At 69.9% G+C, this 113,838-nt stretch carries 97 protein-coding genes and 8 pseudogenes (1 of these 105 only partly in view); 58 read left to right on the top strand and 47 right to left on the bottom strand.

Annotated elements, in window-relative coordinates; all coding sequences use genetic code 11:
- Positions 1 to 419, bottom strand: the 5' portion of a protein-coding gene (locus ACZ3KP_RS21990; protein WP_358982870.1) for a GNAT family N-acetyltransferase. 193 nt of this gene lie to the left of the window's left edge; the window shows 419 of its 612 coding nt (coding positions 1-419); the start codon lies at positions 417 to 419; its stop codon lies beyond the left edge, outside the window.
- Between the two features lie 248 nt (positions 420 to 667).
- Between ACZ3KP_RS21990 and ACZ3KP_RS21985 the strand changes: the two genes are divergently transcribed.
- The 3 genes from ACZ3KP_RS21985 (at position 668) to ACZ3KP_RS21975 (ending at position 6,929) form a co-directional block, all read left to right on the top strand.
- The gene (locus ACZ3KP_RS21985) at positions 668 to 4,306 is read left to right on the top strand and encodes a glycosyl hydrolase family 95 catalytic domain-containing protein (protein WP_467501358.1); all 3,639 of its coding nucleotides are present in this window, start codon (positions 668 to 670) and stop codon (positions 4,304 to 4,306) included.
- Positions 4,307 to 4,505: 199 nt separating this feature from the next.
- Positions 4,506 to 5,465: a class I SAM-dependent methyltransferase gene (locus ACZ3KP_RS21980; protein ID WP_467501357.1), complete on the top strand. Its 960-nt coding sequence runs from the start codon at positions 4,506 to 4,508 to the stop codon at positions 5,463 to 5,465.
- A gap of 288 nt (positions 5,466 to 5,753) precedes the next feature.
- A complete protein-coding gene (locus ACZ3KP_RS21975; protein ID WP_467501356.1) occupies positions 5,754 to 6,929 on the top strand; it encodes a macrolide family glycosyltransferase in 1,176 nt (391 codons plus the stop codon).
- Positions 6,930 to 6,999: 70 nt separating this feature from the next.
- On the opposite strand, the gene ACZ3KP_RS21970 is transcribed toward ACZ3KP_RS21975, so the two are convergent.
- Positions 7,000 to 7,761 (bottom strand): SDR family oxidoreductase, encoded by a 762-nt coding sequence (locus ACZ3KP_RS21970; protein WP_467501355.1) that lies wholly within the window; start codon positions 7,759 to 7,761, stop codon positions 7,000 to 7,002.
- Positions 7,762 to 7,944: 183 nt separating this feature from the next.
- On the opposite strand from ACZ3KP_RS21970, the gene ACZ3KP_RS21965 reads away from it, so the two are divergent.
- Positions 7,945 to 8,757: a helix-turn-helix domain-containing protein gene (locus ACZ3KP_RS21965; protein WP_467501354.1), complete on the top strand. Its 813-nt coding sequence runs from the start codon at positions 7,945 to 7,947 to the stop codon at positions 8,755 to 8,757.
- A gap of 589 nt (positions 8,758 to 9,346) precedes the next feature.
- Here ACZ3KP_RS21965 and ACZ3KP_RS21960 read toward each other — a convergent pair.
- The 4 genes from ACZ3KP_RS21960 to ACZ3KP_RS21945 form a co-directional block, all read right to left on the bottom strand.
- Positions 9,347 to 9,862, bottom strand: coding sequence for a hypothetical protein (locus tag ACZ3KP_RS21960; protein WP_467501353.1), 516 nt, complete (start codon positions 9,860 to 9,862; stop codon positions 9,347 to 9,349).
- Positions 9,863 to 9,920: 58 nt separating this feature from the next.
- A complete protein-coding gene (locus tag ACZ3KP_RS21955; RefSeq protein ID WP_467501527.1) occupies positions 9,921 to 10,709 on the bottom strand; it encodes an ArsR/SmtB family transcription factor in 789 nt (262 codons plus the stop codon).
- A gap of 349 nt (positions 10,710 to 11,058) precedes the next feature.
- Positions 11,059 to 12,402, bottom strand: a complete 1,344-nt coding sequence (locus tag ACZ3KP_RS21950) for a pyridoxal phosphate-dependent decarboxylase family protein (RefSeq protein ID WP_467501352.1) — start codon at positions 12,400 to 12,402, stop codon at positions 11,059 to 11,061.
- A gap of 329 nt (positions 12,403 to 12,731) precedes the next feature.
- The gene (locus ACZ3KP_RS21945; protein ID WP_467501351.1) at positions 12,732 to 13,349 is read right to left on the bottom strand and encodes a TetR/AcrR family transcriptional regulator; all 618 of its coding nucleotides are present in this window, start codon (positions 13,347 to 13,349) and stop codon (positions 12,732 to 12,734) included.
- A gap of 56 nt (positions 13,350 to 13,405) precedes the next feature.
- On the opposite strand from ACZ3KP_RS21945, the gene ACZ3KP_RS21940 reads away from it, so the two are divergent.
- Together ACZ3KP_RS21940 and ACZ3KP_RS21935 are read left to right on the top strand one after the other, a co-directional pair.
- Positions 13,406 to 14,362, top strand: coding sequence for an NADP-dependent oxidoreductase (locus ACZ3KP_RS21940; RefSeq protein WP_467501350.1), 957 nt, complete (start codon positions 13,406 to 13,408; stop codon positions 14,360 to 14,362).
- Positions 14,363 to 14,387: 25 nt separating this feature from the next.
- Positions 14,388 to 14,653: pseudogene (locus ACZ3KP_RS21935) on the top strand (transposase family protein); the annotation flags it as partial.
- A 256-nt stretch (positions 14,654 to 14,909) separates the two neighbouring features.
- Here ACZ3KP_RS21935 and ACZ3KP_RS21930 read toward each other — a convergent pair.
- A complete protein-coding gene (locus ACZ3KP_RS21930) occupies positions 14,910 to 15,599 on the bottom strand; it encodes a type 1 glutamine amidotransferase domain-containing protein (RefSeq protein ID WP_467501349.1) in 690 nt (229 codons plus the stop codon).
- 106 nt (positions 15,600 to 15,705) lie between these two features.
- Positions 15,706 to 16,497: a class I SAM-dependent methyltransferase gene (locus ACZ3KP_RS21925; protein WP_467501348.1), complete on the bottom strand. Its 792-nt coding sequence runs from the start codon at positions 16,495 to 16,497 to the stop codon at positions 15,706 to 15,708.
- Between the two features lie 251 nt (positions 16,498 to 16,748).
- On the opposite strand from ACZ3KP_RS21925, the gene ACZ3KP_RS21920 reads away from it, so the two are divergent.
- The 3 genes from ACZ3KP_RS21920 (at position 16,749) to ACZ3KP_RS21910 (ending at position 17,827) form a co-directional block, all read left to right on the top strand.
- Positions 16,749 to 16,988 (top strand): hypothetical protein, encoded by a 240-nt coding sequence (locus ACZ3KP_RS21920; protein ID WP_467501347.1) that lies wholly within the window; start codon positions 16,749 to 16,751, stop codon positions 16,986 to 16,988.
- A gap of 54 nt (positions 16,989 to 17,042) precedes the next feature.
- Positions 17,043 to 17,402: an NIPSNAP family protein gene (locus ACZ3KP_RS21915; RefSeq protein WP_467501346.1), complete on the top strand. Its 360-nt coding sequence runs from the start codon at positions 17,043 to 17,045 to the stop codon at positions 17,400 to 17,402.
- 179 nt (positions 17,403 to 17,581) lie between these two features.
- A complete protein-coding gene (locus ACZ3KP_RS21910) occupies positions 17,582 to 17,827 on the top strand; it encodes a zinc ribbon domain-containing protein (RefSeq protein WP_467501345.1) in 246 nt (81 codons plus the stop codon).
- Positions 17,828 to 17,891: 64 nt separating this feature from the next.
- Here the strand turns inward: ACZ3KP_RS21910 and ACZ3KP_RS21905 are convergent, their stop codons facing one another.
- The 4 genes from ACZ3KP_RS21905 to ACZ3KP_RS21890 all read right to left on the bottom strand — a co-directional run bounded on the left by ACZ3KP_RS21905 (position 17,892) and on the right by ACZ3KP_RS21890 (position 21,260).
- Positions 17,892 to 18,584, bottom strand: a complete 693-nt coding sequence (locus ACZ3KP_RS21905; protein WP_467501344.1) for an SDR family NAD(P)-dependent oxidoreductase — start codon at positions 18,582 to 18,584, stop codon at positions 17,892 to 17,894.
- A gap of 152 nt (positions 18,585 to 18,736) precedes the next feature.
- Positions 18,737 to 19,570 (bottom strand): helix-turn-helix transcriptional regulator, encoded by an 834-nt coding sequence (locus tag ACZ3KP_RS21900; RefSeq protein ID WP_467501343.1) that lies wholly within the window; start codon positions 19,568 to 19,570, stop codon positions 18,737 to 18,739.
- A 233-nt stretch (positions 19,571 to 19,803) separates the two neighbouring features.
- Positions 19,804 to 20,400, bottom strand: coding sequence for an NADPH-dependent F420 reductase (locus tag ACZ3KP_RS21895; RefSeq protein WP_467501342.1), 597 nt, complete (start codon positions 20,398 to 20,400; stop codon positions 19,804 to 19,806).
- A 41-nt stretch (positions 20,401 to 20,441) separates the two neighbouring features.
- On the bottom strand, positions 20,442 to 21,260 hold the full coding sequence (locus tag ACZ3KP_RS21890; protein ID WP_467501341.1) for a 3'(2'),5'-bisphosphate nucleotidase CysQ: 819 nt from the start codon (positions 21,258 to 21,260) through the stop codon (positions 20,442 to 20,444).
- Between the two features lie 140 nt (positions 21,261 to 21,400).
- Between ACZ3KP_RS21890 and ACZ3KP_RS21885 the strand changes: the two genes are divergently transcribed.
- The gene (locus ACZ3KP_RS21885; protein WP_467501340.1) at positions 21,401 to 22,306 is read left to right on the top strand and encodes a LysR family transcriptional regulator; all 906 of its coding nucleotides are present in this window, start codon (positions 21,401 to 21,403) and stop codon (positions 22,304 to 22,306) included.
- A 211-nt stretch (positions 22,307 to 22,517) separates the two neighbouring features.
- Here the strand turns inward: ACZ3KP_RS21885 and ACZ3KP_RS21880 are convergent, their stop codons facing one another.
- Positions 22,518 to 22,895, bottom strand: coding sequence for an isochorismatase family protein (locus tag ACZ3KP_RS21880; protein WP_467501339.1), 378 nt, complete (start codon positions 22,893 to 22,895; stop codon positions 22,518 to 22,520).
- Positions 22,896 to 22,970: 75 nt separating this feature from the next.
- Positions 22,971 to 23,453 (bottom strand): hypothetical protein, encoded by a 483-nt coding sequence (locus ACZ3KP_RS21875; RefSeq protein WP_467501338.1) that lies wholly within the window; start codon positions 23,451 to 23,453, stop codon positions 22,971 to 22,973.
- Positions 23,454 to 23,682: 229 nt separating this feature from the next.
- Between ACZ3KP_RS21875 and ACZ3KP_RS21870 the strand changes: the two genes are divergently transcribed.
- A complete protein-coding gene (locus ACZ3KP_RS21870) occupies positions 23,683 to 23,925 on the top strand; it encodes a nuclear transport factor 2 family protein (RefSeq protein ID WP_467501337.1) in 243 nt (80 codons plus the stop codon).
- 108 nt (positions 23,926 to 24,033) lie between these two features.
- Here ACZ3KP_RS21870 and ACZ3KP_RS21865 read toward each other — a convergent pair whose 3' ends face one another.
- Entirely contained in the window at positions 24,034 to 25,683 is a 1,650-nt protein-coding gene (locus tag ACZ3KP_RS21865) for a ricin-type beta-trefoil lectin domain protein (protein ID WP_467501336.1), read from the bottom strand.
- Between the two features lie 167 nt (positions 25,684 to 25,850).
- Here ACZ3KP_RS21865 and ACZ3KP_RS21860 point away from each other — a divergent pair, with 167 nt between their 5' ends.
- Complete coding sequence (locus tag ACZ3KP_RS21860; protein ID WP_467501335.1) at positions 25,851 to 26,147, top strand: hypothetical protein; 297 nt, start codon at positions 25,851 to 25,853, stop codon at positions 26,145 to 26,147.
- A gap of 200 nt (positions 26,148 to 26,347) precedes the next feature.
- Here ACZ3KP_RS21860 and ACZ3KP_RS21855 read toward each other — a convergent pair whose 3' ends face one another.
- Positions 26,348 to 28,954 (bottom strand): PA14 domain-containing protein, encoded by a 2,607-nt coding sequence (locus ACZ3KP_RS21855; protein WP_467501334.1) that lies wholly within the window; start codon positions 28,952 to 28,954, stop codon positions 26,348 to 26,350.
- A gap of 158 nt (positions 28,955 to 29,112) precedes the next feature.
- Between ACZ3KP_RS21855 and ACZ3KP_RS21850 the strand changes: the two genes are divergently transcribed.
- The 3 genes and pseudogenes from ACZ3KP_RS21850 (at position 29,113) to ACZ3KP_RS21840 (ending at position 34,086) form a co-directional block, all read left to right on the top strand.
- A complete protein-coding gene (locus tag ACZ3KP_RS21850) occupies positions 29,113 to 30,126 on the top strand; it encodes a LacI family DNA-binding transcriptional regulator (protein WP_467501333.1) in 1,014 nt (337 codons plus the stop codon).
- A gap of 355 nt (positions 30,127 to 30,481) precedes the next feature.
- A pseudogene (locus ACZ3KP_RS21845) lies at positions 30,482 to 30,802 on the top strand (ABC transporter permease); the annotation flags it as partial.
- 5 nt (positions 30,803 to 30,807) lie between these two features.
- Positions 30,808 to 34,086, top strand: coding sequence for a TIM-barrel domain-containing protein (locus ACZ3KP_RS21840; RefSeq protein ID WP_467501332.1), 3,279 nt, complete (start codon positions 30,808 to 30,810; stop codon positions 34,084 to 34,086).
- Between the two features lie 54 nt (positions 34,087 to 34,140).
- On the opposite strand, the gene ACZ3KP_RS21835 is transcribed toward ACZ3KP_RS21840, so the two are convergent.
- Positions 34,141 to 36,000 (bottom strand): glycoside hydrolase family 2 protein, encoded by a 1,860-nt coding sequence (locus ACZ3KP_RS21835; RefSeq protein WP_467501331.1) that lies wholly within the window; start codon positions 35,998 to 36,000, stop codon positions 34,141 to 34,143.
- Between the two features lie 217 nt (positions 36,001 to 36,217).
- On the opposite strand from ACZ3KP_RS21835, the gene ACZ3KP_RS21830 reads away from it, so the two are divergent.
- From ACZ3KP_RS21830 to ACZ3KP_RS21810, 5 genes and pseudogenes are all read left to right on the top strand, one after another.
- Positions 36,218 to 37,282, top strand: a complete 1,065-nt coding sequence (locus ACZ3KP_RS21830; protein ID WP_467501330.1) for a LacI family DNA-binding transcriptional regulator — start codon at positions 36,218 to 36,220, stop codon at positions 37,280 to 37,282.
- Between the two features lie 121 nt (positions 37,283 to 37,403).
- A complete protein-coding gene (locus ACZ3KP_RS21825; RefSeq protein WP_467501329.1) occupies positions 37,404 to 38,747 on the top strand; it encodes an extracellular solute-binding protein in 1,344 nt (447 codons plus the stop codon).
- Between the two features lie 12 nt (positions 38,748 to 38,759).
- A complete protein-coding gene (locus ACZ3KP_RS21820; protein WP_467501328.1) occupies positions 38,760 to 39,707 on the top strand; it encodes a carbohydrate ABC transporter permease in 948 nt (315 codons plus the stop codon).
- Positions 39,708 to 39,718: 11 nt separating this feature from the next.
- On the top strand, positions 39,719 to 40,585 hold the full coding sequence (locus ACZ3KP_RS21815; protein WP_467501327.1) for a carbohydrate ABC transporter permease: 867 nt from the start codon (positions 39,719 to 39,721) through the stop codon (positions 40,583 to 40,585).
- 3 nt (positions 40,586 to 40,588) lie between these two features.
- Positions 40,589 to 41,206, top strand: a pseudogene (locus tag ACZ3KP_RS21810) (4-hydroxy-2-oxovalerate aldolase); the annotation flags it as partial.
- A 410-nt stretch (positions 41,207 to 41,616) separates the two neighbouring features.
- Here the strand turns inward: ACZ3KP_RS21810 and ACZ3KP_RS21805 are convergent.
- Positions 41,617 to 42,603 carry an alpha/beta hydrolase gene (locus ACZ3KP_RS21805; protein WP_467501326.1) on the bottom strand — a complete coding sequence of 329 codons (987 nt, stop codon included), beginning with the start codon at positions 42,601 to 42,603 and terminating at the stop codon, positions 41,617 to 41,619.
- 145 nt (positions 42,604 to 42,748) lie between these two features.
- On the opposite strand from ACZ3KP_RS21805, the gene ACZ3KP_RS21800 reads away from it, so the two are divergent.
- Positions 42,749 to 43,381, top strand: a complete 633-nt coding sequence (locus ACZ3KP_RS21800) for a helix-turn-helix domain-containing protein (RefSeq protein ID WP_467501325.1) — start codon at positions 42,749 to 42,751, stop codon at positions 43,379 to 43,381.
- A 34-nt stretch (positions 43,382 to 43,415) separates the two neighbouring features.
- On the opposite strand, the gene ACZ3KP_RS21795 is transcribed toward ACZ3KP_RS21800, so the two are convergent.
- Complete coding sequence (locus ACZ3KP_RS21795; RefSeq protein WP_467501324.1) at positions 43,416 to 43,694, bottom strand: hypothetical protein; 279 nt, start codon at positions 43,692 to 43,694, stop codon at positions 43,416 to 43,418.
- Positions 43,695 to 43,758: 64 nt separating this feature from the next.
- Between ACZ3KP_RS21795 and ACZ3KP_RS21790 the strand changes: the two are divergent.
- Positions 43,759 to 44,222 (top strand): annotated as a pseudogene (locus tag ACZ3KP_RS21790) (hypothetical protein).
- A gap of 24 nt (positions 44,223 to 44,246) precedes the next feature.
- Here the strand turns inward: ACZ3KP_RS21790 and ACZ3KP_RS21785 are convergent.
- Together ACZ3KP_RS21785 and ACZ3KP_RS21780 are read right to left on the bottom strand one after the other, a co-directional pair.
- Complete coding sequence (locus ACZ3KP_RS21785; protein WP_467501323.1) at positions 44,247 to 45,098, bottom strand: SCO6745 family protein; 852 nt, start codon at positions 45,096 to 45,098, stop codon at positions 44,247 to 44,249.
- Positions 45,099 to 45,451: 353 nt separating this feature from the next.
- Positions 45,452 to 45,826 carry a MerR family transcriptional regulator gene (locus ACZ3KP_RS21780; RefSeq protein ID WP_467501322.1) on the bottom strand — a complete coding sequence of 125 codons (375 nt, stop codon included), beginning with the start codon at positions 45,824 to 45,826 and terminating at the stop codon, positions 45,452 to 45,454.
- Positions 45,827 to 45,871: 45 nt separating this feature from the next.
- On the opposite strand from ACZ3KP_RS21780, the gene ACZ3KP_RS21775 reads away from it, so the two are divergent.
- Positions 45,872 to 46,765 (top strand): NAD(P)H-binding protein, encoded by an 894-nt coding sequence (locus ACZ3KP_RS21775; protein WP_467501321.1) that lies wholly within the window; start codon positions 45,872 to 45,874, stop codon positions 46,763 to 46,765.
- Between the two features lie 88 nt (positions 46,766 to 46,853).
- Positions 46,854 to 47,643 (top strand): annotated as a pseudogene (locus ACZ3KP_RS21770) (helix-turn-helix domain-containing protein); the annotation flags it as partial.
- Positions 47,644 to 47,706: 63 nt separating this feature from the next.
- Here the strand turns inward: ACZ3KP_RS21770 and ACZ3KP_RS21765 are convergent.
- Entirely contained in the window at positions 47,707 to 48,051 is a 345-nt protein-coding gene (locus ACZ3KP_RS21765) for an ArsR/SmtB family transcription factor (protein WP_467501320.1), read from the bottom strand.
- A gap of 158 nt (positions 48,052 to 48,209) precedes the next feature.
- On the opposite strand from ACZ3KP_RS21765, the gene ACZ3KP_RS21760 reads away from it, so the two are divergent.
- Both ACZ3KP_RS21760 and ACZ3KP_RS21755 read left to right on the top strand, forming a co-directional pair.
- Positions 48,210 to 49,334, top strand: coding sequence for an MFS transporter (locus ACZ3KP_RS21760; RefSeq protein WP_467501319.1), 1,125 nt, complete (start codon positions 48,210 to 48,212; stop codon positions 49,332 to 49,334).
- A gap of 14 nt (positions 49,335 to 49,348) precedes the next feature.
- Positions 49,349 to 49,662: pseudogene (locus ACZ3KP_RS21755) on the top strand (helix-turn-helix domain-containing protein); the annotation flags it as partial.
- Between the two features lie 102 nt (positions 49,663 to 49,764).
- Here ACZ3KP_RS21755 and ACZ3KP_RS21750 read toward each other — a convergent pair.
- From ACZ3KP_RS21750 to ACZ3KP_RS21740, 3 genes are all read right to left on the bottom strand, one after another.
- Entirely contained in the window at positions 49,765 to 50,712 is a 948-nt protein-coding gene (locus ACZ3KP_RS21750; protein WP_467501318.1) for a DUF6924 domain-containing protein, read from the bottom strand.
- A gap of 8 nt (positions 50,713 to 50,720) precedes the next feature.
- Positions 50,721 to 52,850 (bottom strand): HEAT repeat domain-containing protein, encoded by a 2,130-nt coding sequence (locus ACZ3KP_RS21745; protein WP_467501317.1) that lies wholly within the window; start codon positions 52,848 to 52,850, stop codon positions 50,721 to 50,723.
- A 500-nt stretch (positions 52,851 to 53,350) separates the two neighbouring features.
- Positions 53,351 to 54,286: a helix-turn-helix domain-containing protein gene (locus ACZ3KP_RS21740; RefSeq protein WP_467501316.1), complete on the bottom strand. Its 936-nt coding sequence runs from the start codon at positions 54,284 to 54,286 to the stop codon at positions 53,351 to 53,353.
- Positions 54,287 to 54,412: 126 nt separating this feature from the next.
- Here ACZ3KP_RS21740 and ACZ3KP_RS21735 point away from each other — a divergent pair, with 126 nt between their 5' ends.
- Complete coding sequence (locus tag ACZ3KP_RS21735; protein WP_467501315.1) at positions 54,413 to 55,450, top strand: saccharopine dehydrogenase family protein; 1,038 nt, start codon at positions 54,413 to 54,415, stop codon at positions 55,448 to 55,450.
- 278 nt (positions 55,451 to 55,728) lie between these two features.
- On the opposite strand, the gene ACZ3KP_RS21730 is transcribed toward ACZ3KP_RS21735, so the two are convergent.
- Together ACZ3KP_RS21730 and ACZ3KP_RS21725 are read right to left on the bottom strand one after the other, a co-directional pair.
- Positions 55,729 to 56,667 (bottom strand): phosphotriesterase family protein, encoded by a 939-nt coding sequence (locus ACZ3KP_RS21730; RefSeq protein WP_467501314.1) that lies wholly within the window; start codon positions 56,665 to 56,667, stop codon positions 55,729 to 55,731.
- Positions 56,664 to 57,089, bottom strand: coding sequence for a carboxymuconolactone decarboxylase family protein (locus ACZ3KP_RS21725; RefSeq protein WP_467501313.1), 426 nt, complete (start codon positions 57,087 to 57,089; stop codon positions 56,664 to 56,666). Before ACZ3KP_RS21725 ends, ACZ3KP_RS21730 begins: the two co-directional genes overlap by 4 nt.
- Positions 57,090 to 57,169: 80 nt before the next feature.
- Between ACZ3KP_RS21725 and ACZ3KP_RS21720 the strand changes: the two genes are divergently transcribed.
- Both ACZ3KP_RS21720 and ACZ3KP_RS21715 read left to right on the top strand, forming a co-directional pair.
- Positions 57,170 to 57,754 (top strand): CGNR zinc finger domain-containing protein, encoded by a 585-nt coding sequence (locus tag ACZ3KP_RS21720; protein ID WP_467501312.1) that lies wholly within the window; start codon positions 57,170 to 57,172, stop codon positions 57,752 to 57,754.
- Positions 57,755 to 58,140: 386 nt separating this feature from the next.
- Positions 58,141 to 59,745, top strand: a complete 1,605-nt coding sequence (locus ACZ3KP_RS21715; RefSeq protein WP_467501311.1) for a phospholipase D family protein — start codon at positions 58,141 to 58,143, stop codon at positions 59,743 to 59,745.
- Between the two features lie 909 nt (positions 59,746 to 60,654).
- Here ACZ3KP_RS21715 and ACZ3KP_RS21710 read toward each other — a convergent pair.
- Complete coding sequence (locus ACZ3KP_RS21710; protein ID WP_467501310.1) at positions 60,655 to 61,134, bottom strand: hypothetical protein; 480 nt, start codon at positions 61,132 to 61,134, stop codon at positions 60,655 to 60,657.
- 558 nt (positions 61,135 to 61,692) lie between these two features.
- On the opposite strand from ACZ3KP_RS21710, the gene ACZ3KP_RS21705 reads away from it, so the two are divergent.
- Positions 61,693 to 64,650 carry a tetratricopeptide repeat protein gene (locus ACZ3KP_RS21705; protein ID WP_467501309.1) on the top strand — a complete coding sequence of 986 codons (2,958 nt, stop codon included), beginning with the start codon at positions 61,693 to 61,695 and terminating at the stop codon, positions 64,648 to 64,650.
- 415 nt (positions 64,651 to 65,065) lie between these two features.
- A pseudogene (locus tag ACZ3KP_RS21700) lies at positions 65,066 to 66,301 on the top strand (IS256 family transposase); the annotation flags it as partial.
- A 291-nt stretch (positions 66,302 to 66,592) separates the two neighbouring features.
- Here the strand turns inward: ACZ3KP_RS21700 and ACZ3KP_RS21695 are convergent.
- Entirely contained in the window at positions 66,593 to 67,843 is a 1,251-nt protein-coding gene (locus ACZ3KP_RS21695; protein WP_467501308.1) for an IS701 family transposase, read from the bottom strand.
- A gap of 282 nt (positions 67,844 to 68,125) precedes the next feature.
- On the opposite strand from ACZ3KP_RS21695, the gene ACZ3KP_RS21690 reads away from it, so the two are divergent.
- The 4 genes from ACZ3KP_RS21690 to ACZ3KP_RS21675 all read left to right on the top strand — a co-directional run bounded on the left by ACZ3KP_RS21690 (position 68,126) and on the right by ACZ3KP_RS21675 (position 72,975).
- Positions 68,126 to 69,076, top strand: coding sequence for an AraC-like ligand-binding domain-containing protein (locus ACZ3KP_RS21690; RefSeq protein WP_467501307.1), 951 nt, complete (start codon positions 68,126 to 68,128; stop codon positions 69,074 to 69,076).
- A gap of 157 nt (positions 69,077 to 69,233) precedes the next feature.
- Entirely contained in the window at positions 69,234 to 71,024 is a 1,791-nt protein-coding gene (locus ACZ3KP_RS21685) for an FAD-dependent oxidoreductase (protein ID WP_467501306.1), read from the top strand.
- Positions 71,025 to 71,026: 2 nt separating this feature from the next.
- A complete protein-coding gene (locus ACZ3KP_RS21680) occupies positions 71,027 to 72,082 on the top strand; it encodes a maleylacetate reductase (RefSeq protein WP_467501305.1) in 1,056 nt (351 codons plus the stop codon).
- Positions 72,079 to 72,975, top strand: a complete 897-nt coding sequence (locus ACZ3KP_RS21675) for an intradiol ring-cleavage dioxygenase (protein WP_467501304.1) — start codon at positions 72,079 to 72,081, stop codon at positions 72,973 to 72,975. The genes ACZ3KP_RS21680 and ACZ3KP_RS21675 overlap by 4 nt, the downstream gene beginning before the upstream one ends.
- On the opposite strand, the gene ACZ3KP_RS21670 is transcribed toward ACZ3KP_RS21675, so the two are convergent.
- On the bottom strand, positions 72,857 to 73,462 hold the full coding sequence (locus ACZ3KP_RS21670; protein WP_467501526.1) for a hypothetical protein: 606 nt from the start codon (positions 73,460 to 73,462) through the stop codon (positions 72,857 to 72,859). The genes ACZ3KP_RS21675 and ACZ3KP_RS21670 overlap by 119 nt on opposite strands.
- A 471-nt stretch (positions 73,463 to 73,933) precedes the next feature.
- Between ACZ3KP_RS21670 and ACZ3KP_RS21665 the strand changes: the two genes are divergently transcribed.
- Both ACZ3KP_RS21665 and ACZ3KP_RS21660 read left to right on the top strand, forming a co-directional pair.
- Positions 73,934 to 74,221 (top strand): hypothetical protein, encoded by a 288-nt coding sequence (locus ACZ3KP_RS21665; protein ID WP_467501303.1) that lies wholly within the window; start codon positions 73,934 to 73,936, stop codon positions 74,219 to 74,221.
- Between the two features lie 192 nt (positions 74,222 to 74,413).
- Positions 74,414 to 74,968, top strand: a complete 555-nt coding sequence (locus ACZ3KP_RS21660) for a P-loop nucleotide/nucleoside kinase family protein (RefSeq protein WP_467501302.1) — start codon at positions 74,414 to 74,416, stop codon at positions 74,966 to 74,968.
- A 17-nt stretch (positions 74,969 to 74,985) separates the two neighbouring features.
- Here the strand turns inward: ACZ3KP_RS21660 and ACZ3KP_RS21655 are convergent, their stop codons facing one another.
- The 4 genes and pseudogenes from ACZ3KP_RS21655 to ACZ3KP_RS21640 all read right to left on the bottom strand — a co-directional run.
- Positions 74,986 to 75,864 carry an aminoglycoside phosphotransferase family protein gene (locus tag ACZ3KP_RS21655; protein ID WP_467501301.1) on the bottom strand — a complete coding sequence of 293 codons (879 nt, stop codon included), beginning with the start codon at positions 75,862 to 75,864 and terminating at the stop codon, positions 74,986 to 74,988.
- 276 nt (positions 75,865 to 76,140) lie between these two features.
- Entirely contained in the window at positions 76,141 to 76,557 is a 417-nt protein-coding gene (locus tag ACZ3KP_RS21650; RefSeq protein WP_467501525.1) for a GNAT family N-acetyltransferase, read from the bottom strand.
- Positions 76,511 to 76,792 (bottom strand): NAD(P)-dependent oxidoreductase, encoded by a 282-nt coding sequence (locus ACZ3KP_RS21645; protein ID WP_467501541.1) that lies wholly within the window; start codon positions 76,790 to 76,792, stop codon positions 76,511 to 76,513. Before ACZ3KP_RS21645 ends, ACZ3KP_RS21650 begins: the two co-directional genes overlap by 47 nt.
- A gap of 29 nt (positions 76,793 to 76,821) precedes the next feature.
- Positions 76,822 to 77,130 (bottom strand): annotated as a pseudogene (locus ACZ3KP_RS21640) (NAD(P)-dependent oxidoreductase); the annotation flags it as partial.
- A gap of 368 nt (positions 77,131 to 77,498) precedes the next feature.
- Between ACZ3KP_RS21640 and ACZ3KP_RS21635 the strand changes: the two are divergent.
- The gene (locus tag ACZ3KP_RS21635; protein ID WP_120049502.1) at positions 77,499 to 77,972 is read left to right on the top strand and encodes a hypothetical protein; all 474 of its coding nucleotides are present in this window, start codon (positions 77,499 to 77,501) and stop codon (positions 77,970 to 77,972) included.
- A 63-nt stretch (positions 77,973 to 78,035) separates the two neighbouring features.
- Here ACZ3KP_RS21635 and ACZ3KP_RS21630 read toward each other — a convergent pair whose 3' ends face one another.
- Positions 78,036 to 79,859, bottom strand: coding sequence for a PQQ-binding-like beta-propeller repeat protein (locus ACZ3KP_RS21630; RefSeq protein ID WP_467501300.1), 1,824 nt, complete (start codon positions 79,857 to 79,859; stop codon positions 78,036 to 78,038).
- A 792-nt stretch (positions 79,860 to 80,651) separates the two neighbouring features.
- On the opposite strand from ACZ3KP_RS21630, the gene ACZ3KP_RS21625 reads away from it, so the two are divergent.
- The 3 genes from ACZ3KP_RS21625 to ACZ3KP_RS21615 all read left to right on the top strand — a co-directional run bounded on the left by ACZ3KP_RS21625 (position 80,652) and on the right by ACZ3KP_RS21615 (position 83,296).
- Positions 80,652 to 81,572, top strand: coding sequence for a dioxygenase family protein (locus ACZ3KP_RS21625; protein WP_120049499.1), 921 nt, complete (start codon positions 80,652 to 80,654; stop codon positions 81,570 to 81,572).
- 126 nt (positions 81,573 to 81,698) lie between these two features.
- Positions 81,699 to 82,439, top strand: a complete 741-nt coding sequence (locus ACZ3KP_RS21620) for a fumarylacetoacetate hydrolase family protein (protein WP_246090764.1) — start codon at positions 81,699 to 81,701, stop codon at positions 82,437 to 82,439.
- Positions 82,440 to 82,534: 95 nt separating this feature from the next.
- A complete protein-coding gene (locus ACZ3KP_RS21615) occupies positions 82,535 to 83,296 on the top strand; it encodes an aldolase/citrate lyase family protein (protein ID WP_120049497.1) in 762 nt (253 codons plus the stop codon).
- A 236-nt stretch (positions 83,297 to 83,532) separates the two neighbouring features.
- On the opposite strand, the gene ACZ3KP_RS21610 is transcribed toward ACZ3KP_RS21615, so the two are convergent.
- Positions 83,533 to 84,042: a MarR family winged helix-turn-helix transcriptional regulator gene (locus ACZ3KP_RS21610; protein WP_467501299.1), complete on the bottom strand. Its 510-nt coding sequence runs from the start codon at positions 84,040 to 84,042 to the stop codon at positions 83,533 to 83,535.
- 147 nt (positions 84,043 to 84,189) lie between these two features.
- Here ACZ3KP_RS21610 and ACZ3KP_RS21605 point away from each other — a divergent pair, with 147 nt between their 5' ends.
- The 3 genes from ACZ3KP_RS21605 (at position 84,190) to ACZ3KP_RS21595 (ending at position 86,428) form a co-directional block, all read left to right on the top strand.
- Complete coding sequence (locus tag ACZ3KP_RS21605; protein ID WP_162951928.1) at positions 84,190 to 84,798, top strand: NAD(P)-dependent oxidoreductase; 609 nt, start codon at positions 84,190 to 84,192, stop codon at positions 84,796 to 84,798.
- 63 nt (positions 84,799 to 84,861) lie between these two features.
- Entirely contained in the window at positions 84,862 to 85,302 is a 441-nt protein-coding gene (locus tag ACZ3KP_RS21600; protein WP_120049495.1) for a DUF6069 family protein, read from the top strand.
- 91 nt (positions 85,303 to 85,393) lie between these two features.
- Positions 85,394 to 86,428 carry an SMP-30/gluconolactonase/LRE family protein gene (locus ACZ3KP_RS21595; RefSeq protein ID WP_467501298.1) on the top strand — a complete coding sequence of 345 codons (1,035 nt, stop codon included), beginning with the start codon at positions 85,394 to 85,396 and terminating at the stop codon, positions 86,426 to 86,428.
- A 316-nt stretch (positions 86,429 to 86,744) separates the two neighbouring features.
- Here ACZ3KP_RS21595 and ACZ3KP_RS21590 read toward each other — a convergent pair whose 3' ends face one another.
- Genes ACZ3KP_RS21590 through ACZ3KP_RS21570 form a run of 5 tightly spaced genes read right to left on the bottom strand, consistent with a single transcriptional unit; the run spans position 86,745 to position 91,362 of the window.
- Entirely contained in the window at positions 86,745 to 87,755 is a 1,011-nt protein-coding gene (locus ACZ3KP_RS21590) for an alpha/beta hydrolase (protein ID WP_246090760.1), read from the bottom strand.
- Positions 87,745 to 88,143, bottom strand: coding sequence for a metal-sulfur cluster assembly factor (locus tag ACZ3KP_RS21585; protein WP_359814620.1), 399 nt, complete (start codon positions 88,141 to 88,143; stop codon positions 87,745 to 87,747). The genes ACZ3KP_RS21590 and ACZ3KP_RS21585 overlap by 11 nt, the downstream gene beginning before the upstream one ends.
- On the bottom strand, positions 88,140 to 89,216 hold the full coding sequence (locus tag ACZ3KP_RS21580; protein ID WP_467501297.1) for an amidohydrolase family protein: 1,077 nt from the start codon (positions 89,214 to 89,216) through the stop codon (positions 88,140 to 88,142). The genes ACZ3KP_RS21585 and ACZ3KP_RS21580 overlap by 4 nt, the downstream gene beginning before the upstream one ends.
- Complete coding sequence (locus tag ACZ3KP_RS21575; protein WP_467501296.1) at positions 89,213 to 89,704, bottom strand: GlcG/HbpS family heme-binding protein; 492 nt, start codon at positions 89,702 to 89,704, stop codon at positions 89,213 to 89,215. Before ACZ3KP_RS21575 ends, ACZ3KP_RS21580 begins: the two co-directional genes overlap by 4 nt.
- Positions 89,701 to 91,362, bottom strand: coding sequence for a GMC family oxidoreductase (locus ACZ3KP_RS21570; protein WP_467501295.1), 1,662 nt, complete (start codon positions 91,360 to 91,362; stop codon positions 89,701 to 89,703). The genes ACZ3KP_RS21575 and ACZ3KP_RS21570 overlap by 4 nt, the downstream gene beginning before the upstream one ends.
- A gap of 459 nt (positions 91,363 to 91,821) precedes the next feature.
- Here ACZ3KP_RS21570 and ACZ3KP_RS21565 point away from each other — a divergent pair, with 459 nt between their 5' ends.
- From ACZ3KP_RS21565 to ACZ3KP_RS21555, 3 genes are read left to right on the top strand one after another with little or no spacing between them, the layout of a single operon-like run.
- On the top strand, positions 91,822 to 93,120 hold the full coding sequence (locus ACZ3KP_RS21565; protein WP_467501294.1) for a Rieske 2Fe-2S domain-containing protein: 1,299 nt from the start codon (positions 91,822 to 91,824) through the stop codon (positions 93,118 to 93,120).
- Between the two features lie 7 nt (positions 93,121 to 93,127).
- The gene (locus tag ACZ3KP_RS21560; RefSeq protein ID WP_467501293.1) at positions 93,128 to 94,096 is read left to right on the top strand and encodes a PDR/VanB family oxidoreductase; all 969 of its coding nucleotides are present in this window, start codon (positions 93,128 to 93,130) and stop codon (positions 94,094 to 94,096) included.
- Positions 94,093 to 94,521 (top strand): nuclear transport factor 2 family protein, encoded by a 429-nt coding sequence (locus ACZ3KP_RS21555; protein ID WP_120049487.1) that lies wholly within the window; start codon positions 94,093 to 94,095, stop codon positions 94,519 to 94,521. Before ACZ3KP_RS21560 ends, ACZ3KP_RS21555 begins: the two co-directional genes overlap by 4 nt.
- A gap of 29 nt (positions 94,522 to 94,550) precedes the next feature.
- Here the strand turns inward: ACZ3KP_RS21555 and ACZ3KP_RS21550 are convergent, their stop codons facing one another.
- Both ACZ3KP_RS21550 and ACZ3KP_RS21545 read right to left on the bottom strand, forming a co-directional pair.
- Positions 94,551 to 95,246, bottom strand: coding sequence for a TetR/AcrR family transcriptional regulator (locus ACZ3KP_RS21550; protein WP_246090756.1), 696 nt, complete (start codon positions 95,244 to 95,246; stop codon positions 94,551 to 94,553).
- 127 nt (positions 95,247 to 95,373) lie between these two features.
- Positions 95,374 to 96,120: an SDR family NAD(P)-dependent oxidoreductase gene (locus ACZ3KP_RS21545; protein ID WP_120049485.1), complete on the bottom strand. Its 747-nt coding sequence runs from the start codon at positions 96,118 to 96,120 to the stop codon at positions 95,374 to 95,376.
- Between the two features lie 360 nt (positions 96,121 to 96,480).
- Between ACZ3KP_RS21545 and ACZ3KP_RS21540 the strand changes: the two genes are divergently transcribed.
- Both ACZ3KP_RS21540 and ACZ3KP_RS21535 read left to right on the top strand, forming a co-directional pair.
- Entirely contained in the window at positions 96,481 to 98,190 is a 1,710-nt protein-coding gene (locus tag ACZ3KP_RS21540; protein ID WP_120049484.1) for an MFS transporter, read from the top strand.
- Between the two features lie 160 nt (positions 98,191 to 98,350).
- Entirely contained in the window at positions 98,351 to 98,770 is a 420-nt protein-coding gene (locus ACZ3KP_RS21535; RefSeq protein WP_450752311.1) for a nuclear transport factor 2 family protein, read from the top strand.
- 28 nt (positions 98,771 to 98,798) lie between these two features.
- Here the strand turns inward: ACZ3KP_RS21535 and ACZ3KP_RS21530 are convergent, their stop codons facing one another.
- Positions 98,799 to 99,578 carry an IclR family transcriptional regulator gene (locus ACZ3KP_RS21530; RefSeq protein WP_120049482.1) on the bottom strand — a complete coding sequence of 260 codons (780 nt, stop codon included), beginning with the start codon at positions 99,576 to 99,578 and terminating at the stop codon, positions 98,799 to 98,801.
- A gap of 148 nt (positions 99,579 to 99,726) precedes the next feature.
- Between ACZ3KP_RS21530 and ACZ3KP_RS21525 the strand changes: the two genes are divergently transcribed.
- Complete coding sequence (locus tag ACZ3KP_RS21525) at positions 99,727 to 100,947, top strand: FAD-dependent monooxygenase (RefSeq protein ID WP_120049481.1); 1,221 nt, start codon at positions 99,727 to 99,729, stop codon at positions 100,945 to 100,947.
- A 212-nt stretch (positions 100,948 to 101,159) separates the two neighbouring features.
- Complete coding sequence (locus tag ACZ3KP_RS21520) at positions 101,160 to 102,854, top strand: thiamine pyrophosphate-binding protein (protein WP_430379341.1); 1,695 nt, start codon at positions 101,160 to 101,162, stop codon at positions 102,852 to 102,854.
- Positions 102,855 to 102,987: 133 nt separating this feature from the next.
- Here the strand turns inward: ACZ3KP_RS21520 and ACZ3KP_RS21515 are convergent, their stop codons facing one another.
- On the bottom strand, positions 102,988 to 104,238 hold the full coding sequence (locus ACZ3KP_RS21515; RefSeq protein WP_162951927.1) for an acyl-CoA dehydrogenase family protein: 1,251 nt from the start codon (positions 104,236 to 104,238) through the stop codon (positions 102,988 to 102,990).
- A gap of 232 nt (positions 104,239 to 104,470) precedes the next feature.
- Here ACZ3KP_RS21515 and ACZ3KP_RS21510 point away from each other — a divergent pair, with 232 nt between their 5' ends.
- A complete protein-coding gene (locus ACZ3KP_RS21510; protein WP_162951926.1) occupies positions 104,471 to 104,953 on the top strand; it encodes a VOC family protein in 483 nt (160 codons plus the stop codon).
- A gap of 140 nt (positions 104,954 to 105,093) precedes the next feature.
- Entirely contained in the window at positions 105,094 to 106,386 is a 1,293-nt protein-coding gene (locus ACZ3KP_RS21505) for a PucR family transcriptional regulator (RefSeq protein WP_162951925.1), read from the top strand.
- 106 nt (positions 106,387 to 106,492) lie between these two features.
- Here the strand turns inward: ACZ3KP_RS21505 and ACZ3KP_RS21500 are convergent, their stop codons facing one another.
- Complete coding sequence (locus tag ACZ3KP_RS21500) at positions 106,493 to 107,524, bottom strand: AraC family transcriptional regulator (protein WP_450752315.1); 1,032 nt, start codon at positions 107,522 to 107,524, stop codon at positions 106,493 to 106,495.
- Positions 107,525 to 107,794: 270 nt separating this feature from the next.
- Here ACZ3KP_RS21500 and ACZ3KP_RS21495 point away from each other — a divergent pair, with 270 nt between their 5' ends.
- The 4 genes from ACZ3KP_RS21495 (at position 107,795) to ACZ3KP_RS21480 (ending at position 111,327) form a co-directional block, all read left to right on the top strand.
- Positions 107,795 to 108,676 carry a dioxygenase family protein gene (locus ACZ3KP_RS21495; RefSeq protein WP_120049475.1) on the top strand — a complete coding sequence of 294 codons (882 nt, stop codon included), beginning with the start codon at positions 107,795 to 107,797 and terminating at the stop codon, positions 108,674 to 108,676.
- Positions 108,673 to 109,746: a maleylacetate reductase gene (locus ACZ3KP_RS21490; protein WP_120049474.1), complete on the top strand. Its 1,074-nt coding sequence runs from the start codon at positions 108,673 to 108,675 to the stop codon at positions 109,744 to 109,746. The genes ACZ3KP_RS21495 and ACZ3KP_RS21490 overlap by 4 nt, the downstream gene beginning before the upstream one ends.
- 286 nt (positions 109,747 to 110,032) lie before the next feature.
- A complete protein-coding gene (locus ACZ3KP_RS21485) occupies positions 110,033 to 110,632 on the top strand; it encodes a flavin reductase family protein (RefSeq protein ID WP_120049473.1) in 600 nt (199 codons plus the stop codon).
- A 116-nt stretch (positions 110,633 to 110,748) separates the two neighbouring features.
- On the top strand, positions 110,749 to 111,327 hold the full coding sequence (locus ACZ3KP_RS21480; protein ID WP_467501292.1) for an NADPH-dependent FMN reductase: 579 nt from the start codon (positions 110,749 to 110,751) through the stop codon (positions 111,325 to 111,327).
- 174 nt (positions 111,328 to 111,501) lie between these two features.
- On the opposite strand, the gene ACZ3KP_RS21475 is transcribed toward ACZ3KP_RS21480, so the two are convergent.
- Positions 111,502 to 112,068, bottom strand: coding sequence for a TetR/AcrR family transcriptional regulator (locus ACZ3KP_RS21475; RefSeq protein WP_467501291.1), 567 nt, complete (start codon positions 112,066 to 112,068; stop codon positions 111,502 to 111,504).
- 96 nt (positions 112,069 to 112,164) lie between these two features.
- On the opposite strand from ACZ3KP_RS21475, the gene ACZ3KP_RS21470 reads away from it, so the two are divergent.
- Positions 112,165 to 113,415, top strand: coding sequence for an MFS transporter (locus ACZ3KP_RS21470; RefSeq protein ID WP_450752320.1), 1,251 nt, complete (start codon positions 112,165 to 112,167; stop codon positions 113,413 to 113,415).
- Positions 113,416 to 113,838 lie beyond the last annotated feature (423 nt).

The raw sequence follows: 113,838 nt of genomic DNA, 5'->3' as shown, positions 1-113,838 counted from the left end.
GGGTTGCGGGTGTCCGCCTCGGCCTCGACGCGGTTCAGGTCCAGGGTGTCGAAGGCCCACCGCAGGACGGCGTGCGCGGTCTCCGTGGCGTAGCCGTGGCCCCATGCGGTGGCATCGAAGACATAGCACAGGGAAGCGCTGCGGAAGTCCGGGTTCCAGCTGTTCAGGCCGCACCAACCGAGGAACGCGCCGTCGGAGACGCGGTCGACGGCCACCCGCGCTCCGGTGCCTTCGGCTTCGATCCTCCGGCAGGTCGCGATGAAGCGCTGGGCGCGCGCCGGTTCGGTCCACGGCGGGGAGTCCCAGTAACGCAGCACGTGGGCGTTACTGTGCAGGGCGTAGAGCGGCGCGGCGTCGGCGTCGGTGAACGGTCGCAATCGCAGGCGCGGAGTGTGCAGTTCGGGGGTGGGCAATGCCATGCGGGGCATCCTGCCGCGTCACACCTGCTCCCCACCATCCGTTTATCCGCACTTGTCGGCGCCACAGCACAATCGTATACATCGGACCACTGGTCGACTTCTCGATACCTGAAGGGTCAACTCCCCTTGTGTCCTGGTGCATTTCGTTGACAGACATCGGATCTCCTCTCCATACTCTCCGCTTACGGCCTCGTAGCAGACATCGGTAGCCGCCGCTCGTGCAGTGTTGATGGCCAAGGAGAGCTGATGTGAGACGTCACCTAGCGGTCATACCCGTGCTCGCGATGATCGGGGCCCTCACCGCCGCCCCCGCGTTGGCCGCGGACGTCGGGCCGTCCGGCCACCACGGGTTCAAGGTGCCGCAAGCGGTACTCGACCATCTCCGCCAGGACGACTGGACCCAGCTCCAGAAGATCCTGTCCGGCATCTCCGGTTCGGTGACGTCCCCACTGAGGATCGGCGACGTGGACAAGGGCAGCTACACGACCGGCCAGCTCATGGGCAACGGCGACATCGGCGCCGTCGCCGCGGGCGTGTCCGACACCTCGCAGCAGTTCTACTTCGGCAAGAACGACTTCTGGGGCACGCTGCACGCGCAGGGCAGCTCGGTCAAGGACAACGCGGGCATCCTGTCCGGCGGCGGACTGGACGTCTGGCCGACCGGCGCGGCGGGTACCGACGCGGCGAGCGCGTTCTCGATGCGGCAGGACATCCTCGACGCCCAGGTCACCACGGACATGCAGCTCAAGGACGACGAAGGTGCCGACGCGCCGCTCCAGTTGGACTCCTGGACCGCCGACACCGCGAACGTCTTCGTCACCGAGATCCGCAACAACGGCACCGGGCCGGTGACGCTGAGGATCAAGCAGTGGGTCCCGGCGATGGCGTACGCGAACTCCAGCGCGACCGACCTCACCGATGCGCAGAAGACCTACCCGTACACCGGGGGAGTGGACACCTCGCAGGCCGGCCCGGTCCTGTGGACGACGCGGGACAGCACCACCACCAACACGAGCGGCTATCGCAGCCGGATGGCGACCGCGACGACCGTCGTCGGCTCCGAACTCGCGAACCCGCGCGAGCAGATCGAAGCGAACGATTACTACGACAGCAACAAGGGCAAGTACTACAACTCGCTCGGCGAGTCCGGGAACGTCACCGTCGCGCCGGGCGCGACCACGTCCCTGGTCACCTACCTGAGCAGCAGCAGCGGCGACTACAACACGATCAAAAGCGTTGCGGACGTGCAGAAGGACGCCGTGGACGGGGTACACGCGTATGCGTCGCAGGGCGCCGTCGACCGGCTCAAGGCCGAGCACCGGGCATGGTGGAAGGACTACTGGCTGCGCAGCTACGTCCAGTTCGCCGATCCTGAGGTCGCTCAGTACTACTACGGATCGCTGTACGTGCTCGGCAGCTCCAACCGCCCGACGAGCGCGAACGGGAAGGTGAATCCGCAGAACCTGCCGGGCTCCATGTACGGCGAGTGGGTCCCCGCCGACAACGTGGGCTGGGGTGGCCGGTACTTCCTCAACTACAACCAGCAGGCGCAGTACTACGCGGCGGGCTCTAGCAACCGCATCGACACCGAAGTGCCGTACAACCGGGTCATCGCCTACGACCTGCCGTGGCAGCGGAACAACGCCGCCGCGCAGGGGCACGACGGCGCCGTGCACGTACGGACGCTGTCCCCCTTCCACCTGCTGGCAAGCGATCAGCCGGCACTGAACCCGAAGGCACCCGTGCCGGTCTACGGCTTCAGCTCGGGGTCCACGGACCAGAAGTCGAACGGCTTCTTCGCCGCGATCAACATGCTCTCCTCCTACGAGTACACACTGGATGATCAGTACCTGCGCAGGGTGCTCTATCCGTATCTCAAGCAGCTGCTCGACTTCTACAGCTCCTACGTGCTGAAGCAGGACGACGGGAACGGGCAGTACCATTACTCGGTGATCGGCTCCTCGATCCACGAGGGCGACGCCGCCGACATCAACCCTGATCTCGACATCGGCGCCATCAAGTACCTGTCGACGTTCCTCTCCGCGCATGCCCCGGAGATGGGCGAAGCCCAGGCCACCGTCGCTCGGTGGAAGGACCTGGCCGACCACACGGCGTTCCCGGAGGCCGAGCTGCCCAAGGGCGTCTTCTCCGCGAACAACAACGACGACTTCGTCCCGACGCTGACGGCCACCGACTACCAGTCGCCGAACCAGGCGCACGTCGACATGATCGAGCCGGGCGATCAGCCGGTCGAGCTCGAGGGCGTGGTCTTCCCCTTCGAGAACGTGCAGCAGCTGGACGGCGACCCGGAACTGCTCGGCAAGGTCCGCAACACGCTCACGTACATGAACTCCTGGGCGGCCACCGGGTTCGCCGGCTGGAACAGCCAGAACAACGGCTTCCCCAAGGTGTTCCCGATCGCGGCGCACGCGGGCTGGCCGGCGGCCGACCTGCTGACGAAGTTCAAGACGGCGCTCAGGGCCAAGGTGCGAACCAGCAACCTGACCTACTACGGCAGCGGTGGCGCGGTCGAGACGGTCGGCGCGATGGAGGGCGTCAACGCGATGCTGCTGCAGAGCAGCACCACGCCCCGGATGCCGACGACCCTGTCGGTGTTCCCGAACTGGGACCGGACCCGGTCGGTGAGCTACGAGCGGCTGGGCGCGAAGGGCGACGTCGAGGTGTCGAGCGCGTTCGACGCGGACAAGGGCTCGGTCGCCTACGTGGACCTGACCAGCAAACGGGACGGAAGGATCGCGCTGGTCGACCCGTGGGCCGACGGCCGCCCCGTCATCCAGCTGGTCAACGCCGACAACACGCTGGGCGAGCGCGTCGACTACGACGTGCGGGGCGGCAAGCTCGTGTTCGACGCCGAACAGGGCAAGCGGTACATGGTCATGGTCGACACCACCGACCATGACCACACCATCACCGGCATCTCGCTGTCCACGTACTCGACCACGCTGGTCCACGACGGCGCGCACCGCCACGCCCCCGCGGGCACCGGCACCGTCACCGCCGCGCTCGAGGGCGGCAAGCCGGGCGACACGGTGGTGTGGACGTCCTCGAACAGCCACGTCGTGAAGGTGACCGGGTCCGGCAGGACGGCGACACTCCAGGCGGTCGGCACCGGCGGCGGCACGGTCGCGAACGTGACGATCACCGCGCGCGGTGTCGAGCACGGCGGCCTGTCCGACGACGGGGTACGTCAGACGATGCACGTCAAGGTCGCCGACGTGTCCACGGTCCCGACCGGACTGCGGCTGCTCAGCCCGCCGCAAGCGACGATCTACGGGCCGGCGTCCACCAGTGCCGACACGGGCAAGGTGACCGGCACGAACCGGCTGCAGCTCACTGCTGCGGTGTCGCCGGCCAACGCCTACGACCGGCGGATCGCCTGGCGGTCGAGCGACCAGAACGTGGCGATGGTCGACAAGAACGGGCTGGTGACCGCACGCGGGGCGGGCACGGTGACCATCACCGGCACCAGTACGGCCGACCCGGGCCTGCCACCGGTCACGACCACCGTGACGGTGACCTCATCAGGAGCGGACTCCAGCGGGTACGGCCCGTTGGCGTCGGTGCTCGCCGCGGCGAAGAAGGTCTCGGCGTATTCGGGCGACACCACCGGAAGCGGCGGCTTCACGCGGGTCTCGACCAGCCGGGACTGGGAAGGACTGCAGGAACGCTTGCAGATGGCGTACATCAACGCCTTGGGCGTGAAAGCGCGTTACTCCGGCTACTCGGCGGTGAACGTCAGCGAGGACACCGCCTACTTCGCGGCCGTCGCGCTGAACGAAGCGATCAAGGCGATCGACCCGGCCCTCGCCGTCACCCTGCCGGACAGGACCGACCCGGCCGCGGCGATCGCCGGCGAGCCGAAGTGACCGCACGACTTCGCCACCCAGAAGGCATGGGACGACCCGCGGGGCACGTGCCCAAGGCCGATCTGCACACCGGGCATCGAGCGAGAACCACAGAGAACGTCCCGCCCGCGTAGACGCCCGCTCGAAGGGCGACGCGCGAGCCCCTGTCCTCTTCTCGCCGAAGTGGGCCGGAAGGGGGCATGGTGTTGAATGTGGCTCCATGAGCGAGAGCGGGCGTGCGGCGAGCCGGACCGCCGTGCTGGTCTGTCAGGGGCGGGCGGTCGCGGACGGGAGGGCCGCTGCCGGCCGGTTCGCGGATCCGGTGGCGGTACGGCTGCTGCGCGACGCGGAGCGCGGACCCGTGGACGAGGTGCGCGCGGACACTCCGCCGCAGGGCTGGCAGGCGCGCACCGTGTACGAGACCGTGCGGGCGTGCGCCGAAGTGGTCGTGCCGCGGACGGTGGCGATCGATGAGGCGGTGCGCGCCCGCGTGACGGGCCAACTGGTGATTCTCGGCGCCGGTCTGGACACCCGCGCGTGGCGCATGCCCGAACTCGCACGAACAGACGTGTGGGAGGTCGACCATCCGGCCTCCCAGCAGGACAAGCGCGCCCGCCTCACCGAGGCCGCGCCGACACCGCACGGAGCGGACGAGGGGAGTGCCCTCGCCGCCGGGCTTCCGCCCGTTGCCCGTTCGGTGCGGTTCACGCCGGTCGATTTCGCTGTCGACGATCTTTGTGCGGCGCTGGAGACCGCCGGCCACGACTCGTCGGCGCCGACGACATGGCTGTGGGAGGGCGTCGTCCCGTACCTCACGCGCGACGAGGTGCGCGCCACGGTGGCCGCACTCGCCGCCCGGACGGTGCCGGGCAGCGCACTCGTCGTCAACTACCAGGCCCCGTCTGCGAAGGCGGCCGCAGGGCGGCTGCTGGCACGCGTGCTGGGCAGTTCCGTCACCGCGGGCGAGCCGTGGCGTTCGCTGTGGACGCCCCAGCAGCTGGCAGCACTTCTCACCGAGTACGGCCTGTCGGTGGTGTCGGACGACGACCTCCTCACCCTCGCACAGTCCCTCAGCGGCCCGGTGCACGGCAGGGCATCCTTGCGATCGGGTCGCGTGGCCGTCGCGGAAAGTCGTCGCTCGACCAGGCGATTCGGTTCGGATCAAGACGGGGGCGAGTGAGGGGGCGGTCCGCATGCGGGACGGCTCCACGGGAGTCCCGCACGGACGCAGCGGCACCCGTGCGGAGCTCTCCAGGCGACGGTCACCGGAAATCCAGGTGCTCCGCAACCTGACGGCGGGTTAGGGTCACGGCCATGTTCTTCCTTCAGTTCTACGGCTGACACGGCCGGGCAGCGCCCCGTCCCCCGCCCTTCGCCGTGCGCATGCCTACGTCCGGGGTCCTCGGAGAGGCCGGCGCACCGGCTTGCCGTGTCCCTACCGCCGTAGAACCGAATCGAGTGATCGCCCATGTCCCGTCGCCGTGCCCACATCGCGATGGTCGGTATCCCTGCCGTCAGCCACGTCCTGCCCAGCCTCGAGATCATCCGCGAGCTGGTGGCCCGCGGCCACCGTGTGACCTACGCCAACGACCCGGTCGTGGCCGACCTCGTCACCGCCACCGGCGCCGAACTGGTCGCCTGCACGTCCGTGCTGCCGGTCGCCGACAACAACTGGCCTGAGGACCCCATCGCCGTGATGGACCTCTTCCTCGCCAACGCCGTCCAGGCACTGCCCCAGTTGCACGCCGCCTACCACCACGACCCGGCGGACCTGTACCTGTACGACATCGGCGCCTACGCCGCGCGCGCCCTGGCGGAGACGCAGGACCGACACCTCCTGCAGCTGTCCCCGACGTTCGTGGCCTGGGAGGGCTACGACCGGGACGTCGCGGCCCACCTGTGGCAACTGCCGGGTGCCGACGCCTACCGGGCGAGGTTCGCACGCTGGCTCGCCGACTCCGGGGCGTCCACCACCGACGTGGACGCCTTCTCCGGCCGGCCCTCGCGGACCCTGGCCCTGATCACCCGGGCCATGCAGCCGCACACCGGCCGGGTCGACACCGACACGGTGACCTTCGTCGGACCGTGCTTCGACCCTGCGGCGGGCACCGCCGACTGGACCCGTCCGGCGGACGCACAGAACGTGCTGCTGATCTCGCTGGGCTCGGCATTCACCCGTCAACCGGAGTTCTACCGCCACTGCCTGACGGCCTACGGCGACCTCCCCGGCTGGCACGTCGTACTCCAGATCGGCAAGCACACCGACCCGGAAGAACTCGGTGACGTCCCGCCCAACGTCGAGGTGCACACCTGGGTCCCGCAGCGGGCGATCCTGGAGCAGGCGGACGCCTTCGTCACCCACGCGGGCATGGGCGGCTGCGGTGAGGGGCTGCTGGCAGGCGTGCCGATGATCGCCGTGCCGCAGGCGGCCGACCAGTTCATGAACGCCGACCGGCTCGTGGAACTGGGTGTGGCCCGCCGCATCGACACCGCGGAAGCCACCCCCGAGACCCTGCGGGCGGCCCTGAACGAGCTCGTCACCGACGCGGAGGTGGCCCGCAGCTCAGCACTGTTGCGCGCGCAGGCGCGCGCCGAGGGCGGCACCCTGTACGCCGCCGACCTCATCGAGGACATGCTGACCTGATCCCTGCCCACCGCAGCCGGGTGTGGTGGGGCAGAACTTCCCCGTTCCAGTGTCCAGGAGGGGAGAGGCGTCAGCGCCTGCGGCCGGGGAGCATGGCCAGGGCCTGGGAGCGCTGTGCGACCAGGTCGTCGTAGGTGCCGTCGCGTTCGGCCCAGCGGTGCATGAGGACGCCCTTCACGAGGATCTCGTGGGGGGTGGGGTCCTGCGAGAGCAGGTCCATGACCTCGGTGGCGAAGTCGTCGAGCGGCAACGCGTGCGGGTTCACTTTCTCCTGCCCTGCCGTGGCGACGGCCGGGGGGACGAGCTCCACGACGCCCACACCGGTGCCGTCGAGTTGCGCGCGCAGCGCCTCGGAGTAGGCGTGCACCGCGGCCTTCGAGGCGGCGTAGCTGGGCATGGGCGGGAAGGGCAGAAAGGCGATGCCGGAGGTGACGGTGACGAAGGTGCCGGCACCCCGCCGGACCAGGTGCTCGGTGAAGGCGTCGATGACCCGGATGGTGCCGAGCAGGTTGGTGTCGATCGTCGTCTGCGCCGCCGCGAAGTGCGCGGGGTCGCGCAGGTCCTCCAAGAGCATGACGCCCGACATCGTCACCACGGTGTCCAGCTCGGGGTACCGGGCGAGCGCGGCGTCACGGGCAGCGGCGACGGAGGCGCTGTCGGTGACATCGATACTGATCGTGCCGAAGCCTTCTTCGGCGAGTTCCGAGAGTGCCTGTGGGCTGCGGCCGCCGACGGCCACGGTGCTGCCCGCCGCGGCGAACCGCCGGGCCAGCTCCCGCCCGATGCCCGAGGTTCCGCCGACGACGAGAACGGTGCGGTTGGAGAGATCCACGAGGTCTTCCCTTCGGTCCAGGATGCCGCCGGCGTGCTGCAGGCTCGCGGCGCACGCGGCGACACTCTCTGTCTCTTTCACCACGCAGTCTTGACGGCACCGGCCAGGTGGGGGAGAGCCCCCGTCTTCCCTGGTCCTGCCAGGGCCCCCTCTGGGACACGCGCACCGCGTTACCGTGTCGGTATGAAGGACGAGGACTCCGGTAACCGGCTCGGCAGCTACCTTCGTGCCCGGCGTGAGCTGGTCTCCCCGGCACAGGCAGGAATCCCGCCCGGCGGCAACCGCCGCGTGCCCGGCCTGCGACGTGAGGAAGTCGCCCTGCTCGCCGGAATCAGCCCCGACTACTACCTGCGCCTGGAACGGGGCCGTGACAAGAACCCCTCACCACAGGTCCTCGAATCGCTCGCGCGCGTCCTGCGGCTCGACGACATCGAACAGACCTATCTGCTCGGCCTCGCGGCAGCGCGCTCCAGGGCGCCACGCCGGAAGCGGCCCGAGCACGTGCCGGCCCGGGTGCACGAACTGCTGGCCCACCTTCAGATCCCTGCCTTCGTCGAAGGCCGAGCGTTCGACGTGCTGGCCTCCAACCCCATGGCCGTCGCGCTCTCCCCCCGCCTGCGGCCCGGCCAGAACCGGTTGCGTTCTCTCCTCCTTGACCCTGAGGAACGGGCCTTCCACCAGGACTGGGCGAAAGCCACCGCCGACTTCGTCGCCGCCCTGCGCACCACCATCGGCGACGACACCGAAAACCCCCGGTTCGTCGAGCTCGTCGGAGAACTCGCACTGTCCAGTCAGCGGTTCCGGACCCTGTGGGCCCGTCACGACGTCCGCAGTCTCGACGGAGGTACGGCCACCGTCCACCATCCGGTCGTCGGTGAGCTACGCCTCCACCGCGACAAACTCCCCATCGACGACGTCATCCTGGTCGTGTACTACCCCGACAAGGACAGTGACAGCGACGAGAAACTGAAGCTCCTCGCCGCAGTCGTAGTCTGAAGTCCCGTCAGGATCAGTTTGCATGGGGGTGCATGGGCCTTGCGGGCGCGCGTTGTGTCGAACACTCCTGTGCATGCCTACGACTGTTATCGACGGGGCCGTACCCATGCGTGTGGGTCGTCGTGCGCGGTGGCGGTCTCCCGTTGACCAACCGGCGTAGGCGCGCCTTGCGCTGCCGGTCATCACGGTGCTCGCCGCCGTGTTCCACACGTGGGGGATCGGTCACAGCCAATACCGCGCGTTCCACGCTGCCCGGGGTATGACGGAGAGAGGGCTTTCTCCTTCGGCTCTTTTGATCCGGGTAATTCCATCACGCTCGGCACATTGCCGGGATGACGCCGGTGCGGCAGGTGCCCGGCCGGCCTCCGCAGGCCATAGGGAGACGGACGGCACCGCGATCCATGGGGCCCCACCGAGGCCAGGGCCTCCTCGTCTCCGCCCCGCCATGGCGTCGACGTGCCTCCGGCGTCAACCCCCCTCCGCATACCTCACACATGGGACTACAGCCAACAGCCCAACGCTGTCGGCAAGTTCCACGAACATCTCCCCGGCAAGCCGACAAGCCGAAGTCAGGGTCGCTGTGACGTGGTCACCGAGTGGCCTCGGCCACAGCCCGGTCGGGGACCAGGGCGAGGAGCTGTTTCGTGTGGCCGGGCAGTTCTACCTCCGCCAGTCCGGTGACGACGTCGCGCAGCGACATGGGCTGATCGACCAGGAGGGTGTCGTTGGACAGGAGCCGTACCGGCACCAGGGTGCCGAGTTCGGCATCGGTGAGCGCCGTACCTCCGGCGAGTGCGCACAGTGCGGCTGCCTGGCCACTGATGCGGTCCCGGAGCCCGGGGCTGCCGCCGGCGTGCGCGATGGTTTGCTCGATGGTCCAGGCGTCGAGGGCGATCCGGTTGTCGTACGTCGTGTTGGCTCCCGCTGCGATACCTGCGACGGCGGCGATGGTGGCGGCGCTGACGAGAGAGACGTGTGCGAGGACCTGGTCGACGTTCCACTCGCCGTCCGGCGGGGCGGGGCCGGGGTCGTCGGCGTCGGCCACGTCGGCGGCAGCGTCGAGCAGGGCGCGGTAGGCGTCCTGGAGCGGGGCAGTGACCAGCATGTGTCGCACCTCTCTGTGCGGGCGTATGCGGAATGAACGAGGGGCGGGGAGGCGCGGCTCAGGTGTGAGCGCCGGACATCTCCCAGGGCGCCTGCGGCAGGACCTCGCCGGTCTCCAGCATCGACTTGAGATTCGCCAGCACGGCCGGCCAGCCGGCCGAGATGCCACCCAGCATCTCCTGGTTGGGGAGGCGCTCATGGGTCACGGTGAGGCGAACGATGTCCTGATGCGGTTCGATGAGGAAGGTGACGACCGACGGCTCTCTCGGTGATTCGCCGTCGGGGACGTCATCGAAGGTGATGACCAGCCGGGTCGGCGGCTCGGCAGCCAGGACATGCCCCACCACGTCGATCTTGCCCGAGCCGTCGGCTCGCCGGTGTTCCCACCCGGAGCCCGGCTGCCAGTCGGAGACGTTGGAGTGTCCCCAGTAGCGCGCCGTCAGGTCGGCGTCGGTCAGGGCCTGCCACACCTGCTCCGCACTGGCCCGGATGTAGGTGACGTATACGTAATCCGGCACCGCTGTTGGTGCGTTGGTCATGGCGTACTCCTCTGCCTGGTGCTTGATGGCGCTGATCGCTTGCAGGCGGGGCTTGTCGAAGCCGGAGATCCAGCGCTCCTCGATCTCGTGGATCGGGGCCGGGTTGAGGTAGTGCAGTCGCTCCCGGCCGCGCCGTACCACGGTGACGAGGTTGGCTCGCACGAGGATGTCCAGGTGCTGCGTCGCCGACTGGCGCGCCATGTCGAGGTGCTCGCACAGTTCGCGCAGCGTCTGCCCGTTGTGCTCGCGCAGCCGGTCGAGCAGGAGCCGCCGGGTGGGATCGGCCAGCGCCTTGAACACCAAGTCCATCGTCGTTGCTTCGAGGCTCACGTTCAACATTATGCAGGCATTCACCTGCCTATCGTCAAGGGCGGGGCCAGAGAGGCGAGCCCGAGCGCAGCGCTGTGCGCCGACGTCCGGGCCGCCCCAGGCCCGTCCTCCTGGGGCGTGCCTGCGTCGCCGCCTACGCACCGGATCTGAACCCCGTCGAGGGAGATGGGCGCACGCGAAGCGCGGCCCGGCCAACCCCCACTTAGGCTCGAGCCCGGCTCACGGCATATGCACCAGGGACATCAGCTCGGCCTCGGTGGTCCGGGCTGGTGGACGCAGCTGAACGAGACGGCCCGCCGTGGCTGATGGGTGATCACGCGTCGGTGCATCAGACGGGTGCTGCGCGGTCGGAGTCGGCGGCGTGGAGGACTTCGCGAAGGAGCAGATCGAGGTCGCTCTCGCTGGTGCGGTAGTTGCAGAGGCAGGCGCGCAGGACCGTGCGGTCGTGGACGGTGACGGTGGCGAGGTAGGCGCGTCCGGCGGTCTGGACGCGGTGGGCGACGCGGGTGTGGAGGGTGTCGGCGTCGGGTGCGACGGTGCCGGTGAGACCGAAGCAGGCGACTGGCCAGGGGCCGCCGGCCACGAGTTCCAGGCGGGAACTGGCGGTGATCTTCTCGCGCAGGTGGTCGGCGAGGGTCAGGTAGTGCTGGAGCAGGGCGGTGACGCCGTCGCGTCCGAGGTGCTGCATGGTGGCCCACAGGGCAAGGGCGCGGGTGCCGGGGCGGGTGAGTTCGATGGTGGCGTGGGAGAGCCAGGGACGTGTGTCGGGTTCGCCGGGGGTGAGGTAGGAGGCGCGGTGGGCGAAGGCGGTGTGCAGGTGCTCCGGGTCGGTGACCAGGAGAGCGCCGCAGCCGACCGGCACGCTGAGGGTTTTGTGCGGATCCACGGTCATCGAGTCCAGACCGGCGACGCCCTGGTAGAGGTGTGCCAGAGCGGGCACCATGGCGCCCAGTCCGCCCCAGGCTCCGTCGGCGTGGTGCCACATCCCGATGCGCCGGCACAAGGCGGTGACCGGTTCGAGGGGGTCGACGGCGCCGGTGGCGGTGGTGCCCAGCGTGGTGACAGTGCAGAACGGCAGGAGCCCGGCGGCCTGGTCCCCGGTCACGGCTGCGTACAGTGCGGCGGGGTCCAAGCGGTGCTGTGCGTCGCTGGGGATGGGGCGCAGGCGGTGGGCGGGGATGCCGATGCAGGCTGCGGCCTTGGCGACGGACATGTGGGCTTGGGTGTTGTAGTAGAGGGTCAGCCGGGCGTGGTCGCGGTCGTAGGCGTGGCCGTCACCGGAGCCGCGTCGGGTGAGGAACCAAGTGCGGGCGGTGGCCAGGGCGAGCAGGTTGGCCATGGAGCCTCCGCTGGTCAGGACCCCTCCGGCAGTGGCGGGGAGTCCGGCCAGGTCGGCGAGGATGCGCACGGTGCCGCGTTCCAGGTCCATGAGGGCGTTATCGCCTATTCCGCAGGTCGCGTTGACGGCGGATGCGAGGAGTTCGGCGATCAGGCCGGCAGGGGCGGGCGGGGAGTTGATCCAGGCGAAGAAGGCGGGGTGCCCGTTCCCGGTGGGGAAGGGTGCGATCTCCTCGCGCACGAAGTCCAGGATCTGGCCCAGCTCACCGCCGGTACGGTCGAGCGAAGCATCACGCAGGCGGGCGCGCCGGCGCGCGGGCATCGGACGGCTCACCGGGGCTTCCGGAAGGTGGCTCAGGTACCGGCATACCCACTCCGCGGCCGCGACGAGTTCGTCCCGCAGCACCTTCGGATGCGCTGCCGGAGGCCCCTCGCCCAACGACGGCGGACGCTCGTTGAAAGGGGCCGGGACGTGCTTCGGTGCAAAGCGGTTCATGGCGGCGCGTGGAGCCTTTCATCGGCGTGAGGCCCAGGTCAGCGCACCGGGGCCACGATCGTAACGAGCGCCATGGCCCGCCGTCACGTCCAGGTGCGAAGACTCCCTCCGTAGCGTCAATCACCCGGCGGCAACCCCGCTTGCTCGCAGGGGGTCCGGGACCGGCCTCAGGACGGCTGGGGGGCGGGGCGGAGGCCGTCCATCAGCAGGTTCAGCAAGCGATCGGCCTGGGCTTCCTGCTCGGGCCGGGGGGCCACCGTGAAGGTGCCGATGAGGGCGGCGGCGATGTCTTCGGCCGCGACATCGGCGCGGAGGTCACCCGCCGTACGGCCCGCCTCAAGAATCGTGGAGACGGCCGTCAGAAGCTCGGCCCGGGTCTGCGCGTGGGCGACCTGACCCGAGTCGATCATCGCTCGCAGCGTGTCGAGCATGCCGTTCTTGGTCGCTATCCAATCCCCGAACAGGTCCATCCAGCGCCGCAGCGCCGCCGCGGGGGGCAGATGGTCGAGCAGCTCGCGGGCGCCGCTCGTCAGCCGTACGACCTGGTCCTTGTAGACCGCGTCGACCAGTGATTCACGGGTCGGGAAGTGGCGGTAGAGGGTGGCGATGCCGACTCCGGCCTCACGGGCGATCGCGCGCATCGAGGGCTCAGCGTCGGCCGACATGAACACGCGAGTCGACACCGCCAGCAGCTGTTCGCGGTTGCGGGCCGCGTCCGCCCGCGGCGTGCGGGTCCCCACCTCACCAGAAACGGAACATGCTCCGCTTGTGCTACGGTCGCTCATGCAAACGGAGCATAGTCCGTTTCGTTTCTCCCTTCGTCATCGAGGAGACAGGCGCCATGCAGAGGCAGAACGACCACTCACTTGCCACCCGCAGCAGGGCAGTTCGGATGGGCTCCTTCGGCGGCGCTGAGAACCTGGACGTCCAGAAGGTCCCGGAACCGCAGGCCGGGCCAGGGCAGGTCCGAGTGCGGGTCACCGCGGCCGGCCTGAACCCGATGGACTGGATCATGACCGCCGATGCAGACACCGCTGCCAGGTTCGGCCTGACACTTCCGGCCGGGTTCGGGACCGACTACGCGGGCGTGATCGACCAGGTCGGCGACGGAGCGAGCGACTTCGCAATCGGCGACCGGGTCTTCGGCGGTGCCCTGTCCCGCGCGGTGTCCGACTTCGTGGTGGTCGACTCGTCCGGGAAGATAGCGGCGAACGAGGTCCACCCCACCCCTGACGGCGTCGACGACCGCACCGCAGCCACCCTCACGATCGCCGGCCGGACGGCATCCGCCGCCCTCGACGCGGTCGCCCCCGGTCCAGGGGACACGATCCTGATCGGCGGCGCCGGCGGCGGGGTCGGCGTGTTCGCCGTCCAGCTGGCCCGCATCGCAGGAGCGCGCGTGATCGGGACGGGATCGGCAGCGTCAGCCGACCATCTGCGTGACCTCGGAGCCGAGCCGGTCACTTACGGCGACGGCCTGGCCGAGCGGGTTCGCGCCCTCGCTCCTGACGGCGTCACCGCCGCCATCGACCTCCACGGAACCGACACGGTGGACGTGGCAAGAGAACTCGACGTCCCCGACAGTCGCATCTGCACCATCGCGGCGCAGGTCGAGGGAGTGGGGGGCGCCAACGGCGCGAACGCCGCCCCCGGTGCCCTGGAAGAGATCGCCCGCCTGGTCGCGGAAGGCCGGCTGAGGGTGCCGGTCGCGGCGATCTTCCCGATCGACCAGATCCGGGCCGCAGTCGAGCTACAGGCCGGTCGGCACGTGAAGGGCAAGGTCGTCATCGACCTCTGAGGCCGGCAGCGCACGCAGGCAGGTGATCACCGACTCCCTGGCCGAGGCCGGCATCCGCTGCTGGGCCGACAAGGGATACCAAAGAGCCCGCGGAACCGTCCGTTTGCCCTACCACGGGCGCTGGAGGAGCTCTCCGCCGGCCAGCAGGCGGTCAACCGGGCCCAGGCCGAAGTCCGGGCGCAGGCCGGGCAGGCCGTGGCCGCGCTCAAGACGTGGCGACTGCTGCGCAGGCCGCGGTGCAGCACCGCCCGCGGTACCGGCCTCGTTCAGGCCGTCTTCACCCTCCACTGATCTGCTCGAACCAAGGTTGAAATGGGCTGGGTGCACGGTCGACGTGATCGTCCTCGCTCGCGCGGAGGTACCGACTCGCGGCCGCCGAAGAGCAGCCGACGGCTGCCACGGGGCACAGTTGTGTGCAGTACGGCTGGGCGCCCGAGGCGGCCGGCTGCCCGGCTCGGCCTGCTGTGTCTCGTCCCCGTCGGCGGTGGCCCATCCGATCTCCGCCACGCGCCCGCGGGGCATGACCACCCAGGCGTCACGCAAGCGCTCACGCGCCGCCCTTGGTGACCATCTCGATCAGAGCGTCGGCTGCGGGAGCCGAGGACGCCGGGTTCTGCCCGGTGATCAGCAGACCGTCCTGCAGGACGTAGGGCTGCCAGTCGCCGGTCTTGGAGTAGACGCCGCCGAGCTTGGTGAGTTCGTCCTCGACCAGGAAGGGGACGACGTCGGTGAGCTGGACGGCCTCCTCCTCGGAGTTGGCGAACCCGGTGACCTTCTTGCCCGAGACCAGCGGGGTACCGTCCTCGTTGACGGTGTGCCGCAGGACGCCGGGGGCGTGGCACACCAGTGCCACCGGCTTGCCGGAGCGGAGAGTGGTTTCGATCAGCCGCGCGGAGACGGCGTCCTCGGCCAGGTCCCACAACGGCCCGTGCCCGCCGGGGTAGAAGACCGCGTCGAAGCCGCCGACCGCGACCGCGTCGAGGCGTACGGTGTTCGCCAGTGCGTTGGTCGCCTCCGGGTCGGCCTCGAAGCGCCGGGTGTCGTCGGTCTGGGAGCCGGGTTCGTTGCTCTTGGGGTCCAGCGGCGGCTGTCCACCCTTCGGTGAGGCCAGGGTGATCTCCCAGCCGGCCTCCTTGAAGCGGTAGTACGGCGCCGCCAGCTCCTCCAGCCAGAACCCGGTCTTGCGGCCGGTGTCCCCCAGCTCGTCGTGCGAGGTGAGAACGATCAGAACCTTCATGACACACTCCTCGGCTGAGTAGACCAGTCTACTGATGATGGTGAAACGAGGCGTCGCATGGCCGGGCGGGCACGGCGTGCGTGTCTTCGCCGCGCCCCGCCAACACCTACGCCTGTGCGAGGTCGTGGGCAGGGCGAACGTCGCCTGAGGCGGCCGCATCCCGACGGAACAACGCGGTCCACAGGAAGGCCACGCCGAACAGTGCTGACTCGGGGGGCTCCTCCCGCATGCGGCGCAGTTCCACCTCCACCAGGTCGGAGAAGATCCAGCGCAGCGATGCGGGTGTGTAGGCGAGGCCGCCCTGCAACTCGCGTTCGCGGTAGATGTCGGCGTCCGTGAGTTCCGACCCCATTCCCCCCGCGCCGGCGGCGAAGCTGGTGAGCGCGAGGTGGCCGCCAGGGGTGAGGACCCGCTCGAGTAGGGCCAGGTAGCTGACCCGGCGGTGCGGCGGCAGGTGGTGGAAGCACCCTGAGTCGACGACCAGGTCGTACGGGCCACTCAACTCGGCAGCGGGCAGCGCGAAAGCGTCGCCGCACAGGAAGCGGACGTCGACTCCGGCCTCGTGAGCCCGGTCCTCACCCCAGGCGACGGCTACCGGGGAGAGATCGACGGCGTCCACCTGGAAGCCGCGTGAGGCGAGATAGACCGCGTTGCGGCCTGGGCCGCATCCCAGGTCCAGAGCCCGGCCGGGAGCGATCAGGCCCTGGTCGAGGTAGCCGGCCAGGTTCTCGTCCGGCTTCGACACGAAGAACGGGACCGGCCTTGAGCGGTCGGCGAAGAAGCGGTCCCAGAAGTCCTTGCCGTCGCCCGTTGCCAAGCGGCCGGCCTCGGATTCAGATGCGAAGAGCCCGTCCAAGAGCTCGAGAACGTCCTCGACAGTGCGTACGGTCCGGTCCATCCGGCCCCCTTTCGACCCATGTCGATCATAGGAGCGAGGAAGATGAAAGGGCAGATCAGATGGTGTACAGCGATGGCCGCAACGGGCCCCTGGGAGCCCCGGAAACCACCGGTGAACACCCAACTCCAGACCTCGACTCCGCGTCCGCCCAGCCTGTCGTCGGAGAGCAGACTGAGGCCATCCTCAGGTACTGCGGGGAGACTATTTCGACGAGTTTTCCAGAGGTGCCAGGGAAGGATCATTTCGCCGCGGTGGCCAGCCGCCCCGCCGCATCGGCGACCGCGGGAGCGGCCCTTCTGCTGCTGGTGGTCTGGGTGCTGCTCTACCTGCGCATCAGCGCGCCCGTCAACCGCAGGCTCACCGCTGCCGCCGACACCCTCGAGACCCCCGCCGTCGCCCGCGCCCTGCAACAGGACTGGGACCGCATCATCGTCCCCCGAGCCGTCCTGCAGGCCTGGCCGTCCTCGCCCTCGGCGCAACCTCATCACTGACCCCCACACTCCGCCCCCTGCCGTACAGACCGAACCGAAAGGGCCCTGACCATCGTGTACCGGCTCCGGATCTACACCCTGTGTACGGCCGTTGCGTTGCACGACTACGCGACTGTGCACTGGCCGCGACACATCCCCCGTCTGCATGCCTTCGGTGTCACCACGCACGGCGTCTGGACCGACCACGACGCCGATGTACACCGCCTGATCGCCCTGATCGCATACCCCGACGGCGCCGATCCCGGCGAGGTCACCACCGCCTACATGGCCGGCCCCGAGTTCGCGGCGGAGATGCACGGCCTCGACATCAGCAACATCCCCAACATCGAGGAAGTGCTGCTCGGCCCGACCACCGTGTCACCGGCACGGTTCCAGGCAGTCCAACGGCAGCTCTCCGGCCGGACCGCGACCTGAAAGGCGTCACATGGTCGGCCACAGCTGAGGCGGCTGCCCGGTACCGGCGCCGCGCATGCGCCGGCCGGCCGGGTACGGTCGCGTCGTCCACTGCCCGGTCGGACCCGAGCGAGGTGTTACGACAACCGGTGCGAACGTCGACACCACACCCTTCGGCCGCCCCGGGCAACTTCGCCAAGGTGGACGGGGTCCTACCGTCCTCTCAGGTCTGCTCCGCCTGCGGATTCCGGGACGGTCCCAAGCCCCTGCACGTCAGCGAGTGGACGTGCGGTGAGTGTGCCACCGTGCACGGCCGCGACCACAACGCGGCCCGCGACGTCCTCTTCGAAGGACGCCGCATCGTCGTCACCGGACGGGTGGAGACGCTGTACGCCTGTGGAGTGCCGGCAGCGCGGGCACGGCGGTCCTTCGTGGTCACTGAGTAGGGGGATCAGGAGCGTGAGGTGTGCACGGAGCGGGGGGGCGACCGGGTTCGAGTTCGGGGTGGGTTCACCAGGGGAGGTTGCCGGATCGGTCGATGAACTGTCCCGTCGGTCCGTCAGGGCCGATCGTCGCGAGGGTCACGATGGCCTGAGCGCCGTCGGCGACGCTGTGTCCGAGGCCGCCGGTGAAGTCGGTCGCGGTCTGCCCGGGGTCCGCTGCGTTGACCTTCACGTCCTTCAGTTCCTTGGCGTACTGGGTCGTGAGCATGGTCACCGCGGCCTTGGAGGCGGAGTAGAGGGGCAGGGCGTACTGCGACTCGATCCGCGCCGGGTCCTGGGTCATGCCGAAGGAGCCCATCCCGCTGGACACGTTGACGATGACGGGGTTCGGCGACTTGCGCAGCAGCGGGAGAAAGGCGTGCGTGACGCGCACGAGTCCGACCACGTTCACCTCGAGCACGGCGCTCATGTCGGCCGCGGTGTAGTCCTCGACGGATCCGACCTTGCCGAGGACGCCGGCGTTGTTGACCAGGACGTCGATCGTTCCTTCGTGCGCGGCGACATCCGCGGCCGCGTTCTGGACCGAGGCGTCGTCGGTCACGTCGATCTGCACGAACCGGGCGCCGAGCGATGCGGCCGCGGCCCGGCCGCGCTCACGGTCGCGGGCTCCGAGGAGGACGGTGTGCCCCGCCTCGACGAGGCGACGGGCGGTTTCGAAACCGAGGGACTTGTTGGCGCCGGTGATGAATGTGGTGGTCATGCTGGTTCCTCCTGGCCCGAACAGCGCGATGGCGCGCTGTTCATGCCCTCCATGCTGGATTGCCGGGAGGGCTGGCGGGAGCTACGGCACTTCCTGGTACAGCGCGTACCACCCAGCGGCGTGGTCCACCGGACGAGACGGAACGCGGGCCTTCATCCCTGCCGGGACATCCTCTGGACCCCGATGGCGGCGAGGAGTTCGAGTTTGCCGCGGGCGTCGGTGCCGGGCTGCGGCGTGTACACCACGAGTCGGAGGTTCGTGTCCTGGGTGTTGAGGATGTCGGAGTTCATGGTGATCTCACCGACGTCCGGGTGCCGGACGATCTTGTGCGCACTCGTGTGACCGCCCACCGCCCGGCGGCTCCACAGCTCGCGGAACCGTGGGCTGAGGTTCAGCCTCGACACCAGCGCCGCGAGGTCGGGATCGTCGGGGTACCGGCTCGTCGTCGCGCGCAGGTCGGCGACGAGGGACTCCTCGAACGCCGCCCGCTCGTCCGCCGTCTGCCGGATGCGGGGAAGCTCACCCAGGAACTGCCAGACCAGGACGTTGCGCTCGCCCACACCGCGGACCGTGGGATCACCGAACACGGCCGCGAACAGCGGATTCCAGTGCAGCAACTGCCAGGTGGCGTCGTAGACCGCCAGCGGGTTGCCGGCGAGCTGGTCCACGATGCGGTACAGGCTCCCTGGGATCATGCGTGGCACCCGGCTCCGATCCGCCGCATGACCGGCCAGCCGCATGAGGTGAGCATGCTCGTCGTCGGACAGCTGCAGGGCGCGAGCCAGGGCCGAGCAGACCTGCGCCGAGGGGGTCGCCACCCGTCCCTGCTCCAGCCGGACCACGTACTCCACCGAGATGCCGGCCAGCGTCGCCAGCTCCGCGCGTCGCAGACCGGGCACCCGGCGGGGTGAACCGTGTACGAAACCCACCGTCGCCGGGTCCAGCCGGTCCCGCCACGCCCGCAGCGCGGCACCGAGTTGATCCATGCGCACCATCCTCCCGCACACCCCGCCCCACGGGGTGCTGTCCGCTCGACCACGAAGACCCGTCACTCCCGCCGACGCTCCCCGAGGTCCGCGTCGAGTCATGAACGGCGCACAAAGGGCCACGCTGAAGGAGTTCATGACAGCCGTCGTCGGCCGAGACCGCGGACTCACCCTGAGGGCGTCGAGAACTGAGTCCATCGGGCGGGCGAACCACGGCCGGCGCAGCTCGACAGTCAGCGGGCGATGGAGATCGCGAAGGGTGTGAATCCGGCGGACCGGATGACGTGCGGTACGAACAGGACCGCGGCCTCCGTGGCGCGGGCGGTTCGGATCCCGCCGAGGTCGGTGATCCATTCCTTCTGCCAGCCGAGGTCGGTGAGCAGTTCGCGGACGGCCTCCTTGGCCTGCGGGTCGTCGCCGGAGAGGAACGCGGTCGGCGTCTGGGGGAGCGTGGCCGGCGAGGTCATCACCGGGAAGAGCATGGTGTTGAGTGTCTTGACGACGCGCGTTTCGGGGAGCGCTTCCTGGAGTTGTTCGGCGAGGCTCGAGCCGGGGTAGAGCAGATCGGCGGGCAGTCCGTCCGGTCCGTCGGTGGTGGCGTTGGAGACGTCGACGAGGATCTTGTCCCGGAGTTCTTCGCGTAGGGCGCCCAGCCGGTCCAGCGAGCCGGCACCCGGGGTGGCGTTGATGACGATCCGGGCAGTCCGGGCGGCGTCGGCGGCGACGCCCGGCGTGCGGTCCGCCACCGTCACTTCGTGTCCTGCCCGGGTGAGGGCTGCGGCCAGGTTGCCGCCGACGCGGCCGTTTCCGAGAACTGCGATCGTGGTCATGATGCTCTGGTCCTTCCGTGCGTGCGGGTTGTGGTGCGCGGTCAGCGCGAGAGCGTGGCTACGGCCTCGGTGTGGACGCCGGGCGCGGCAGCCAGGAAACTCTGGCTCTGTGGAGTCCAGGGGCGGCCCTCGGCATCGGAGATCCGTCCGCCGGCCTCGGTGACGAGCAGCGCTCCCGGAAGCAGGTCCGCGCGAGCACCGGCGAACTGCCAGAAGGCGTCGATCCGGCCGGCGGCCACGTTCAGCAGGTGCAGGGTCGCGGGCACGGCGGCGCGGACGACGAGCGCGTCGAAGAGCATCGCGGTGATCGAGGAGCCGACGCGCCGCACGACCTTCTCGTCCTCGTCCGGCCGGGCCTGGCTGGTGGCCACGATGCTCAGGCCGAGGTCCGCGGTCCCGGAGACGTGCAGCGGCCGGCCGTCGAGGTGGGCGCCCGCGCCGGTGAGCGCGGTGTAGGTCTCGCCGGTCAGCGGCAGGTGGACCGCGGTGAGCACCGGCTGGTTCTCACGCACGAGGGTGGCGGTCACCGCCCACTCCGGCAGGGCGTGCAGGTGGTTGACGTTGCCTTCGGCCGGATCCACGACCCACCATTCGCCGGGCGGCAGCGCCCCGCCGTCCAGTTCGTCCTCCACCCAGCCGGCGTCCGGGCGCAGGCGCGTGAGGCGGGGGCGCAGGATGTCGAGGGCCGTGTCGTCGTTGACGGCGAGCGCGCGCATGAGCTCTTCGCGGGTCTGGTGACGGACCACCTCGCCGAAGCGGTCGCGCAGCGCCGAACCCGCCTCCCACACGGCTGTCGCGGTCTGGGCGAGCAGGTCGGCGTCGGAGGTGACGACGTCGGTGGTCTGAAGCATTTCGGACATGGGGATATCCCGTCTGAAAAAAAGGGGGGCTGAGGCCGGTCGAGGGCCGAACTGCGCGTTGGTTCTCGACCTTTCGCCTCACGGTATGCAGCCCTGTGATTAACTTCAAATGCATGTAAGGCACGGCTAGGATTACTCACATGCAATTGGATTTGAATCTGCTGGCCGCACTCGACGCGCTGCTGGAGGAGGGCAGTGTGGCCGGAGCGGCGGCGCGCCTGCATGTCACAGCCCCCGCGATGAGCCGGAGTCTGGGCCGGATTCGGCGCACGACCGGGGATCAGATCCTGGTGCGCACCGGCCGCACGATGACCCCGACGCCGTACGCGATCGCCGTCCGGGAACAGGTGCACGAGCTGCTGCACCAGGTCCAGGGGGTGCTGGCACCGAGCCGTGAACTCGATCTGGCAACGCTGGAGCGCACTTTCACACTCCGCTGGCATGATTCCCTGGTCGCCCTGAGCGGCCCTGCACTGCTCGCGGCCGTGCGCGAACAGGCGCCGGGCGTGCGACTGCGCTTCGTCGCGGAATCGAGCATCGACACCCCCGAGTTGCGACGCGGCGAGGTCGACCTGGAGGCGAACGCCAACCGCCCGAGCGCACCCGACATCCGTGCCGAGAACGTGGGCGAGACCCGCCTCGTCATCGTCGTGAGGCAGGGGCACCCCCTCACCCGCGTCAGGACCGTCACCGCACAGCAGTACGCCGCCGCTGAGCACGTCACCGTCTCGCGACGTGGAAGCCTCAGCAATGCCATCGACGACGCCCTCGCGCGGCTCGGCCTCACCCGCCGCGTGGTGGCGACCGCGCCCACGGAAGCGGCCGCGCTGGAGTTCGCGCGCGGCTCCGACCTCCTGATCAGCGTCCCCGAGGCCACCACGAGGTCAGCGGTGGCCGACCTCGGCCTGGTCGTGCTTCCCCTCCCGCTCGGACTGCCGTCGGCACCGGTATACCTGTCGTGGCATCAGCGCTACGACACCGACCACGCCCACGCCTGGCTGCGCGGGCTGGCGCGAACCGCGCTGGCCGGTTGCGGAGCGTCGTAACCGGCGCCGTCCGGCCGCTGCACCCGTACGTCCACGATCCACGCGACCGCCACGGCGATCTGCTTGAACGTCAGCAGCGGCCTGTCCGGGCGGGTGCCGGCCGTGGAGGCGGCCGGACCGACGCCCGCGGCGCACGATCACGGATCGCCGGTGTGCAGGTCGCCCCAGGCGGATCTGGGCGCCTGGGGCGACCCTTCGCATTCCCATGGCGTCAGGAAGCCGTGCCGGCGCGCTTGCCCAGTTCGACGGCGTAGACGAAAGACCGGGCACTCATGGCCATGGCCGGCACGTTCTCCTGCATGAGGCGCATGCGGTGCGGGGCGTCGTGGAACGCCGGGTCGAGCTGGAACTCGGCGGCCAGGGAGAACCAGGTCACCGGGATCGCACCTGCCTGGATCATGCGCTGCACCGCCGCGTCGTGAGCCTCCAGCGAGGGGCTGGCAGAGGCGTCGACGGCCACGTGCACACGGTAGCCCTCGCGCAGGCCGCCCAACACGCTCTGCAGCACGCATCCGTCGGTGGCGATACCGCCGATCAGGGCGTCGCCGCGGTGCGGCGACGCCCGCCCTGCCGCTTGCCGGCGCCTCACGGCCGTCTGCCGCAGGGCCGCAACCGAGGCCGGAGCGTCCACCGCGTCGCGTGGCGGGGCTGGCGCTGCGGGGACTCAGTAGACCGTGACGTCCCAGTGGTTGCCCTCGTCGCAGTAGAGATTGCCGGAGGCGGCCTGCCACTGCGGGTAGCCGTCGCCGCGGTAGCCGATGTACGTGAAGCTGTTGTGCACGTAGCCGTCGAGGCACGAGTTGTGCGCCAGGTCGACCTTGTAGCCGTTGTAGTGGCTGTAGGTGCCGGACGCGTGGCCGACCTCCGTGCCGCCGGTGATGTCGACGGCACAGCCGCTGGCCCGCTTCAGCGTGATCATGGCATCGACCGTGCCGGAGTTGAGCTGGTCGAACGACGTGCACGTCGAGTTGGAGCGAGTGGTGCAGTTGCCGCTGGAGCTCCAGGTGATGCCGGCGGCGGAGAGCTTCGCGGCCGCGGCCGACTGGGTCATCTTGGTACCGCTTGCCTCCGCGGCCGGAGCCGCGAGGGCGAGAGCGGCCGCCGTGAGCAGGGCGGGGACGGCGAGCCGGCGAGGACGGATGGGCACGGAGCCTCCTGTGCGTGGAAGGCGGGACCTGCTGACCTGGCACCCCCACGCTAGCGGGGCACGACGGCCGCTGTCTGCCCGCCGCACGGCCGGCCGCCGGGTCGCGCGGCACCGTCATGGAGACCGACGCGACCGCCGCACGCCTGCTCGTCCAGTCCGCGCGGCGCAGGGGGATGCCCGGAGGAGACCAACCGCGGCGACGCCGAGGCGTTTGCCGCCGCGTTCACCCATGACGCCCGACTCGACGACTGGGGCCGCGAGTATCCGCGGCCGCGACGGTGTGTGCGCCCGGGACCGGACCGACGACATCGGCGGACAGGCGCACTTCACGCTGGACGCGATCGGTCCCGGACCGTCGGCCGGCACCTACGTCGCGACCTTCAGCGTGACCGGGAACGGGTACAACGGCACCGGCCCGATGGCCTTCCGCCTGCGCGACGGGCTGATCGCGAGCCTGCGGATCGATCCGTGACACCGCGTGTGCCACCCGCGGCCCCGCGGCGCCCAGCGCGCGCAGGACGCAGGACCGGACAGGCGGGTGCGTGATCCCCGTCGGCTGCGGGGATCACGCACCGTCGGCTCACGCCAGGGCGAACTGCTGGGCGGCGGAGCCGTTGCAGTCCCAGATCTGCAGCCGGGTGCCGTTCGCGGTCGCGCCGGAGGGTGAGTCGACGCAGCGGCCGGTGGTCGGGTTGTACAGCGAGCCGTCGGCGTTGGCGACCCAGTTCTGATAGCCCCCGCCGTTGCAGGTGGCCAGCTGGAGCTTCGTGCCGGCCGTGCTGACACCGCCCGCTATGTCCAGGCATCTGCCGAGGGTGCGCAGGGTCTGGCCGTTCCAGGTCCACTTCTGGTCGAGCGAGGTCGCCTGCTGGCAGTCCCACAGCTGGACCGCCGTGCCGTCGCCGCCGGTGTCGTCACCGGCCACGTCCACGCATGTGCCGCCCGGACCGTAGATGGGGGTACCGATGGCGAACTGCTGGGCGGCGGAGCCGTTGCAGTCCCAGATCTGCAGCCGGGTGCCGTTGGCCGTCGCGCCCGACGGCGAGTCGATGCATCGGCCGCTGGTCGGGTTGCGCAGTGTACCGTCGGCCTGGCGCACCCATGACTGGTAGCCGCCGCTGTTGCACGTGGCGAGCTGCAGCTTGGTCCCCGCGGCGCTGTCGCCGCCGGCGATGTCCAGGCACTTGCCGAGGGTCTGCAGGGTCTGGCCGCTCCACGTCCAGTGCTGGTCCCTGGCCGCCGACTGGCAGTCCCACAGCTGGACCGGGGTGCCGTCGCCGCCGGTGTCGTCACCGGACACGTCCACGCACTTGCCGCCGGGGCCGGTGATCGTCTGGCCGGTCACCGAACCGCCGCCACCGCCGGAGCCGGGACCCTTGTTGTACACGGCCACCGAGTCGACGACCAGCTTGCCGCCGGAGACCGTCGCCGCGTTCGGGCCCCCGCCGAACGCGTCCGGGAACCCGCCGCCGATCGCGAGGTCGTAGATGATGAAGAAGGGGTGGTCGATCGCGTCGGACCAGGTCGTCGCGTCCACCTGGTTGGCGTTGACCGTGAAGAAGTTGTTCCCGTCCAGGTAGAACCGGATCTGTTCCGGCGCCACCGAGCGGTCGATCTCCACCGCGTAGTCGTGGAAGCCGGTCTGGCAGCCGGCGCAGGCGCGCTCACCCGAACCGATGCCGGTCGACTCGTTGCACGGCCCGCCCGGGTTCACCCCGCAGTGGATGGTGCTGAAGACGGAGCCGCGGCCGTTGATGTCCTCCATGACGTCGACCTCGCCGGACTTCGGCCAGGTCACACCGGAACGCAGCGGTGCGCCGAGCATCCAGAACGCCGGCCAGTACCCGGCGCCGTTGCCGGTGGTGACGTCGGGCTGCTGCAGGACGGACTCGATGCGGACGACGCCGCCGGCCGGGGCGCCGAAGGACGCCGACTGGGTCTCCACGCGCCCCGAGGTCCATCCGCTGCGCGGGTCGGAACCCGAGTGCAGGGCCTGGAGCACCAGATGGCCCTGGCCGTCGTAGTAGACGTTCGAGGTGCTGCTGGTCATTGTCTCGATCTCACCGGTGCCGAAACTGCTGCCCGGCCCGGTGTCGTACTTCCACAGGCTCTGGTCGATGCCCGTGCCGGACGCACCGTTGAAGTCGTCGCTCCACGTGAGCGAGAAGCCCGCCGGCGTCGGGGGTACGGCCGCCTGGGCGGAGAGCGACCCGCTGACGGTGGCCGCCACCGTCAGCGCGACGACGGGAATCAGACCGAGGGTTCTTCTCCATCCACCGTGAAGTGGTCTTGCGAGACTCCATCGCATGTACCTGACCTCCGGGTAAGGGGAATGACGGCAACGGAAGAGGGCGAGTACTCGGCCCGGCACGATCGGCGACGGCGGTGCCCGCGGCGGTGAAGGCGCAGTCGGTGGTCTCGGTGCAGGTCACCGCGGTGCCGTCGGTGACCTTCGCGGCGACCTGTCCGGGCGTGTACGTCGCGGCCGCCGGTTCGTTGTCGGTGGTGGCGGGCCACCGCTCCTCGGTGCAGCAGGGCCAGGCCACGCCGCAGTCGTGCGGGCTGCAGCGGCACTGGCCGCCGGGCCGCGGTGAGCGCGCCTGGGAACGAAGTGTCTGCGGTTCAGGGGCATGGGGGAGCCTCCTGGCACGATCCGGGAAGTGCGGGGAGCAGGGCCTGCGATCTCGCCACTGAGGAGCCTGGGGCGTTGCAACGTCGGAAGGTACAGACCAATCGGCATGACAGCACGGACCGGGTGCCGTGTCCAGGGGGTGCGCAGGAGCCGGGGCGGTCCGCCGCCGCCGTTCGGACGGCGGCGGACCCACACCCCTCTCACGGCTGGCGCAGGGCACTCGGCGCGGCGCGGGGAGGCGTGCGCCGACTCCGCGCGGGCGTCAGGGAGTGCACCCGGCCGGGACGGCCCGTGAGGCGTCCGAGATCAGCGCCTGCTGGGCCGTCCTGAGCCGCTGGACGTCGGGCTTGACGACCCTGCGGTCGTACGTCATCAGGCCGTTGAGTTCACCCTCGACGTCCGAGATCTGGGTGTACACCGCGCCGTTGCCGCCCTGGCAGGCCAGCGCGTGGACCTCGGCGAGCTTGGCCAGGTAGTCGTCGGTGTAGGTCGCCGGGTCGACGTCGACGTACGACTGCTGCACGGACCAGGCGTGTCCCGGTACCGCGAGGCCGAGGCCGCCGTACTCGCCGCTGACCAGGGCACGTCTGCCGTCGGGGTGGGGAGGCAGAGCCGGACTGGGATAGCCGTGTTCGTCCATGACGTCGCCGGTGCCGCCGTCCTCGCCGAGGTTGAGCCCGGACATGGAGTTGACCAGCCGGGTCGGATCCCAGGACTTGGCCTGGTCGGCGATGCGGGCCATGTCGTACTGGCCCCAGCCCTCGTTGAAGGTGACCCACATGACGACCGAAGGGCTGCTGTAGTGCTCGTCGATCATCTGCTTCATCTCGCGCTCGTACTCGGCGCGCGCCTGCGCGGACGGGTTCACCCCGGCCGTCATCGCGGGCATGTCCTGCCACACCATCAGTCCGAGCCGGTCGGCCCAGTAGAACCAGCGGTCGGGCTCGACCTTGATGTGCTTGCGCACCGCGTTGAAGCCCATGCTCCTGTGCATCCGCAGGTCGTAGGCGAGCGCCTCGTCCGTCGGGGCGGTGTACAGGCCGTCCGGCCAGAAGCCCTGGTCCAAAGTGGCCATCATGAAGACCGGCTTGCCGTTGAGGAGGGTACGCGGAACGCCGTCGACCTTCTCGACCTTGACCGACCGCATCCCGAAGTAGCTGCCGACGCGGTCGGCTCCGACGCTCACCTTCAGGTCGTAGAGGTACGGGTCGTCGGGCGACCACAGCCGCGGGTTCCGGATGCGCAGGGTCAGGGGCCCGCCGCTGCGCCCGGTGACCGTGGCCACCTTGCGCTTGCCCTCGTAGGCGGTCGCCGTGACCGGCAGGCCGGCCCGGACGCCCTGCGGCTCGACGGTGAGCGTGCCGGCGTCGACGTCCGGGGTGAGCCTGAGCTGGTCGACGTGGTCGGCGGCCACCGGTTCGATCCACACCGTCTGCCAGATCCCGGAGGTCGGCGTGTACCAGATGCCGCTCGGGTCCAGGCGCTGCTTGCCGACCGGCGGGTTCTCGCCGCCGGCCGCGTCGGTGGGGTCGTAGACGCCGACGATGAGCTCCTGGGTGCGGCCGGGCTTGAGCGCGTCGGTGATGTCGGCGCTGAACTTGTCGTACCCGCCCTGGTGTTCGGCCACCTTGGTGCCGTTGACGTACACCTCGGCTCGCCAGTCGACCGCGCCGAAGTTCAGCTGCAGTCGCTTGCCGGAGCCGATCTTCCAGCCGGCCGGGACGGTGAAGGTACGCCGGTACCACATGCGGTCCTCGTGTCGTTCGAGCCCGGACAGCTGGGACTCGACGGGGTACGGGACGAGGATCCTCTCGCCGAGCTTCCTGCCCACCGGCGGCTGTTCGCCCGCCGCGGCGGCGGCGAACTGCCAGGTGCCGTTGAGGTTCTTCCAGTTGCCGCGGGTGAGCTGGGGCCTCGGGTACTCGGGGTGGGCGTTGTGCGGTCCGACCTTGGCGGCCCATTTGGTGCGCAACTCGTACGTCGACCTGTTGGCACCGCTGCTCCAGAACGAGCCGACAACGTTGCCATCCGTGCCGACCAGGCCGCCTTGACCGTCGTAGCGCACGTCGGCGAGACCCGACGCGGTGCCGGTCCTGTTGCCGACGACGGGCTGCTTCAGTTCGATCAGCAGCTTCCGGGGGTCGGCGGAGTCCAGCCGGGCACCGCCCAGAGGCCAGTCGGCGCCCCCGATCACGGCGTCGAGATGCTCGCCGAGACCGGCCGGCGGCGCGCCCAGCGGCTGCGCGAACTCCAGGGCGAGAGTACGGCCGCTCGCCTGGACGGCGGTGGAGACGGGGCCGTCGTAGTCGAAGCCGTCGGGCAGACGGAACGCGGACTGCGGCACGGCCGTCTTCGTGCCGCCGGGCGGGGTCCAGCGCAGGTGGAGGTTGGAGCCGCCGTAGTGCTCGAAGTACTCGACCTTGATGTCGTAGGCCTTGCCCGCCGTCAACTCGACGGGCTGCCCCGTCTGTTCGATGTCCCAGTCGTCCACCCAGTGGTCGATGACCAGCCGGCCGTCCACCCACAGCCGGAAACCGTTGTCGCCGATGATCGAGAAGGTGGTGGGGCCGGTCTTCTCCGGGACGATCTTCCCGGTCCAGCGGACACTGACGTCGTCCGACTGGCCGGTGGCGAAGTCCAGGCGCGGCTCCAGGGTGTCGAAGTCGAGGTTCGGGTCGAGCCCGGTGGCTTTGAGCTCGTGGAAGTCGAAGGCGCCGGGGGCGGACTGGGTGTAGTAGTCGCCCTTGAGGCCGTGGACTTCGACGGGATCGCCGGCCGCGGTGGCGGCGGACGGGGCGGTGAGGCCGGCCAGGCCCAGTGCCGCGGCGAGCAGCAGGGCGAGGCGTTGCCCGAGGGGTCTGATGCGCACGAATCCTCCTTGGGTGAGGAAGGGTGGCGGCTCGTTGCTTCAGTCTGTACAACGTTGCAAGGAACGGCAGTTGGCATGAGAGCACGGCGCTCGGCCTGTGTCCAGGGACATGACAAATGGCCGGGTGCGGGGCCACTCATCGACGCTGAGGAGATCCCTTGCGGGTCAGCCTGAAAGACGTGGCGGAACGCGCGGGCGTTTCGATCAAGACCGTGTCCAACGTGGTGAACAACCATCCGCACGTCACCCCGGCCATGCGCGCCCGGGTGCAGGCGGCGATCGACGAGCTCGGCTACCGGCCCAACCTGACCGCGCGGCATCTGCGCAAGGGCCGGACCGGGATCATCGCCCTCGTCGTTCCCGAGCTCGGCAACCCGTACTTCGCGGAGCTGGCCGGAGCGGTGATCGACGCGGCCGCGGAGCACGAGTTCACCGTCCTGCTCGACCACACGCGGGGCGAGCGCGAACAGGAGATCCTGGTCAGCCGGGGCTTTCGCGGCGGGGTGATCGACGGGCTGATCCTCAGCCCGCTGACCCTGGAGGCCGCGGACCTGCGTGGCCGGCCGGGCGACGTGCCGCTGGTGCTGCTCGGGGAGCGCGAGTACGGCCTGCCCTTCGACCACATCGCGATCGACAACGTGGCGGCGGCCCGGTGCGCCGTGCGTCACCTGCTGGCCCGCGGCCGGACCCGGATCGCCTACCTCGGCGCGCGCACCGACTCCGTGAACCAGCCCGCCCACCTGCGGCTGGACGGGTGGCGCGCGGAGCTGGCGGCGGCCGGGGTCCCCGCGCCGGACAGCCTGGCGGTGCCGGTCGGCGGCTGGGACCGGGACGACGGCGCGCGTGCCATGGCCGAGCTGCTCGACTCCGGCGTGCGTCCGGACGCCGTCTTCGCCTTCAACGACCTGATCGCGATCGGCGCGATGCGGGTGCTGCACGAACGGGGTCTGCGGGTGCCCGGGGACGTGGCGGTGGTGGGTTTCGACGACATCGCGGAGGGTCGCTTCGGTGCCGTCACCCTGACGACGGTGTCACCGGACAAGCGGGCCATCGCGAAGATGGCCGTGGCCTCGCTGCTGCGCAGCCTGTCGGGCCGCGCGGAGCCCGGCGGCCGCGAACTTACCGCCGCATTCGAGCTGGTGGAGCGGGAGAGCACCGTGGGCCGACGGTGACGAGATTTCGGACAGAAGGCTTTACACGGCCCTTCCAACGATGTAAAAACCTCCCCTGAACGACGAGCACGCAGAGTCGACGCAAGAGCAAGCCTCCCCGAGAGCGCTCTCAGCTCAGGGGCCGTGCCGTTTGGGGACACTCATGAAGCCCACCGCACTTGCCCGTCGCACCTCCCCTCGCACCCTTCTCGCCCCCGGCCTCGTGACGAGCCTCGCGCTCGCGACCGGATGCACCAGGTCCGAAAACGACTCGGACGAGTCCAACCCGCGCTTCGGGCCGCTCGCCATCCAGACGCTCGACACCCTCACCACGGGCGGGAAGGCCGGGCCGGACATCGTTGTCAAGGGCAGCGCCGTGTACACGCTCTCGGGCCTGTGCGCCGGGCTCGCCGTCGCACTCAACGCGGCCTGGCTGCTGTCCGGCGTGACGATCCCCGGCAGCGGCATGCAGCTGGACGCCATCTCGGCCGTGGTCATCGGCGGCACCCTGCTCAGCGGTGGTTCCGGTTTCATCAGCGGCTCGCTCGTCGGGGTGCTGCTGCCGAAGGTCATCCAGAACGTGATCAACCAGATCGGCTCGCTCGACTCCGCGTCTCAGCAGGTGGTCAGCGGTGCCTTCCTGGCCGTGGTGGTCGTCGCCCAGACATGGCTGGGCCGGAGACGGAGAGTGCTGTGAAACTTTTGTCGTCGAGATCCCGCCGCACGCCGACCGCAGTGGTGGTGGCCGCCGCGTTGGCGGGGCTCTGCCTGGTCACGCCGGGCGTCGCGGCAGCGGGCTCCGCGCCCCACCGCGCCCGCACCGCCACGGTGCGCGTGGACAACGCCCGATTCGAGGTCCTGTCACCGACGTTGATCCGGACCGAGTACTCCGGAGACGGCCACTTCGAGGACCGCGCCACCTTCAACGCGATCGGCAGGGACGCCTTCACCCCGCCGCACTACACCTCGTCCGTGCGCGACGGTGTCCTGACCATCACCACCAGCGCCATGACCCTGCGCTACCGGGTGGGCTCCGGGCCGTTCACCACCGACAACCTGACCACGTCCGTCAAGGTGGGCCCGACGCCGGTGCTGGCGGCGCCCTGGCAGCACGACGTCTGCGCCGTCGGCGCCCTGTGCGAGGCGGAGGACCAGCAGTACGACGGTCCGGGCCTCGCCGCCGACCACGGCGGATTCACCGGCAAGGGCTTCCTCGCCGGATTCGAGACCGACAACAACTCCCTCGACGCGGACCTGAGGTCACCAGCCTCGGGCACCTACGACCTCGCGGTGCGCTACGCCAACGCCGTCGGCAGCGACGGTCGGCACGAAGCCCGCACCCTCAGCCTCAGCGTGGACGGCGGCGCCGACAGGACGTTCACGCTGCCCGCGACGTCGGACTGGAACACCTGGGCGGTGGCCCGGCTGCCGCTGACGCTCGGAGCCGGCCCGCACACCGTCCGGCTGCACCGCACCGCAGCCGACTCCGGAAGCGTCAACATCGACAGCCTCGCCCTGCTCACCTCCGGAGCGGACTACCCCTCCCGAGCGCAGAGTACGGTCAACGGCTGCCGGTTCGGGACCAGTTGCGAGGCCGAGGACGCCCTCCTGACGGGCTCCGCGACCGTCGCCACCGACCACAAGAACCACGCCGGCTACGGATTCACCGCCGAACTCAACCAGGGATCGCGGGTCTCGACCCACGTCACGGGAGTACCCGAGGACGGCACGTACGTGCTGAACCTGCGCTACGCCGACGGAACGGGCAGCGACGGCCTGCACCAGGCCCGCACGATCGACGTCGCCACCGGCGGCGGTACCTCAAAGACCCTCACGCTCCCGGCCACCGACAACTGGGACACCTGGCAATCGGCCGCCGTCCCGGTCGAGTTGCGGGCGGGCACCGACGACGTCGCCCTGAGCTGCCCGGAGGCCGGCAGCTGCCACGTCAACATCGACACCCTGGCGCTGAGCCGGCAGGGCGAGGCCGCCCCGGCACCCCACCTCGCCCTGGGCGGCTACCGGCGCAGCCTGGACGGCCTCAACGGCGACAACGACCCCACTCCCTGGACCACCCCCGGCCTGCTGCACCGCGACGGCTGGTACCTGCTCGACGACACCTCGTCCGCGATCTACGACACCGCCACCGAGAAGGCGTCCGCACGCCCCGCCCACGAAGGCCGCCCCTATCAGGACGGCTACCTCTTCGGCTTCGGACACGACTACCAGCGGGGCCTGTCCGACCTGGCGACACTGACCGGACCGTCGGCGCTGCTGCCCCGCTGGGCCTACGGCGTCTGGTACTCCGAGTACATCGACCGCACCGCGAGCGACTACGAGAACACCATCCTGCCCGCGTTCCGCGTCGCGGACGTCCCCCTGGACGTGCTGGTGACGGACACCGACTTCAAGTCGCCCAACACCTGGAGCGGCTGGAACTTCGACCCGGCCAAGTTCCCGAACCCCAAGGGTTTCTTCGACTGGTCCGCCGGACAGGGACTCCACAACACCCTGAACGTGCACCCGAGCATCCTCGGCACCGACCCGCAGTTCGCCCGGGCCCAGAGCACGGCCAAGGGCAAGCTGCGCAAGGGCGGTTGCGCGGGCAGCGCGGGCCCGGACTGCTACACCTTCGACTTCGGCGACCCCGACCAGCTCAAGGCCTACCTCGACCTGCACCGGCCGATGGACCGGGCCGGTAACGACTTCTGGTGGCTCGACTGGTGCTGCGACGCCTCCCGTTCCTCCCGGTCCGGAGTCACCCCGGACGCGTGGATCAACCAGAAGTACGCCGACCTCACCTCCTCGGAGACCGGCGACCGCGGCTTCGTCCTGTCCCGGGCCTACGGCTCCCTCCAGGCCGGCGGCTACAGCGGCGGCGTGGGCCTGCCCACCGGGCCCTGGGCCGACAAGCGCAGCACCCTGCACTTCACCGGTGACACCACCTCGAACTGGGGCACCCTGCGCGCCGAGGTCGGCTACACGCCGGGGGAGGCGGCCGCCACCGGCCTCGCCGCCGTCAGCCACGACATCGGCGGCCACAACGACGGGTACGGCATCCCCGGAGCCGAGACGTACACCTCGAACGGCCAGACCCACCGCACCACCAAACTGCCCGACGACCTCTACGCACGATGGGTGCAGTTCGGCACCTTCCAGCCCGTCGACCGGCTGCACAGCAACCACAGCGACCGCCTGCCGTGGCAGTACGGCCCCGAAGCACAAAGGTCCGCCGAGAAGTTCCTCCGGTTCCGCGAGGCGCTCGTACCGTACACGTACACCCTGGCGCAGCAGGCCGACACCACCGGCACCCCGATCGTGCGCCCGCTGTACCTCCAGTACCCGGAGGAGGAGAACGCCTACACCCGGGAGGACAGCGAGTACCTCTACGGCCCCGACATGCTGGTCGCCCCCGTCACCACCCCCGGCACCGGCACGACCACTTCGGTGTGGTTCCCGCCCGGCCGGTGGACGGACTACTTCACCGGCCGCACCTACACCGCGCCCGCCGACGGAGCCACCTACGACATCACGACCACCCTGGACACCATGCCGGTCTTCGTCCGGGCGGGCGGCATCGTCACCACCCGCTCCGACGACGTGCCGAACGACAGCCAGAGCCCGCTCGACAAGGTCACCGTCACCGTGGCCCCGGGAGCGTCCGGCGCCTTCTCCCTCTACGAGGACGACGGCACGACCTCAGACCCTGGACGCACGGCAACCACCCGGATCCGCTACGCCGAACACAAGGACACCCACCTGCTGACGATCGCACCCGCCAGGGGAGCCTTCCCCGGCCAGGCGAGCCGCCGCACCTGGACCGTGTCCTTCCTGGGTGTCGGTGCGGCACCGAGCCGAGTGACCGCGGGCGGTGCCCGGTTGGCCGCCTCGGCGTGGCACTGGGACGCCGACACCCAGGTACTGCGGATCACCATGCCCCCGCGGAGCATCCGCACCGCCACGGTCATCTCCTACAGATAGAAGAACGGGCTCGGCGGACCTCCGCGCGGTCGGCGTGCCGAGGTCCGCCGCCGGTCACTGCTCCTCGTCGGGCAGGGCCGGGGACTCCGGCTTCTCCTCGGGGGCGGTCGCGGCGCCGGTGACGATACGGCGGATCGTCTCCAGCGGCAGCTTCGGCGAACCGTCCGCGTACAGGAGGCCGTTGGTCTCCTGGGCGGTGTCCATGAACTGTGTGTAGCAGAAGCCGGCGACGATCGGGCTCCTGTGCAGCACCCCGAAGAGGTCGTCGAGCAGGGCGGCGTACTGCGTGTCGGAGCTGGTCCGCGTGTAGGAGAACTCGTCCTCCTCGGCGCCCACCGACAGTCCGCCGAACTCGGTGACCATCAGCGGGACTTCGCCGACGCGGTAGCGCTCCGTCTGCCGTGCGTCCAGGGAGAGGGTGCGCCCGGCCGGCCCCGGCGAGGCCAGCAGCGCCTCGAACCCGGCGGCGTCGCCGTAGCGGCGGGTGAGCAGCTCGGGGTCGGATGAGTAGTCGTGCACGCCCAGGATGTCGCTGTCGGTGTGCTCCCAGCCCTCGTTGGACATGACCGGCCGGGTCGGGTCCACAGCCCGGGTGAGGTTCGCGAGCGCGACCGTGTAGGCCTGCTGCGCCGGGTCGTCGGCGATGTCGGAGCAGCCCCAGCTCTCGTTGACCGGAACCCAGGTGACGACCGAGGGGTGGCTGCGGTCACGTCGCACCAGATCCAGCCACTCACGGGTGAGCAGCCCCACGGCCTCGGCGCCGTACTCGTACGCGGCTCCGGTCTCGCCCCACACCAGCAGGCCGAGACGGTCGGCCCAGTAGAGGAAGCGGGGGTCCTCGGCCTTCTGGTGGATGCGCACCGCGTTGAAGCCCATGGCCTTGATCAGCTCGACCTCGCGGCGCAGTTCGGCGGTGCCGGAGTTCGCGATCAGGGTGTCGGGGCGGTAGCCCTGGTTGAGGACCGAACGCACCTGGTAGGGACGGTCGTTGAGCAGGAAGGCGCGCCGGCCCACGCCGGCGCTGCGCAGGCCGACGTAGCTGTCGACGGTGTCGAGCACCTTCGAGGTGGCGGTGTCGCGGACGGTCACCCGCGCGTCGACCAGCGTGGGCCGCTCGGGGCTCCACAGCAGGTCCTCGCGGTCGATTCCGTTGCGCAGGGCGGGGACGACGAGGTCGACGCGGGCGCGCGGGGTACGGACGGCGGTGGTGGACTCGGCGAGCACCTCGCCGTCGTGGCGCAGCACGATCTCCACGCTCACCGGGGCGGCGGGCACCGCGGCCAGGGTGATCTCGGCCGTGACGCCGCGCTTCGGGTCGGGAACCCAGGCCAGGTCGCGGATGTGCTGCGCGGTCACGGTCTCGGCCCATACGGTCTGCCAGATGCCGGTGGTCCGCTCGTACCAGACCGCGTGCGGCCGGTCCTGCCAGTCCTGCTTGCCGCGCGGCTGCGCGAGGTCGGCCGGGTCGTCCTCCGCGCGTACGACGAGTACGTGTTCGCCGGCGCCGGGACGCAGCGCGTCGGTGACGTCGGCGGTGAACGGCGTCTGACCGCCCACGTGCTCGGCCACCAGGCGGCCGTCCAGCCAGACCTTCGCGCGGTGGTCGACGGCTCCGAAGTGCACCAGCGCCCGGTCGCCGTCACCGGCGGCGAGCACCTCGTGGGGGACGCGGCGGCGGTACCAGACCACCGGGTGCGCGGCGGTCTCGCCGATGCCGGAGGCGGGGGCCTCGGGCGGGTAGGGGACGGTGATCTCCCGGTCGAACGCACCCGCCGCCGGATCGGAGAACCACGCGTCGCGCTCGCCCTCGCGGGCGTCGTCGTACCCGAACTCCCAGACGCCGTCGAGGCTGTGCCACCGTTCCCGCCGCAGGATCGGCCTCGGATACGTTCCGTCCTGCTCGCTCGCCTTCACGGACCCTCCTCCTGCCTTTTCCGGAATTCCCGGCATAGGCGTTTCCACGGTCGAAGCCCTGCCATCATGAGTGATCGTTTGCATCGATGCAATACCCGGATGGGATGCGACGATGAGGCGGGGCTTCCCGGTGCGGCAGACTCGGAGAGCCTGTCGGGCGCCCGGTCGCGGCCGGCCGGCGGGCTCCGAGGGCCGGCGCGACGGGAAGGAGGCTCCAGTGGCCAAGGTGCGGATGCGGGACGTGGCCGAGCACGCCGGGGTGTCGGTGCGGACGGTGTCGAACGTGGTCAACGGCTACTCGCACGTCAGCCCCGACACCCGCGCGAAGGTGCAGCGCTCGCTCGACGAGCTGGGCTACCGCATGGACTACCTGGCCCGCGGCCTGCGTTCGGGCCGCACCGGCTTCATCGCCCTGGCGGTGCCGTTCCTCGCCGAGCCCTACTTCGCCGAACTCGCCCAGGCCGTGATCCGGGCCGCGGGCCGGCGCGGCATCACGGTGCTCGTCGAGTCGACCGCGGGCGACAGCGAGGTGGAGCGGCGGATCATCGAGGGCGGTCTGACCAATGTGGCCGACGGCGTGCTGCTGAGCGCCCTCACGCTGCCGGCCGCCGACGTCGCCGCCAAGAAGCCGGACTTTCCGCTGGTCATGCTGGGCGAGCACAGTGTCGGCGACCAGTTCCCGCGGGTCGGCATCGACAACGTGGCGGCCGCGCGGACGGCCGTGGAGCACCTGCTGGAGCAGGGCTGCCGGTGGATCGTCGCGCTCGGCCGCAACGGCAGCGAGAACGGCCGCCAGCGCACCGAGGGGTACCAGCAGGCGATGTCGGCTGCCCGGGTGCGGCGGGTGAACTGGCTGGTCGTACCCGTGGAGGACTGGACCAGGGAGCAGGGCTACGTGGCCGTGCGCGAGTTGCTGGAGGGTGACGGCCCGCTGCCCGACGCCATCTTCGCCTTCAACGACGCGCTCGCCGTCGGTGCGTTGCGGGCCCTGGACGCCTCCGGGGTGCGGGTGCCCGAGGACGTCGCCGTCGTCGGTATCGACGCCGTCCAGGAGTCCGCCTACACCCACCCGCCACTCACCTCCGTCGCCCCCGACCTCGACGCCATCGCCGAACGTTCACTGGCCCTGCTGGAGGAGCAGATGGCGGCCCCCGGGGGCTCCGAGGAGACCGTGTCGGGCGAGGACGCGCAGGCGGGGGCGGTGGTGGCGGCTCGCCAGGAGGCCACGCCGTACCGGCTGGTCGTCCGCGAGTCCTCGCGCCGGGTGCCCGCGCCGGAGTGACCCCCGAAACGCGACGAGGGCCGGGGACGACTTCTTCCCGGCGGTCTATTGCATCGATGCAAAACGTATGCGAGGGTCTGCGCCATCGAGTTCACATCGAATTAACGAGGTGAATACCCCCATGAGCGGAGCGATGGCGCGCCGACGGTTTCTTGCCCTCGGCGGTGGCCTTGCCCTGACCGGAGGGCTCGCGGCGTGCTCCTCCCCGCTCGTGTCCGGTCTGACGGGCGCGCAACCGAACACGGCGGACGTCGTCTTCTGGAACCTCTTCACCGGCGGCGACGGCGCCAACATGGTGCTGATGGAAAAGGCGTTCCAGAAGGCCGACCCGGGAACGACGGTCGAGGCGACCGTCCTCGGATGGGGCAATCCGTACTACACCAAGCTGGCACTGGCCATCGCGAGCGGCACACCGCCGGACGTCGGCATCACCCACCTCTCGCGGCTTCCCCTGCTGGCCGCCTCCGGCCTGCTGGAGCCGATCGAACGGACCCCTCTCGGAGAACTGGGCGTCACCCAGGACAAGTTCACCCCGGCGGCCTGGAAGAAGGCCACTGTGGACGGCACCGTGTACGCGGTCCCGCTCGACACACACCCCTTCGTCCTCTATTACAACGTGGACATCGCCCGCAAGGCCGGCCTGCTGAACTCCACGGGCGACGATCTCGTGCCCCTCAAGGGCAAGGAGGACTTCGTCGACGCGGTGAAGGCGATGAAGGACGTGGGCGGCGCCCAGTACGGCGCGGCGATGTCGATCACCGCCGACCCGTCCACCGCCTGGCGCTTCTTCAGCATGGTCTACTCCGCCCTCGCCGGCCCGATCGTCACCGACTCCGGAACGAAGATCGCCATCGACGAGGCGGCGCTGCGGGAGACGGTCGCCTTCCTGCAGAGCCTGACCGGCCCGGACCTGATGCCGAAGAACCTCACCGGCGCCGGAGCCAACGCCCTCTTCAGCACCGGCAAGGCCGGCTTCCTCTTCGACGGCGAGTGGCAGATCCCCACGTACCGGCAGGTCAAGGACCTGAGGTTCAACGTCGTGCCGTTCCCGGCGCTGCTCGGCCCGAAGCCGGTGGCGTACGCCGACTCGCACGCGCTGATCCTGCCGCGCAACGACCGCGGCGACGAGACCCGCACCCGCAACGCGGCGAAGTTCGTCAGGAGCCTCCTCGACAGCAGCGCGGTCTGGGCCGAGGGCGGCCACATCCCCGCCTGGCTGCCGACGCAGCGCAGCAGGGCGTTCCTGAACCAGTCGCCGCAACGCAACTACGTCGAGGCCGCGTTCAACGCCCAGTACGACCCGGTGGCCTGGTACACCGGCGCCGGCTCGGACTTCCAGGGCGTGATCGGCGGCACGGTCATCGAGGCGCTCGCCGGGCGGATCACGCCGGGGGGCATGGTGGCCGCGATGCGCTCCGCCCTGAAGCGGTACACCACGTCCCGACCGCCGGTCACGATGAAGTAGGAGGCCGCCACCATGACGACCGTCGTCCAGACGCGACCGGCGCGAGCCGCGTCCCCGGCAGACCTCACCACCGACCGGCCCAACCCTTCCGAACGCCGGGCGGGCAGACTGCTCACCGCCCCCTTCCTCGTGATCTACCTGCTGTTCCTGGTCGGCCCGCTGCTCGTCGGCGTGGTGCTGAGCTTCTTCAACACCACCACCGTCAAGAGCGGCCTCGGGGACTTCGTCGGCCTGTCGAACTATCACGAGGTGCTCACCGACTCCCTCTTCTGGGAGAGCATGTGGCACTCGGTCCTCTTCACGCTGCTGACCACGCCCCCGCTGGTGGTCCTCGCGCTGGGCGTCGCCGTCCTGGCCTCGCGCATCCGGCGCGGCCGGCTCTTCTACCGCATCGCCTTCTTCGTGCCGTACGTCGTGCCGTCCTCCGTGGTCACCCTGGTCTTCCTGTGGATGTACACCCCGCAGATCGGCCTTCTCCCCAAGGTCTTCGACGCCGTCGGACTGCCGGTCCCGGACTTCATCGGCAGCACCTCGGGCGGCTGGACCGCCGTCGTGCTGATGACCGTGTGGTGGACGTTCGGCTTCAACTTCGTCCTCTACACAGCCGCCATCCAGGACGTCCCCGCGGACGTCTACGAGGCGGCGGCGATCGACGGCGCGAGCCCCTGGCAGCAGATCCGCCACATCACGGTCCCGCTGCTCGGCCGGACCACCAGCCTGGTGCTGATCCTCCAGATCCTCGCCTCGCTGAAGGTGTTCGACCAGATCTACCAGCTGCTCGGCGGCGGACCCAGCCAATCCACCCGGCCCGTCATCGAGTACATCTACGACACCGGCTTCACCGCCTACCGAGGTGGCTACGGCGCTGCCGCCACCATGGTGTATTTCGTCATCATCGTCGCGATCTCGGCGGCCTGGTACGGGCTGCGCCGCCGTCGCGCGACCGGCAGCGCGGCCTGAGCGGAGGACCCATGACCACCATCACCCAGCCGCAGATCGCCGACCCGAAGGGCGCCGTCGACGGCGCCAGGCTCTTCAACCGGCTCTGCGCCGTGTGCCTGACCCTGTTCGCCCTGATCTGGCTCGTGCCCTTCGTCTGGGCCCTGATCACCTCGCTGCGCGACGACGCGGCCATCACCCGGAGCCCCACGTCGATCTTCGACGGCGGCTGGTCGCTGCACGCGTACGCCACCGCCTGGGACAACCACCCGATCGGCACCTGGTACCTCAACAGCCTGGTGATCGCGGCACTCGCCGTGATCTTCACGGTCGCTTTCTGCTCCATGGCCGGATTCGCCCTGGCCTTCCTGCGCTTCCGTGGCCGGGCGCTGGTCATGGCCGTCGTCACGGCCGGCCTGATGCTGCCGACCGAGGCGCTGGTGCTGCCCCAGTTCATCGAGTACCGGTCGTTCCACCTGCTCGGCACGTTCTGGGCGCTGGTCCTGCCGTCGGTCGCGGCACCGATCTCGGTCTTCGTCTTCCATGCCTTCTTCCGCGGCATCCCCACGGCGCTGATCGAGGCGGCCCGCATCGACGGCGCGAGCTGGTGGCGGGTCTACGCCACCGTCTGCATGCCGATGTGCCGCCCGGCGGTGTCCACGGTCGCGATCTTCACCTTCATCGGCTCCTGGAACTCCTTCCTGTGGCCGCTGCTGGTCCTCAGCCAGACCAGGTCCCAGACCATCCCGGTCGGTCTCGCCTCACTGGTGGACCCCACCAGCCCGCAGTACGCCGAGATCATGGCGTCCTCGGTCCTCGGCTTCATCCCGCTCGTCGCGGTCTTCCTGGTCTTCCAGCGCCAGATCGTCCAGGGAATCGCCACGACGGGCATCAAGTGACCCTCCCTCGGCATCCGCTCGGTCCGCGTCGCCACGCACTGCACCGAGGCCGACGTCGCTGCCCAGCACATGGCCGCCGGCCGAACCTGCTGATCCCACGCCGGCGGCCGCCTGACCATGGACGGCGTCCGCGATCGCGTCCGGGCCTGTCGCGATGCCCTCGACCCGCACACCGGCATGGGCATGCACGCCCACCACAACCTCGGTCCGGGGGGCGCCAACTCCGTCGTCGCCGTCGAGAACGGCGTCACCCGCGTCGACGTCTCCCTCGCCGGCCAGGGCGCCGGAGCCGGGAACTGCCCGCTGGAGGCGTTCGTCGCGGTCGCTGACCTGATGGGCTGGGGGCACGGCTGTGACCTGTTCCCTCTGATGGACGCGGCCGACGACGTCGTACGTCCCCTGCAGGACCGCGAGGTGCGGGTCGACCGTGAGACGCTCACCCTCGGCTACGCGGGCGTGTACTCCAGCTTCCTTCGGCACGCCGAGGCGGCCGCCCGCCGTCACGGCCTGGACACCCGGGCGATCCTGGTCGAGGTCGGTCGGCGCAAGATGGTCGGCGGCCAGGAGGACATGATCACGGACGTCGCGCTGGACCTCGTGGCGGCCGGCCCCGTCGGTTGACCAGGAACGACCAGCGCGGAGCGCGCAGCCGCCCGACGCAGCCGGTGCGAAGCGCTCAGGCAGCTCGGCCAGGGGCCCGCAGCCAGGCGGTTCCCTCGACGTCCGTGGGTTCCCCGTCCCGACGCGGCCGGCCGCTGCCGGTAACGAGACGCACCGGCGGGCTGGACGACTTGCGGCCCTCCGCTGACGCCGACCAGGCCGAAACTCACCCTCGTCCTTCCGCTGAGCGGTGAGGTGACGGTGAGCACGGTCGTCTCGATCCTTTGACCCTCCGTCACTCCACTACCAAAAGCGAGCCAGAACCTCGTGTCACCGGTGGAGTGGAGTATGTGCGGTGTGACTGTTCGACGTCGTCGAGCAGACCGCCGTGCGCTACCTCCGCGCGGTCCGCCCGCGGTGGCCCGCCTGGTTCAGCTGTGAACTGTGGCGAGCCAGTCGATCAGCAGGCTGTTGACCTCGTCGGGGCGTTCCTGCTGGACCCAGTGGCCGCAGTCGCCCAGGAGGTGGGAGGCGGACAGGGCGGGGAGGGTGGTGGGGTAGGCGTCGATGGCATCGGCCATCCAGGTGGTGGAGGCGTCCAGCGCGCCGCCGACGAACAGGGCGGGTTGTTTGATGGGGGATCCGCGGTAGGGGGCGAGGTCTTCCCAGTCGTGGTCCATGTTGCGGTAGCGGTTGAGGGCGCCGGTCAGGCCGGTGCGCTCGAACTCCCCGGCGTAGACGTCGAGGTCCTCCTCGCTCAGCCAGGCCGGGAGAGGCCCCGCGGGGAAGCGGTCACGTAGTTGGCCGCCGTGGGCGACGAAGTGCGGGTCGGGCTCGCCCCCGCCCGGCATCGTGTCGGCGGACAGGGCCGCGTAGAAGCCTGCGAGCCAGCCCCGGACGTCGGGCTCGATCTCCGCTTCGGCGCGGCCGGGCTCCTGGAAGTAGGAGACGTAGAACTCCTGGTCGGGCCCGCCGATCCGGCCGAAGACGCTGGTGGGGCGGGGGCCGCCGGGCGGCGCGTACGGGACGCTCAGCAAGCCGACCGCAGAGAAGACTCCGGGATGGAGCAGGGCAGAGGTGGCGGCGATGTTGGAGCCCCAGTCGTGGCCGACGACCACCGCGCTTTCCTTGCCGAGAGCACGCACAACGGCAAGGTTGTCCTCCACCAGGTCGAGCATTCGGTAGGCGTCGGACGTGGCGGGCCTGGAGGAACGCCCGTAGCCGCGTACGTCGATCGCCACCGCCCGGTACCCGGCCGCGGCGAGGGCCGGGAGCTGGCGGCGCCAGGAGTACCAGGACTCGGGGAAGCCGTGCACGAGCAGGACCAGCGGGCCGCAGCCCTGCTCGACCAGGTGCAGGCGCCCGGCAGGGCCGTCCACGATGCGGTGGCTGAGTGCGGAGGTCGGCTCGGATCGCATGGGCGGCTTCTCCTCGGTTCGCGGGCGGCCTGCGATTACCCACCGATCATGCGACGCGGCGGCCACACGACGCGATCAGCATTGCCATTCTGGCAAGCTTGCAGGCCATGGCGGTGAAGCGGCACAGCGAAAAGGAACGGGGACGGTGGCAGGAGACAACGTGGCGCAGACGCTGGCGGCGATGGGGCCCCGGCTGCGGGTCGTGCGCGAGCGCCGCGGCGTCACACTCGCCGATGTCAGCCGCGCGACCGGTGTCTCGCCCAGCACGCTGTCACGGATCGAGACCGGCCAACGCAAGCCCACCCTGGAAGTGCTGCTCCAGCTGGCGAACGCATACGGAGTCGCCCTGGACGAGCTGGCCGGCGGCACCGCACCCGCCCCTGCGGCCGGGCCCCGCGGCACGGCGCCGCACAGCTTCGGCGACGACAAGGCGGTGGTGCCACTGACCCGCTACGTCGGCGGCCTGCACGCCCACAAGCATGTCCTGCCTGCCCGTGCGGAGCCGCCGGGGCGGCCCCGGCAGGTGTCCCACGAGGGCTACGAGTGGCTGTGTGTCCTGTACGGGCGGTTGTGGCTCGCACTGGGTGGTCAGGACCTCGTCCTGACTGCCGGGGACGTCGTCGAATTCGACACCCGCGTCCCTCACGGAGTCGCGAACGCCGGATCCGACGGACCGGTCGAATATCTGATCATCTTCGGGCCTCAGGGAGAACGTCTACGACTGCGCACACCCCCAGCAGCCGGTCGCGGGACTGGTGACAGAAAGGCGGCTGAATGAGGAGTGCGACGTATCTCGACGGCGAGGGAGGCGCTCAGTCCAGAGCAGCGATCACTGCCTCAGCCACCACCACTCCTGCCTCCTGGATCCGCTGACGCATGTTCCCTTCGTACAGCCAGGCGCAAGCCTCGATCGATGGGTGGAGTTCGGCGAGGATCAACGCCGCACGCTTCGGTACGTGGGTTTCTTCCCTCCACGTCGTCCCGCAGTGATCGATCTGCTCCTGTAGCTGTAGGAGCGCCGACTCATCGAACCCTTCGTTCATGCGCAGGGGGATCACGAAACGATCCGCCGCCTCTTCCAGACGGCTCACCAAGTCTGTCTCCATATGCGCCTCCGTATCGGCCAGTTCCGCAACGTGGTGGGGCGATCTTCTCGTGGCAGGTGTGATCACGGCGTCACACCTCTCCTGGACGGGTCCGTTCACCGGGCTGAGCCCGCGATGCTTCGGCAATCTGGTGAACGCCATGCGCCGCGCGGGAGCGGACGCGGAGCTGGCGCCGCTGTTCGGAATCTCTCAGTCCGTGGACGCCGATACAGGCTCGTCGTCGGCGGTGGCGATTACCGTGACACTGGCATGGTGATCCCGCACCGTCATGAGCCTGGCCAGGCGGATCTCCCGGCCCGGAACGAGGAGTACAACCGCTCACACCGCAAGGTCCGTGCTCGTCTCGAGCACACCTTCGCCAGCGTGAACAGCTGAAAGATCCTCCGAGACGGCCGGTTGTAGGGAGACGGTGATCATCACGCCATACTTGGCATAGCCCGCCTGCACATCCTCGAGCCCGCCGGAACAGGCCGGAGGCGGCCAGGCCCGATGCTGAACGGTCGGCTCAGTTGATCGATGCGTGGCAGTTTCTCTGTGTCACCGCGAGCCTGCGGCCACGAGGGTCGCTGTGATGGGTCCGAGGTGGGTGATCAGTTCGTCGAGTTCGGCGGGGGACAGGGCGTCGTAGGGCGGGGTGGCGAGTTCGTCAGTGAGGATTTCGATGCGTTGTTTGGTGGCGCGGCCTGCGTCGGTGAAGTGGCCGTCGATGTCGACGAGTCCGCGTTCGCGCAAGCCGTCCATGACCGCGGCCAGGCGCTCTGTGGGCAGGTGATGGATGCGTCCGAACGACTCCGGGGGGTGAATGCCCTGTTCCAGAGCGGAGAGCACGTGGGCCTCCGTGCCGCCGATGCACGCGCCGACGAGCGCGGCGATGTGCCCGTCGCCGCGGTGCTCGCGCAGCATGGTCGCGGAATGCCACAGTCGGGCGACGGGGTCGCTGGGTACCTCAAGACTGCGCATGCCGGCGTACATCACCCGGCCTTCGGTAGGGACGCTCGTCGCGGCCTTGGTGGTCAGGTCCGCGGCGCGCACCAGGCCCGGGGACTCGGCCAGCTCGTCGCCGAGGATGCGCCGTAGGGAGGCCGCGCTGCCCCGCTCCCGTGCGGCGACGGAGGCTTCGGGCGAGATCGTCTCCCAGGCGCTGGGGATGTGCCGTGCGGCTTCCCCGTCGGCGAAATTGTAGAAGGCTGCGTGCACGACTTGGGCCGGTACCCGTCCCAGTGGTGCGGCGCGGCTGGCGAAGTAGCCGTCCCAGTAGGTGCGGTGGCCCAGCGCTGCCAGTTCCTCGTTGCACTCGTCCGCGAGGAAGGTGACCAGGCAGATCGGCTCCAGGAGCTCGAACATGCGACGGGCGATGTGAGTTGTCGGCTGCGGGCGCGTCCTGCCCATCGAGTTCTCCCTTTGTCGGGTGTGCCGACTTGGACCGTCCGGCGCACCGAAACTCATCGGCGACCTACGGGAAGCAGTGCAGACGGGTTGGTGTCTGTGTGGCTGTGTATGCGGGAGCGGATTCAGGTGCAATATGAGGGCAGAAAGGCTGCTCAATCAGCGTCTATGACAAGTCGGATGCCTCGTGGGTGCAAACCAGGCTGCATCGATCGCTCGAGGGCGCGCGCTTCGACGCCCGACAGGACTCGTGGCGTGAGGACCTGGCTGTTGCGGACCAAGGCATCGACGTCGGCGGTCACTTGCTACTGATCAAGGGTTGTGGTCATCGACCGCAAATTCCTCACATCGGATGATCAAGGGTCCCAGACGAATGTCGCGCAGTCCGTGCACTCCTCGAGGTACCGATGACGACACTCGACGGTGTGCCGGAGGAAGGTGATCGCTTGCTGTCTGCTGCGGACCTCACTTTCGAGCGCAGCGATCTTCGCGCGCACGACCTCCTGCGCTGCGGACTTCTTCGGGGACATCGCTGCGGTGACCTCTGACAACGAGAGCCCGACGTGCCGCAGTTTCAGCACGGTTCGTGCCTGCTCAAGGACGTCGTGGTCGTAGAGACGGTAACCGTTCGCGTCCCGGCGCACCGTGAGCGCTCCGACGTGCTCCCAGTGCCGTAGGACATGGGCCTGTACCCCAAGTTGCGCAGCCGCCTCGCCGATCGTTATCGCCATTCCGCCCTTGCCTTGATGTCGACCTGAACCTTTAGCCTCCCCAGCATGCCTGACAGTTCTCCCACCCCGCCTACTCCTGCTTGTTCCCCATCGGTCCTCGTCACCGGCGCGACGGGCAACCTCGGCCGTGAGCTCCTCGCCCGGCTGCATGCGCGCGCAGCAGCTGTGCGGTGCCTCGATCGTCGCCGTGTTGGCCCGCGACCCGGCATCGAGTCGGTGCGCGGTGACCTGATCGACGCCGACTCCGTCCGTGCGGCGCTCGACCTCATCGACACCGTCTTCCTCATATGGCCGCTGCTCGACACCGCCCCCGCCGAGCCTCTGATCGCAGAACTCGCCGCAGTAGCACCGCGCGTCGTCTACCTCTCCTCGACTGCGATCGATGACGCCTCATTTCGCCAAAGCGACCCGATTGTGCAGGTACACGCAGACATGGAACGCCGTCTCCGTGATGCTGGCCTGCATCCCACCGTGCTGCGCAGCGACACGCTGGCGTCCAACACCCGCGGCTGGGCGGCGCAACTGCGCGCAGGCGACGTGGTCAGAGGTCCGGACGTAGCGCGCACAGCAGTCGTGGACGAGGGTGATGTCGCGGCCGCAGCCGCGGAGGTGCTCCTTCGACGCCAGGACGATTCGGATCGCACCCCCTACCTGCTGACCGGGCCCGAGCCGCTCAGCAGGGCCGATCAGGTCGGAATCCTCGGTGCCGCCCTCGGACGAAAGTTGCGTTTCGAGCCAGTCCCCGTGGATGTCGCGCGCGCACGAATGCTCGCGGACGGCCGTCCCGAACGGCTGGTCGATGCCCTCATCACGGCGTCAACGCGGCGACCCGAATCACGCCTTGTCACGGATGATGTCGAGCGCCTGACCGGTAGGCCGGCCCGCTCCTTTGCGCAGTGGGCCATCGACCACAGCACCGAGTTCGGCCCGCGGCCATGACCACACACTTCAGTCAGTCTCTCACCGGTGTGATGACCGCCGAAGATCGCTTCCCCGACAATGTCGAAACTGTCACGGGAAACTGCCCATGAGGCACGCCAACGCTCCACTGACCGTCGAAGGTCGACGCCGACTTGTCGAGCGTTGCCGGACTCGTCCAATAGCGCACGTCGCCGCCGAGATGGGGATCTCTCGCACCTGTGCATCGGAGCTGGTCAACCGCTACTTGCCGCTATGGGGCAATCGGTGCTCGACCGTTCTTCGACACCACACCGTCAACCCGCCGCGACGGACTCTGCAGTCGTGGCCGAATCGCAGACCTTCGGCGCAGCAACAAGTGGTCAGCGTCGCGGATCGCGTTCGAACTCCAAGCTCAGGGCATCACCGTCAGTCGCCGCACAGTGACCCGGCACCTGGCGAGGCCCGGGTTCAACCATCGCAAGTCCGTCGACCCGAGGTCGGCCGAATCCCCGACGGCGGAGGTTGGCGTGTCCACGGCCGCGGGAGCGAGCGGGCCAAGAACGCCGATCGACTGAAGAAGAGCAGACGCGGCGGTTGTGTGTGTCTCCGCTCCGCAGTTGACGGGTTCGGTCGGCTCGCATACACGGAAGCGTTGCCTGATGAGAGGGCAGTCACTGCGATCGTGTTCATGCACTGTGCCCTCGCATGGTTCACCGCCCATGGCATCACCCACATCGAGCATCGAGCGGATCGTCACGGACAACGGAGCGTGCTACCGCCCCGACGCATTTGCCCGAGCGCTGCTCGGGTCACGCCACCGGCGCATCACGCCTGCACGCCACGGCATAACGGCAAGGTGGGGCGCTGGCAACCGGATCGTGGCAGAGGAGTTCCTTTACGCCCACGAATGGAACTCCGCGTGTTGGTCTCCTGCATCTGGTCAGCCCTAGCGGGCACCATGAGCCTTACGTGATCCGTTGTCAGTCCTGGCCTGTTGAGGCGACGAGGTCGAGAAGGCCGGGGAATCGTTGGTTGAGGTCGTCGACCCGAAGGCGGCTGCGCCGCTCCAGTCCGTACTGCCTCTGGTGGATCACGCCCGCTTCGCGCAGGACTTTGAAGTGGTGAGTGAGGCTGGACTTCGGGCGGTTGAAGCCGAACCAGCCGCAGGGATGGTCGAACTCATCGGAGTCCAGCAGGAGCTTACGCGCCACGGTCATGCGTAGCGGGTCGGCGAGCGCACCCATCACGACCTCGAGTCGTAGCGCATCAACGGGCGGCTCTGGCAGGAGCGGCGGCCTCTCGGTCCCGGTTACGGCGTCAGGCATGCGGCCATCCTAGCGAGTTGTACGAGGATTCTCGTACTGCTACGGTCCTGTACGAGTTTTTTCGTACAAAGAGGTCGGCGGTGGCGGTTGTGCATGAGGTCCGGGTGCGGGCTGGAGCGGGATGGCAACTCGTCAGGGCGGCATGGGCGGTGACGGCCGTGTTCGCCCTGTCCAACTCGCCGACTCCGCTGTATGTGTACTGGCAGCGTGAAATGAAATACTCCTCAGGGACCCTGACAGTCGTCTTCGCCGCCTACATCGCGGGTCTGGTGGTGACACTGCTCGTCGCGGGACGCGCGGCCGACCGGTACGGCCGCAAGCGGGTGGTTGTCCCGGGGATCCTGATTGCGTTGGTCTCGGCGTTGCTGTTCATGACTGCCGGGAGCGTCGCGGCCCTGGTCGTGGCGAGGCTGCTCGTCGGCGTGGCGGTCGGGATTGTTGTGTCCGCTGGCATGGCCGCGGTCGTCGACCTCGGTGGGGAGGACCGCCGCCATATGACGTCGATGCTGGCCTCGATCGCTATGGTCTTCGGCGCCGGTCTCGGGCCGCTCCTGGGCGGGATCGTCTACCAGGCCACACCCCGACCGGTCGGGTGGGTCTTCACTGTGAACATCGTGCTGCTGGTCGTCGCCTTGCTCGGGTACATCGGATTGCCGCTCGAACGTCCGTCGGGCCAAGCGTCAGGGTTCTTGTGGCCGCGTCTTCCCCGTGTGCCCGCGCGGAATCGCAGGCAAGTCGCCAGCGGTGCGGCGGTCTTCGCCCCCGGCCTGACCGCCACGTCGTTCGTGCTGTCCCTCGGCCCCTCCCTGCTGATGCTCGCTGTCGGGAACACCTCGCCGCTCCTGGCCGGCGGAGCAGCATGCGTGATGTTCCTCGCCGCCACCGGATCGCAGATCGCCCTCGCCAGGCTTGCCGCGCGTCGCCTGTTCGCCTTGGGGGCTACCAGCACCGTCCTCGCGATGAGCGCCGTCGTGGTCGTTCTCTTCACCAAAAACCCAGCACTCTTCGTCGCCTCGGCCATCCTTGCAGGCAGCGGGCAAGGACTCGGCCAGCTCAGCGGCCTCCGGCTCATCGCCCACCACGTCGAGGGCAATCGGCGCGCCGAGGCCAACGCTGCACTGAACATCAGCGCCTACCTCCCCGCCGCGATCCTCACCGTCGCCACCGGATACGCCGTCAGTGGATGGGGCATTCGCCCCGCGGCCACGGTCCTCGCGGCCACCCTGGCGGCCCTCGGCCTGCTCCTCGGCGTGGCCGCCTACCGCGCCAACGCGCACGAATGAGGAGTTCACGCCCCATGGTGCATCGCAATGCTCCTCTGACGATCGAGGGTCGGCGCCGTCTCGTTGAGCGGTGCGAGAGCCGACCGATCGCTCATGTCGCCGCGGAGACGGGGATCTCAAGGGCGTGCGCGTCGAAGTGGGTCAACGGCTACCGCTGTCACGGTGAGCTCGGCCTGCTCGATCGATCCTCAACACCGCCCCATCAGCCGACTGCGACGGATGCCGAGGTCGTGGTCCGGATCGGGATCTGCGCCGCACCCAGAAGTGGTCGGCCGCCCGGATCGCGTCCGAACTCCACGCAGACGGGGTCTCGATCAGCCGCCGCACCGACGCCTCGAGGGCACGGTCAGGCACCGACACCTCCAGGCCTCGCACAGCACAACGAACTCCTCCAGGCGCTCCACCAGAACGCGGAGGAACAGAACGTGCCTCAGGCGCCCTCCCACCACGGCTCCATGCCCTCCTCGGCGACGAACTCGTGGAAGTCCATGTTGGCGATCTCCAGGTTGCACACCATCGATCCGACCTCGCGGCATGGAAGGACGGCCTGCTGCCCCGGGCTGTCGTACAGGTCGACGACGGTCAGCGGTCGTCCGGGCTCGGCAAAGGTCCGGGCATCGGCGAGCGCGACCAGCGTGGTGTGCTCGTCGGGCGGGACGAGCGCCGGGACCTGGCCCGGCTGGAGGCCTTCGAAGGCAGGGCTGCTGACGACCAGCGCTGTCAACGGGTAGTGCTCCTCGTCGACCTCGCCCGGGTCCAGGTCCGCGCCGACCCAGCCGTCTGCGTCTGTTCCGCCCAGTTCGCCGAGCAGGGCTTGCCAGCCGGCCTCGTCGTCGAAGCAGGTGCGGACCAGCAGGGCCGCGGCGGTGGAGGGAAGAGGCGGGAAGGACCGGTGCGGCGGTGTCGACGTGGGTGTGGGGAAGGCCGGTCGGCCGCCGTCGCCCTGGTACGTCCCGTACCGGTCCATGTCGCGCACCAGGTCGTCGAAGGTGAGTGCGCCGTCCAGCAGGCCGGCGAGGATCTCGCCGAGGCGGCCCGACGATATCCGGACACCTCGGCCGGGTATCACCGCCAGGTCCACCAGCAGTGGGCCGTCCCCGCCGTACACCACCGGGATGTCCGCCATGACGGCGACCGGCGGCACGGGACTGCTGCCGGGAACGAGCGCCGGGATGTTTCCCCCGTGCAGATGGTCCCACGCGTTGTCCTCGACCATGCGCAGCCGCACGCCGCTGCCCTCGAGGACGAGCCCGTCGTCTTCCCGGCGGGCTGCGATCTCGTCGAGGAGCCCTCCCCACAGCGCCCTGTCGTCCTCGTAGCACGTGCAGACCAACAGCACCTCACCGGGCGCGGGCTGCGGAAACTCGGGAAATGACATCTCTCTCCTTACGGCGGTGTCAGATGAGTTAGGTGGCGGCGGGGGTGGCGAACTCGTCGGGGGTGGCGAGGCGGGCGATGAGGGGTACGGCCGACCCGTTGGAGTTCCTCGTCGTGGTCGATGCTCCGGAGTCTGCCGCCGCGCCGGGGCAGGGCCAGCTGCTCGCGGAGCAGGGGCAGTGCGGGTGCCGCGAGAGGGCCCATGCGGTCCAGGCAGCGGACAACGTGGTTGGCCGTCGCGGGGTTCTTGGCCATGGCCTGCAACAGGGCGTTCAAGACCGCCGGTGCCTCCGCCTCGCCGCCGACCTCCCAGAGCGCCGCCGCGCAGTGCACCCGCACCCATTCGTAGTCGTGCGTCAGGAGCTTGCGCAGGCGCGGCAGGGCGGCGGATGCGGGCGGCCCTATCTCGCCGAGGAGATCCGCCGCATCCCTGGTGTGGTCGTCGAGGAGGCCCAGCAGAAGCGGCATGACCTCGGGCAGGTCACCGCCCACGGCCCACAGGGCGGTGACGACGGCGGGGCGTACGTGTGCGTCGCTGGCGGTGCTCAGCGACCGGATCGTGTCCCGTGCGCCGGCCGCTGCCCGGCCGAACGCCGCCAGCGCCTTCAGCGCTGATCGCGTGATGCCGTGCTGATCATGGCGTATCGCGGTACCGAGGGTGTCCACCACCACAGTGACCGCGGCCGGGTCGCCGAGTGTGAGCAGGGCGGCGAGGATTGCGTTGGCGCTCATCTCGTTCCGCTGCTGGGAGAGGTCGATCCGGCGCAGGTGGTCGCAGATCCGGGGTACCAACTCGCCAGCAGCCTGCGGCAGATGCCCGGCGACCTGGATCGCCCGCCAGGCGTCGACGCCGCTGTCCAGGCCTGCCAGCAGACTCGGCAGCGCGCGTGCGTCGCCCAGGCGTGCCAAGGCCCGGACGGCCTCTTGGTGGCTCCTGCGCACGAGGGCATCCGGTGCGGCCCACACGTTGGGGCCGTGCGCCGCGCGTTGAGCGTCGATGCGCGCGGCGAGTGCCTCTTGGGCCGGGGCGGCGATCGGGTGGCAGGCTTCCAGGACGGCCGCAGCCTCGGCGGCGACCTCCTCGTTGGTTGCGGAGAGCTGGTCGGCAACGATCAGGAGGAGGCGGGTGTGGTCCCCGCGCCAGGTCCGCATCAGCTCCCCGCTCATACGCACCGCGTCCAGGCGCGAGCCGGGATCGGGGCTGCACAACTGCTCGGTCAGCACCGCGGTGCGCTCCAGCACCCGGGCACCGAGAACTTCATGAAACGTCCGCAGCAGTGTGGTGGTGGGTGCGAACACACGCGTGCGCCGGTCGAGATCCTCGAAGGCGGCGACAACCTCGGGCGCAACGGTGTCCGCGGATGTGACCGGACGGTTCGGGCCGGGCGCGATCGGCCGCACAGGCAGGACGCGGGCGCTCTCGCGCAACAGGCCGAGGGCTGCCGGCACGACGTCCTCGCCGATCGCACCCGGAGCGCAGCGGGCCCGGTGGATCAGGGCCGCGAGCCGGATCGCCGGGCCCCCGGCGGGGTCGGCAGCGAGCCCGGCAAGCCAGTCCATCACCTGGTGGGCGGCCGCCGGCAGGCGCAGTGCCAGGGTGGCAGCCGCCTCCATGATCCGCAGCCGTGCCACGACACTGTGCTCGGCGGCCAGCCGCTCGCGCAGTACTGAAGCGGCCCGGTCAGCGTCGTCAAGGAAGAGACCCAGGCCGGGAAACGCGGCCAGGCGTACGTCCGGGTCTGCGTCGCGGGCGAGGTCGGCGAACTCCCCTCCCCGCTCGCGCAGGAAAGCGATGGCCTGCCCGAAGCCTGTCGGCGGGTAGTACTCGATCTCGGTGCCGTCGTCCGCGAACCCCCGCTCCAGGGACTCCCGGCCGATGCTGACCAGCAGCGCCACCACGGCCGACCGCCCAGGCGCGGCGCCATCGGCGACCAGCTCGAACAGGAAAGGGAGAGCGGCTGCCGTGGACGGGTACACGTCGCCCTGGTGGTGAACCGCACCGTAGAAGCGATCGAGGGCCGTGCTGCGCTCCCCGGTATCCGGGGAGCGCAGCGCCCGCAGCAGCGCCGGTACCTCCTCGGCCGAGCCGTACGCGTGCTCCATCGACGCCCAGTCGATGTCATGAAGTCCGTCGAACATGATCCGAACCATGCCAGGCACCACTGACAACAGCCGTTCCCGTAGAACGGGCTGAAGGCGGGAGGCGCCCCGCTGCCCTCCGCCGGCTCGAGGAACGGCACGATCATGTTCACGCGAGAGGCAGTTGCCCCGTACCCCGCCTACCGGAGGGAACGGGCGGTCAGGGTCACAATCTCCGCGCCGCCAGGGAGGTGCAGAAGCGGCTTGTGCGGGGCGGGGAGCAGCAGGCGCGGATGACAGTCGCGGGGACCGGTGACGGGAACCGATCCAATCCCCCAGGTGAGGGCCCCTGATGGGCCCTGCCGTCCTGCTCCTGCGATGGCGGGGCCCGCCGCCCCTCCCGGCCTCCCCTGGTTCGCGGACCGGACGCAAAAGGCCGGCGCCCAATCCGCGAGCGCGGGTGGCAAGGGCGCCGGCCACCGGACAGCACGCGTGGCCGACGTTGCCCAGACGAGCGATGGCTACTGAACGTGAAGTACCAGAGTTCCAGGGAGTGGTTTTCAGGGGCGAAAGGTGCGGCGGTAGGCGTCGGGTGGAACGCCGACGCTGCGGTGGAAGTGGCGGCGCAGGGTGGTGGCAGTGCCCATGCCGGTGGCCGCAGCGATGGCGTCCACAGTGGCAGTGGTGGTTTCCAGGAGTTCCTGGGCGTGGCGGATCCGTTGGGTGTGGAGCCAGTGCAGGGGTGTGGTTCCGGTGAGGTGTTTGAAGTGGCGGGCGAGGTGGCGTGAGCTCATGCGGGCCTGGCGGGCCAGGTCCTCCACGGTGAGTGGCTGGTCCAGTCGCTCCAGTGCCCAGGGGAAGAGGTCGCCCAGGGGGTGGTTGTCGGGCTCGGGCAGGGGGGTGGAGATGAACTGGGCCTGGCCGCCGTCGCGGTGGGGTGGGATGACCAGGCGGCGGGCGATCTTGTTGGCGTTGGCTGAGCCGTGGTCGAGGCGGACCAGGTGCAGGCACAGGTCCATGGCGGCGGCCTTGCCCGCGGAGGTGAGGACGTCGCCGTTGTCGACGTAGAGGACGTCCGGATCGACGGTGGCCTTGGGGTGGCGCCGGGCCAGTTCCCGAGTGTGGGCCCAGTGGGTGGTGGCGCGTCTGCCGTCGAGGAGCCCGGCTGCGCCCAGGACGAAGGCGCCCGTGCACAGGGAGGCGACGCGGGCGCCGGCCGCGTGGGCTGCGCGCACCGCCTCGACCAGGTCGGTGGGCGGTTCGCGGTCGGTGTCGGCCCAGCCGGGGACGATCACCGTGTCCACGCGAGTGAGGTGGTCGAGTCCGTGGTCGGGTTCGAGGTGGAAGCGGCCGACGCGTACCGGGCCGTTTCCGCAGAGGGAGAAGTCGTACCAGGGGTTCACGACGTGCGTCAGGTCGGCCCCGAAGACCTCGACGGCCACGGACAGTTCGTAGTGGAGCATGCCGTCGGTGACGGCCAGCGCGACGGTGGGCATGTCCGAAACTGTAGGTGCCATGTCGTTTCCGACGCTCGTGCGGGGTGCTGCCGCGAGGCCAGGATGGGGTGTCAGGCCGCGGCGGATCGACGACGCAGCGGCATTCGAGTGCACGGGAGCAGTCTCATGGGGTCAGGTCAGCTGGTGGCGGTGTTCGGCGCGTACGGCCACACGGGGAAGTTCGTGGTCGCTGAGCTGGCCGCACGCGGGTTCGTCCCGGTGCCTTCCGGCCGCAACTCGCAAGCTGTGCAGGAGCTGGCCGACGAGCACGGTCTTGAGGCCCGAGTGGCATCGGCCGACGATGCGACGTCGCTGGACCGGGCCTTGGCGGGAACAGTGGCGGTCATCAACTGCGCGGGCCCCTTCGCGACGACCACCGGCTCCGTGATCGAAGCCGCGCTCCGTGCGAAGATCCCCTACCTGGACGTGGCTGCCGAACTCGAGGCGAATCTCGACACCTTCACCCACTACCGCAACCGGGCCGAGGAAGCGGGAGCGGTGATCATCCCGGCCATGGCCTTCTTCGGAGGTCTCGGCGACCTGCTGGCCACCGCTGCGATGGGCGACTGGACGAAGGCCGACGAGGCACACATCGCCTACGCGCTCAGCAGCTGGCACCCTACCGCCGGCACGCGCCTGTCCGGTGCCGTCTCCCGCGAGCGGCGCGGCGATGTCCGCCTGCGCTACCACGGCGGACAGTGGGAGCGGCGCACCGACGCCGCGCCCACCCTTCAGTGGACCTTCCCGGAACCGACAGGAGTCCGGGAAGTGATCGGGGAGTTCACGATGGCGGACGTCGTCACCGTCCCCCAGCACCTGTCCATCCCCGATGTGACCACCTACATGACCGCTGAGGCGGTCCGCGACGTCGCCGCCCCCCACACACCTGCCCCAACCGCCAGCGACGAGAGCGGGCGCTCGGACCAGACCTTTCTCGTTGACGTCATCGTACGCTCGGGCGGAGCCGAACGCCGAGCCACGGCCGGCGGCCAGGACATCTACGCCGTCACCGCGCCCCTGGTCGTCGAGGCCCTCGACCGCGTCCTGACCGGCCGCACCAAGATCGTCGGCGTCGCCTCCGCCGGCGCGATCTTCGACGCCCCTGACTTCCTGCACGCACTGACCCCGCACATCACCCTCGACCTCCACCCGCACAACACCTGAACGCGACGCTCCACGACGCAAGACGATCCCGGGATTTCCGGAAGGGGACGCTCAGCAAAGCCCGTTCTCGGGTTCTGGTCCAAGTTCTGTGAGGTCGGGTAGATCCTCAGCGTTCGAGCTCAGCGAACCCGGAGAACCGGCGAGCTCACCCCCGACCAGCGCGCCGACACCTTCGCAGCCTTCGCCGCCGCCGACACCGCGATCCTCGCCAACGCCGTCTGATCGCCGAAGGGGTCGTGAGGAACGTTTGGCGTTGGGCTGAGCATGGACGCGCACCGTCACCGGCAGGTGGCCGTCGGGCGGCGCGGGACATCGTCGCGCCACTCCGCCGCGAACGCGCGGGCCGGGTTACCGGTGAAGATCGCGGCGGCGATGTCGGGTCCAAGTTCCTTCTCGATCCGTGGGCGCAGGCCGCTCAGCAGGAACGGCATGCCCGGACCGTCCGCGGTGGACCTGGCCGCCGCCGTGACGGTGTCACCCCCGAGCAGGACCTGGTCGACGTGACCGGCGTCGGCGAGGGCGGCGAGGGAGTCCAGCAGTCGCCAATCGGTGGCGTGGTGGGCCCGGGAAGGGCCGTCGAACGCCAGGAAGGCGCCCGTCTCCGCGGCCTGCCGGTGGACTGTGGCGTCGGGCAGTCGCTGCAGGTGTCCGAGGATCACCCGTCCCGGTTCGACGCCGTGCGATCCGCACAGGAAGTCGAGTACGTTCAGGGCGGCGGTCCCGGCCTCCAGGTGGACGGCGATGGGTGCGCCGGTGGCGTGGTGCGCCTCGGCCGCGGCGGTCATCACGTGCCGGGCGTGGTCGTCCAGGCGGTGATAAGCCCCGGCGACCTTGATCAGTCCGGCCCTCACGGGGGTCTCGGTCAGCTCGTGGACGAACAGTTCGGCCAGTTCGTCCAGCACGCGTTTCAGATCGCCGGGGTCGTAGTGTCCCGCCTGGTGCAGTCCGGTGGCGGCGATGACGTGGACACCGGAGCGCCGCGACAGACCGGGGAGTTCCTCGGCTCGGGCTCCCATGTTCCAGGGTGTCCACTGGGCGACCGCGCGGCCGCCGAGCGCGGCGAAGGCGTTGAGTTCGGCGAGTGCGGCGTCGACGTCGTCCAGCTCCTGGCCCGGCAGCAGGGGCGAGCCGAGGAACAGGTGGTCGTGGGCGTCGCAGGTGCCCAGCTCGCCGGGCGGGATGTCCCCGAGCACGGTCCGTACGGCGAGACTCGTCACGCGCTCTCCTGCTCGGCGGTGGCCAGCGCGTCCGCGGCCACCCGCAGCCCGGCCAGTGCCTTGGGAACGCCGATGTAGGGCGCCAGATGAACGAAGACCTCGACTATCTGCTGCCGGGACATCCCGAGTCTCAGCCCGGTCCTGACGTGTCCGCGCAACTGCGGGTCCACCCCGCCGAGTGCGGTCAGGGCGGCCAGGTTGACCAGCTGCCGGTCGCGCAGCGACAGCCCCTCGCGCTGGTAGGTGCCGCCGAACAGGGCGGTGACGATCCAGTCGGCGTATCCCGGGGCGAGCTGCTCCAGTCCCGGCAGGGTGGCCTCCTGGGTGGCGTCGTCCTGGAGGAGGTCCAGCAGCCGGTATCCCTCGGCGCGGTCCAGGCGGCTCGGTGTCAGGCGCTCTGCCAGCGCGGGGTCGGTTGTCACGGTCGTGCCCTCCCATGTCGTAACGCTTCAAGCGTTACCGACGATAGCAGCAGTAACGGATGAAGCGTTACGATGTCGTCATGGTCAAGGAGGACAAGTTCGCGTTCCGTTTCGACTGCGGCGCCGTCTGGCTGAACCTGCTCGCCACCCGGGGCCGCACGTTCAGCGCGGAACCCGTGGAGCGGCTCGCCACCCCCGCCCGGCTTGCCGAATGGCTGGAGCACTGCGAGCTGTCCCCGGCCCGCACACCGGACCAGGCCGACCTGGAGGAGTCGAGGCACCTGCGGGAGACCCTGCGCGCCCTGGCGCTGGCGACGGTCGACGAGCGGACGCCGCCCGCGGACGACGTGGCGGACCTGGCCGCGTTCCTCGCAGCACACGACGAGCCGATCGACCTGACGGCGGCCGACAGGCTGCGACGCCGGCCCCCGGCGACGACGCTGCACGCCCTGGCCCGCATCGCCCGTCAGGCCGTGGACCACCTCACCGGCTCGGACCGGCTGGCACTCAGGAGCTGCCCGGAACACGACTGCAGAGGCGTCTTCATCGATCCGCCCGGCCGCCGGCGTTGGTGTCCCTCCCCGGCCTGCGCGAGCCGGGGCAGAGTCCGGGCCATGCGCGCCCGCCGCAGCGCCACCGCAGCCTCGGAGAACGCGGCAGGCTGATCGGGAGTTTCATGAATCATGAAAATCAGGTGACAGCCCTTTCGGAAGGGTCATCTGATGGACACGAAGATCGGTCACCTGATCGAGGCCCTGTTCCCGTACAGCTACGGCGAACGCTTGGCGGCCGATCTCGCCCCGGTGGCTGCGGCCCGGTCCAGCAGAGCCTGCAACGGGCCGGCCTCCTCGCCCGTGGTTGCGGCGGGGCCGGGGCGGAGCATCGCCGGTGGTGATCCGAGTCCCAGTGCGTCTCCTCGAGGACGCGGACATCGTGGCCGACCGCGCGGATGCACGGCCGGCTGGCGGAGTGGGAATCGCGTGGTCACGCCCTCACGGGGTAACGGATAGCAGGAGATCCCGGAAGGGCCGTCGGCTGGAAGGGCTGCCACATGGAACGCGCCGACTGGCTGCTCACCCCCGCTCAGCGGGGGAATCCCGCGTCGCGGGTGGACCGCCGTCATGCTGACGGTACGGCGTGGTCCACGGGCAACGACGTCCGCCCCCTGGTACACGGGGCGGTGTACTTCGCCGAGCTGCTCGCGGCCATACGGGCGCAGCGCGCCGGCGACATAGTGATGTTCACGGACTGGCGGGGTGACCCTGACGAGCTGCTGGATGGTCCGAACAGCGCTATCGGCGACGTGTTGTGCGACGCCGCACGCCGGGGTGTCGTCGTGAAGGGGCTGGTGTGGCGCTCGCACCTGGATCGGTTCCAGTTCAGCGAGCAGGAGAACTATCACCTGGGGGAGGAGATCGAGGAGGCGGGAGGGGAGTGCCTGCTCGACATGCGGGTGCGGCCGGGTGGCTCGCACCATCAAAAGTTCGTGGTGCTGCGCCACCCGGGTCGGCCCGAGCGGGACGTCGCGTTCGTCGGCGGGATCGATCTGTGTCACAGCCGCCGGGACGACGCCGTCCATCAGGGTGACCCGCAGGCGCAACGCATGGCCGATGCCTACGGTTCCCGTCCGCCCTGGCATGACGTCCAGCTGGCGGTGCGTGGGCCCGCCGTGGGCGATGTCGAGGCCACGTTCCGTGAGCGGTGGACGGACCCGGCTCCGCTCAGTCGAAGCCCGCGCAGCCGGCTGCGGGCGGCACTCCGGGGCGAGGACACCCAGGCGGATCCGCTCCCGGTACAGCAACCCGACCCGGGCCCCCGCGGTTCCCACACGGTCCAGATCCTGCGCACCTACCCGAATCGCCGCAGGGGCTATCCGTTCGCCCCCGACGGTGAACGCAGCATCGCCCGCGCCTACATGAAGTCCCTGCGGCGGGCACGCCGGCTGATCTACCTGGAGGACCAGTACTTGTGGTCAGAGAATGCCGCCCAGCCGTTCGCTCAGGCTCTCGCAAATCATCCGGGCCTGCGGATGATCGCCGTCCTGCCCCCACTGCCGGACCAAGAAGGGCGGATCAGCACACCGATGAACCTCCTGGGCCGGATCCGCGCCCTGGAAGTCCTGCGACAGGGCGGCGGTGACCGGGTGGCCGTCTACAGCCTGGAGAATCACGCCGGGACGCCCGTGTACGTCCATGCCAAGGTCTGTGTCATCGATGACGTCTGGGCCTCGGTCGGCTCCGACAACGTCAACCGGCGCTCCTGGACCCACGATTCGGAGCTCAACTGCGCTGTCCTCGACGAGACCCGCGACCCCCGCGAACCGACGGACCCCGGCGGCCTGGGGGACGGCGCCCGCGTCTTCGCGCGCGAGCTGCGGTTGTCGTTGAATCTCGAACACCTTGACCGTGACAGGGACGAGGAAGCGGCCGCACTCTGCGACCCCGGCCGCGCCTTTGCGGCCTACGCCGACTCTGCCGCCGCTCTGGACGCGTGGCACGACGGCGGCCGCCACGGTCCACGACCGCCGGGACGGCTGCGCACCTATCACCCGCCGCATCTGTCCCGCATCACCCGGGCCCTGACCGACCCGCTCTACCGTGTCGTCGCCGACCCCGACGGCCGACCGCGCTCCCTGCGTCGGCGGAGTGCCTACTGACAGCCCCCGGAGGCGGACCCAGGCAGGACAAGCCAGGCATACGCCAGTTCAGAACCCCGGGCGGGGGAATGCGACTGTCCGACTGCGAGCCGTGGCAGAGGACGGTCCTCCGCAGCGAGAGCTGAGAGGTCGTCGGCGAGAGCAGCGAGCTGGTCCTCGGATTCGGTGCGGCCGTTGGCGGCCGGGGCACGGGTGAGATACGCCAGGGTTTGCTCAGGGGTGAGCAGGCCGACCCTGACCAGTTGCCGGCCGTTGCCAGGCCAGGGCGGTGTCCCTACGCCGGGTCGTGGCCGGCGTGAACCCGCTGGGGCCGGCCGGTGGCCAGAGCCCCTTCACATCGCTGGGGTCGCCGATAGCGTCCAGCACGACCAGCCACCGGCACCGCCGTCTGCGCGGCTTCGGTTCCGGCCAGGCCAGTAACTCCCCTGCGGCCGTTTCGGCGTCGCTCGCGTCGGCGGCCAGAAGTTCGGCGCCTGCCTGGGCATAGCCCGCGACGATCGCGCTGCGGGTGCCCGCCGTGACCGACACCAGCACGTCCAGCTCGCTCGTACTCCAAGCAGTGCGGGCGTGAGCTGCGGCGAGCTGGGTCTTACCGACCCCGCCCATCCCTGCCGGCACCCCGCCCGCCGGTGAGGGCTGGGCGGATTCGACAACGACGGTCCCGCCGCCGGACAGGAGGCCGGCCAGCCGTGCCGTCTCGGCCCGGTCCCGGAACCACGGCGCGCCGGGGGAAAATCACCCCGACCTGATGCGACCAGGACGCCCTTTCCCGGGCAGCGGCGTAGAAGTGGACTTGATCGGCGTGACCGAAGGCCATGCCCCCGCGATCCGCCGGGATGCTCTTTCCCGACGAGGAAGAAGCAGCGGGTGCGGCTGCGGGCGTGCTGTCGGAAGCGGGGCCGAGTCGGCTCAGCCCTGTTGCGGGCGCGGCTGTTGAGGGTCCGGCGGCGGCGTCCCGAGGGTCACATCACCCATGGACCAGGCGGCAGCCGAACCACGGTCGGCGCGGATGGAGACGTTGCCGGCGACCGCGCCCGCCCCGTCGCCTGTGGCAGTGACTGCGCGGCCCTGCTGTTTCAGTTCTTCGAGTCGGTCGACAGCGGCCTGCAGGGTCCGGCCGAAGTCGGGGTCGTCATCGGCAGCGTCCTCAAGGGCAAGCTGGACACGCTGTCGGGTCCGCTTCGAGGGCTCCTGCCCGGACTGGCCTTCCAGGGTCAGCCGCTCAAGAGAGGGATCGCCGCCGAGCTTGCCCGCGACCAGCTCGTGCAGGCGGTCCATGCCCGCGTCCAGGGCCTGGTCGACCTCCTGGTCGGCGCGGCCGGCCACACGGCGGCCCTTGCGTACCGCCCACGCGGCCAAGTACCCGACCACCAGCTCAATCCCCGTCACGAAGCCCCCCCGTAATCATGTCGACCCTGTATCGGACCGTATCGCCAACATCCCCACCGCACCCGGTAAATGACGAAGCCGGGCAGGCGGCCGGCCTGCCCCGCTGGAGAGGGTGACAGGGGCCCGTTCTTCTCGTCGGGTCTCACCGCTTGCGCCGAGGCCAGAATTTTTGACCTCCGCGCTCACCTCGCTGAATTAGGCCGAGGCGGCCTGCGAGGGTGAGGCGCAGGCGCGCTGCGCGCCGGTGAGTCGCTTCGTCACCCGCTCACGCTCAGCCTCCCCACCTACTCGCGGACGGCGACCGGGCGGCGTTGGCGCCGCCCGAACCGACGCCGACGCCGCTACACCCACACCTCGAGCGTGGCCACCGCTCGCTCGAACGAGTCGGTCGTCGCTCCGGCAGCACCCAGCGTTCACTCGCCGACGCCGCTGCCGCTCTGCTCGACGCACACCCCGGCCTTCTCGCAGACTCCGACGACGCGTGCGGCCACGGACTCACCGCCGCTGACGAAGTCCCGGAGCCCAAGACACCCTGCCGAAAACCGGTTTGCCCAGCTCATGGACGAGCGACTTCTCGCACTGCTCCGCTCCGTCCTGTCCGTCCACGGCGCCATCGCCTTCCGCAACGGCCGCGGCGGCACCGCCTCCTCGGCGGGCAAGGCGCAGCTCGCCGAGATCAAGGAGGACCTGGCGGTGCAGCAGAAGTGGTTCGGCTGGCCATGCGATGTGCACGATCACCCAGTTGACGGCACGTCAGTCAGTCCGGCGATCTGTCTGCGGCCCGCCGCCCGACCGGCATACGATCGGCCCGAAGTCTGCAGCCGACACCGAGGGGGCGCCGTGCCGGACCGAACAGGTGGACAGGAACGGTCGGCAGATGGCCGCCCGGCGCAGACCAACATCAGCGCGATCGGCCAGAGCGTCGCCGCTCACACAATCCACGGCGGCGTCCACCTGCACCAGTCGCCTCGCGAGCCCGTCCAGTGGCCGCAGGTGGTCGGCCGCATCCCGGCCCGCGCGGACATGTTCCGCAACCGTGCAGAGGTCGCGGCGCTCGCCGCGGCGCTCGCCGCCGACGGCGCCACAGGTGCCGTGCTCAACGGGCTCGCCGGAACTGGGAAGACGCAACTCGCCGCCGACTACGCCCACACGGGCCGCGCCGACGGATCGCTGGACTTGGTCGTGTGGATCACCGCGAACAATGCCACGGCGGTCGCCAGCGGTTACGCCCAGGCCGGCCAGAAGATCCTCGGTATCGCCCCCTCCGAGCCACAGCGGGCCGCAGACGAGTTCCGCGAGTGGCTCGAACCTCGCCGGGACGACCGACCCTGCCGGTGGCTGGTCGTCCTGGACGACGTGACCGACCTGTCCCAGCTGCGCGACTGGCTACCGCCCGAAAGCCCGCACGGCCGCACACTGATCACCACCCACCGCCGCGACCCCGCCCTCCGTGCATCCCACCGGCCGACCATCCAGGTGGGAGCCTTCAACCCCGCCGACGCCGTCGACCACCTCGCACGCGTCCTGGCGCTTCACGACCGCGTCGAACCGGCGACCGAGCTGCGCGCTCTCGCCGCCGATCTCGGACACCTCCCGCTGGCCCTCACCCAGGCCGCTGCCTACCTGGCCGAGGCACAGACCAACTGCGCCGACTACCGGGAGAAGCTGGCGAAGCGCGGTGACGCCCTCGCCGTGCTGGCCCCAACGATGCTCCCGGACAAGCAGGCGCGGACCGTTGCCGCCGTCTTCGCCCTGTCCATCGAACGCGCCGACCATCTCCAGCCCGCTGGCCTGGCCCGGGAACTCCTGCAGGTCTCCGCGTTCCTTGACCCCAACGGCATCCCGGGCGAGGTGCTTGCCGGGTCTCCCGTGCTCGGCCACCTGAGCAGCCGCCGTAACAACGCCGCCTCCCTCCACTGGGTGACCGCCGAGGAGGTCGCCCTCGCGCTCGGCGGCCTGCACCGGCTCAGCCTGATCGACTACACCCGCGACGACCCGCGCCAGACCGTCCGGGTCCACCAGCTCGTCCAACGCGCAGCCCGCACCGGGCTCTCCGCCGCCGCACACACCTGGCGGGTCCGGGTCGCAGCCGACGCCCTGGTCGCCGCCTGGCCCGAGCTGGAGACCGACCCAGGCCTCGCCCAGGCCCTGCGCGCCTGCGCCACCGCACTGTTCGGCCACGCGCAGGACGCGCTCTACCGCACCGACGCCCACCCGCTACTGCTCCGCCACGGCCGTAGCACGGACGGTGCCGGACTACCCGTCGAGGCGCTCGCCCACTTCACCCGCTACATCGACACCGCCCGCCGCTGCCTGGGTCCGAACCACCGCGACACCCTGACGGCTCGCTACCACGCCGCCGGCTGCCAGGGACGCGCCGGAGACCCACCCGCCGCGGTCGAGGCGCTCGCGGAACTCCTGGAGGCCCAGACCCGCGCCCTCGGAGCGGACGACGTCGACACGCTCAGAACGCGCTCCTCTCTTGCGATGCTCCGAACTTACAACGACCAGGGTGAGGAACTCGGGGAACTGCTTGCCCTCCTGGAGGACCAGGTGCGGGTCCTGGGCCCGGACCACCGCGACGTGGACGACACCACGCGTCGGGCCTTCATCCTGGCAGCCGAGCTCGGACACCGAGAGCAGGCCATCATCCAGCTGACTCAGCTGCTCGCCAGTGAGGAGGAGAGATTCGGTGCCGACGACCCTGCCACCCAGGCCACCCGGGAGGCACTCGCGGCCCTAGGAGCCAGGGGCGAGCCGGCCGCGTCCGATTCCGGTCTGACAGAGCTGGCCGAGGTGCTGGAGGACCAGATACGAGTGCTCGGTCCGGACCACCGCGACACCCTCGCCACCCGGCGCAAGATCGCCCTGGTGGTGGGCAACGCCGGACGGTACACCGAGGCCGTCGACTCGCTCGTCGAGCTACTCGGTGACGAGACTCGTGCGCTCGGGCCGGACGACCGCGACTCTTTCGCCACCTGGTCCATGATCGGGCTGTTCCGGATGCAGTCGGACGGACCCGCGGCCGGCGTGGAGACATTGCGAGAGCTGCTCAGCCGGCAGACCCGGATCCTCGGCCCGGACCACATCGACACCCTCAGCACCCGTGGTGACCTCGCGGACTGGCTGGGCTTCGCGACCCGCGCGGCCGACGCGGTGGTCGCGGAGGCTCAGCTGATCACTGACCTGGTCCGGGTGGTGGGCCCTGACCACAAGACGACAGTCGGCGTGCTCGGCGAACTCGACGACCGGCAGCGTCGAATCCGCACCAAGCGCGAGCTGGCGGAAACCGTGCGCGGGTCCTACGAGACGATGGTGGCCATCGTGGGGCCGGCGCATCCCAGCGCGGTGCAGGCGGCGAGCCAACTCGCCCAGCTGCGAGCTGAGGAGGGCGATCGGCAGGCCGCCGCGACGGCGCTGGAACAGGCGCTGGCAGCCCTCGTCGAACGCCTGGGCCCCGACCATCCGGCGGTTGCCGTCGTGCGGGCGAACCTGGACTTCTGGCGGGAGGCCTGAGCACGGCGGCCGGCTCACCCGCGACCGTGCCGAAGGGGCAGGCCTCGGTCTGCCACGGCCGGGGCCAGGCAGTCACCGTGACCGTCGCCGTCCTGCTGCTGACCGGCTCCGTCCCGCTCGTCGGGTGCGCCCCGGGCTGGCATCAGAGCGGCACCTGCCCCTGGGCCCGGGCCGGTGCCGCTCGCCGACTACTTCGCACATCGAGAACCAGCCATCTTGGAAACAGCCAGCTCTCATAGGTCGGCTTCAGTTCATCCCTTCGCATCTGTTGGCATCTGTCGGTTGCGTCTCTGGAAGTGGTGTACCGGTTCCCACCTGATCCGGGTGTTTGTCCCGGCGTCGGAGTGAGGGTCCGGATATGAGAACGGCCACCGGCTGATCTTCGAGATGTCTAGGCTCGAAGGAGATCAGCACGATGACCGCACCAGACAGTCTGCCCCTGCACGCTCTCGCCGAGGACAACCTCGCCGCGGCGAGTCCCGATCTGCTGCGCGCGATGGTCAAGACGTTCGCCGACGCGCTCATGTCCGCGGAGGCCGATGCCCTCTGCAATGCCGAATACGGGCAGGTCAGCGAGGAACGCGTCAATCACCGCAACGGTTATCGCCCGCGCGAGTGGGACACCCGCGCAGGGACCGTCGAACTCGCCGTCCCGAAGCTGCGGCAGGGCAGTTACTTCCCGCACTGGCTCCTGGAACGCCGCCGGCGGGCCGAGCAGGCCCTCATCTCGGTGGTCGCCACCGCCTACCTGCTCGGTGTGTCCACCCGCCGCGTCGAGAAGCTCGCCGAGTCCCTCGGCGTCACCCAGCTGTCGAAGTCCCAGGTCAGCGCGATGGCCAAGCATCTGGACGATCAGGTCACCGCGTTCCGCAACCGGCCGCTCGATGCCGGGCCCTACACGTTCGTCTGGGTGGACGCGCTGAGCCAGAAGGTCCGCGAGGGCGGCCGCATCATCAACGTCCACGCTCTGATCGCAGTCGGCGTCAACGCCGACGGACACCGCGAGATCCTCGGGATCGACGTCGCCACGGCCGAGGACGGTGCGGGCTGGCTCGCCTTCCTGCGCTCCCTGACCGCCCGCGGCCTGTCCGGTGTCCAGTTGGTCGTCTCCGACGCGCACACCGGCCTGGTGAACGCGATCGGCGCGGTCCTGCCCGGCGCATCCTGGCAGCGGTGCCGCACGCATTACGCCCGAAATTTGCTGAGCCAGGTCCCGAAGTCCGCTCAGCTGTGGGTGGCCACCCTGCTGCGGACCGTCTTCGAACAACCCGACACCGACGCTGTCCAGGCCCAGATGCGGCACGTTCTGGATGCCCTGGAAGCCAAGTTCCCCAAGGCAGCAGCCCACTTGGACGCCGCTCAGCACGACCTGCTGGCCTTCACCGCCTTCCCACGCGAGATCTGGCGGCAGATCTGGTCCAACAACCCACAGGAACGGCTGAACAAGGAGATCCGACGTCGCACCGACGTCGTCGGCATCTTCCCCGACCGCACCGCGCTGATCCGCCTGGTCGGCGCCGTGCTGGCCGAGCAGAACGACGAATGGACCGAGGCCCGCCGCTACATGGGACTCGACCTGCTGGCCAAGGCCCGGCTCCACCCGATCGAGTCAGAAACCGACGAGACCGTCCTCCCGACCGAACTCACCGCAGAGCCTCAAAACGAGATCACCGAGTGGCCGGCGATACACCACTCCAGCGGACGTGACCCATCTGTCTCCATCTCTTTTCGTCTCTACCGCCTGCTGAAGCGGTGACCTGGCTGGGAAGTTGTCCGTGCAGGCGCGATGGTTTGTCGGGGCCGTCTACCGTGTCTTGAACGTCGCAACTAGTAGGGCTTGGTCAGGTTCGTAGTGGTGTGGGTATGTCGCGGTGGCAAGTGGGGCAGGCTCCGGCCCAGGTGGCGAGGAGGGTCTGTAGTTCCCGGACGACCTGGTAGAGGCTCAGACCTGCACCGCTTCTTTTGGGTCTTGTGCCAGCCGTTGCAGCGTGCAGAAGGCGTGGGCGGCGGAGACGAGGGTGACGTGGTGATGCCAGCCGCCCCAGGTGCGGCCTTCGAAGTGGGCAAGTCCCAGGGCCTGTTTCATCTCGCGGTAGTCGTGCTCGATGCGCCAGCGCAGCTTCGCCAGCCGCACCAGCGTGGACAGCGGTATCCCGGAGGGCAGGTTCGACAGCCAGAACTGCACGGGTTCGCTTTCGTCAGCGGGCCATTCGGCCAGCAGCCACCGCTCGGGCAGCTCAGGATCGTCGCCCATCTTGCGGATGCCGCGTCCGGCCGGGCGGATCCGCAGGGCGACGAACCGCGAGTACATGCGCTTGAAGCCACTTTGGCCCTTGCCCGGCCGGGAGCCTTCCCTCCAGGACACCGGCCGCGCGGCCGTCCGGCCGGCGGCGATGACCAGGTCCTTCATGGTCTGCGCGGGCTCGGGGTACTGCATTGCCGGTGGCCGGCCGGTGCCCACGTAGGCGGGCTGGACGGGCCGGGCGTCGGCCGGATGAGCGGTGTGGCGGGAGGAGATACCCACCGCATAGGGCAGGTTGCGTTCTTCCAGGCCGTGGCGGAAAGCGGCGGCATCCCCGTAACCGGCGTCCGCGACGACCAGGGGAACATCGATGCCCCACGACCAGGTCTCATCAATCATGTCCAGGGCAAGCTGCCACTTCTCCACATGCCCCACTCCTGCGGGAATGCCGCAGCGGATGCGGCGGGCGATCTTGTCCGGGTCCGCCTCCGAAGAGGCCGGATCCCAGGACGCGGGCAGGAACAGCCGCCAGTTCACCGCGGCCGAGGCATGATCCCGAGCCAGGTGCAGCGACACTCCGACCTGGCATTTGGTGACCTTGCCCGCGGTGCCGGTGTACTGCCGGGACACACACGCCGAGGCGTCCCCGTCCTTCAGGAAGCCGGTGTCGTCGACGATCAACGCCTCCGCCCCGATCGCGTCCTGCATCCTCCAGGCCAGTCGGGCCCGCACATGCGCCGGATCCCACGGGCTGGAGGTGATGAAGTGAGCCAGGGCCTGCCGGTTGCCGTCCTCACCGAGGCGGGCCGCCATCGGTTCAACCGACTTGCGCCGCCCGTCCAGCAACAACCCCCGCACATACGCCTGCCCCCACCGCCGCTGATCCGCACGGAAGAACCCGTCGAACAACTCTGCCGCGAATGCCTCCAGGGCCTCCCGGACCCCGGTCATCTCCTCAGGGGTCACACCAACCCAACGACACCCAAGCACCAACAGACACGCCACTCACGGATGAAGATGACCAAGCCCTACTAAGGGCCTGCAGAGAATTAACTTGCTGGTTCGCAGACTTGACTTCGCAGGTCAGCGCGTCACGAGTCCGCATGTTGTTCTTCTGCAGGCCCTAACCTAAGTGGCTGTTGTCGTTCCGATCCTGAGCGGCGGCGGTCGAACGGAACGACAACAGCCACTGACGGGTTGGGAACCCCCGATTGTGGACCTACGCTCTGAACCATGCACCCGGCACCCGCAGCAGCGCCCCGCCCGGCGCAGGTGTTCTCGACAGCGCACCTGCCGCCGGCGGAGCGGCTGCGGGCCTGGGAGACGCACAACGCCGACGCCCTGATCGCCTTGAGGTGCCGCACGCCGGGCGGCGAGGACTTCCGGGCCCGTGAGGACAACCTCGACCTCGGGCGGGTGCGTCTGGCGCGTGTGCGCACCACGGCGCACGTGGTCGAGCGTCCTGCCGACCTCATCGCACGGCGGCCCACGGGCTCCGTCGCGATCTACGTCTCCCTGCGCGGGGAGGCCCTGTTCCAGCAGGGCGGCCGGCGGCAGGTCGTCCGCCCTGGCGACGTCCTGGTCTGCGACGCGGACGGCAGCTTCGTCCGCGGGTTCGGCCAGGGGCTGGACGAGCTGGCAGTGCGCGTGGACCGCGGTGCGCTGCCGGACGGTGTGCAGGTCGGGGAACCGCTCGTCGTCCGGCGTGACGAGAGCAACCCGTACGGCCGCGCGCTCGCCCGTCTCGTCGGACGCGCCGTCGGTGTCGAGGGCGCGACCCGGCCCGACGAGCAGGCCCTCGTCGATCTCGCGTCCGTGCTCGTGAGCGACGGGGCCACGCGTCGGCCCGTCATCCACCGCGCGCTCGCCTGCGCCCTCGTCGAGGACCGACTGCACGATCCGCGTCTGTCGGCCCCCGAGGTCGCCGGCGCTGTCGGCATCAGCGTCCGTCAGCTGACCCGCGTCTTCGCCGACGCGGGCACGACGTTCCCACGGTACGTGCTCGGCCGGCGCCTCGAAGTCGCCTACGGCCTGCTGACCGGACCGGCCGCCGCCGAGGTGCGCACGGCGACGGTGGCGACCAGGTGCGGATTCAGCTCGGCCGCCCACTTCTCGCAGACCTTCCACACCCGGTTCGGCATCACCGCGGGCGAGTTGCGCCGTACGGCCGCGAAGCGGGACTGAACTCAAGCAGGCGACAACGGGCGCCACAGCGACGAAGCGCCCTCGAAAGAGCCGCGTCATACGGATTTCGGCCGTCCTCCACCCCGTCCCGCCCGATGCGGTCGCGGCCGGGGGCACGCTGCCTTCAAAGCTCAGCGAGAAGAAGGCGAGAGGCCCCGTGCCCGAGTTCAACGACGGTCAGCGAGAGACCGGACTCCCGGCATCGTCGCACGTAGAGACCGATGTCCTGATCGTCGGCTCCGGCCCGGCCGGCGCCTCGGCGGCGCTGTTCCTGTCGACCCTGGGGATCGACAACATCGTGATCACCAAGTACCGGTGGACCGCGAACACGCCGCGGGCGCACATCACCAACCAACGGGCGATGGAGATCTTCCGCGACATGGGGATCGAGGACCAGGTGCTGGCCGACGCCACCGGCCACGACCTCGTCGGTGACACCGTCTTCTGCACCTCCATCGCGGGCGAGGAGATCGGCCGCATCCACACCTGGGGCACCCGGCCCGACCGCGAGGCCGACTACCGGCTGGCCTCGCCCTGTCTCACCGTCGACATCCCGCAGACCTATCTCGAACCGATCCTCGTCAAGAACGCCACCGTCCGCGGCACCCAGACCCGTTTCTCCACCGAGTACCTCTCGCACACGCAGGACGACACGGGCGTCACCGTCCGGGTCCGTGACCGGCTCACCGGCCAGGAGTACGACATCCGTGCGAAGTACCTCATCGGCGCCGACGGCGCCCGCTCCCGGGTCGCCGAGGGCATCGGCCTGCCCTACGAGGGCGCGATGGACATCGCCGGTTCGATGAACATCACCTTCAAGGCCGACATCGAGTCCTACGTCGGCCACCGGCCCTCGGTCCTCTACTGGGTGATCCAGCCGGGCGCCAATGTCGGCGGTATCGGCGCCGGCCTGGTCCGGATGGTCCGCCCGTGGAACGAGTGGCTCATCGTGTGGGGCTACGACATCGACTCCGAGCCCCCCGTGGTCGACGAGGCCGAGGCGATCCGCATCGTGCGGCAGCTGCTGGGGATCCCCGACCTCGAGGTCGAGATCACCGGCACCAGCCTCTGGGGCAACAACGAGATGTACGCCACCCACCTGCACAAGGGCCGTGTCTTCTGCGCGGGAGACGCCGTCCACCGTCACCCGCCGAGCAACGGCCTGGGCTCCAACACCAGCGTCCAGGACTCCTACAACCTGGCCTGGAAGCTCGCGGCCGTGCTGCGCGGCCAGGCCGGCCCGTCGCTGCTGGAGACGTACTCGGTGGAGCGGGCGCCCGTCGCGAAGCGGATCGTCACCCGCGCCAACAAGTCCAGCCGCGAGTTCGTCGACATCTTCCAGGCCCTCGGCGTCCTCGACGCCAAGGACGAGGACGAGATGCGGGCCCTGATCGAGGAGCGCAAGGCCAACACCCCCGAGGGCGCGGCCAAGCGGGCCGCTCTGGTGGCGGCGATGGAGACCAAGAACTACGAGTTCAACGCGCACGGCGTCGAACTCGGCCAGTTCTACGAGTCCGCGGCCGTCGTCTCCGACGGCACCCGTCCCGCCCCGAGCCGGGACGAGGACCTCTATCACGTCATGTCCACCAGCCCCGGCGCGCACCTCCCGCACGCCTGGGTCGGCGACAACGTCACCAAACTCGCCCTGATGGACCTGGCGCCGTACACCCGCTGGACCCTGCTCACGGGCATCGCCGGTGAGGACTGGGCCGGTGCCGCCGAGAAGGTCGCGCAGGACCTCGGCATCCCGCTCGAAACCGTGGTGATCGGCCCCGGCCGCGAGGTGACGGACCTCTACTACGACTGGGCCAAGCTGCGTGAGGTCGAGGAGTCCGGCGCGATCCTGGTGCGCCCCGACAAACACGTCGCCTGGCGCTCGATGAGCCTCGCCGACGACCCCGAGGCGGCCCTGCACGGTGCCCTCGCCCAGCTCCTCGGGAAGGCGTGACCGTGCGGTTCACCCACGAGACCCTGCCGCAGCGGGTCGTCTTCGCCCCCGGCGCGGCACCGGCCGCGGTGGCCGCCGAGGTGGCCGCGCTGAAGGCGACGAAGGTGATGCTCGTCGCCGCACCGGGGGAGGCGGCTCTCGCCGACCGTGTCGGCGCGGACCTGCCGGTGGCCGTGCGCCACGACGAGGTCGTCATGCACGTCCCGGTCGACGTCGCCGAGCGCGCCCGGAAGGCCGCGACACAGGGTGCCGTGGACGCGCTGGTGTGCGTCGGCGGCGGCTCGACGACCGGCCTGGCGAAGGCGGTTGCGCTGACGACCGGCCTGCCGATCGTGGCCGTCCCCACCACCTACGCCGGTTCGGAGGCGACGAACGTCTGGGGCCTGACCGAGGGCGAGGTGAAGACGACCGGCGTCGACCCGCGGGTCCTGCCGCGCTCGATCGTCTACGACGCCTCGCTGCTGTCGAGCCTGCCGGTGGAGATGTCCGTGGCCAGCGGACTCAACGCACTGGCCCACTGCGTCGACTCCATGTGGGGGCCGCGCGCCGACCCGATCGACCGGGCCCTGGCTGCCGAGGGCATCCGCGCTCTGGCCCAGGGCCTGCCCGCCGTCGCCGCCGACCCCACCGGACTGGAAGGGCGCGAACAGACGCTGTACGGCGCCTACTTGGCCGCCGTCGCCTTCGCCTCGGCCGGCTCGGGCCTGCACCACAAGATCTGCCATGTGCTGGGCGGCATGTTCAACCTGCCGCACGCCCAGACCCACGCGGTGGTGCTGCCGCACGTGCTCGCCTTCAACGCCCCGGCCGTACCGGAGACCGAGCGGCGCATCGCCGAGGCCTTCGGCAGCCCCACCGCGTCGGCGGGGCTCAGGGCACTGCGCGAGACGCTCCATGCCCCCCACGCCCTGCGCGACTACGGCATGCCCGAGGACGGCATCGCCCGGGCGGTCGCCCCCGTCCTGGCCGCCGTCCCCGTCGGCAACCCCACTGCTGTCACCGAGGAGAACCTGACCGCGCTGCTGCGCGCCGCCTGGGAAGGAAGTGCCCCCGTATGACGCTCCACGATGTGTCCTTTGAGCAGGCGGCCCGGGAGGAAGACCTGATCGCGCGCGTACAACGCTCCTTCGACGCCTGCCAGGACCCCCGTCTGAAGGAGCTGATGCAGGGGATCGTCAGGCACCTGCACGCCTTCCTGCGCGATGTCCGCCTCACCGAGGAGGAGTGGAACAAGGGCATCGAGTTCCTCACCGCCGTCGGCCAGCTGACCGACGACAAGCGCCAGGAGTTCATCCTGCTCTCCGACACGCTCGGGGCGTCGATGCAGACGATCGCCATCAACAACGAGGCCTACGGCGACGCCACCGAGGCCACCGTCTTCGGCCCTTTCTTCGTCGAGGGCTCCCCGAGGATCGAACCGGGCGGGGACATGTCCTTCGGTGCCGCCGGCGAGCCCTGCTGGGTCGAGGGGACCGTCTGCGACGCCGACGGCACCCCGATCACCGGGGCGAAGATCGAGGTGTGGGAGGCGGACGAGGACGGGTTCTACGACGTTCAGTACGACGACGACCGGGTGGCCGCCCGCGCGCACCTGTTCACGGAGGGCGACGGGAGCTACCGCTTCTGGGGCGTCACTCCCACGCCGTACCCGATCCCGTACGACGGCCCCGTGGGCAGGATGCTGGCGGCGACCGGCCGCTCACCGATGCGGGCCTCGCACCTGCACTTCATGGTCGAGGCGCCCGGGTGCCGAACCCTCGTCACGCACATCTTCGTACGGGGCGACGAACTGCTCGACTCCGACACGGTCTTCGGTGTCAAGGAGTCGCTGGTCAAGGACTTCGACCGGCGTCCGGCGGGCACGCCGACACCCGACGGGCGGGCCGTCGACGGCACCTGGACACAGGTCCGCTTCGACATCGTCCTCGCCCCTGCCGACGGGCGGGGATGACCGGGTCCGCGGCAGGGTCGTGCCTGCCTGAGACCTGCCGGACGTCGTGCGCATGACGGCCGTGGGGCGTGGCCTCTTCGCTGCCCGGCCACGACGGTGCCGTCGCCGCCAGGCAGGTGGAGCGGGTCCGTCGCAGCCACCGACACGCAGTCGACAGGCGTCGCGGTGGCGACCAAGTCGGCCCAGTCGGAGTCGTCCGGCCCTGACTCGGTCCCCCCCCCTGCAGCCGTTGCACGATCACCCGCTTCTCCGGCTTGTGCCCGGCGAGTTCGGTCGCGCGGTCCAGCAGCGGCTTGTACGGGATGACCTGCTTGCCCTCGATGCCGCAGGAGGCGGAGACGACCATCTTCGGGGCGGCGTCGTCGATGCGGACGGCGGGTTCGGGCGCGACGAACCCGCCGAACATGAGCGAGTGGATGGTGCCGATGCGGGCGCAGGCCGGCATGGCGACGGCCGCCTCGGGGATCACCGGCATAGAGATGACCACCCGGTCGCCGTGCCCCACGCCGAGGTGCTTCAGGCCTCCGGCGAAGGATCGGCGCCTCCTGCCCTGCCTGGCCCTCTGACCTCGCCGCCATCGCGGCCGCCGATCCGCGCCGCTGTTGATCCACTTGTCCCACGCCACCGGGAGCACCCGAACGGCCGCCCGGGGTCCCGCAGCCGACGCACTCCGGAACCCTGGACGACCTGGTCAGGGCCCGCATGGTGACGTGCGTCGCGGTGCGGTGCAGGTCGTGCAGAGCCCGCCGCCGGGGACTCAGGCTCTGGTACTCGGCCGGCGTGAGCCGCGGCGCGGGATCGAAGGTGCCGCGGATCCTCCGCCACTGCTGCCAGCCCTCCCATTGGGTACGGTCCGGCGGCGGACCGGCCCACACGCCGTCGCGGGTGCCGGGCATGTTGCGACGCACAGCAGCGCCGCCCTATGCTGCACCACGCCTGGCCCCACCTGATCCGCCTCATGGAATCGACGCGGGACCCTGAGGGATTCGCACGACTGCGGCGTCACCTCGCGGCGTTCGACCCACCGCCACGAGCTTCGGCGGGCAACCTCGCTCTTCACTGCATCGCGGTCCTCCTGGCAGTCAAGAGCGGCCTGGTCCAGGAGATCGTGCCCGGCGACTGCGTCGAACTCCTCGACGTCCAGGACACCACGCACCACGACGGCGGCCAGGGCAAGCTCCTGCCCTACCATCTTCTCCACACAGCCAGGATCTTCCCGGCCGACGCCCCGCCAAGCGTTCGCTGATGACCAGACGCATCACCCGAAGGTCTTCCCGCAGGAGCGGACAGCCCGCCTCCCGCGAGGCCCACCGGGACTGATCGTTCTCAAGTTCACGGTCGGCAACTCCACCCGGACCGGCCCGAGGTCCCGGACCGGCACCAACTATCCCACGGCATCACCGGCTTCGTTCCCTTCCAGCCCCGGCAGGATGAGCACATGCTCATCGTGATCAGCGGACTGCCCGGCACAGGCAAGACAACTCTGGCGCGACTGCTGGCCGCGCGCATCGACGCGGTCCACCTGCGCATCGACACCATCGAGCAGGCCATCGTCCGCGCCGGCCTGGCTCAGCACCCCGTCGGCCCCGCCGGCTACGTCATCGGATACGCCCTGGCCGAGGAACATCTCCGGCAAGGACTCACCGTGATCGCGGAATCCGTGAACCCCCTGGCTGTCACCCGCGACAGCTGGCAAGGCGTGGGCAATCGGGCAGTCGTCCCCGTCGTCGAAGTGGAAGTCATCTGCTCGGACCCGGACGAGCACCGAGACCGCGTGACCACGCGGTCGAGCGACATCCCCGACCTGTCACTGCCCAACTGGCAGCAGGTTCTCCAGCGCGACTACGAACCGTGGAACCGGGAGCACATCGTCATCGACACAGCCGGGCAAGACCCGCAACAGTCACTTGTCCTGCTCCTTCACCGTCTTGATCACGCCCGGCGGAAGCCACGCAATCCCAGCGCCCATCGGGCCCCAAACGGAGCGGGGTAGACCCTGGAGACCGTCCGTTACTCCAGCACCGCACGAAAGGCGCGCTCGCCGATGCCGCGCATCAGTGGGTTGTCCGCCGAGTGCGACAGGAAGACCAGGGACAGGGCAAGCGCCCATCCGCGGGCCCGCTCCCATGTTGCGTCGTCCGCGCGGCCGTACGCCTGTCGAAGGGCAGCACGCTGCTCCGCGGTGAACAGCGTCCAGGCCACGGACAGGTCGGTGGCGGGATCGCCGGAGGTGATGTCACCGAAGTCGATCACGGCGCTGATTCGGCCGCGATCAACCAGAATGTTCGCCGGGTGCAGATCCCCGTGCAGCCACACCGGCGGCCCGTCCCAAACGGGCGCAGCGGCGGCCGTTTCCCAAATCTGCAGTGCGGTGGCACGGTCGTCCAGATCAACATGTGCCAGCCCGGTCAGGACGCCCTTGGCACGTCCGGCAAGCGGAATCCCGCGAGCTGGGTTGAAGGGCGCCTCCGAAGGGGCTGGGGCGTGCAGCGCATCCAGAAAACCGCCGAGCGTCGCCGCTGCCGACCAGGAGTCGTCGAGCTCTGATCGCGCTGCGATCCGGCCTGGGAAAAACGGCACGACACTCCAGGACCACGGGTACTGAGCCGTCGGCTGCCCGATACGCACCGGCGCCGGCACAGGCAACGGCAGGTGGTCGGCCAACTCCGGCAACCACTGCTGTTCGTGCGCAACGAGACTGGCGGCCAGGGCACGCCGCGGTAAACGGACGAGGAACTCCTCGCCAAGCCGACATACAAGGTTGTCCCAGCCGTTGGCCAGCACCTCTACCGGTAGGTCCGCCAGGTCGGGGTGCTGTTCGTCGAGTAGACGGCGCACCAAGTCGACAGAGACTGAAACCTCCGCGGAAGGCATTCGGTGAGCTGTCACAGCGAGAACTCTACGGCGGTGGCCCGGCTCGCCATGTCATGCCCGGCTCAGGAACAGGCTCTCACCGGCAAGGAGAAGAGCGGAGCGCCGCCTCCTATGGTTACACCGCCGCATGGCGGAAGCCGAGTACGACCATCTGTTATCTGGCGTTGCGACGGTGAACGGAAACATTTGCGCTGGTGACAGCGTCAGTGGCAAGACGCCGACGGATGCAAATCAAGGACGCGTTCAAGGACTGATTGACTTCCGTGGGCGCCTTGCAGACGCCATGAGGGATTACCTGGTGGGCGGGGCTGTGATCAGGTCCATGCCCGGGTAGCGGCCGGTGACGAAGCCCGCGGCTTCGTACACCGGCTTTCCGGCCTCGCTGGCGTGCAGTTGGACGTAGTGGATGCCTGCTCCGTCGAGCCAGCCGACCAGTTCGTCCACGATGCGGCGTGCGTGGCCGCGGCCGCGGGCCGGGGCGTCGGTGACGATGCCGTCGAGGTAGCCGCGGCGCCCGTCGGGCCAGCGCGGACCGGGCAGATGGTAGGTGACCCAGGCCATACCGCAGGCATGGAGGGTCCCGCCGGGGTCGCCGCCGACGACGAGGCAGACGTAGTCGTAGGGCCCTTTTCCGGGCTGATCAACCCCTCGGGGCCGAAGCTCAGTTGGCGACGGTGAACCGCCGCCGGCGGTGGGCGGGCCGCTCAGCTTTGTCGATCAGGGCGACCGCGTAGTCCTCGGCGGAGATGGCGTCACCCGCAGGGGAGTCGCCGCCGAGCCGGTACGACCCGGTCCGCTCGCCGGGCTGGATGACCGGGGGCGGTGACAGGAAGGTCCACTCGACGCCCTCGGGCTGGGCCCGCAGCATGTCGAGGGCCTCGGCGACGATGAGCGCCCAGGGCTTGTGGGTGTCCGGGACGCCGGGCATGTAGACCAGCCGCACCCATCGGCCACCAGCGACCCGGCGCCGCCCACGACGATCAGCGGGGTGCCGCCGGAGGCGTCGGCCAGGTTCCGCGTGTGGTCGATGAACTCGCGCAGGTTCCCGCTTTCGCGGTTCGACCCGAAGTTCGGCCCGATCGCCGATACGACGACGTCGGCGTTGGCGGCGACGGTCTTGGCCAGGTCGGCGTTGCCCGCGTTACCGCGTAGGGCCATGACGCCCTCCGGCAGGCTGCCGCCGGACCGGGTGATGCCGGTGACCTCGTGGCCGCGCGCCAGCGCCTCGGCCACCACCCGGCTTCCGATCATGCCGGTTGCCCCGTAGACCGCGATCTTCATGGTCTCTCAACTCCTTCGCCGCGAGTAGGCGGCGAAACTATCCATTGAGCCCTCCGCACCTGGCAGGGTGGGCGGCCCGGCGGCGCTCAGGCCCAGGGAGCGGGCGGGTTTGAGTCGGTGGAGGCGCCCGTGACGTCGAGGTCGACGGAGAGCCGGGCCCGCTCGTGCCTCCTACCGGAAGATCTGCCGCTGTGCGGCGGGTTCGTGACTTTCCCGCCGTCGGGGGGTGAAGGCCCGCAAGGATGAGACGACGCGAAGCGGCGGACACCGCCGTCACCCTCGTCGCCGGACTGTCCCGGTGGTCGACGGACTTCCTCTGCCAGTGACCCCCGGCCGCACCCTGAACGCGCAAGAGCAAGAGGAGATGCGTGAGTAACCACGACACCCCACTGCCGCCCCACGTCCCGGGCATCGCCGAAATGCAACTCCGGGCGGCGAGCGGGCACTTTGCCGACGAAGCAGCGATCTTCATCCTGCAACCCCACACCCTGCAGGTCCGCGATGCCCAGGATCAGGTCGAGATCCCCGACGCCGTCGAGTACCTGGTACGACGCACGGGTGGACAGCAGCTCACTATGACGTCCCTCTTCACCCCGCAGCGCACCCCGGGCTGGAGCGCCGAGCTGCGACTGCCCGACGAGGCCCTTGTGATCCGTTTCCCGGACACGAGCTACCTCTACGACGGCTCCATGCCGTCGCAGTCCACGTGGCAGCGCGCTGTCGCCGCCACCGGTGACGTCGTCGTCATCACCGGGCCGATGGCCGACGTGGACTGCATCGACCCCGCGATCCATGCCGGGCTCACCAGCTACGTGCGCGTACCGCTGTCGATCGAGCGCTGACAGCCCAGGCCAAGGCTGTGCCGACGACGGGGATGCGGTTGCCGACGACGCGGCCTGTAGCCTTCAGGGCAGTTCCCACGCCTGGAGCCAGCCGCTGCAGGTGGAGACGAACATCGTGTGGCCCTCGACGGCCGGCTGCCCGCCGCCCTCTTCGCTCCACCGCTCCAACTGCTGTGCCAGGGTTCGGCGGGTGCCCGGGTCCCAGCTGTGCAGGACTCCGGTACGGTCAGCCGCCCAGATGCGATCGCCCGCCACGAACGGCGCGGCGGTGAAGGCGCCGCTCACGCTCTTGCGCCACAACTCGCCACCCGAGGAGGGATCGAGGACCACCAGCCGCCCCGGGGCGAAAGAAGCGATACAGACGCCGTCGTCGGTGACCAGGGGAGCCGTAGTGATGCTCCGGGAGGCCTGAACGTCCCACCGCAGGCGTCCACCCTCTGCATCCCAGGCCAGCGCTCGGCCGCACCGGGTTGTCAGATGAACCGCCGTACCCGCATGCACCGGTGCTGTTGCCGCTTCGCCGGTCAGTTCGTGGCGCCACAGCAGCCCTCCGCTGATGCGGTCCAGGGCGACGATCTCCCGCTTGTGATCCGGTGTGTCGACAACGGCGGTGAGGACCTGGTCGCCGGCACTCCAGTGCGCGATGGCGCACGAGCCGCTTGGCCAGCACCACACCGTACGCCCGCTCCTTGCCTCGAAGGCAGCAAGAACCTGCTGCTCGCCCGCGGCTGCCGACGGGGCCTGCAGCAGCGCGAACACCGTGCCGCCATGAGCTTGGGGCGCTGCCGCGACCTGCAGGCGGTTCCCGGCGTACGACCACAGCACCGCCTTGGAGGCGACGTCGTAGGCGCTCAGCCCCGTCGCGGGGTGCGCGGCGAACAGCACCCCGTCCGACACCGCGGCCAGGCCGTCCTGCATGCGCAGGCGTAGCGGCGCGCTGCGCTGACCGGTGTGCAGATCCCGGGCCCGGGCATGGCCCAGAGGGTCGGAGGCGAAGCACGCCCTACCGGCGACCACCGCTCTGTGCCCGCCGCCGCCCTTCTTGCCCCAGCGTTGGTCGCCGGAGTCGACATCGAAGGCGAGCGTCCAGCAGCCGTCGACCACCACCACGGTGCCGTCGTCCACTTGGGGCTGGTGGGCCGTCCCGGACAGCAGACGTGCCTTCCACCGCAGCTTGGCGCGTGCAGGGCGCCGGCTCGGCCGTGACGTTCGCGTCGCTGGCCGGGCGGGCGCAGCAGCGGCGGGGGAGGGCAGGTACGCCGGGGCGAAGCAGTCCAGTCCCTGGAGGTCAGCGTGCAGCCGGGACAGATCCACCACCGCGCCGCCGGGAGCATAGGCGCCCACTTGCTCCGCGAGATGGGCGAACAGGGCGTGCGCCGCGTCGTTGCTGCGCTGCGGCGTCACGTCCCGCAGGCGTTCGACACTGTAGGTCCGGTCCGTGCAGTCGGCGCCTTCCAGGCGCATCTCGGTCAGACGCAGGACCGACAGCAGCCGCCAGGTCTCCCGCGCCGCCTGCGCCGACCACTCGGGGATCAGGGAGGCGACGATCGCCTCCAGCTGGGTCAGCCGGTTGCGCACCGCTGCCTGCAAGCTCCCCGGACGGCGCAGCCGGTCCTGAAACTCCGTCCAGCTGCCTGAGGCCGAAGCCATCTCGGCCAACGCCTTGAGCTGCTGAGCGGGAACACAGGAGGGCACCACGGCCAGAGCGAGCTTCCAGCGGCCGCTGTCCACCAGCGCCCGCCTGGTACACGCGACGTGCAGGAAGTCGGCGATGAGCTTGACGGAGTCCGCCTCGCTCGGTACCAGCTTCGGCTTTCTGCGCACCCCGATGGACAGCACAACTTCTGTCTTGTTGGGTGCCGTTCCGACCACAACGATGTCGTCCACACGGCTGACGGAACGCGCCTGAAAACGGATCCGGACCGGTGTCACGGCGTCCCCCAGGCCAGGCACCGGCGTCCCGGTCAGCAGATGTGACAACAGCACCGCTCCATAGCGCTGCTCCAGGATGGTCCCGCCACCCCCGGTGGAGTAGGGGCTGGCGCCGGCCGGACCCGGCGAACCGTCCTGCTGCAATGCGCCGCGCTGAACGGGCAACGCGGCCGGAGCGCCGATACTGCGACGGTAGGACACGTCCCTCCCCAGGGTGATCCGTGACAGCCGGCGCACGCCGGGCCGGCCAAGGGGGAGTGACCCAACACGCGCGCACGCGCCCCGGTGCGTGAGTCCATCGGAGTGTCGCGCCTTGGGCGCACTGCCCCCTCTGGGCAACGCGCCATCGCACAGTCGGTTACCGGCTCTTTGGTACCGACGGCCCCTGGCCGGGGCTCGGGCGCCCGCCGATACCGGCGGCTCGGCTGGTGCTTCCGCTTCTCCACCGGCCCGCAGGGGTACGGACGCCGCGCCGTGGGGCCGCCGGACGACCCCCTAGCGGCGGCGGAGCGGGCAGACAGCGTGAAGCGCGAAAGGGCGGAATGAGCGACGGCCGGCGACATCGACCTCCTCGAAGAGACCGATCCCTTTGGCCTGTCCGAACGTGTGTCCGGAGTTCATTCGGGCTGCGGCTCCTCATTGTTCACTGGATGAACACTGTCGTTGTGCGGGCCGAACGGCCTTCCGATACTTGCGTCGCAGTGTCGGCCACGGGTCAGCGGCCGACCGTCTCAAGGGGATGCCGACGTGATCATCCAGGACGAAGAGCAGCTCACTGCCGCGGTACTTGCCGAGACGGAGCGGGCCGGCGACCCGCGAGTCAAGGAGATCGTCCAGGCACTGGTGCGCCACCTGCACGATTTCGCTCGCGAAGTGCGGCTGACGGAGAAGGAGTTCGACACCTCCATCAACATCGTGACCAGGCTTGGCCAACTCACCACGCCCAGCCACAACGAGGTGAGGCTGATGGCGGGCTCGCTGGGCCTGTCGACGCTGGTCGCCCTGATGAACAACGGCAGCGAGGACGAGCCGACCTCGGCGAACCTGCTCGGTCCGTTCTGGCGCCAGGGCAGCCCGGTGATGAAGAACGGCGAGTCGATCGTCCGCTCGCCGACCGAGGGGCCGCCGCTGTTCTTCACCGGCCGGATCGTCGACACCGATGGAACGCCGGTCGCCGGCGCGGAAGTCGACGTCTGGCACGCGTCACCGGCAGGTCTCTATGAGAACCAGGATCCCGGGCAGGCCGAGTGGAACCTGCGCGGCAAGTTCTTCAGCGATGAGGAAGGCGTGTTCGCCTTCCGCAGTATCAAGCCTTCCGGTTATCCGATACCGATCGACGGGCCGGTGGGAGATCTCCTGACCGCGCTGGAACGCCATCCCTTCCGGCCGGCGCATCTCCATGCGCTGATCCACAAGCCCGGTTACAAGACGATCGCGTCCCAGCTCTACAGCCACGACGACCCGATCCTGGAGACCGACGCGCAGTTCGGCGTCGTACAGAGCCTGGTCGGCACGTACGTGCGCCACGAGAACGAGCCAGCGCCCGGCACTGACGTGACCGAGCCCTGGTACAGCCTCGAGTTCACTTTCGTCGTCGAGCCGGGTGAGGCATGGCTGCCGACCCCGCCCGTGTCGGGCAAGCGCGGCACCACGCCGGACGACGTGTGACCCGACTGCGCCGTCGCCGGGCGGGGGCGGCGCTGTGCCGCCGTACGCCGTGCGACTGCACTCCGTACCCCGAGAGGAACCCCGTTGATCACCGAAGCAGAACGTCGCGCGGCCGCAGTTGCTCTCATGCGGGCAGACGGTGAGCGTCAGCCGATCACCCAGCTCAGCCGGACTTACCCCGATCTGGAGATCGCCGACGCCTACGCCATCCAGCAGCTCTGGGCGGCGGAGCGGGTGGCGGCCGGTGCACGGCTCGTCGGGCACAAGATCGGACTGACGTCCCGCGCCATGCAGATGGCCTCGCAGATGACGGAGCCCGACTACGGCTTTCTCACCGACGACATGCTCGTCAACGACGGCGCCTGTCTCGACGCGAGCCGCTACATGAAGCCCCGACTGGAGGTCGAGCTGGCGTTCGTGCTCGGCGCCGACCTGCATGGGCCGAACCTGCGCGTCCACGACGTCCTGCGGGCGACGGAGTACGTCGTTCCCGCACTGGAGGTCATCGACTACCGCACCGAGGTGCCCCGCGCGATCACCGACACCATCGCGGACAACGCCGCCGCCGCGGCGATGGTCGTCGGCGGCCGGGTTGTGCGCCCGATGGACGTCGATGTGCGCTGGGTGGCCGCGACGTTGGCGAAGAACGGGGTGATCGAGGAGTCCGGCGTCTCGGCCGCCGTCATGGGACACCCGGCGGCAGGCATCGCCTGGCTCGGGAACAAGCTCGCCGCGGTCGGCGAGCACCTCCAAGCCGGTCAGCTGTTGCTGTCGGGCTCGTTCACCCGGCCCGTCCCGGTCGAAGCGAACACCGTCATCCACGCCGACTTCGGCCCGTTGGGCTCGATCGGGGTGTCGTTCCGGTGACCGTGCACCACCCGATCGGCACGTCGCGGCCCGCACCGGGCCAGTGGCCCCTGCCGCCGAACGTATTCAAAGCGGGGCTTGCCCGAGGCGAGCAGATGATCGGCCTGTGGTGCTCGCTGGCCGATGCCTACCCGGCCGAGATCGTCGCCGGTGCCGGCTTCGACTGGCTGCTTCTCGACACCGAACACTCGCACGCCGATGTCGCGACCGTGCTCGCACAGCTCCAGGCGGTCGCCCCCTACCCCTGCTCACCCGTGGTGCGTCCTGCGGTCAACGATCCCGTCCTGATCAAGCGGCTCCTGGACGTCGGCGCGCAGTCGTTGCTGATTCCCCAGGTGGAGTCGGCCGAGGAAGCGCGCGCCGCGGTCGCCGCCACCCGTTACGCCCCCGCGGGCGTCCGTGGCGTGGCCGGCTTGACCAGGGCCACCCGGTTCGGCCGGGTCAAGGACTACGCCACGCGCGCCCACAGCGAACTGTGCGTGCTCGTCCAGGTCGAGTCGCACCACGCTCTGAGAGAGATCGAGCAGATCGCGTCCGTCGACGGCGTGGACGGCATCTTCATCGGCCCCGGCGACCTGGCCGCCAGCCTCGGCCACCCCGGGGACCTGAACGCTCCGGCGGTCATCTCGGCGGTGGAGGAGGCGATCGGGCGGGTACGTGCGGCTCGCAGACCGGCCGGCGTGCTGACGACCGACCCCACGTTCGCGCGCCGGTGCATCGACCTCGGGACCACGTTCACCGCCGTCGGTGTGGACGTAGGCCTGCTGGCGCGCGGTGCCGACGCCGTCGCCCGGAGTTTCACACAACAGGTCACGGCGACAGCTGCGCCGGTCGCCGCGAACCAGGATCTGGTGTGAAGTGCCGCGTCGCGCCCGGGGCGCATGCGCGTGACGGAGAACGGCCGGCCGTCCGGGCGGAGCGTTCCGCGGAGCGTGCCCCGTCCTGGGATGCCTGGGACGTGCCGTCCAGGGCGCGATGTTCACGAGGTCTCGCGGGTGCCTTCGCGCTGGATGCCCGACTGCTCGATGACCCGGGGTCATGGGTCGGCGTGCAGGATTTCCTGGGCGGCCGCCGTCTGTGGATGAACGTCCGGTCAGCGTGAGGGGTCTGTGCGGTGGACGCCGTCGCCGTGGTCGGGGGCGATGGTGTGCAGGATGCGCTGGCCGATGTGGCCGAGCTGCCTGACCTGCGCTTTGGTCAAGGGGTCGAACACCAGCCGGCGCACTTCCGCCACGTGGCCCGGAGCAGCGCTGACGATCTTGGCGTACCCCTCGTCGGTCAGGGTGGCCAGGGTGTAGCGGCCGTCGGCCGGATCGGGGCGGCGGTGGACGTAGCCCTTGCGTTCGAGGCGTGCCACGACCTGGGACAGACGGGAGAGGGAGCCCTCGGCGTACGCGGCGAGCGCGCTCATGCGCAGTTCACGCTGCGGAGACTCCGACAGCGCCGCCATCACCCCGTACTCGAAGTGCGTCAGCCCTTCGCCGCGCAGTTGCGTGTCGAGTGCCTGTTCCAGGCGTCGCATGATGCCGATCAGGCCGAGCCAGGCGCGACGCTCCTCCTCGTCAAGCCAGCGGGGCGCCTCGTCGGCCGGGGTGTTCGTCATGCCCTCCACTGTACCGACGCTTCATGCTTGAAGTGAACCCGCCCCGCGATCACTTGAAGGTTGAAGTCATTGCCGCTACTTTTGACTTAAATCTTGAAGTGACTGCCCGGGGTTCCGAGCAGCGTCGCAACCTTGAGGAGTCCCTCTGTGAAGCTGCTCGTACTCGGCGCCACCGGTGCTACCGGACGCCTCGTCGTCGACCAGGCACTGGCCGCGGGCCACACCGTGCGGGCGCTCGTCCGCTCACCCGGCAAGCTGAATGCGCGGCCCGGCCTCGACGTCGTCGCCGGTCAGGCCACCGACCCCGGTGACGTCACGCAGGCCATGACGGGCGTCGGCGCGGTGATCAGCACGCTCGGCGCCACCGGCGGAACCGTCATCACCGACGCCACGCGGGCCGTCATCTCCGGTGCCGCCACCACCGGTGTCAGCCGGTTCGTGGAGCTGTCCTCCTTCGCCGTGCTGCGCGAGCGCCTGAGTGCACCCGCCAAGCTCATGGCCGGCACCGCCATGGCCGCCATGGTCAAGGACAAGGCCGCCGCGGAGGACTCGCTGCGCGCCAGCGATCTCGACTACACGCTCGTCCATGCAGTCCGCCTCACCAACGGCCCCGCCACCGGCACCACCGAGCAACTGCCCGAGTCGGCTACCTTGCGCATGGCCGACACCATCAGCCGCGCCGACGTCGCCGCCTGGATGCTCACCGCCCTCACCAACCCCACCACCAGCCGCCGCTCTGTCGTCATCGCCGGCTGACCACAGCCGCAGCCTGAACCGACCCACGCCCTGCACCGCCCTCACCCGATCCGGAGAAACATCATGAGTGGACAGCTCGCTACCCGCCCGGCCCGCCCCGGCGGCCTCGTCGTCGCCGGCGGCCTGATCGGCACCGCTGTCGTCGCCGTCGCCCTCAACGCCATCGTCGCCGCGATAGCCCACGCTGCGGGTGCCTCCCACGATTTCCAACCCCTGCAGCTCTCCGCCTACGCGCCCCTCACCGTCATCGGCGTCCTGGCCGGCGCCGTCGGCTGGGCGATCGTCCGCGCCCGCTCGGCACGCCCCTCCCGGCTGCTGCGCATCCTCGTGGTCGTCGTCGTCATCCTCAGCCTGATCCCGGACATCATGGTCGGCGTCTCCGACAGCAGGCCCGGCACCAGCTGGGGTGCCGTCGTCGCCCTGATGGTCATGCACGTCGTGGTCGCCGCCGTCGCCGTCCCCGCGTACCACCCCCTTCTCCCTCTCCCCGCCGCCCAGGACTGACCTCATGCGTCCCGCCCGGACGGGCGCGGCTTCACCCCTTCATGTCCCACTTTCCGCGCAGCCGCAGCTGCACCCTTTCGAGAAAAGTGCGATGACCTCCATGGAAAACTCCACCACGGCCTCCGCCGCAACCCACCTGAAGAAGCGCTCCACGCGTGTGGCGGTGATCGCCGCGGCGGCCGTCCTCGCCTCGGCACCGTATGCCTCCGCGGCGACACAACAGGCGTCCTCCAAGCCGGTCGTCACCGACGTGAGAACGCTCGCCGCACTGGACTTCACCGCCGGCGAATCCCCGGAGAACATCACTGTCGGCCCGGACAACTCGCTGACCGTCTCCACGCTGGGCGGGCACACCGCGGCGGGCGAGCGCCCGGCACTGTTGCGGATCGACCCGTCCGGGCACAGCACGGTGCTCGTGGCCGGGCAACCGGGCGACGCGTTCAGCGGCATCACGCGCGGCCGCGACGGCACCACCTACTACAACGTCGCCTCTGACGACGACTCCCGGGCCGGTGTGTGGAAGCTGCCCCCGGGTGGCACCCCGCGCCGCATAGCCGCCCTGCCCACCGACGGACTCGCCAACGGCCTGGCCCTCGACCCCGCCGGGCGCACCCTGTACGTGGCCGACAGCAGCAAGGGCACCGTATGGGCCGTCCCGGCCTCCGGCGGGAAGGCGACCGCCTGGCTGACCGATCCCGCCCTTGCGCCCGACCCGTCCGTTCCGTTCGGCGCGAACGGGCTCCGCTTCCACCGGGGCGCCGTCTGGGTCTCCAACAGCGCGCACGGCACTCTGCTGCGGATCCCGGTCACCGCCGCCGGCGCCCCCGGCCGCATCCACACCGTGACCGGCGGCCTCACCAGCGTCGACGACTTCACCTTCCTCAACGACCGCTCCGACGTGGTGTTCGCCGCACAGAACGGCCTCAACCAGGTCGCGGTCGTCCATCCCGACGGGACCAAGGAAACCGTCCTGACCGCCTCGGACGGCCTCGCCTCACCCACCTCCATCGCGCTACGCGGAGACCGGATCTACATCACCGACGCCGGTTTCGCCGAGCCCCACGACGCGAAAGTGCAGCGCGGAACGATCAACCCCGCCGCCCTGAACTGCGGTCCGGCCGCCTGAACACGCCACCGCTGGCGGCGTGTTAGTGACGGCGTTCACTGTCAACTCGGTGGACGCCGTCACCGCTGTCATCCGCCGCCGAGGTGAGACCCTCCGAAGTCACCCGGCCGGCGGGCCTGTCGCGCGCCCTCTGGCCGGTCCGGAACGGGAAGGCTGCGATGAATCGGCCCGGCAGGGGCACCGCTTCACGAAGGTCTCCGCTGCTGCGCCGGACTTTCCGGGTACTCCCACACGTGACGGCCCCCGGAGATTCCGGCGGCGGTCGGCGCGAGCCGGGACAGGGCGCTGCCGATGCCGTAGTAGCGCAGCTGGTGTCTCAGGCGTTCCAGGGATCGGTTCGCAGATGGCGGTCGAAGAAGCGCTCGATCAGCGCGGGGGTCAGCCGCACGGAGTGCTCGGTGTCCGCAGTGCGGGAGGAGAGCAGGGTGGCCGTCATGGGGTTCAGTTCCCAGCCGCCGGTGTTGAGCAGGCCGTGGTCGGCGCCGTGCACCAGCAGCAGGTGGGACTCGGCGCCCGCGGCGGCCAGGGCGTTGTGGAGGCGGCGGCTCTGTGCCGGGCCGATGAGGAGGTCGGCGTCGCCGTGCAGCAGGAGCACGGGTGGCACCCGCGCGTGGACCTGCCGGGCCGGGCTGGCCTCGACCGCGGCGGCGGCCCTGTCCGAGGGAGGGCCACCCAGCAGACCCCAGGCCGGATCGGAGGCGTCCACGCCCAGCATCCCGCCGGGTAGCGCGTCCTCATCGAGACGGAGCAGGTCGGTCGGGGGATAGCCCGCCACCACCGCGCCTACGCCGGACGCCGCGGGGGAGCCGTCGGTGTCGGTGGCGAAGGCCGCGAGCAGCGCGAGGTGGGCGCCGGACGAACTGCCCCACAGGCCGACCGACGCCGGGTCCAGGCCGTGCGTGTCCGAGAGGTCGTGCAGGTGGCGCAACGCGGCCTGGACGTCGTGCAGTTGCGCGGGCCAGAGGGCGGCCTGGGAGGAGCGGTACTCGATGTCCGCCATGGCGTATCCGCGTTCGGCGAAGAGCCGGGGCAAGCGGGGCCCGTAGCCGCGGCGTTGGTGGCGCCAGCCGCCGCCCGCCAGCCACACGATCAGGGGAGTGGGGGCCGTCGTGGACGGCGGGAGATACAGATCCATCCGTAGGTCCGCGCCCGGTGCCGAGCCGTATGCGATGTCGCGCACCACCCGGACGGGAGTCGGGTCGACCCTCTCGGGCGGGAGCGGTGCCCGGCTGAGCCCTTCCATGAAGCGGCCCATGACCGCGGCGTTGTTCGCCGACACGGCCGTCAGGTCAAGGGCGAGCGACTGCTGCGGGGTCTCACTGGTCACCGGCTCGTCCTGTCCTGGTCACGGCGAGGAGGGGGAGGGTACGGCGCTTGTGTTCGCGGTGTTCGTCGAGCCGTTGCCGGTAGTGCGGTGCGAGCTTCTCCGGGGTCCAGTCGAAGTCGTCCGCAAGCCGCACGTCCACCGCGGACACACCGGTCAGAGCCGTGAGCCGGACCTGGGCCTCGGCCGCGAAGGAGCCGATGAGCACACAGCTCGGCTCGGTCACGCCGACGGTGACCGCGACGCGCTGACCGCCGGTGCCGTCGTCCTGCACGTGAATATCACCGACGAGTCCCATGTCGTCGAGGCCGGCGGGGACTCCCGCGGTGATGCTGCACGGATCGAGTATCTCGTTGAGTGCCGCGCGGACCTGGGTTTCCGTGACTGTCATCGGGCACCGGCCAGGGCGTCGTCGGCCGGGGCGACCCGTCCGCCCCAGGGCTCTTTGAGTTCGGTGGTGTCGAACTCGTCGCCGCGGATGCGCTCGCGGAGGTTGTTCTCGTCGATGCCGTGCATTCGCAGGAAGTTGCGGCCGAGGATGTCGGCCTTGATCTCGTTGGTGAGGTCGGGCAGCCCGTACTCCTCGATCAGGTCACGGGGCATCTCGAAGTTCCAGAACGCCTCGATCGCCGGCCGGGGGTGGACCGCGTCGCAGCCGGTCGCCCAGATGATCCGTTCGGCGGCACCGGCCTGCAGGAAGGCGCCCAACGCCTGGGCGAAGCGGCGGGGTGCGTAGACCGCCATGAAGGACGTGGCCTCCAGGTTGACCCATACGTTGCGGAAGGACTCCAGCTGGAGGGCCGTCTCCTCGACGAAGGCCATGCCGCCGTGGACGACCTCGAAGGTGAGGTCGGGGAAGGCCAGCGCGGCTGCCTCGACGTCGCCCATCCCGAGGGCGGAGGTCGGCCCCGGCCCCACCGGGAGCGCCTTGTGGATGGCCACGACCTTCAGGCCGTGCTGCCGGGCCCGCTCGAACAGCGGGAAACAGATCTCCGGGTCACCCATGTCCAGCGCGGTCACCCGGCCCTCGACGACATCGATCGGATAGAGCTTGAGCGCGTTGACCCGGTGCTTCTCCACCAGCTCGTCCACCCGGTCCAGGGCGCCGGGGCGCAGCGGGGACACCGCGCCGTAGATCAGCACGCGCTCGGGCCACTTCTCGCGCATCTCCAGCCCGACGCCCAGCGCCGAGCCCCCGTCCCGGAAGTGGCCGTAGATAGGCGTCTCGTGGTACGCGATCACATCGGTCTGGCTCTCCGCGAGCAGGGCCCGGCCGATGATGTCCGCGCCCGCACCCTGCATGTAGGTGGAGCGCTCCAGGGTGTACGCGGGGCCGCTGACCCGCTTGTGCAGGCCGTAGAGGTGTTCGCCGATGGCCGCCCCGCTGTGCGGGTTGACGCAGTTCTCGGGCCGGAAATTGTAGTTGTGGGCCACGCCCTCGACGACGAGGAAGTCATCGATCACGGTCGTTCTCCTTCACGTGCCGGGGACATCCCGGGAGTTGTGGGTGCAGCGGGGAGCACGGCCGCTTGGCCGAGCAGGTTCCCCAGGCCCTCCAGGGCGCGGCAGGCGAGTCGTTCGTCGGTCTCGGCGTCGGCACCGCCGACGCCGACGGCGCCGATGACCTCGCCGTCGTCCACGGTGATGGGCACACCGCCCGGCACCGGCAGGAGCTCGGCGTCGACCAGGTGCACGGGCGCGTGCGCCATCGCGGGGGACGCGGCGAGAGCGGCGAACTTCGAGGTCGGCAGGCCGGTGACGGCGGCGGTGTAGGCCTTGCGGCGCGCGGTCTCGATCCCGATGCGCCCCACTGCGTCGTCGCTGAGCAGCACCTTGATGACGCCGCTGCGGTTGACGACCGCCACGCAGACGCGCGCGCCCTCGGCCCGGGCCGCCTCCAGCGCGGCCTCGGCCGCCCCGTGAGCGACGGTGTACGACAGGGCTTCCCTCATTCCGCGCTCCTCTCCTGAAGCGCGGCACCGGAGGCCGCCGGGATTCCCCGGATCAGGTCCGACGCCTTCTCGGCGACGGCGATGACGGTGGCGTTGATGTTCGCGCCGGGCACGCTCGGCAGCACCGACGCGTCGACGACGCGCAGTCCGTCGACGCCGCGCACCCGCAGCTCGGGGTCGACGACGGCCGCCTCGGAGGTGCCGATGGCGCACGTGCCGCAGGCGTGGTTGGCGGAGTAGCCGGTCTCCCGGAAGTAGCGCTCGAAGTCCTGGTCGGTGCGCACGTCGGGGCCCGGCGCGAGCTCCGCCCGGATCATCGGGGCGACCTCGGGGCTGCGCAGGACGGCCAGCGTGGTGCGCACGGTCTCCCGCAGCGCGGCGACGTCCTCCGGCTCGGTGAGCAGGTTGAACGTGATCCGCGGCGGGGCGGCCGGGTCTGCTGAGCCCAGCCGTACCTCGCCGCGGCTGCGGGGGGTCGCGACGGCGTTGAGGGCCACGCAGTGACGGTTCTTCAGCGGCCGTATGCCGGGGAACCAGGGCCGGGCGTCGAAGCCACCGCCCAGGATGCCGAGGAACCCGTCGGGACGGTCGAGGTCGGGACGGGTTCGGACGTAGGCGGACAGGAACTCGGGCATTCCGGCCAGCGGGCCGCTCCCGGCCAGCAGCCAGCGGACCGCGCCCAGGACCGCCCGGTCGGCACGCAGGTGCTCGTGGAAGGTCACCGGGTCCTTGACGTCGAACAGCACGGGCGCTGCCGGGTGGTCCTGCAGGTTGGCGCCGACCCCGGGAAGGTCCAGCGCCGTATCGACACCCAGCCCGCGCAGCTGGTCCGCCGGACCGATGCCCGAACGCATCAGCAGTTGCGGTGAGTTGTAGGTGCCGGCGCACAGCACCACCTCACGGGCGGCGCGGATCACCCGACTGCGTCCGCCCTTGACGACGCGGACACCGCTCGCACGCCCTCGCTCCAGTACGACCTTGTCCACCAGCACGCCGGTGAGCAGGGTGAGGTTCGGCCGCTGCCGCAGGACGGGGCGCAGGTAGGCGGCGGCGGTGCTGTGGCGGCGGCCGCGGCGGATGGCGGTCTCGTTCTGCCCGGCTCCGGTGGGATCCCCGCTCTGGGTGTCGTCGGGGAACTCGATGCCGAGCGATCGGGCGGCGCTGTCCAGACGCCGGCCGAAAGGACCTCGCCGGACAGTGGTCGACACGGTGACGGGCCCGTACCCGCCGTGGTGCTCGGTCTCCCCGCGCCAGCTGCTCTCCGAGCGGCGGAAGTACGGCAGCAGGTCGTCCCAGCCCCAGCCGGTCGCACCGGACTTGACCCAGTCGTCGTAGTCGAGGCGGTGTGCGCGGACATGGGTCGAGCCGTTGATCGATCCGGTGCCGCCGACCAGCCGGCCGCGCGGGACGGGGATCCGCCGGCCGTTCAGGCCCGGCTCGGGCTCCGACTCGTAACCCCAGCTGATGTCCTTGCGTTTCGACAGCAGTCCGACCCCGAGGGGCAGCCGCACCAGCAGGCCGCGATCCGCGGACGGGCCGGCCTCGATCAGCAGTACCCGTGTCCCGGGGTCCGCGGACAGGCGCGCGGCGAGGACGCACCCGGCCGTCCCCGCGCCGACGACGACGTAGTCGTATTCGGTGCCGCGCCCGGCGCTCATGCGGAGGCTCCGGTGGGGGGTCGGGACATCTCGCTCTCCTTCGGCTCTGGACGAACGCACGCTTAAGGAGCTGCGGAAAATCGCGGGGGAGGCGGTCGCCGGCTCGGCACGTTCTCAGGTGTGGGCCCGAGGTGCTGGCTCGGTCCGCGAGCGGCTCGTCACCTCGGTGCCGCACCACCGTAACAAGGCGTCCGGCGATCCGACAGAGGTCTGCAAGTAATTCATCAAACGAGGTCAGAGCCATTGACAGTTTTTCATCAGACCCGTACAACGGCATGAACGCCCTGTGGGCGCCAACCGCTCGCCGCGCCCGTCCGAGCGTGCCGCAAGAGCCGCCGCACGCACCTGGGACGACGCCTCGCGACCGTACGAAACGGCCTCGACCGCGGGTTGTCCGAGCCTTCGAACGGCCCTCATACAAGCGTCCCCGCTGCCTCAACGCCGAGGAGATGGATCCACATGACCGACACGACCGTGCCCGACACGGGAACCGGCTACGGGCGCAAGCCCTCCTCGCACGACGCCCGTCTGACCGAGGTCGGCCCCGGCACGCCGATGGGCGAGGCGCTGCGCCGTCACTGGCAGCCGATCGCCAGCTCCACCGCCCTGACCAGCGACGTTCCCCACCGTGTCCGCATGCTGGGTGAGAACCTGATCGTCTTCAGGGACGGCCAGGGCCGCCCCGGTGTCGTCTTCGAGCGGTGCGCACACCGCGGCAGCAGCCTTTTCTACGGCCGCATCGAGGAGGACGGCATCCGCTGCTGCTACCACGGCTGGAAGTTCGACGTGCAGGGCCACTGCCTGGAACAGGCCTGCGAACTCGACGGCGGCCGCCGCCGCGACCTCGCCCGCCAGCCCTGGTACCCGGTGGAGGAGGCCTACGGCCTGGTCTTCGTCTACATGGGCCCGCCCGAGCTCAAGCCCCCGCTGCCGCGCTATGACAGCCTTGAACCCCTGGGCGAGGGCGAGAGCTACCACACCAGCTGGATGGTGCCCGGCGCCGAGGTGATCGGTCTGGAGCAGGACTACAACTGGCTCCAGCTGTTCGAGAACGCCGTCGACCCCGTGCACGCGGCGTGGCTGCACTCCAACCACAGCGGGTTCCAGTTCCAGGGCACCGGCACGACCGGCTTCCCCGAGCACTACTACGACCCCTCCACGGCCGCCGAGCGCACCACCTACCTCCGCACCGGCAACGGCGTGAAGTACATCTGGCGCTACCAGGACGACCTGGGCGCCGACGGCGCGAGCGTGGACCTGGAGTGGTCCGTGGAGTGCATGCTGCCCAACATCATCGCCCTGCCCGACTTCATCCGCTCGACCCCCGACGTGCGCTGCGACATGCTGATCTGGGTGGTCCCGGCCGACGACACCCACCACCGGCTGGTCTTCTCCGTCCGCTCCGCCGATCCCGAGCGGGCCACGTCCTTCATGTTCGGCATCAAGCAGAACGGCAAGGACGGCTGGCTGCTGAGCGAGGAGGAGAAGCAGCGCTTCCCCGGCGACTACGAGGCCCAGTGGTCGCAGGGCCCCATCACCCAGCACTCCGAGGAGACCCTGGCTCCGTCCGACAAGGGCGTCGTCATGCTCCGGCGCCTGCTGCGCACGATGATCGACGACGTCGAGGCCGGACGCACCCCGCTCGGCGTCGCCACCCCCGGCGAGCCGGTCCGCCACGTGGAGGCCGGCCTCGTCACCCGGCCCCAGGCACCCGCGGAGACCGACCGGGTGGCCGCGCCCACGGCAGCGGGGGCGTGACCGAAGCGTGAGCACCACCTCCTGGACGGACGTGGTCGTCGTCGCCCGCTACGACGCCACGCCCAGAATCGCGGTCTTCGACCTCGCCCGCGCCGACGGCGCCGACCTGTGGGAGTACGAACCCGGCGCCCACATCGACGTAGAGGTCGGTGAAGCGGCACTGGTCAGGCAGTACTCCCTGTGCGGGCCTCCCGGCCTCCACAAGCAGTACCGGATCGCGGTCCTCGACGAGGCCGCCTCGCGCGGCGGATCACGCGCCATGCACGCCCTCACCGAGGGCGACACGCTGCGCATCGCCGCACCGCGCAACCGCTTCGGTCTGACGTCCGCACGCCGGCACCTGCTCCTCGCGGGCGGCATCGGCATCACCCCGCTGCTGTCGATGGCCCAGATGCTCGACACCACCGGGGGCGACTACCACCTGCACTACTGTGCCCGCAGCCGGAGCGAGGCCGCCTTCCTCGCCGAGTTGGAGGACCATCCGCGGGTCACCCTCCACTTCGATGACCAGGCACCCGAGCAACTCCTGGATCTGCGGCGCGACGTGGGGGCACCCGCCCCCGACACCGCGGTCTACGTCTGCGGTCCCGGCGGGTTCATGGACTACGCGCTGGGGCGGGCAGCCGAGCTGGGATGGCCCGCGTCCGCCCTGCACAAGGAGCGTTTCAGCGCCGCGCCCCCACCCGCCACCGAACCCGACGGGACAGAGGTGGGCGGGTTCACCGTGCGCCTGTCCTCGACGGGAGCGGAGTATGCCGTCCCCGAGGACCAGAGCGTCCTGGACGTCCTGCTGGCGAACGGGGTCGAGGCGCCCTACTCCTGCGGGCAGGGCATCTGCGGCGAGTGCATCGTACGGGTGCGGGCCGGTGAGCCCGATCACCGAGACGACATCCTGACCGACGAGGAGCGCGCGGAGGGCCTGTTCACCCCCTGCTCGTCCCGGTCGAGATCCCCGATCCTGGAGCTCGAACTGTGATCGACTCACCGACACACGCGACAGTGGAGACCGCGCGCTCTGTCCCGGCCACTGTTGAGGACGCCGAGGCCGCCTGGCTCGCCGCGCAGACGCTCCCGGACCCGGAGCCGGCGATCCGTGCCCTGCTGCGTCCCGACTGCGTGATCGTGCACTCGGCCGTCGGCCACATCCACGGCGCGGACGACTGGCTGGCGTACGCCAGGCGCATGGGCCGCACCAGCCAGGTGGACACCTTCGACGTGACCGTGCAGAGGTTCGGCACCACGGCCGTGGTCAGCTGCCTGCAGGAGATGCGGGTCGCCTACGTCCCCGACCTGCCCCCGTTCGTCGTACAGGCCGCCGTCACACGCGTCTGGGTGCGGTCCCCGGAGGGCGGGTGGCAGCTGGCGCATTTGCAACTGGCCCGGCGGCTGCCGCCGGGCTGAGCATCCCGGCCCCGTGAAGACGGTGGCCGTCAGTCCTGGGGCTCGCCGTTCACCGGCGGGCCTTCGTCCTGTGGCGCTTCGGCGAGTGCGGAGATGATCTGACCCACCTGGTTCGCGTAGTGGTCGATGAACTCCGGTGAGGCAGGGTCCTGCTGGACGAGTTCACGAGCGATCCACGGGATGGCCACCGGAGCGATCGAGGCGGCGAAGAAGACGAGGGCCACGGCCCCCACGTCGAGGTCACTGCGGAACTCACCGCGCGCCTGCCGTTCGCGGAGTTCCTCGACGTGCTTGAACAACTCGGCGGCTCGCTCGTCCTCGGCGGGCGGGCGTGTGCCGGGGTCTTCGCGGGTGACCATGTGCACCCACCCCGGGTCCTCGTGTGCCCAGTGGACGTAGCGCCGCACGGCCTCCGCGAAGGTGTGGGTCTGGCTGACCCGCATGGACTCCTCGAGCCACTGCTCGCTCAGTGCCTCGTACAGCCCGCGTTTGCCCCCGAAGTAGTAGGTGATCAGCTGATGGCTGACGCCGGCCGCCTCGGCGATCCGTACGACCCGGGCCCCGTCGAAACCATGGGTGCCGAACTCCGTCGCGGCGGCGGACAGGATGGCCCGCCGGGTGCCCACCGGGTCCCGCTGGCGGTCGGGATTCTTGGGGGCCCTGCGGCGCTGCTGTCGGCCCGACGGTGCTTCCGGCTTTCCCGACGTCGTTTCCTCCGCTGTCACACGGCCGACCTTACCGGCGCTCTCGTTGGACGGGCCAACTACCTGCGGCCCCGTGGTGCTCGCGGCCGGAGCCCCCGTCGCCGGTGGTCACCGGTGCTTCGCGTCCGGTACCGGGGCAGGAGATGTCTCAGCGGCGCGTGCTGCCGCCGTCCGCGACGATGATCTGCCCGGTGACGAACGCGGCGTCGTCGCAGGCGAGGAAGGCCACGACTCCCGAGACATCGGCCGGTATCTGTACACGTTTGATGTTCTGGATCTGGACGGTCTGCTCGAAGAAGAGCTCGCTCGTCTTCTCCGCGGCCGCGGCCGTCCGCACCAGACTCGCCGCGACGCCGTTGACGGTGATGTCATGAGCGGCGAGGTTGGCGGCCAGCACCGAGGTGAGGCCGTTCAGCGCGCCCTTGGCGGAGACATAGGAGACGAAGGGCGGCGGGGGAGTCCAGTAGCTCGAGGACGTGATGTTGATGATTCGTCCCGACCCGGACTTCTTCAGGTCCGCCAGGAACGCCCTGGAGGTCAGGAAGGGGCCGTCCACGTTGACGGCGAAGGTGCGGCGCCAGTCGTCGTAGGTGACGTGGTCGATGTCGGCCAGCAGGACGACGGCGGCGTTGTTCACCAGGATGTCGGTGGCGCCGAGCTCACTTCTCACCCGAGCGGCAAACTCGTTGATCGCGTCCTCGTCGGAGATGTCGACCTCGTCACTGAGGAACCGCTGACCGGTTGCCGCAACGAGTTCCCGCGTCTCGTCGGCCGGATCGACGTCCGCGACCGCGATGTCCGCGCCCTCCGACGCGAGTCTGCGAGCGATCTCCTGCCCGATTCCGGCACTGCCCCCGGTCACGACGGCGGTCTTGCCCGCCAGTCTTCCAGTCATGGCTCATTTCTCCTTGGCCGGCGCTCGAACGGAAGCGGAGCGACACACAGCGTCCTGGGGATTGTGCGCGTCGAGGCTGCGGCCAAGGTCGGCCTGTTCGTCCAATGAACATGTCCATTGAGTGCGACGGGGGTCGTTCCTACCTTGTCGCTGCTCGGCTGGTTGGCCACCGGGACGAGCGTCCTGAATCAGAGCCGTTCGAATTCAGTTTTGGTCGATGAGCCACGCGGAGGCGCTCCGCAAGGCCTCAGGGCGGTTCGGCAGCGTGTTGCCGGGATGACCGCGACAAGAACACCCACAGCGAGATCCGGCAGCGGACGCCGGTTCCGACAGTTGCGCCCTGCGCGCGAGGAGTCATCCATGGTTCAGACCGACACACCCAGTGCGGCACAGGAAGAGGGTGGCAGATACACCCTGAGAGCAGGCACTCTGGCGGCGGTGGTGCTCGCCGTGTGCCTCGCGCAGATAGCCCTCTCCGTCCCCTCGCTCATCAACGGGCTGGTCCAGCAGGATCTCGCACCGTCCTCGGCCCAACTGACGTGGGTCACCGAAGCCTTCATGCTTCCGGTCGCCGCCATGGGACTGGGCTTCGGCGTGTTCGGTGACCTGTTCGGCCGCAAGCGCCTGCTCGTCGGGGGCGCCGCGCTCATCGCCGTGGGCGCGACTCTCGCGATCCTGACACCGGGCGCGGGATCCTCTCCCGACACCCGGGTGACGTTGCTGATCCTTGCCCAGGTCCTCAGCGGCATCGGGGCCGCGGCCATCTTCCCGACGAGCCTCGCCATGGTGGCGGCCGGCACGCACACCACCGCCGCCCGCGCGCGCGGCGTCGCGGTCTGGGCCACCGCGCTCTCGGTCGGCGGCTTCCTCGGCCCGCTGCTGGCCGGCATCGCCGCCAAGATCGATCTCGGCTGGGCCGGGAACGCGAACTGGCGCTGGGCCTTCGTCGGCGTCCTCGTCATCGCCGTGACGAGTGTGGTCCTGTCGCTGGCCCTCGCCCAGAACTCCTCCGCGCCCGAGGGCCGGTCCATCGACTGGCCGGGTCAGATCACCGCCACGCTCGGTCTGTTCGCTCTGATGTACGCCGTGATCCAGGGCTCCGAGAGCGGCTGGGGCAGCCCGCAGATCGTCGTCGCGTTCATCGTCGCGGCCGTCCTCCTCGTACTGTTCGTCCTTGCCGAGAGCCGTGCGGCCGAGCCGCTCCTTCTCCTGAGCGTGTTCAAGAACCGGGCGTTCGCCGTGAACTCGGTGGTCACGCTGATCGGTATGTTCGCGTTCCTCGTGATCATGTACGGCACCAGCATCCGCCTCACCATCATCCAGGGATTCAGCCCCCTGCAGAGCTCCGTCGCCTACCTCTTCTTCGGAGGCATCGGCTTCGTCCTGCTGCCCCTCACCTCCAAGCTGCTCGAGCGCTTCAACCCCCGGTGGGTTCTCTGCGGGGCCCTGACCCTCATCGGCGCCAGCGGGCTGTGGTTCGCCGGCATTTCGACGAGCAACCGGGCGCTGAGCGCCATCTTCGGGCCGCTGATTCTCGCCGGCGTCGGCTCGGCACTCGCCTTCGCTTCCATCAGCGCGGTCGCGGTCAACACACTTCCCAACCACCTCGCCGGTATGGCGAGCGGGGTCACCAGCACGTTCCGGGATCTCGGGTTCGCTCTCGGCCCCGCGATCGCCGGCGCCATCGCGCTGAGCCGGGCCGCCGACGAGATCGCCCGCAAGCTGTCCGGCGATCCTCAACTGAGGAACGCCTACGAGGCCTTCCAGGCTTCGGCGGCCCATGCTCCCGCCGCGCAGAGACCGCAGCTGGAGGCGGCGGTGCACGCCGTGCAGTCGGGCCCGCTCGGAGCCAACTCGGTGCCGTCCAGCATCACCACGCCGGATGGCCACGTCGTGCCCTTCAACCCCCTCAAGCACGTCGCTTTCGACGCCCTCAGCAGCAGTTACTCCCTCGCGTACGTTCTCGGTGGCGTGGCCGCCCTCGTGGCGGCGGCACTCACTCTCGTCGGCGCGCGCGGTGGCGCGGTCCAGGCTCATCTCGAGGACGACCCGCACACCCTCGACGGCTGACCTTCTGAGGAACGGGCCGGCGCCGGAACACAGGCAGCCGGCCGACCAGGACAACAGAACAACCACAGCGCCCGCCGCGATCTCCCTCGGGAGCAGTCGCGGCGGGCCACGGCGTACCAGGCACCACGACCAGCAGACGCACTCGGACAGGAGTCGAACAATGACCACCGCGCACCCAGGTCCGGCCAGTGTGAACGGCATCCGCATGCCGGACACGGTCGATCAGGCGGAGGCGGCATGGCTCGTCGCGATCACGGCCGGCGACGAGGAGCAGCGCCGGCTCATGCTTCCGGACTGCGTGATCGTGCACGCGCCGGTCGGGAACGTCCATGACCGCGAGCGCTTCCTCAGCTACAACGCGTCCATGGGACCCACCCTCGAGGCGGAGACCAGCGAAGTGACGTGTCGGGAGCGAGGGGGGCGGGCGATCGTCACGTGCTACCAGAAGATGCGCATCCGGCGCCTGCCCGACCTGCCGCCGTTCCTGGTGCAGGCCGTGGCCACCCGGGTGTGGTTCTCGACCGACGAGGGGTGGCGCCTGGGCCACATGCAGCTCTCCCGGCGGCAGCCGCCGGTATGACGCGCCGGTTCCCTCGCGCTGCGAGGGGTCATGCGGCGCGAACGGGAATGCCCGGCCTCCAGCCCAGGCTCCTGGACAGTCCCAGTCCGCTCGCGACCAGTGTGGGAACGGCCGCCTGCAGTTTGATCGATCCGGCGGCCACCACCACGGACATGGCCGCGACGACGTTGCCGCTGCCGTCGACGATGCGCGTCGCGACCGACTCGGCCCCTTCGCTCAGCTCTTCCTTGACGACCACCGTTCCGGTCGCGCGGCAGGATGCCAGTTCGCGACGGAGTTCGGCGGGGTCCACGATCGTCCTGGGGGTGAAACGCTGCAGCCTTCCCGCCAGCACCTCATCGATGAAGGCCGGGCTGCTGTGGCTCAGCAGCACTTTGCCGACGCCTGAGCAGTGCAAGGGCAGAAGGCCGCCGACCTGCGAGGTCAGACCGACGGCGTTGACCGCCGACAGCCGCTCGATGATCACGGCCTGGTCGCCCTGGAGGACGGCCAGCTGCACATGCTGGCGAAGGGCGGTGTACAGGTCCTCCACGAACGGCTGCGCGGCGCTGCGCAGCGTCTCGGCGCGCGGCGCGAGAGTCCCGAGGCGCCACAGCGGCAGACCGATCGCGAACCTGTTGCCGCTGGTGCGCTCCAGCGCGCCGGCCTCCAGAAGGTCGAGCGTGAGGCGTCTGGCGGTGGCGTGCGGCATGCCGGTACGCCGGACCAGGTCGGCCAGGCTCAGCTCGGTGTGGTCGGTGTCGAAGGAGTACAGCAGATCCCAGAGGCGAGAGCTGACCGATCGTCCTGGCTCTTGCGCGCGGGGCATGGCCTCTCCTCCATCGTCAGTGGCTTCGGCCACCCTACCTCGCATGTTCGTTGGATGAACCACTCTGTTCTAACAATGCGCGATGTGCCGAAGTCTTGCGCAGAGCCAGTCACCTACCTCGGCTCAAGGCCCATGGGAGGGAAAGAGAATGACGAGTACGGAAGCCGGCCCGAAGATCGCGATCCTGGGCGGCGGCATCGGGGGCCTCGCCGCCGCGGCTTTCCTTCGCGAGAAGGGCTTCGACAGTGACGTCTACGAACAGGCGGCAGCCCTGACCGAAGTCGGTGCCGGCCTCGTGATCGCGCCCAACGCCGCCCGCCTGCTGCGACGTCTGGGCGTGCTGGACCGGTTCATCAAGCGCGCGGTGCGGATGGAGACCGGCTGGGAGTTCCGGCGCTGGGAGAACGGCCAGGTCCTGTCCGCGGAAAACCTTCAGGAGGGGTGCGTACGCCTGTACGGCGAGCACACCTATGCCGCCCACCGCGCCGACCTGCTGGACGCCTTGAGGTCGGCCGTCCCCGAGCACTCGATCCACCTCGGCAAGCGCTGCGTCGCGGTCGAGTTCGAAGGCGACCAGGCGGTTCTCCGGTTCGAGGACGGTGAGACGGTTCGCCCGGACATCCTCATCGGCGCGGACGGAGTCCACTCACGCGTGCGCGGCGCCATCGTCGGACCGACCGAGGCCAGGGAGTCGGGCATCTGCGCCTTCCGGGCCCTCGTACCTGCTCAGAAGGCACCCGACTTCGCCAGGCGGCGCGCCCAGACCCTCTGGATCGGCCCCGACCACCACCTCGTGCACTACCCGGTCTCCGGCGAGGAGTACGTCAACCTCGTCGCCTTCGCACCTGCCGGAGCCAACAGTGTCGAGTCATGGACGGCCACCGCGACACTCGAAGAACTGCTCGACGAGTTCGCCGGCTGGGACCCGCGTCTGGTGGACCTGATCACGGCGGCCGACACGCCGGGACGCTGGGCATTGCTCGACCGCGAGCCCCTCGACAACTGGAACCGCGCAAACGCGACCCTGCTGGGCGACGCGGCCCACCCGATGTTCCCGTTCTTCGCCCAGGGCGCCGCCCAGGCGATCGAGGACGGCGCCGTCCTGGCCCTGTGTCTCGCGGAGGATCCGGAGAATCCGGTCGCGGCGCTGGGACGCTACGAAGAGCTTCGTCGCCCCCGCACGACACGCCTGCAGGAGGTGTCGCACGGAAGGTCCCACATCAACCACCTTCCGGACGGCCCTGAGCAGCAGGCGCGCGACCTGGCGTACGCGCAGGCCGACCCCCTCAGGGCGAACGGCTGGATCTACGCCTACGACCCCGAGGTCGCCGCCGGGCGTGTGATCAAGGCCGAGCCGAGGACGCCGTAAGCCTGATACCGCATCCGCTCATCCGCGCACGGTCCGGTCGGCGCGGTCGCGAACCGCGCAGGTCGGACAAGGCGTTGACCATCCAACGAACACAGGCATTGTCGCTCCCCAGACCTCACCCGAGACTGCGGAACGGGCGGCCCGGGACGCGGCCCGGTCCCCAGCGCATCGTGTCGAAAATCCTGAGCACGTCCAGAAGGGCGGATCATCGAATGGCAACCACAACCGGTAGTGGGCTCGTCGTGCGAACCCTGCAGCGAGCCGGCGTCAACGTGGCCTTCGGCCTGCCCGGAGCACACATCGACGGCATCCTCCAGGAGGCCCTGGACGCCAAGCTGCGGATCGTCGACGTGCGCCATGAGGTGAACGCCGGCCACGCCGCCGAGGGCTACGCACGGGTCACCGGGGGCCTGGGGGTTGCCGTCGTGACAGCGGGCGGTGGCTTCACCAACGTCCTGACCTCGATCGCCAACGCCCATCTGGACCGGACCCCCGTCCTCTACATCGCGGGCTCCGGCCCGCTGGAGACGGACCAGGTCAACGACCAGCAGGCCGGGTTCGACCAGGTGGCCATGGCCACTCCGGTGACCAAGTTCGCGCACCGCGTGACCCGTACCGAGCTGATTCCCCGTCTGGTCGCCCAGGCCGTCCGCATCGCGCAGTCGGAGCCCAAAGGCCCGGTGCTCCTGGACATCCCATGGGACGTCCTGCGTCAGCAAATCGAGGGCGACGAGGTCGAGGACTACCGCGTCGAGATCGACGGCACCGGCATCGCCCCGGCCGGCGGCGTCGACCGGATCATCGAGGCACTGGGCGCCGCCCGTCGGCCCATCGCACTGGTCGGCAAGTCCTTCGTCACCGCCGAAGCGCGCGCCCAGTTGCACGAGTTCGCCGCCCGTACCGGGACGCCCCTCTTCTCCGACTGGGAGGGACTCGGTGCCATTGTCGGGTCCGAGCAGCACGTCGGTCTCCTGCAGACCCTGGCCACCGTCCCCGAGGACGAGCGACCCGACCTGGTCCTGATGCTGGGGCTGCGCTTCGGCTTGGCCACCCAGTTCGGCACGGGCCGCCTGCTCCCGAAGAGCGCACGGATCTTCCAGATCGACCCCGACGGCCGTGAACTCGGCCGTCTGCAAACGGTCGAACTCGGCGTCCAGGCAGACCCGATCGCCACGATCGGCCTGCTGAACGAGCGTCTGGGCGACGGGCCCGCGCCCGCGGGGCGCGACGATTGGCTGGCGACACTGCGGGACATCTCGGCCACCCGGCGGTCCGCGCTCGCCGCCGAGACCGAGGAGCACGAGGGCGCGATCCACCCCTACCTCGCGGTCCGCACGATCGCCGAGAGCGTCCCCGACCAGGCCACCGTGGTCGTCGACGGCGCCCTGACCGAGCTGTGGCTCTCCGAGACGATCGCGCTCGCACCGCTGGCCCACTACCTCGGCCACGGCTACCTCAGCTCCATGGGCAGCAACTTCGGCGTGGCGCTGGGAGCCCAGTACGCCGCCCCCGACAAGGCGACGATCCTCGTCACCGGCGACGGCGCCGTCGGCTACAGCCTCGCCGAGTTCGACTCCCTCGTCAGGGCGGGACTCCCGGTCGTCGTGATCGTCCTCAACAACCAGGCCTGGGGCGCCACCCTGCACACCCAGCAGTTCTTCTTCGGACAGGACCGCGTCACCAACAACCGCCTGGAGAACGGCTCCTACAGCGGCGTGGCACGCGCTCTCGGCGCCGACGGCGTCGACGTCACGGAACTGGACCAGCTCGCCCCGGCGATCGAGGCAGCCCTCGCGGCCGGCCGACCGACCTGCATCGACGTGCGCGTCAGCCTCGCGCCCATTCCTCCGGAGGAGCGGGTCCTGAACGGCGGAGCACCGTTCGGCGGCATCGAGATCGACGCATGAGGCGCTTCCGGTAGTACAGGGGGCGCCCCCGGCTGGGCCGTCGCGCCGCACGGTCTCCAGCAGATGAGCCCTGTCCCACAGGCCCCGCGGGCTTGGTGGGACAGGGCTCACCGGCACCGGCTCTGAGCGCGCCCTAAGCGGAGTGCAGGTCCAGCCCGAAGTGCGCCCTCGCCGTCGTCACCGTGATGACGGGCACGTGCTCCGCGATCTGCGCCTTCGACATCTGCGTCACCAGGAAGTAGTCCTGAAGCGGCAGCCCCTTGCGCGCCACCGAGGAGCCCACCGAGCGGAACAGCAGTTCGGTGGCCTCGTGCGACAGCCGGCACGACGTGTACAACACGTTGCCGAGGGCGACCCAGTCCTCGAAGGAGGGGATGTCGCCGCTCGCCCAACGCTCGCCGAGGCGCTCGTAGTCGTGGGCCGCGGTGAGAAGGACCGCCTGCGCGGCGTCGATTGTCGCCCGCGCCTGGCCCCAGATCCGCTGGCCCTCCTCGTGCTTGTACCGCTCGACCAGCGGCGGGTACAGGCGCTTCTTGGTCAGGATGGTCTCTTCGTAGGCGTCGAGTGCCGCCCACGCCGTACCGACCTGGACCGCCGCGAGCGAGGCCGGATACAGCGGCTGGATCTGACCCAGATACAGGGGGTTACCGGTGGAGCGGGTGCCGTGCGTGCCTTCGGGGAGGTTCGAGTAGCCCCATTCGAACAGCGGGGACACGTTCTCGGCGGGGACGAAGACGTCTTCCGCGACCACCGTGTTGGACCCGCTCGCGCCGAGGGCCATCGTGGCGTGTGCCCCCCAGTCGTCCCGCACGGAGTAGTCGTCGCGGGGGAGGAGAGCCACCACCGGGACGGGATCGGTGCCCTCGGCCAGGATGACCGTGCTCACCATCGCGTGGGTCGAGTACGGGACACCGGACGAGTACGGCCATGCACCGGTGAGGCGGTATCCGCCCTCCGTGGGGACCAGCGAGCCTCGGGGGTTGGCGGAGTGCGGCGCGATGAAGACACCGTCCTCGCCGAAGGCATCCCGCACGACCTCCTCCGGGAAGTGCGCGACCAGGGGGATCGTGTGACCGGTCCCCAGGGTCAGACACCAGCCGATACCGGGGTCCCCGCGCGAGATCTCGATCATCGTCCGGTAGTACGTCTCCAGGCCGAACTCGTACCCCCCGTACTTCCGCGGCTGCACGAGGCGGTAGAAGCCGGCATCCTCGAACGCCTTGTGGATCTCGGGGGAGTACGTGCCCTCATCCGCCGCTTTCACGCGGTTCTCCCGGAGGGTCGGGCGCATCGCCGCGGCACGGGCGATGACCTCCTCCGCGGTGAGGTCCGGCTCCGGTATCCGAAGATCGCCGAACACGGCGGTCGTGTCGTGCGACGACATCGTCGCTCCCTTCGTCCGCTCCGTCTCATCCGGCCTCAATGCCGTGAGACGAGGAGTGGATCGAGTCAACGCCCGGCTCCCCGCGCGCCGCTTGCCCCGATCCGCCAAATCCGGCACAGCGCATTGACCCGCGGAGGCAAGCGAAATGAACGCGTGCCGAACGAGCATGAGAGCCACCTGTTCGATGAACGCGCAGTGGCACGACGAAAGAAGCAACGAAGGGGTTGTTGAAATGGCGAGTGTTCAGCACCTGGCTGTACGCGTCTCGGACCTCGAGCGCTCCACGAGGTTCTACGTCGAGACCTTCGGCGGCAAGGAAGTCCTCAACCCCTACCACACCGGCAAGCAGATGACGGAGATCATCTTCGGTCTGAAGGACACCGACTACCGCATCGGATTCGTCGAACTGCCCGACGGCTTCGGCCTCGAACTGTTCCAGTTCCTCCCCGATCGCAACCCCACGATCGGGGTGCCGCAGCCGGAAGCGTCGTTCATGCACTTCGCCATCGCCGTTGACGACGTCGAGGCCACGCTGGCGCGTGCGGTGGCGAACGGCGGGGAGAGCTTCGGCGATCCGGCCGGGTGGGCTCCGGGCGACCCTGCGAAGTACACCTACATCAAGGACCCGGACGGGAACATCCTCGAAGTGAACGACACGACCTGGGAGCGCATCCTGCACTCCGCGATCGAGCTGTACCCCGAGGCCAAGCGGTAACGACGGCCGGATCGAAGGGAGGGCCGGAGCGCCCCGGCTCTCCCTCCAGCGTGCTGCCCTTCAACGGGTGCACCCGTATATCGTGATGCCATCAAGCCCGGCCCCATCGGGCGCTCGCGACGATGCGAGAGGGGACGCGGATGCCCGCCACCAGATCCTGGGTGTGTCAGCTGCGCCCCACCGCCCTCCCCGACGACCTCGAGCCGGCCTGCCTTCCGCAGACCTGGAACCGGACCGTCGCCGACATCGGTATCGGGGCGTCCGCGTGGGCCGTCGAGTTCTGTCACGAACTCGCGGGGCTCGCGGTCGACCCCGACATCCTCGCAGTCCGTCGCACGGAAGCCGCCGAGGAGCTGCGCCCCACCGCCGAGGCGGTCGTCATGGAGGCCCTGGCAGCTCTGTGTCACGGCCGACCGGTCCCCACGACCGTCCCCCCGGAGACGGCCCGGCAGATCGCCCGCGCGGTCCGACAACGGATTCCGATCGAGCGTGTGCTCGCGTTTCAGCGGGCCTCCCATGCCCGCTTCAGCGACGCTCTCGTCTGCGAGTTCCGGCGCCTCGTGCCGGCCGATCAGCAGTCGGAAGGCCTCTTCGACCTGTCTCGGTTTCTGGTCGACCTCGTGAGTACCTTCTCGCTCGCATGCAGTGCCGCCTACGCGGCCGAGGAGCAGGCGTGGCTCGCGAGCACCGACGGCTCGCGAGGGGAACTGGTCAGGGCTCTGCTGCGGGGCGACCACATGGATGTGAACCCCGCGAAGGCGCTGCGGTACGAGCTCGCGAACCGGACCCATGTCGGCCTGATACTGCGACGCGACGCACACGACGACGCGGCGTCAAGCAGCCTCGATCGAGTGGCCGCCACGCTCCTGACACAGATCGGCGCGATCGGGCACCTGGTGATCCCGTCGGACGAACGCGAGGTGTGGGCATGGGGCGCATTCGCCGACCCGCGCAGCGCGGCGGTGCGCTCGCTCCCCGTGGTGCCGGGCGCCCTGGTCGCGGTCGGGCGCCCGGCGCGCGGCCTCGACGGCTTCCGAGCCACCCACGAAGAGGCGACCGCGGCGGCCCGCGTCACGCTGTACTCGGCCGCCCGCTCACACGATCGCACGGTCTTCTTCGACGACGTCCGACTCGCGGCGCTGCTCACCTCGGACCCGGAGGGGGCGCGAAGCTTCGTCCGGGACGAGCTCGGGGCCCTGGGGCATCCGCGAGAGGCGGTGCTCCAGAAGACCGTGCGCGTCTACCTCGAATGCAACTGCAGCCCCGCGACCACCGCGGCGCGGCTCGGCGTGGTGAAGAACACCGTCGTATACCGCATTCGACGTGCCGAGGAAATTCTGGGACGGAGCGTCAAGGAACAGCAGGGGATCCTGTGGGCGGCGCTCCATCTCGTCGACGTCGTCGACCCCGTGGAGTCGCAGTATTCGGCCTGATGACGGAACGCCGGACGGGGCGAGGGGGCTCGGGGCCGGGTTGTATGCCCGTGTGTCCTCGCGCGGTCGAAGGACCGATTCGCGCCGAACACCACCGCTGTACCGGCTATCCCCGTACAGGCCCGCCGTCGTACCCGAGTTCGTTCCGCTCACCGCGGTGCCGGCCGCCGGACCTGGCCAGTGTCTCGGAGGGCGCGGTGCCGAAGCGTCGGCGGTAGGCGGCGGAGAACCGGCTCAGGTGGGTGAAGCCCCACCGCCCGGCCGCTTCGGTGACTCCCGTGGCGCCCGTCAGCAGTTCGGCATGGACACGGTCCAGACGGACGTTGCGCAGGTACGTCATCGGGGTCACACCGAGGTACTCCCTGAACCCCTCCTGGAGGCGGCGGGCACTGACGCCCGCCGCCCGGGCCAGGTCCCCGACGGTGAAGGGGGTCTCGGGGCGGGCGTCGATCAGCTCGACGGCCTTGCGTACCGTCCGCGGGTAGGCCGGCGGCTGCGGACGCAGCAGCGCTTCGGTGTAGGTGTGCGGCTGGGCCAGCAACAGGCCGCTCACGAGGAGGCGCTCGAAGTGCTGCTGGATCGGCCGCTCACGGATGAGTCCGCCAGTGCTGTCGGACTCGGCCACCAGCAGGTCGAGAGTGTTGCGCCAACTGCGGCCGGGCGCGGACGTCAGGTCGAAGTCGAACGCGAATTCCAGCGGAGCCTGCAGCGGACGGCCCAGGAGGGCCTGCAGTTCGGTCTCGACAAGCCCCCGGTCGATCTTGATCCCCAGATGCTGCTCGCCGTTGTCGCAGCTCAGCAGCCGGTGCTGCTGTGTCGGTGTGAAGACCATGGCGTCGCCGGCGGTCGCCGTCATCTCCTGCCGCCCGGTGGCTGCCTCGAGGGAGCCGCGCAGGACGACATTGATGTGGTAGTGCGACGGTGTCCGCCCGGGATCGACGCGTGTGCGCTGGCCGAAGGTCATCAGGCCGACGGTGACGTGCTCGGTGCGCGTGCCACGGAGTTCCCCGCCGGGGCCGTCGGTGCCCGACAGCGGGGTGACGTCCGCCGGATAGAACAGATCGTTGAGGCGCTCGCGGAAGTCCTCGAAGCCCGATTCGCGGCACAGCACGTGGCTCGCCAGTAGTGAGCGGACCATGCGTCATTGTTATCCGCTCCATGTCCGCACAACAAGGAGCGAGCCACCGGCTTTTGCGCATACTGCCAGGTCATCGGCTTGGTGAGAGGAGTGTCACATAGCAGGTGGATGACCCGAGCCCGGTAGGCCCGAGCCGTCTGAGAATCAGTCGCGGGATTCGGCTGCCGATCGCGCTTCGCGGATGTCGCTCCCCGCCGCGCCTTCATAGCGTTTTTCAGTCTGTTCGTCCGGCCCCTTCCGGCGAATGTCCGCCACGACTGGAGGTCCGTCATGACCGGCACCGACCAAGCGGCGAAGGCCGTCACCGCCGCGGCCGTCGAGAGTTTCCGCGACACCCCGGACCCGCGGCTGCGTGAACTGCTCCAAGGTCTCGTCCGTCATCTGCACAGTTATGTCCGTGAGTTGCGCCCCACGATTCAGGAGTGGGAGTACGCCGTGGAATACCTCACCGCCGTCGGGCAGAAATGTGACCCCACCCGCCAGGAGTTCATCCTGCTCTCCGACGTGCTGGGCGTCTCCATGCTGGTCGAGACGGTGAACGAGCAGGGCGGCGGAACCGAGAGCACGGTCCTGGGCCCCTTCCACGTCGTGGAGTCCCCGAAGCGCGAAAGCGGGGACGGCATCGACCTGATGAGCGTGGGAGAGCCCTGTGTCGTGTCGCTCCGTGTCACGTCGGCGGACGGCAGTCCGCTGGCCGGCGCGAGCGTGGACGTCTGGCAGTGCAGCGCGGACGGCTTCTACGACGTGCAGCAGCCCGACATCCAGCCGCTGGGCAACGGACGCGGTCTCTTCCGTACCGACCACGAGGGCCGCGTGTGGTTTCGCACCGTCGTCCCGAGCCACTACCCCATTCCGACCGACGGCCCGGTGGGAGTGCTGCTCGACGCCACCGAGCGGCACCCCTACCGCCCGGCCCACATCCACTTCATCGTCGAGGCCGACGGCCACCGACCGCTGACGACGCACATCTTCGTCGCCGACGGCCCCTACCTGGACTCCGACGCCGTCTTCGCAGTCAAGGAGAGTCTGGTCGCCGACTTCGCGCAGGTCGACGAAGCGGAGAGGGCCCGCGCGTACCAGGTCACCGCGCCGTTCCGGCTGGCCGAGTTCGATATCGCCGTCGAGCCCGAGACGGACAAGGACGCCGGATGAACGTCCCGCTCGCCTTCGCCTACCAGGCTCTCCCCATGCGGGTGGTGCTGGGTGCCGGAGCCCTCGACCGGCTGGCCGACGAGATCTGCCACGCCGGCCTCCAGCGGGTGATGGTGCTGTGCGCGCCCGGCCGGCGAGACCTGGCCGAGACCGTTGCCGAGCGCATCGGCCCGCACGCAGTGGACATCCACCCGCACGCCCGGATGCACGTGCCCGCCGAGTCGGCGGCCGAGGCCCAACGACGGGCGGAAGAGGTGAACGCAGATGGCTGCGTCGCCGTCGGCGGCGGCTCGGCGATCGGGCTCGGGAAGATCATCGCCCTGCAGTACCGTCTACCGGTCATCGCCGTACCCACGACGTACGCCGGGTCCGAGATGACACCGGTGTGGGGCCTGACGGAGAACGGCGTCAAGCGCACCGGCAAGGACCCCCGCGTGCTGCCGGTCTCGGTGCTGTACGACCCCGCGCTCACCGTGACCCTGCCCGTGGCTGTCTCCGTGACCAGCGGCATGAACGCGATCGCGCACGCGGTCGAGGCGCTCTACGCGCCGGACGCCTCCCCGGTCATCGATCTGATGGCCGAGGAGGGCGTGCGCGCGCTGGCCACCGCGCTCCCGGGCGTCGTGGCCGACGGCGCCGACCTCGATGCCCGCGCCCGTGCCCAGTACGGCGCCTGGCTGTGCGGAGCCTGCCTCGGGGCCACCAGCATGTCCCTGCACCACAAGCTCTGCCACGCCCTCGGCGGCACCCTCGACCTGCCGCACGCTCCCACGCACACCGTGGTGCTTCCGCACGTCCTCGCCTACAACCAGGGCGCGGCGCCCAAGGCGGTCGCCGCCCTCGGTCGTGCCCTCGGCACCCCCACCGACCCGGCCACCCATCTGTGGGACCTCGCGGGCCGGCTCGGCGCTCCGAGGTCCCTGCGGGAACTCGGCATGGCCGAGGGCGACATCGACCGCATCGTCGATGTCGCGCTGACCAACCCCTACGCCAACCCCCGCGAGGTGACCGCGGAAGCGCTTGGCCGACTCCTGCGCTCCGCCTGGTCCGGACAACCCCCGGCTCCCTGAGAGTCCCCTGAGAACGCATTGGGTCCAGTCGGACTTCGACGGTCGGCCGAATGGAACTCCGAGCATGGGCAGCTGTCACAAGCCCAGATGCTTTCGACGTATCGCCCGTCCCGGTGCAGGGCGCGGGACGCCAATCCGCGATCAGGAGCGGGCCGTCGCCCTACGAGGCGTTGGTTGTTCGGCGCAACCGGCGATGAATGGTTTGGTGAAACCGGGCAAGAGGGCAGGCCGACAGGTCGGGTTCCATGAGCACATCGTTTCGTCGATGTGAACTGGAGGCGCGCCGATGTCCAAAACCGCTGATCGAAATCAGACGCGGCAGCACGTGACCTTGATCGACGACGGCTCGCTGGAGCCCGGGCTGTCGGCCGACGGCTTCCGTGAGGCGTTTCGCAACCATCCGGGCGGGGTCGCGGTCGTGACCGCTGATGCCGGCCGAGGCCCGGTCGCCCTGACCGCGACGTCGGTGATATCGGTGAGCGCCACGCCACCGCTCCTGGTTTTCTCGGTGGCGGCCCTCTCGTCGGCGACGCCGACGATCCTGGAGTCGTCGTCCGTGGTGGTGCACCTGCTGGGAGCCGGTCAGATCGATCTCGCGCGTCTGTGCGCGACGAGCGGAGCGGATCGCTTCGCTGACACGGAGGCATGGGCCCGGCTGGCGACCGGTGAGCCGTACTTCGTCGCGGCTCCGGTGTGCATCCGAGGCACCATCGCCGCCACCTTCGCAGCGGGCGCCTCGACGCTCGTCGTCGTCAACGCCACACACGCGCACTACGGGCCGACGGGCGCCGCCGCCCGGAGCGACGCGTCGCGTCCGCTGGTCTACCACGACCGGACCTGGCATCAGCTCAACGAGCAGTCCCAGCTTGTGTCGAGCGCGCAGTAGTGCGATCGCGGTGCCTTCCCCGAAAAGGCAAAGACCTGAGGACTGCTGTCTCTGACCGGTACTTCACCAGCTGACCCATGCCTCACACCCCGTACCAAAGGAGCGGAGAACCTCCCATGGCCAAGCATGAGATCATCATCGCGAGCACGCGACCGGGCCGGATCGGCCTGGCCGTGGGCGAGTGGTTCGAGACCCGGGCGAAGGAGCACGCAGGCTTCGACGACATCGAGTTGGTGGACCTGGCGGAGGTGAACCTGCCGTTCATGAACGAGCCGCACCACCCGCGCCTGGGCAAGTACACCCACCGGCACACCCGTGACTGGAGCGCCAAGGTCGCGGAGGCGGACGCCTTCGTATTCGTGATGCCGGAGTACAACTTCGGCTACAACGCCGAGTTGAAGAACGCCATCGACTACCTGCACCGAGAGTGGCAGTACAAACCGGTGGGCCTGGTCAGCTACGGCGGTGTCTCCGCGGGTACCCGGGCCGCGCAGATGATCAAGCAGGTGGTGACCACTCTGAAGATGACGCCGGTCGTCGAGTCGGTGTCCATTCCGTTCGTCCACCAACTTCTCGACGAGGAGGACGGCCTGGTGGCGAACGACATCATGATCGGCTCCGCGACGGGGATGCTCGACGAACTCGCCCGGGTTGCTGACGCCCTGCGTCCACTACGCGGGGCCGCGGCGGAGTGAACCCGGATGGCACACACCGTTGCCACGCCCGCAGTCGAGGCGCGTGCAGTGCAAGCCCAGGGCTGCTCCTGCCCGGTCACCGGTTCTGGTGCTGAGCTGGTCGCTGCGCACCAAACCCCGTCAAGGTCCGCAGCCCTGGGAGGACGCCGACTCCGCGCCGGCCCCGGACAGGAGTCAGGTCTGGCTGCCGTCCGCTGCTGAGAGGGCCCGTACCGCCTGGGCGACATCCGCGCGGAGGTCGTCGAGGCTGTGGCCGGGGCCGAGGACCATGCGCCGCAGCTGGGGCATGGCGATGCTCCAGCCGGTCAGGGCGAGGGTGAAGAACACGCGGGCGCGGGCGTCGTCGCCCTGGCCGCCTGACGCCGCCGCGTCGATCTTGTCCTGATAGTGGGCGGTGCGGGCCTCTTCCGCCGGGACCGGCTTCTCGCCGAGCTCGAGGGCCTCCCACATGACCAGCCGCAGTGCCTCGGGGTGGGCGCGGTGGTAGTCGAAGAGGCGCTCGGCGTAGGCGGGGAGGTCTGCGCTGGGCGGTACGGCGTCGGCGAGTTCGGCCAGGGCGCGTTCCAGGACGACGGCGAAGAGGGTGTTCTTGTCGCCGAAGTAGTCGTAGATGGCCCGCTTGTTGGCCTTGGCCTCGGCGGCGATACGGTCCACCCGCGCACCGGCGACGCCGTGCGCGGCGAACTCCGCGGTCGCCGCCGCGAGGATGCGTTCCTTGGTCGCTGTGGAGTCGTATGCCATGCATTCGACTGTAACGAACTGGTTCGTTTGACGAAGGGAAGACGGCCGTGCCAGCCTGATTTCGAACCATCCAGTTCGTTCGGTTGGAGTCAGGTGATGTCGCGAAAGGATCCCAAGGCCACCCCCGCGTCAACGGGCGCAGGTCGCAGGCTGCCGCTGCTCATGGCGCTGGCCTGCGGCGTCAGCGTCGCTAACGTCTACTTCCCGCAGGCCCTCACTCCGCTCGTCGCCCGTGGCTTCGGCATCGCTCCGGCCACGGCGGCGGTCGTGGCGACGGTGACCCAGCTCGGCTACGCGGCCGGGCTCTTCCTGCTGGTCCCGCTCGGCGACCGGCTGCCGCGCCGTCCGCTGATCACCGGGCTGCTCACATTGACCGGCCTCGCGCTCCTGGCCGCCGGTCTCGCCCCGGCGTCCGGTCTGCTGCTCGCGGCCGGCGGTGTGGTGGGCGCGGCGACCGTCGTCCCGCAGCTCCTGCTGCCCATGGCCGCCGGACTGGTCGAGCCGGACCGTCGCGGCAGTGTCATCGGCACGCTGCAGGCCGGACTGATCGGCGGCATTCTGCTCGCCCGCACCTTCGGTGGCGTCCTGGGCGAGCACCTGGGCTGGCGCGCACCGTATCTGATCGCTGCCGCCCTGACCGTCCTGCTCGCCGTGGTCCTCGGTCGCGCCCTGCCCGGGACCGCCCCGGCCGCACAGGGCCGCTACCCGAGCCTGCTGGCCGACACGCTGCGCCTGCTCCGCGACGAACGGCAGCTGCGGCGTTCGGTGTTCTTCCAGGTCACCCTCTTCGGCGGATTCAGCGCGGCCTGGACGGCACTGGCCCTGCTGATCACCGGCCCCCGGTACGACCTGGGCACCCAGACCGTTGGCCTGCTGGCCCTGATCGGCGCGGGCAGTATGTTCTGCGCGCCCGCTGCCGGGCGCTGGGTCGACCGGCTCGGCGCCGACCGGGTGAACCTGTGGTGCCTTCTGGCCGCCCTCGCGGCGGCGGCCGTGCTCACCGCGGGCCTGCTGGGCGGAGCGACGGGGCTCGTGGGACTGGCCGTCGGGCTGCTGCTGCTCGACGTGGCGGTCCAGTGCGGACAGGTGGCCAACCAGGCCCGAATCTTCGCCCTGAGGCCCGAGGCGCGTAGTCGTCTCAACACCGGCTACATGACGTGTGCGTTCCTCGGCGGCAGCGCCGGGTCGTGGCTCGGCGCCCGCGCCTACGCCACACTGGGCTGGGGTGCCGTGTGCGCACTGGTCGGGCTGGCCGGACTCGTCGCGCTCGCCACGTACGCGGTCGGCGGGCGGGGGCGGTACGGCGCCCGGAGCGACCGGTCCCAGCCGGTTACCGCTGCCCGCTGAGTACCGCCCCGCCGGTGCTCTTCGGCAGCCGATCCGGCGCACTCACCGGCCCAGGCCTTGCGTACCTCATGCCTCGCGCGCCTCTTGCGCCTGATGTACCGAGTTCTCGGTTGTGGCTCCGCCGAAGAAGCGCACCCAGGTGGTCATGCCGACGAACGCCCTCGGCGGGATCATCATGAGGGAGAGCGCCAGGGGCATGACGACCCGTGACGCGGAAGCCCTCGCGTCGCGGAAGGGTGTCTCCAGCGCTACGAGAGCGCCGCCGAGGGCATATGAGGGTGCCCGGCGCGCGAGTTTCGATCAATGAAAGATCTTGGTTCGCTTCGTCTCGTCGAGGAGGGTGGGCGCACCGTGGATCAGGCAAAGGCGCGGGGACCGTACGCCAAGACCCCTGCCCGCAGGGCGGAGATCGTACGGGCGGCA

The sequence above is a fragment of the Streptomyces sp. NPDC020958 genome (genome assembly GCF_055562175.1).
The sequence above is the reverse complement of the archived record's forward strand: the minus strand, read 5'-3'. Positions and strand labels throughout refer to the sequence as shown.

Bases quoted from the DNA above. Each gene is read 5' to 3' on its own strand.
- ACZ3KP_RS21980 (WP_467501357.1), top strand. From the start codon at position 4,506: ATGAGCGAGAGCGGGCGTGCGGCGAGCCGGACCGCCGTGCTGGTCTGT.
- ACZ3KP_RS21975 (WP_467501356.1), top strand. From the start codon at position 5,754: ATGTCCCGTCGCCGTGCCCACATCGCGATGGTCGGTATCCCTGCCGTC.
- ACZ3KP_RS21965 (WP_467501354.1), top strand. From the start codon at position 7,945: ATGAAGGACGAGGACTCCGGTAACCGGCTCGGCAGCTACCTTCGTGCC.
- ACZ3KP_RS21960 (WP_467501353.1), bottom strand. From the start codon at position 9,862: ATGCTGGTCACTGCCCCGCTCCAGGACGCCTACCGCGCCCTGCTCGAC.
- ACZ3KP_RS21955 (WP_467501527.1), bottom strand. From the start codon at position 10,709: ATGGACTTGGTGTTCAAGGCGCTGGCCGATCCCACCCGGCGGCTCCTG.
- ACZ3KP_RS21945 (WP_467501351.1), bottom strand. From the start codon at position 13,349: ATGAGCGACCGTAGCACAAGCGGAGCATGTTCCGTTTCTGGTGAGGTG.
- ACZ3KP_RS21940 (WP_467501350.1), top strand. From the start codon at position 13,406: ATGCAGAGGCAGAACGACCACTCACTTGCCACCCGCAGCAGGGCAGTT.
- ACZ3KP_RS21930 (WP_467501349.1), bottom strand. From the start codon at position 15,599: ATGAAGGTTCTGATCGTTCTCACCTCGCACGACGAGCTGGGGGACACC.
- ACZ3KP_RS21925 (WP_467501348.1), bottom strand. From the start codon at position 16,497: ATGGACCGGACCGTACGCACTGTCGAGGACGTTCTCGAGCTCTTGGAC.
- ACZ3KP_RS21905 (WP_467501344.1), bottom strand. From the start codon at position 18,584: ATGACCACCACATTCATCACCGGCGCCAACAAGTCCCTCGGTTTCGAA.
- ACZ3KP_RS21900 (WP_467501343.1), bottom strand. From the start codon at position 19,570: ATGGATCAACTCGGTGCCGCGCTGCGGGCGTGGCGGGACCGGCTGGAC.
- ACZ3KP_RS21895 (WP_467501342.1), bottom strand. From the start codon at position 20,400: ATGACCACGATCGCAGTTCTCGGAAACGGCCGCGTCGGCGGCAACCTG.
- ACZ3KP_RS21890 (WP_467501341.1), bottom strand. From the start codon at position 21,260: ATGTCCGAAATGCTTCAGACCACCGACGTCGTCACCTCCGACGCCGAC.
- ACZ3KP_RS21885 (WP_467501340.1), top strand. From the start codon at position 21,401: ATGCAATTGGATTTGAATCTGCTGGCCGCACTCGACGCGCTGCTGGAG.
- ACZ3KP_RS21870 (WP_467501337.1), top strand. From the start codon at position 23,683: ATGACGCCCGACTCGACGACTGGGGCCGCGAGTATCCGCGGCCGCGAC.
- ACZ3KP_RS21825 (WP_467501329.1), top strand. From the start codon at position 37,404: ATGAGCGGAGCGATGGCGCGCCGACGGTTTCTTGCCCTCGGCGGTGGC.
- ACZ3KP_RS21820 (WP_467501328.1), top strand. From the start codon at position 38,760: ATGACGACCGTCGTCCAGACGCGACCGGCGCGAGCCGCGTCCCCGGCA.
- ACZ3KP_RS21815 (WP_467501327.1), top strand. From the start codon at position 39,719: ATGACCACCATCACCCAGCCGCAGATCGCCGACCCGAAGGGCGCCGTC.
- ACZ3KP_RS21805 (WP_467501326.1), bottom strand. From the start codon at position 42,603: ATGCGATCCGAGCCGACCTCCGCACTCAGCCACCGCATCGTGGACGGC.
- ACZ3KP_RS21785 (WP_467501323.1), bottom strand. From the start codon at position 45,098: ATGGGCAGGACGCGCCCGCAGCCGACAACTCACATCGCCCGTCGCATG.
- ACZ3KP_RS21780 (WP_467501322.1), bottom strand. From the start codon at position 45,826: ATGGCGATAACGATCGGCGAGGCGGCTGCGCAACTTGGGGTACAGGCC.
- ACZ3KP_RS21775 (WP_467501321.1), top strand. From the start codon at position 45,872: ATGCCTGACAGTTCTCCCACCCCGCCTACTCCTGCTTGTTCCCCATCG.
- ACZ3KP_RS21765 (WP_467501320.1), bottom strand. From the start codon at position 48,051: ATGCCTGACGCCGTAACCGGGACCGAGAGGCCGCCGCTCCTGCCAGAG.
- ACZ3KP_RS21750 (WP_467501318.1), bottom strand. From the start codon at position 50,712: ATGTCATTTCCCGAGTTTCCGCAGCCCGCGCCCGGTGAGGTGCTGTTG.
- ACZ3KP_RS21745 (WP_467501317.1), bottom strand. From the start codon at position 52,850: ATGTTCGACGGACTTCATGACATCGACTGGGCGTCGATGGAGCACGCG.
- ACZ3KP_RS21740 (WP_467501316.1), bottom strand. From the start codon at position 54,286: ATGCCCACCGTCGCGCTGGCCGTCACCGACGGCATGCTCCACTACGAA.
- ACZ3KP_RS21735 (WP_467501315.1), top strand. From the start codon at position 54,413: ATGGGGTCAGGTCAGCTGGTGGCGGTGTTCGGCGCGTACGGCCACACG.
- ACZ3KP_RS21720 (WP_467501312.1), top strand. From the start codon at position 57,170: ATGGTCAAGGAGGACAAGTTCGCGTTCCGTTTCGACTGCGGCGCCGTC.
- ACZ3KP_RS21715 (WP_467501311.1), top strand. From the start codon at position 58,141: ATGGAACGCGCCGACTGGCTGCTCACCCCCGCTCAGCGGGGGAATCCC.
- ACZ3KP_RS21705 (WP_467501309.1), top strand. From the start codon at position 61,693: ATGGACGAGCGACTTCTCGCACTGCTCCGCTCCGTCCTGTCCGTCCAC.
- ACZ3KP_RS21695 (WP_467501308.1), bottom strand. From the start codon at position 67,843: ATGACCGGGGTCCGGGAGGCCCTGGAGGCATTCGCGGCAGAGTTGTTC.
- ACZ3KP_RS21690 (WP_467501307.1), top strand. From the start codon at position 68,126: ATGCACCCGGCACCCGCAGCAGCGCCCCGCCCGGCGCAGGTGTTCTCG.
- ACZ3KP_RS21675 (WP_467501304.1), top strand. From the start codon at position 72,079: ATGACGCTCCACGATGTGTCCTTTGAGCAGGCGGCCCGGGAGGAAGAC.
- ACZ3KP_RS21665 (WP_467501303.1), top strand. From the start codon at position 73,934: ATGGAATCGACGCGGGACCCTGAGGGATTCGCACGACTGCGGCGTCAC.
- ACZ3KP_RS21660 (WP_467501302.1), top strand. From the start codon at position 74,414: ATGCTCATCGTGATCAGCGGACTGCCCGGCACAGGCAAGACAACTCTG.
- ACZ3KP_RS21620 (WP_246090764.1), top strand. From the start codon at position 81,699: ATGCGGGCAGACGGTGAGCGTCAGCCGATCACCCAGCTCAGCCGGACT.
- ACZ3KP_RS21615 (WP_120049497.1), top strand. From the start codon at position 82,535: ATGATCGGCCTGTGGTGCTCGCTGGCCGATGCCTACCCGGCCGAGATC.
- ACZ3KP_RS21610 (WP_467501299.1), bottom strand. From the start codon at position 84,042: ATGACGAACACCCCGGCCGACGAGGCGCCCCGCTGGCTTGACGAGGAG.
- ACZ3KP_RS21600 (WP_120049495.1), top strand. From the start codon at position 84,862: ATGAGTGGACAGCTCGCTACCCGCCCGGCCCGCCCCGGCGGCCTCGTC.
- ACZ3KP_RS21595 (WP_467501298.1), top strand. From the start codon at position 85,394: ATGACCTCCATGGAAAACTCCACCACGGCCTCCGCCGCAACCCACCTG.
- ACZ3KP_RS21585 (WP_359814620.1), bottom strand. From the start codon at position 88,143: ATGACAGTCACGGAAACCCAGGTCCGCGCGGCACTCAACGAGATACTC.
- ACZ3KP_RS21575 (WP_467501296.1), bottom strand. From the start codon at position 89,704: ATGAGGGAAGCCCTGTCGTACACCGTCGCTCACGGGGCGGCCGAGGCC.
- ACZ3KP_RS21570 (WP_467501295.1), bottom strand. From the start codon at position 91,362: ATGAGCGCCGGGCGCGGCACCGAATACGACTACGTCGTCGTCGGCGCG.
- ACZ3KP_RS21565 (WP_467501294.1), top strand. From the start codon at position 91,822: ATGACCGACACGACCGTGCCCGACACGGGAACCGGCTACGGGCGCAAG.
- ACZ3KP_RS21545 (WP_120049485.1), bottom strand. From the start codon at position 96,120: ATGACTGGAAGACTGGCGGGCAAGACCGCCGTCGTGACCGGGGGCAGT.
- ACZ3KP_RS21540 (WP_120049484.1), top strand. From the start codon at position 96,481: ATGGTTCAGACCGACACACCCAGTGCGGCACAGGAAGAGGGTGGCAGA.
- ACZ3KP_RS21535 (WP_450752311.1), top strand. From the start codon at position 98,351: ATGACCACCGCGCACCCAGGTCCGGCCAGTGTGAACGGCATCCGCATG.
- ACZ3KP_RS21530 (WP_120049482.1), bottom strand. From the start codon at position 99,578: ATGCCCCGCGCGCAAGAGCCAGGACGATCGGTCAGCTCTCGCCTCTGG.
- ACZ3KP_RS21525 (WP_120049481.1), top strand. From the start codon at position 99,727: ATGACGAGTACGGAAGCCGGCCCGAAGATCGCGATCCTGGGCGGCGGC.
- ACZ3KP_RS21520 (WP_430379341.1), top strand. From the start codon at position 101,160: ATGGCAACCACAACCGGTAGTGGGCTCGTCGTGCGAACCCTGCAGCGA.
- ACZ3KP_RS21515 (WP_162951927.1), bottom strand. From the start codon at position 104,238: ATGTCGTCGCACGACACGACCGCCGTGTTCGGCGATCTTCGGATACCG.
- ACZ3KP_RS21510 (WP_162951926.1), top strand. From the start codon at position 104,471: ATGGCGAGTGTTCAGCACCTGGCTGTACGCGTCTCGGACCTCGAGCGC.
- ACZ3KP_RS21505 (WP_162951925.1), top strand. From the start codon at position 105,094: ATGCCCGCCACCAGATCCTGGGTGTGTCAGCTGCGCCCCACCGCCCTC.
- ACZ3KP_RS21500 (WP_450752315.1), bottom strand. From the start codon at position 107,524: ATGGTCCGCTCACTACTGGCGAGCCACGTGCTGTGCCGCGAATCGGGC.
- ACZ3KP_RS21495 (WP_120049475.1), top strand. From the start codon at position 107,795: ATGACCGGCACCGACCAAGCGGCGAAGGCCGTCACCGCCGCGGCCGTC.
- ACZ3KP_RS21490 (WP_120049474.1), top strand. From the start codon at position 108,673: ATGAACGTCCCGCTCGCCTTCGCCTACCAGGCTCTCCCCATGCGGGTG.
- ACZ3KP_RS21485 (WP_120049473.1), top strand. From the start codon at position 110,033: ATGTCCAAAACCGCTGATCGAAATCAGACGCGGCAGCACGTGACCTTG.
- ACZ3KP_RS21480 (WP_467501292.1), top strand. From the start codon at position 110,749: ATGGCCAAGCATGAGATCATCATCGCGAGCACGCGACCGGGCCGGATC.
- ACZ3KP_RS21475 (WP_467501291.1), bottom strand. From the start codon at position 112,068: ATGGCATACGACTCCACAGCGACCAAGGAACGCATCCTCGCGGCGGCG.
- ACZ3KP_RS21470 (WP_450752320.1), top strand. From the start codon at position 112,165: ATGTCGCGAAAGGATCCCAAGGCCACCCCCGCGTCAACGGGCGCAGGT.